This is a genomic window from Paenibacillus sp. N119s (assembly GCF_059447605.1).
Genome location: NZ_JCAJRU010000001.1, coordinates 1 through 108,964 on the forward strand (window position 1 = coordinate 1; position 108,964 = coordinate 108,964).

Below are 108,964 nucleotides of genomic sequence, written 5' to 3' on the forward strand. Positions count from 1 at the left end.
ACATCGGGCAAATGCGGTATAACCTGCTGACAGGGGTTCAAATAGACGATATATTTTTAGAGAAAGAAGGATAAATAAATCTTGAAAAAATATGTATTAAATACAAGTAGAATAGCTTTATTTGCGATGACAATCTTTCTTGTGCTACTCGTTGGCTGTACAAAACAGGGGGCTTCAATTCCGCCTACTGAGAAGGAGCCGCCAAACTCAAACGCAGCGAATGTGGTTTTTAAACAGCTTGAAACCAAGTTTGACGCGCGGCTGGGCGTATATGTTATTGATACGGGAACAGGGAAAGAGGTTGCCTATCGGGCTGATGAACGTTTTGCCTATGCATCCACCTACAAGGCACTGGCAGCAGGCGCGGTCCTGCAGCAGAAGTCTAACGATGAACTAGGCAAAGTCATTAAGTTTGCCAAGGATGATCTGGTCACGTATTCACCGATTACGGAACAGCATGTGGATACCGGGATGAATCTCAAGGAAATCAGTGATGCGGCCATTCGTTATAGCGACAATACGGCAGGAAATTTGCTGTTAAAGGCGCTCGGCGGACCCGAGGGGTTTGAAAAAGCGATGAGAGACAACGGTAACACTGTGGTTATGGCCAACCGTTATGAGACAGAGTTGAACGAAGCGATTCCTGGGGACCTCCGTGATACGAGTACGCCCAACGCCCTTGCCAACAGCTTCAAAGTGCTGACGATTGACGATTCCATGCCTAATGACAAACAAGAGCTGCTTATCGGCTGGTTAAAGGAAAATACTACCGGTGACGAACTAATTCGGGCGGCTGTGCCAGAAGGCTGGGTAGTTGGTGACAAGACAGGCGCAGGAAGCTATGGCACACGCAACGATGTTGCCATCGTATGGCCTCCGGATCGGGAACCGATCATTATTGCCGTAATGTCCAGCCGTGATACCGAAGATGCAGAGTACAACAATACCCTAGTCGCTGAGGCAGCCAAGGCGGCCTTTAAGGCTCTGGAGTAAGCGTAGCGGAAATATAAAGGTCAAATAGCCGGGTTCATTGAAAGGCAGCGGTACTCCCACTCAAACGAGTAAGGGTGTACTACTGCCGTTTCTTTTTCAGATTCGTTTTTAGATTCCTGGGATTATAGTTGCAAACTTATATAATCAATCTAAGTGAAGCACGGCTTTGCCCGAGAATTTCCGTTCCTTAAGATTACAGGCAACCGTGTCAATTTCGGTCCAAGGCGCCTCCACTTGGATTCGTGGGATTAACCGCTCATCTATGACCAGCCGGGCCAGCAAACTCAGATCGTCCGCGACTGATTGACGAGTGAGTTCCTCACCTAAAAAGAAGCTGTACAAGGTTCTTCCTCCGCTGGTCACCATATTCTTCATATCGATCATTGCGGTATTTGAAGAGGAAAATCCTACCGCAACGCAAATCCCTTGGGGCGCTAGCTGCGGCAGCAACGCCGCCAGTGTATTGCCGCCTACTGAATCGATGATCAGATCGTACGGCCCAAATTTGCTGGCTGATGAAATTGCGGAATATCCAATGATCACTTCGTCGGATCCGACCTCCCAAACAAGCTCCGCCTTTTCTTCCGTGCTTGCCGTACCTACAACGTATGCGCCGGATTGGACCGCAAGCTGATGGGCGAATAGCCCAACTCCGCCGCTAGAGCCTGTAATGAAAATCCGTTTGCCAAGCAGCATGCCGCCTTTTCGAAGTGCATAAAGAGCCGTGAGCCCTGCTACGGGGAGGGTAGCCGCCTCTGTAAAAGTGAGTTTGTCGGGGATTTCGGCCACCAACGATACGGGGGCAGCCACTTGCTCGCTCCAGGCTCCCTTCGGGAGCAAACCAACAACCCTGGCCCCTTTTTGCGGTCCTGCGCCGTTCTCTGCCGGCTCGATGACAATCCCGGCGAAATCCCAGCCAGGACGGCTAAATATTTCCTGATTTTTAGCGTCACTCACTTCACCACGGTTGAGTGAGACGGCCTTCACTTGCACAAGCGCTTCCCATGGCTTAGGCTGCGGGGCGTCAACTTCCTTGAAGGCCAAATGAGACGGAGCATGCGGATCAACAACAATAGTACGAATCATATCGGTTTTCCTCCATGTTGGTTATGGTCATTAGATGACCTTCATTTCAATGAGGAGTATACTTTAAATAAAGGTTCGGCCCAAGTGCAGAACTACACTTCATAAGAGAAGGGAAGAGAAGATGGATATAGATACGGAGAATTCCAGACATAGAATCGTAATGGGAGAAATTGAAGCCCTGCGGATAAAACGCCAGCAAAAGCTTGTCGATCGACCTCAACCGTCCTTGAAACGATTTACTCAACAAGAGCTGAACGACGAGGCTTTTCCTTCGTATAAAAATCTGCTGGTTGGACGTACCCGCCGCATACCGACCCGCCAGACGATAATAAATATTGCAGAATATCTTGAGTGTACATCCGACGAGCGTAACGATTTGCTTTTGGCAGCCGGTTTTCTTCCAATTCAGACCGAATTGTATGGACGGTCGTTAGAGCGTGCATTAGAGTGGGCTCAGGAAACGATGAGGAGTATTCCTTTTCCTGCCATGGTCGTAACACATACTCAGGACATCAAGGGATTAAATGAGCCGTTTCATCAATTGTTCGAAATCCCTCTCGACCGTTCATATGATGAGTTAATGAATAGGGTCGATTTACATTTTAATTCTGGTTTTCCTATCCGGTCCCGCTCCACGTTTGACAAGGCGTCGTTTAAGCAGTGGGAGGAGCACATCATAAACGGAATACAAGCCTTTAAGAGTGAGCACATGCTCTCGCGTTATGATGCGTGGTATCAAAAATTGCTGGATAGAGTTCAGAAATATAACGCATGCGAATATCTAAGTGTGCCGGATGTAGGGGGAAATGTTGATCAAATACAAACAATTCTAGCCAGAATGGAAAGCTCCGGAGACCTTATTCCCGTACGCTACAGACAGGTATCGATTTCCGCAGGCGGCCGCTTATATCCGCAAATTGAGGTTTTCCTGCCGGTAGATTCTGCCGCGCGCACAGTTTTCGAGAACCTAGGATGTCCAGTTGATTGTGCATTTGTCTAATCCGACACTTACAAGAGAATGGAATCAAAAATTTATTGGTAGCTGATAATTCCCAGTGGTTTATTAAACTCCCTCAATATGATTTAGTTTTCTCACTCAGGCTCATGAATTCGCAGGATTTCACCGGCAGCTTCTGAATATTTGGCCAGAATTTTGCGAATTCCCCGAGCGGTATATTTTTTCTTCCATGATGATTCACGCTTAATAGCCGCCTAGTTGAGGCTTTTTGTATTTTAACGATATAAGTTCTTGTCAGAACCAGAAGACAAGAACTTATATCGTTAGCCGAAAAAGACAAGAACATATATGGTTAACCGTAATGATATGTGTTATCAATTAATCAATCATATAAACTTTACTTGAGATAAAGATGACTACGTGGCTTTTTGGGCTATTCGTCTTAGGTACAGAAAAGCACACAAGTTGGCTATAAGCGCTACCACGGCCAGTCCCCAGAATAGGTTTGCATACGCTTGGCTAGCCGGAAGATGCTTTTGCCATTCCATTGCGCTAGATATCACGGCAATACTGAAAGCGCCGCTGATAAACTGCATCAGTTGGAACAATCCCGTGCCTGAGCCAATTTGGGAGGAGGGTAATATGCAGGAGATTTCGTTTGACACACTACTGCTGATGATGGCAAAGCCTAAGTTCATCAGCATGTACACGAAAACATTCGCTACCCAATATTGGGTACCCACTCCTGCGAACAATACGGCCGCCAATAGTATGACCATAGAAGTCGTACGCAACATATTGCTGTTTCCATGCTTGTCGATCATCGCCCCGATCATTCTTGATAGCAATGTGGACAAAATAGCCCCCGGAAAAATAACAAAACCGGCCTGACTTGCGCTCAAACCAAAATGTTTCAATAGCATTAGCGGCAACAAAAACAGCGTGGCAAAGTTGCATAAATAGGATAAGACCCCGATTAAGGCAAGCACAAGATAGGTTCTGTTAGCCAATAATGACGGTAGCACAAACGGGTGCTTCGCGCGGCGGATACGCAGAGTAAAGACGAACAGACCTGAGATTCCAATCAACAAGGCAATGGGATGATGATTGGTTAAAAATAACAACAGGCCCGCCTTACCTGTGCTCAGTGCCACTGTCCCCAGTAAATCGAAAGACCGTTTGGACAGCGACTCTTTTGGAATATAACGCACGAGTAGCGGGGCGATGCACAACAGCAAGGATGTAATTGCAAATAGATACTTCCAACCGATATATTGCACCACAAAGCCGCCAATCACCGGACCTAGCCCAAACCCCAATGAAACGGAGGACATGATGAACGTCATCGGTTTTCCCCTCCGCGCCAGCGGTACGTAACGGGTCAGAAGAACGATGGACAAGGAGAGCGCCGCACCGGCACCGGCAGCTTGTACAACGCGGGCTGCAAGCAGCACCCAGAAATGGTTGCTCAGCATCGCCCCAACCGACGCGCCTCCCGTCAAAACCAGACTAATAGCGAACAACCGCTTCAACGGAACAAAATCAGACAACCGACTGTAGGTGATCGACGAGATGGCGAACATGATAGAATAGCCGGTGACCGTCAACGAAACGATAGATGACGGCAAGTTAAAATAATGGCTTATATCGTTTAACGCCAAATTAAACATGGCCGTATTCATCGAGACCAACACAACGGTAATGCAAAGCAACGTAATAATGACGCCTTCATGGGGGAGAAGGAGCACTTCGTTTTTCTCGACCTTCATATTGTTGTTGAGTACGTCCTTCATGGATTTTCCTTCTTTTCATCTTTTGATTTTGGAAAGTTATTACCTAGCGATCTTAGCGAAGTACTCCAGAGTGCGAACCAGTTGGGCTGTGTAAGACATTTCATTATCGTACCAAGCTACAGTTTTCACCAGTTGCTGGTCACCGACTGTCAGAACTTTCGTCTGCGTGGCGTCGAAGAGCGAACCAAATGTGATGCCTCTGATATCGGAAGATACAATTTCGTCTTCCGTGTAGCCGTAAGTATCTGGATCGGAAGCTTCTTTCATTACAGCGTTAACTTGCTCAACCGTTACCGTGGTATTTAAAACGGCAACGAGTTCAGTCACGGAACCTGTTGGTACAGGTACACGTTGGGATGCTCCATCCAGTTTGCCCTTAAGTACCGGAAGAACCAGACCAATTGCTTTTGCGGCACCGGTGGAGTAGGGAATGATGTTCTCCGCAGAGGCGCGCGCAGCGCGGAAGTCGCCTTTTGGATTCGGAGCGTCAAGCGTGTTTTGGTTGCCCGTGTAAGCGTGAACTGTCGTCATTAGCCCAGATTGGATACCAAACTTGTCGTGCAAAGCTTTAGCCATAGGGGCCAGGCAGTTCGTTGTGCAGGAAGCACCGGAAATAACCGTTTCCGTTCCGTCCAGCGTGTCATGGTTCACGTTGTATACGATCGTTTTCATATCGCCTGTAGCAGGGGCGGAAATGACAACTTTCTTCGCTCCGCCTTTCAGGTGAAGCTCGGCTTTTTCTTTCGTAGTGAAGAAGCCTGTACATTCGAGAACAATGTCAACGCCAAGCTCTCCCCAAGGGAGTTCTTCAGGATTCCGTTTAGCCAAAACCTTAACCTCTTTGCCGCTTACATTGAAGGATCCGTCATGGACTTCAATGTTACCGTGAAAAGTGCCTTGCGTTGTATCATATTTGAGCAGATAAGCTAACATTTTAGCATTCGTAAGGTCGTTAATCGCTACAACTTCGACACCTTCCACATCTTGAATTCGGCGAAAAGCGAGTCGTCCGATCCGTCCAAAACCGTTAATGCCTACTTTTACAGTCATTGAAAAATCCCCCTAAATGTTTTAATTTTTTCAAAACAGGCGGATGCCTGTCATGAAATCAAAGAAGTCAGCTCTTCCATAATCAGTGCACCTACGTACCTTTGGTGAATGGCCCAGCCCAGTGCTATTTCATTTTGGAATGGTTTGCTGTATAATAAAAGAGACCGATTGGTATCTTTTATATTATCATGATTCTAGTAAATGACAAGACACAATTGTATAATTTGTTTAAACAAATGAAATAGAAAAAGTTCATACGGAGGAGCGCATGAAAAAAGGGGATAGAACACGGGAGCACATCATTATAAAATCGGCTGAAATTTTTAACCAGAGAGGATATGCCGGTACATCGCTAAACGATATTATTGCCGACACCGGAATCAAGAAGGGGGGCATCTATCGACATTTTGCCAGTAAAGACGAGATAGCGCTTGAAGCCTACAATTATGCTGCTAGCATGGTCACCAGAAAATTTTTAGAGGCGGTTGATCAAGAGCAGTCTGCGTCAGGAAGGTTGATTGCTTTTTTTCGTGTTTATGAGGATGTTATCAACGATCCGCCATTTATTGGAGGGTGTCCCATGCAGAATACGGCTGTGGAGAGTGACGATACTCATTCGGAGCTTTGTGGTCGGGCAAGGCAAGGGTTGCATACCTTCTTGGATATGATGAAAAGTATTATTCGTGACGGCATTCAAGCTGGGGAGTTTAGAGAAGATCTGGATGTGGATGCGCTAGCATCATTTGCATTTTCCTTGTTGGAGGGGGGGATTTTGCTCAGCAAGTTGGATGGGGATAACAAGCACATGTTGATGAATATAAAAATCTTCTCGTCCTATTTGCTGCAATGCTGCTTAAAGACCAGTTAATCTGGTGTACTGGCACATCGGAATGAACCGGGCATAATCGATGACAGCTCAAGTAGGGCTGCATTCAAAATATATCAAGGACAGATTAAATACCTGGAAAATCTCCAGTGATCTAGGATTGACAGCAAAGCATACAATTTAAAACAAAAAAATAATCCCTAATTGGGGTTATTTTTTAACAAGTCCTCAGTGATGTCGTTTATGGAGGCCGTCGAGGCTCGCCATACGCTATCTGCGGCGGACCTTCGAACACACGGAGAACTGCAACAAAAAGCAATGCGATGGTTATTTGAACAAGGCTTTATTTTTGTATCGGAACTGGTCCTACGAGAAACAAGAGCTTAAAGGAAAGACGGATGCAGGCTTACTTCTTCCGGCTAAGCGAGGCAATTCACTTGAAATAGCCGTGACATCCTCCCTAATGTACAGTGACAACAAGTTTACCCCTACTAGGTCCTTGCTCAATATCATAAAGTATATCCCAAAGTTGAATTATCTCTTACAACAGAATTTTCGGGCGAATTGATCGATAAAATCAAACATTTCGAACTAGACGCGGCGTTTGTAAAAGCCCCAGCCAACGATCCTGATATTGTTAAAGAGCTTCTTTATGAAGAAGAACTTGTACTCATTTTAAACAGTGATTACAATGACATTGAAAAAGTACTCGCGAAGCCTTTTCTGATGAACACTAAAGGCTGTTTTCAACGAGAACTGCTCGAAAGTTGGCTAAAATCCGTTGGTATCCATTCCGTAAGGTACATGGAATTCAATCATCTCGACGCCATCGTCCAAGGAGTAATTAGCAGGCTTGGATCATCGCTTGTTCCTTATTCCGTCATTCAGAGATATATAGGTGAAAATAAGTTACGATACTTTCCACTTCCAGCCAAATACAAAACAATTCAGATCAGCCTAATTAGAAAAAAGGATAGCTTAATGACATCAGCGTTTGAAAAGTTTGTTCAAGCTTTTAAAACTTATGTATGGACTTTAAAAAGCAGAAAGCACATCTGAAGGAGAGACGAACTTTATTGGGCACATTAACTTTTGGTGTATTATCATAGCTGCTGCAAGACCAATAAGGAGTCATCTGTTATACTCGTGTATTCTTGATTGCCATATTGCCAATTCACTTTTTTCAGAACAAATGTTTTTTTGTTACTTCGCTTAATGAGGTTGGATCCACAAGTCCCCATTGATAACCACCAAGCACTCTACGCCTATTATTATTATTTATTAACAGCAATGGTCTGGGAATGTGCAATGTTGTATCTGGGTGCGTGCTCAGTGATCATTTTTTGAAGTTTACGATCTCACAAGAAACCAAAATAAGGTATTCATAATTGCAAAAGATTCTGAAGAAATGGTAGGGTGATAGGGATGAGAAGACTTGTGTCTGGTATGTCAGTAGACAACGAATTATTTTCTGATATTGTCAGGTATGAAGACGAAACTATAAGGGGAACGACCATAATAAACTCGAATGTTGGTTCACCTATATTTTGGAGCTGTAACCTGCATCATCTTGTTTTTGATACCTGCGATCTTACGAACGCGAGATTTTTTGCCGGTAGTACGATTGATAATTGTACATTTATTCGTTCAGACTTGCGCTCTGTTGGCATTGCCAGAGACGAAGCTGTTTTCACCAATTGCGAATTTTCCTCCTGCGATATGAGAGGGATGACATTGGAGAATGCTACGTTTATCGACTGTACCTTTTATAAATGTAGATTCAATGACCGGATTTTACAAGCGGCGAATATCGTCAATTGTTCCTTTGCCGGCAAGCTAGTGGATATTACGTTTGAGGGAAATGGCAAACAAAAGCTAATAGCCAATTTTGAAAACTGCATCCTTGACGGTGTTCGTTTTGTGAACTGTGACCTGACGCAATGTACTCCGCCAAAATCCAAAAATTATCTGTATGTTGAACAGGTATCCGCACGTGTGAAAAATGCTTTGACGAAGATAGACGATGACCCTAGTCTATCTGACGATGATCGGAAAGTACTGGTACGCAGTCTGCGCAAGCTTGAGTATATGGAACAATATATTTTTAACACGGCGCATATGAAGAAAATATATGGTGATGTTTTTGTTGAGCGATTTTTCAGTAGTCTGGAATGTAACAATGCGTAGACCTAAACAATAGAAATTATATAGGATAATGACGGGAACAGTATATATGTAAAAGGAGTTCGCTTGAAATCATTACCCTCGGCGGATCACTGTATGGTAGTTGGATAGTCTATTATGTTAAATTGAACAGCATACAATGGAACTGATCTCATGTTTGTTGATTTAAAACCAATAATAGGGTAGAAGATATTTGAACAACACTGAAAACAGGATAGAGGCATAAATGGTGCTATTTACACAACACAGGGCTAAAATTGTGAGGATTCATGCAGGATCGTGTATCGAAGGAACAGTATCGAATACGCCAGGAAGTTTTTTTATCAGCATCAATAGATGCATTGCCGGCTAGAATAGTTTCGAGAAAGCACAGGGAATCTGAAGTTGAAACTTTAACAGCAACACAAGCAAGAATTTGTTCTTGTTTTTTTATGCTGAATTATCGGATACTCAAATTTATCCAGAGGAGCTTACCCTTGAAAGGGGAGTGGTGGATAAACGATAAAAAGACCCTAACTGGTCGTATTGCTCAAATAGATAGAAAAACTGTTCCTATCAGGGAGGAAGTTCGTTTTTTCTTTTTAAGGATTTATAAAATTAGTGTAGTCGACTCTTAGCTGGCTTAAGATTAATAGAGTAAAACTGAATGCTTCCTTAAGTTATTTTCTCGAATTAGATGATTAAGGATGTGGCACGTCAATCAAAACTCAATTCTTCTTTAGAGGAAAATATTCAAAAACTGTATGAGCGGGGATTCATAAAGTGCGTCGCGATAACCATCAGAAGCAAAACAAACGAAGAAACGTTTGTTCAAGTGAGTTTGACACTAGCCGCAATAAGTGCGGAGCGTATCCGCCCTTATTGTATTGTTGGATTCTTGACACTGGGAACATTTTGTTCTCTGAAGTCTAATCAAACAAAAACGCGCCTGAACCATTGTGGTTTTGCGCGTTTTGCCGGGACGAAATACGGTGTCATGACGGAATGTTCATAGCGGTCTGAATGTTTTTCAGATCGAGTTGAATTTGCTCTGTAAAATGGTAAGGATGGTATAGCCCCCGCTCCATCATGTAGATTGTTATCTTTTCATGGGAGTCTAAGGCTTCGTCGAGCTGTTTCATCAAAATTTGCTTGATTTCGGGGGTGGCACATTCGGTCACGGCCATGGCGTAGTTTCTGACACCGCTCTTGGCGTTCATCAAAAAATCCATTGCGATGACTTCGTCGGTCAGTGTATGAAGCCCTGTGATGTGTTCTAATATTGTGTTCATGTTTTTATCTCCTATAGGGTCATTTTAGACAACACTCCATCGAGCTCCTGAAGTTGCTGCTGTGATAATTGCACGTCTTGCTGCAAAATTTGCATGAGCTCCGGGTCTGTCACGAGAGCTTGCATGGTTTTGGATTTAGTGTTGCAAACGGTCTTAAACGCAGCTATTTCATGAACCTCCAGCATCTCATGCAAAGCATAATTGGAATTCATTCGGATTGTCCTCCCATGTATCTATCCATATTCAAGGCTTTAAGACAACTTTGATGCAATTGTCCGTTTTCGTATCGAACACTTCATAGCCGCGCTTAGCCTCGCTGAGCGGAATGACGTGCGTAACAATGTCTCCAGGGTCCACTTTGCCCGAAGTAACCAACTCGTACATATACGGCATGTAGTGAATGACCGGAGCTTGTCCGGAACGAATATTCACGTTGCGCTGCATGATGTCGCCGAGTGGGAATCCGTTATAACGTCCGCCGTATACCCCAGTGACTTGGATGGTTCCGCCTTTGCGGACAGCCTGAGACGCAATGATAAATGCGCTCATGGTGCCACCTTGAAGCTTCAAACCACTGGCTAGAAATTCGAGGTCGCTCATCTTGCCGTCCATCCCCACTGCATCAATCACGACATCGGCACCGCCTTTGGTCATTTCCTTGAGAGTGTTGCCGATATTCTTATCCTGTTCGAAGTTTACGATTTCCACATGGTTCGTTCGCTTCGCATGCTGTAAGCGGTAATCGACATAGTCGACGGCTATGACCCGCTTTGCTCCTTTCAGCCAGCAGAATTTCTGGGCCAGAAGTCCGACCGGACCGCAGCCGAGCACGATGACCGTATCTCCATTCTTTACGCCGGCGTTATCTACGCTCCAAAACGCCGTCGTCATGGCATCGGCAATCAAGCTTAGCTTTTCATCCGGTTGTTCGCAGTTTTCAGGAATCTTGAAGTGGGTAAAATTTGCAAACGGAACTCGTAAATACTCGGCTTGCCCGCCAGGGTATCCGCCGGTCGTTCCGGAGTAGCCAAAATATGCGCCCATATCTCCGTGTTCGTTTGACTTGTCACATTGGCTTTCTAGCTGATTTTTGCAAAAAAAGCATTCTCCACATGCGATGTTGAACGGGATGATTACTCGGTCGCCTTTCTTTACATTTGTCACACCGGGGCCTACTTCTTCTACGATCCCCATCGGTTCATGCCCGATGACATAGTTCTCTTGAAGGTTAGGGATCATCCCGTGAATAAGGTGAAGGTCAGAACCGCAAATGGCGGTACTGGTAATCTTTACGATCATATCGTCCGGCTTCTTAATCTTCGGATCAGGCACCTCTTTGACCACGACATTTTTAATCCCTTGATACGTTACCGCCTTCATGCTTTATGTCCTCCAATATGTTCATCTGGGGTCCGATCAAACATCCCTTTACGCGACGTATCATCCGAGAACAAATTCATCTGCCCGATCATCACCGTATTTTTCGCCGAAAGCTGGTCGAGTTGGTACTGTTCGTTCAGTTCGTAAGGATGAAACCATTTTTTGCGAATCATGAGCTCTGAGACTTCTTGGTGCATTGCAATCCCCTGCTTAAGATGATTGCGCAGCAGCGCTCTTACATCTGGAGAAGCCGTTTCCGTCAGGGCGATGGACAAATTTCGCACCCCCTCCTTGGCACGAAGAAGGAAGTCCATTGCAAAAGTCATGTCTGCCATTTCCGGCATGTTTAATGAATTAATCGGGTCTAAATAATCGGTATTCATTTGCGTTCCCCTTTAATGTGTTATAGGTGTCGGGCTATTCGGAACAGGTGCTTGGAAAGGAGCTCTTGCATAGATTGCTTGCAGCTCAGCGATCTGTTGTGTGGATTGAATTACGTCTTTCTGCATTAACGCTTTTAACTCTTGGTCAAAGACTAAGCCCTGCATAAGTTTTGACTTAGCGAGGCAGAGCGTTTTAAAATTTAACGCTTCATGCAGTTCCATCGATTCGTGCGGCGCTAACGCTGGAGTATTCATTGACAAATTCTCACCTCCTTTTTTCACCAAAGTTAGATTTCCCAACGCATCGCATCTTATACTAAAGTTGATTGCTGGAATTGTGTGATCCATATACTCCTATTTAGTTGCAGGAATACAAACAAAATATCAACTGCATACTTATTACTGTTTAAATTAATGATCTTTGCTTAAGGGAGGAGGACACACCTTGCCTAATGGAAACAAAATTGATCTAGCCACTGAAGGTGCAAGAAAACCGGCAGAAAGTGCACTTAACTCGAGCGGCAATACGCTGGAGAAACATGCTTCTAACGCGGTTTCTGAGGTGCAAACGGCTTTAAATCAGGCGATGAACTCGATAAGTAAACCTAACGCGGCAACAAATTCACAAGCTTTGGAGACGGCCCGGCGGCAATTAACTCAGGCAGCGGAATTTTTAGATCAAGCGCAAACTTCAGCAAACGCATTACGTCTGCCGGACCAACAATAAAATGCTCTTGGCTCAGTTAGACTTTCAGACGAACTACTTGCCAAAGGCAACGGAGAGTCACCGTCAAAAGGCTTCGGCTTGCGCCGAAGCCTTTTGTTTTTTGAGATGTCTTGGACATTTTCAAAAAACTTAATTAAATTCGTTATTATTAAGCAGTGAATCCCCATTTATACAATATGCCGGCTTTGATCTCTTCCTGAAGTCAGCCTATCTTCATTTTAGAAATTATATCGACAAAAATTAGCTCATCTACGTATTTGAGCACCGCACACTCATTCAAAAGATTAGTATTACAGGCAGCAAAGTGAAATCCGCATCGCCAATGTGTCGCATGATGCCACTTACCTGCACGGATGTTGATGACTAACCAGCTACAAACTGGTCGGCATCATAAAATTGAGGCGCAACAACCAGCAGAGGGTTACTCTACTCTGCGTCTATGTTTTGGTTAGAAAAAGAATCAGCTAGGCATTAGAAAAAGTTTTAAACATATTATAGGTAATATCCGTTCAAATATGGTGGGGAGGATATCAAAAAACCTATGTTGCCTATGGAAGAATATTTCGGTAAGTTAGAACTCGTTTATTCATTTTATGGGGCTATGCCTACAGGCGTTAGTGTGTCAGAAACCGGGCGTATCTTCATTTGCTTTCCGAAATGGGGAGATGACGTTAGATTTACGGTAGCGGAAATTGTTGAGGGTCAGTTGCAGCCTTATCCTAATTTAGAAACGAATTTGATCAACCCATTGAATATCGCTATGTCCTTCATCAGTGTCCAAAGTGTTGTTGCAGATGGAAGGGGAACCCTGTGGGTACTGGATACCGCTGCACCAAATTTTTCTGAGCCAATTAAAGGAGGGGCAAAATTAGTCGCGGTAGATTTAGAAACAAATACAATAAGGAAAGTATATATATTTGCAGATGATGTAGTCTTGCCGACAACGTATTTGAATGATGTCCGATTTGACTTTCGTGTAGGTAAAGCAGGTTACGCATATATAACGGATTCTTCTTCCAATGGTCCAGGCGCTATTATCGTCGTAAATTTAGAAAACGGAAATGCGTATAGACGGTTGCATGGAGCCAGCTCAACCTCACCCGATCCTTATTTTCTACCGAAAGTGGAAGGCAAAATTTTGATGAATCGAAACGCGGATGGTTCGACATCTCCCTTTCGATTGGCCTCTGATGGTATAGCCATTTCCCCTGATGGAAAAATGTTATTCTATTGTCCATTAACCAGTCGCCAGCTATACTCGATTTCAACAGAATCGTTAAGAGACAGAACGATACCGGATTTCAAGTTAAGTGATCTTGTGCAGTATTGGGGAGAGAAGGGGGCATCTGATGGGATGATCACGGACGCAAAAGGAAACGTTTATGCTGGAGATTATGAAAACGATAGTATTCGAAAGATATTGCCGAATGGAATCATGGAAACCATCGCCCATGATCCCAGAATTTTATGGCCAGATACTTTTTCTATTGGTCCGGATCAATACTTATATGTAATTGTGAACCAATTACATAGACAGGCAAGATTTCATTATGGAAAAGACCTGCGAAAAAAACCGTATAGTTTACTACGTTTGAAAATTGATGAATTACCTGCACCTACCTTTTGATAAATAGAACCCATTGTTCAAATTGACTCTATTGCGTAGATCATGCATTTTATTTTTTATTATTTTGAGGAATTTAAAGGCTTCCGAACGGCTGTCTACTGAATTAAGGGGAACGATAGCTCAATAAAACTAAAAGAGGCAGTGTTTCACGATGTTGTGATCTCAAACGGGATGACATGGTCACACGAGTACAATCCTCGTCATGGACATACCTATATAGCACTGCTATAATAGAAGTATGAACACATATGACAAAATATTAGCAGCTGCTCTTAAGGTACTCGAAGAAGAGGGCGGAGCCCAATTTTCGACGCGAGCTGTCACTTCGATCGCACAGGTTACGGCTCCTACACTCTACCACCATTTCGGTAATGCCGATGGACTCCTGAGTGCAGCTATAGTGGAAGCGTTCAAACAGTTATTTGAAAGCAAAATTGCTGCAGTGGAGTCCCCTATTCCAGAAATGGCGCTTCGTCAGGGATGGGATGACTATGTGCGCTTTGCGGCAGCCCGTCCACGGATTTATGCGGCGATGATGGGGCGGCTGCTCGAGGGTGCCCATATCGAGGCGGCAGATCAGTCGTACGAAGCACTGGTGCAAAATGTTCAAAGAGTCGCCGCCGAAGGAAAACTGGCTGTTTCAGCCGAAGCTGCGGCAGATCTGGTCTGGGCTTCCGCCAACACGGCCTCATGGCTGTATGTGACGGCCCAAATTCGCAAGGCACCTCCCCCCCAGCCCGACGTCGTTGATCTCATTCGGGAAAGCGTAATGCAGATCATTTTGATCTAAGGCCGGACGCCGGTTCAAAATGAGGGATCGATGACAGAACCTGGAGACTCCGGACAAAGCCCCATTGGGGCTTTGTCTTGTTTCATGGTAAAGAGATGAAGCACCACAAATAGTGGCACATAAGAGAGATCGCCTATCCAAGCAGGATGGCGATCTTTTTCATTTTCAGAGGGTTTTGATGAGCTTATTCCTCACGGCACGGTATTTCGTGAGCGTCGAAGTACATCACGTTGCGCCCGCCAAAAATGATGTTCAGGTCGCGAGAGGACAACACTATGCAAAAATGTATAGCACCGCTATAGACAGTTCTGTATAGCGGTGCTATAATAACCGTATAACAGTGCTATACAGCGATCCATAATTTATCAAACTCAGGAGGTTTACAATGCCATATAACACTCAAGAAATGGTTGTCGTCACAGGTACTTCAAGTGGAATCGGCAGGGCTACCGCGGAGAAGCTCGCCGCTGACGGATTTCACGTTTTAGCTGGGGTTCGCCGTCAAGAAGATGCCGACAAAATCAAACAAAAAAATATCGAACCGGTGATTCTCGATGTTACCGCTATCGACACACTAAGGGCGCTGGCCGAACGAGTGGAGCAAGATCCGCTTGGTCGCCCTTTGCGCGCCGTGGTCAACAATGCCGGCATTGCCGTTAATGCACCTCTTGAGATGGTTCCGCTGGATGAATTTCGCCGTCAGATCGAAGTCAGCGTGATCGGGCAGGTCGCAGTTATTCAGGCGCTTACTCCGGCCTTGCTGAACAGCGGCGGACGCGTAGTCAATATCGGATCCGTTGGCGGTAAAATATCAATGCCCGGTTTCGGAATTTATTCGGCTGCAAAGTACGCGATGGAAGCGATCAATGACAGTCTCCGCAGGGAGATGTCCTCGTTCGGACTCAAGGTCATCATGATTACTCCGGGCGGTGTCAGCACCAGCCTGTCGGAGAAAGGGGTTACGACAGCCGATCGGCTGTCCAAGTTGATGACACCCGATCAGCACAGACGCCATGATCGTCTTTTTGACGCCGTGAAGGCTCAGGCTGAATCATGGGCAACGGACGGTATCCCTCCTAAGAAAGTGGCAGAAGTGGTTTCACGGGCCATCCACGAAAGTAAGCCGCGCACCCGCTATACGGCCGGCCGCGATTCGGCACTGCTGACCCGACTGGTTCGTATTCTCCCGGATAAACTCCTCGACCGGATGCTCCGCAGCCAGATGAAGCTGCAGTAAATGGGAGTATGAATGATGTTACAACAACAGTTTGAACATGCCATTATTGTTGGTGGATCTTTAGGTGGACTAATGATGGGACTTGCGTTATCCCGTTCTGGTTATGCAGTGACTATTCTTGAACGTGCAGATTTATCATTAAGGAATGGTGCTTTTATTCGCCTACACACAAAGCCTTATTCTAATAGTGAAATTGAACGAGAACTAAGCAATTTGGCATCCAATGGTAACAACAATGTTGAAGCCTGGTCAGCCATTCAAGAACGTTTGCTCAATGCGGTCGCTAAAGAACCTGGTATTACCCTTCAGCACCATACACGAATTGTTAGTATTGGGCAAAATGAATCTTCTGCTTGGGCTACTAGCGAAAAGGAGCAGACGTTTAAAGGAGACTTTTTGATTGGCGCAGATGGATATCGCAGTATTGTCCGCCGTTATTTAAGCCCTGACAAACCATTTGCAGATTATGCTGGCTATTTGGTTTGGGTAGGGAAAGTGGAGGAAAAATTGCTGCAGAAGAAAGACTGGTAAAAACGTCAGCTTTCGAACGCTTATTTCAATGATAGTGCTGCCGGTACATTGACTACTGCGATGATGCCAGGGATAGAGGGGAGAACCAATGCTGCTGGAAGAACTATCACAAACCAGCCAAGCCCATTGGAGCAAAGAAGATGATGCTATTTTGCAAATCGCGATCAAGGATCGCAGTTTAATTGGGGCACCTGTTAATGAATACATCCCTAATATATTGTCAAAAGGAAGAATAGCCATGATTGGAGACGCAGCTCATACCATGTCGCCAATGTCGGGCGCAGGCTTTAATAACTCACTTGATGATACGGTTGCCATCATGGACGCGATTTAAAAGTATCCGAATTCGATAATAAATGCTTTGAGTGAATACCAAATACGTCGTTTAGATGTGGCTCGTCAAGATGTTCTTGCGGGCCAGGGCTTTAATCGTTCTTTTGGTTGCTCATAACAGCATTATGCTAAGCCATTGATACACCAGAATTTCATGCATAAATAGGCAATTCCATTTGAGAAAATGCTAAAGCAAAATTACGAAGTATATAAATTAGGAGGAATTAGCATGAACGATACAAAGAACCGTTACGTTACTGTACTTTGGGAGGCGAGAGCTAAGGCAGGAAGAGAAGCTGAGATGAAGGCATTCATGACGGCTGCTGTCACCCCGTCGCGCAACGACCTGGGCAACATTGACTACGAGGCTCACGAGGTAGAAGGCAAGCCTGGCACATTCATCATCTACGAACGCTGGGAAGACAAGGATGCTCTCGATCGGCACCTGAACGCCCCCCGGATGCAGAAACTGGTACCCCAGCTCTTGGAATTGATGGAGGGATCCATTGAGGAAGGGATTCGACTCCTGAAGCCGTTTCGACCAGCGCAGTAAAATACAACACCGAGCGGAATTCATTAAGTTCTGTCGGGAAAGCGTGAGAGATATTTTTGAGAGCGGCTAAAGACTTTAGAGGGGGAGGTAAAAGATTGGCAACGATCGATGATTTTGCAGCACTAGATATGCGTGTCGGAACGATTAAGGAAGCGGAGTTTTTTGAAGAAGCAAAGATCCCTGCGATAAAGCTTAAGATTGATTTTGGAACGGGGATCGGCTTGAAATCTTCAAGTGCACAAATAACTAAGCGTTACAAGGTTGATGAAGTTGTAGGAAAGCAAATTATAGGAATCGTTAATTTTCCTCCTCGGCGCATTGCTGGATTCAAATCGGAGGTATTAGTTTTGGGAGGAGTCCCGGAAAAAGGAGATGTTATTCTATTAAAACCGGATACTGAAATACCTAACGGTACTCCTATTGGATAAGTTAGATGACGAGAACTTGATAACATTCCCGATATGATGTCATCGACGTCGACAGTCGCTCTTTGATTGAACAACGCGTAGAAGTTAACTCAATACAATTAAGAAAGCAGCTGAGTAGTGTGTGAACTGCACCCCAATTGTTGGACACCATCTAACAGATCGGAGGTGCAGTTTTTTGTCAAAATTTAATATGGACTTGAAGAGCATTGAGAAATCCTTAGAAAGAGTTCGACAAAGGGAATATTCGAGAAAGAGATGTAATCAAGAATTGGTTTAGGATCCAGTTTTCAGGGTGTAACACCTTGAAGGTAGAATTCACGATGTGAATTCATGTTTGGTGGCGATAGCGGAGGGGTTCCACACGTACCCATCCCGAACACGACCGTTAAGCCCTCCAGCGCCGATGGTACTTGGACCGCAGGGTCCTGGGAGAGTAGGACGCCGCCAAGCAAGACAAAAAAGCACACCCCTTAATGGGATACGCTTTCAGATTGTTGAGAACCCCATGTCTGATGAAAAGACATGGGGTTCTCTTGGTTTAATCCGTTCTTTCGGGTGAAATAAACGCCAGTCAGGCATCCTTCGCTTTCCTTTCCAGATGGAAGGCGACCTTTTTGGTTAGCAGCCATGAGCAATTGTTCTGTCGCATTACGCAGTCCAAAACGTCGTGAGCTGTTTAGCATCAGTGAAGCTTCGCTATTTGTTTCAACATTAACGCGATGTCATGTTAAACTACGTAGAAATAAGAATAGCTGTTGAGACTTTCTCAAAAACCTGAATCCCCGTTTTTCACGGGGAATTCTCTGCTCGGGTTTGGAAAATGCGCTTTTCGCTCAATAGGCGATCAAACCCATTGAATCTAAGAATTAACTTTATGGATACCCGTACAGCTCATGGCCATTCAGGTATTTGCTTCAAATTCCGAACGATACCCTATCACTTGTGGGCTAAACTTTTTTTTGTATGAGTTGGCTGGGCTATAATTTCTTTTGGCTGTAAAACCTGTTTGTTTGTAGGAGGAATCTTGAGCATACAGGTACAGCTTTTACAAATAAGAGAACCCTTAAAATAACTTAACTCTTCGGTGGACTGACAAAATTTACATGAATGTCCTATGCGCAGGACAAGAACTTGATCCCATTGCTTATAATGGACAAGAACATGGTACTATTCCCGATAAAATGGAAGCCTTCTACGATGAAAATATGGGTTCTATAAGCATCGTAGATGAATCTGATAAGGTCATCTCGTTGGTGCAACTTAAAGAATCCTTACTTTCTGCAGGGCCCAAATTTAACTTCCCCTTAAATTTCCCATACATACCTAAAGAGGGGATTTTGACACACAGCAAGTACTAACGATGATTTTGATAAGAAGGAATTGCCGGGAGTGGGTTGAGTGTAAGGTGAACTTTCACCTGATAATTTAGACTTCTTTTTGTTTTCTGCCACTCTTCTCCGGAAATAGGCTTTGAGAATGGATGAAGTGCTACATATCCCATAGATAACGGGTCTACATCCCACTTCTGCATTTGCTGAAGAAGTTCCGTTGTACGCTCCTTCAGAAAGTTTTCAATTTCACTTTGCAATTCCATCAGGTTGTTTGTATCGCCTAAATAACGATCTCCCTGATATTCCACCAGTCTGGCGTACAAATTGACATTCACCGCGTAAATGCTGTCGCCGCGGTTCCAATGAAGGTCTACTTTTGAGCGAACCTGGCCGAGAAGAATGGAAAACTCAGGGAGGGGCAAAAGTTTAATATAATTTACATTATCCAGCAGCTGGAAGATGTGGTCTTGTCGGAGGGAAAGTTTTCCCGCCATTTTATCCTTCTGGAAGAGGCCGGTACCTTTATACTTAAAATCATCCGCAGTTGCTTCAAACACGGGTAGGACCGGATCCGCTAAAGGATTATGATATTTTTGCAAAAAGCGGTGCAGATTAATGACCGTCATCGTGCCCTGCTGTTTTTTTTCATAATGTTTGAACATACGATACAAAAAATACTCCAGATCCTTCTGTTTCTCAGTATTAGCTATGATATATTCATCGAAATTTCCGTGGACGACAACAAGATATAAGCGCTGTGTTGTTTCCGGGTCCAATAATAGTGAGGCAATTAGAGGCGCAATTCCCTTGCGGGCCAGAGATTCGCTGATAAAGAGTATCCGAAGCTGCCCGAGCTTGTATTCGCGGTAATAATTAAGGCTGAGATACTTTCTGCCTTCTTCGAGCATATGCACCTCTTTGGTAATCAGCTTTTTGGGCTCATTGGTAAGCGGAGGTGCCAGAGTGCTAATTTTGATTTTACCTTCGCTGCCTTCGCTGAGAGAAAGAAAGGTTACCGGGGCAATTTCTTCGATGGTATTGTTCTCGGTAAGCGGTGCACAAGACGTCATTAGCGGCAAGCTTAATATCAATGTCAGGATGATGAGCAATGCTCTCCGTAGTTTCATATAGATGTGTTTCCTTTCCGCCGCATTGCGATCAGCAAAAGTATGGGAACCAAAAGAAAAGTAGCCGCTTCCGAGTACATGAAAAATCCGGGCCAAAGGTTCTGGAGCGTATCGGCTTTCCAGAGTTTTTCGTTTGTAATGACAAGGAGGATGCCCATAAGGAAGCAGCTGGCTAAATATCCGAACCGGCTGTTTTTTTTGAGAGTTTTGCCTGCTGTGATCTGCAGGGCCCCATAGAACATCAACAGAAGCAGCGAGACGGCAAAGACGACGTTAAACATAAAAAAAGAAATCAGCAGGATTTCAATCCGTTCGAATATAGGGGATTGCAGGTAACTGATCATATTGAGCACCGGATACCCGGCCGTCTTCAAATACTCGTGTCCATAATAGAGGACAGTGGCAACAAAAAGGAGCAGGTATTCAAGTATAGTGAATAGATTAGCAATGGTCAGGTGTTTAATCGTTTTTCGATCCGGCTTCAGCCATGGCACTAAAAAGATAAGGTACTCCGGACCCGACAATGCCGCCCAGCAGATAACAATACCTTTCCAGGAGTCAACCGGCGACTGAACCGGTATCAAGGGATACAGTTGTTTATAATCTGCGACCGGCGGGAAATAAAAAGGAAGATAGCAGAGGATGAGCCATACGGAACCGAGAAAAGCAATCACAATGAAACGGAGAGTCCTTTCCATTCCATGAGAGGCTACGTAACAGCTTATCAATAAAATGGCGATCAACGGAACAGTCTTATTCATCACGGGGAAAATATACTCATGTACAATCCCGCTATATCCCAGTACGATCACAGAAGTTTTGAGGAACAGCGGAATCAGCCCGACCGCAGCCAGCAGCCGAATGGTTTTGGGACCAAGCAATTCCTTAAAGCCTTCAAGCCCCCGTGCCGCCCAGGGAGATGTCAACCACTTGGACAACATCCACAGCATCAGCTGAGAGAGAAGTCCCAATCCCAGGATCACCCAAACCATATAGAAATGGGCCAGGTACATAGGCATGATGAGAAAATAATAAAGCATTTGAAGTCTGTTCATGAGCAGCCCGGTATACAAGTTGCCAAGCGTTTCCTTTTTACCGAACAGCGTGAATGCGGACATGTCATCGTCTCCTGCGGCTGTATCGCCATTTATTCAACGGTTTCAAATAGGAAGGTCGCGTTTCCATCCAATGAAGATTTACCCTCACTACAAAATCTTTCCAGTCCTTAAAATAAAGGGGGGTCAGAGGAGCCAAATAGGGCTCTCTCAGTGAAGTTAATCCGTTCAAATGCGCCAGCAGAACGATTAAGCCTAATATAATTCCGAATATACCGAAATAAGCGGCTAAACAGAGAAAAGTCAGCTGGATGACCGTATTTGCTTTGGATATCTGGTAATTCGGCGACAGAAAAGAGGCGATCCCCGATACACCTAGAAGAACGATCAGCACTTTGCTGGCAAAACCGGCTTCAACCGCTGCCTGTCCAATAACAATACCTCCTACGACACCTAAAGTTTGGCTCGTTTTATTCGGCATCCTTAAACTGGCCTCTTTAATAATTTCCAATATTACGAGCATGATCAACCCCTCCCAAAATGGGGTGAATGGAAGCTTGCTGCGGGATTCAATCAGGACAAAGAGAAGAGGCAGAGGGATCATCTGGTAGTGATGGGCCGTTAAGGCAACATATACCGGAATTAGTATCAGCGACAGAAAAAAGCTGAAGAACCGGAGTAAACGCAAAAAACTAGCGACTATCCAGCGGTGGATATAGTCTTCGGGCGATTGGAAAAGATGAAAAAATGTTATAGGTCCGATCAGAGCAAATGGAGAATTGTCTACCAGGATCACGACCTTGCCCATGGCCAGCGAATAAGCGCATTGATCGGGTCGATCCGTTTGCTGCAGCTGCGGAAAGAGGCTGTTGCTGTGATCTTCGATAAAAACTCCGATTTGGCCAGAATCAAGAAATATATCATAGTTCAAGGCAACTAACTTCTCTTTAGTGTTAGAGATAAGGTTAGTATTGGTTAAACCCTCAATGTATAGCAGAGAGACTGAAGTAGAACTAAGCGAACCGGCTGTGAACTGTTCCGACTTCAATGTACTTAAAGGAAGCCGCCGGCGAATCAAAGTTATATTCTGATCAATCTGCTCCGTAAAACTATCCTGCGGCCCGTAAATAATGGTTTCCGTTTCTGATTTTCCTACAGGACGACCCAGTGTAATCGGAAGAAGAGTGGTCCACCATTGATTTAACGCAGGCTCATGTACGATCACCGCTGCCCGCATCAGTTGCTGTTCTGCATCTTTAAGTGTATGAATTTCTGTGAATTTACAGTTTAGAATACGCTCCGGAACCGGTCTGTCATTTATAGTAAGCAATGGCTTCAGGATAGATTCATTGATGCGTGCCTCATCGACCAGCGTATCCAGATATATAATCCAAATCGGATTTCCGGAAGGTGGGCAACGTTCAATGATACTGGCTTCTGATATGCCGGCAAGCATCGTTTTTAAAACATCAAGGGTTAACGGATAGGTATTTATTTCGGAAGATTTCCACATGTAATCACCATTATCTTTATGAATTTTTCATTAAGCTTTATTATGGGCATTTGATTGGAAATTCATCCGTTCTTAGTTGAATTTAAGTGCTTTGAATGAGAAGGGACTCGCATGAATTCAGCCGCGTCTGTGCAAACGTGGGAAGAAATAATCGGGCTTAACGAGAGGAGTGACGTTAGATGAAAGATAAATTGATAATGAATCCATTCAAAGGCGTGTAACACCTTTCGGAAGTGTCTTGGAGGAAGTTCCCGTTCAACAAGCGGATGACGAAACTTATGCCAGAATAATGAGCAGCGTAGTTATACCTGAACCGATCGTTCCGACTGGTTGGAATTCAGAGTGCAATCCGCGATGGCGCATTGGAAATCGAGAGCAATGATCTTCAGAAGCTGCTTGGACGGAGGTGCGACCACGTCACTCGAAGAGGGTCTGCGTCAACTCGCAAACGAAATTCAGGCTTAATCGAGCGTGCTAAACAGAGGTTGTTCCCAAAGGTCTATTGCGAAAGGAGGGAATGCGTCCTTTTTATGCGGGAATGGAAAGTTTCGAGAATGTTTGGGGAATAGTAATTCATTATGACAGTAATGGAGCGTAGAGGAATGAAAGTATTATCCATGATTCAACCATGGGCGACTCTGCTTGTCCAAGGCGAGACTCTATATGAAACCAGATCCTGGAAGACCCGGTACCGCGGACCGTTGGCTATTCATGCAAGCCAGAAAGTCGATAAGCAGGCCTGCAAATATGAACTTCTACGTTCTTTACTCGCCAAGAATGGCTATACGGAACAAAGCCTTCCTACGGGGGTTATCCTTGCTACTTGCGAGCTTAGAAATTGTTATCAAGTTATCGACGCTAATCATACGTCAGCCATTCTGGATTGCGGGAAGGTTGTGACGGGTGAGGACTTCCTGTTAGGCGATTACAGCCCAGGTTATTTTGCGTGGGAAATAGCGGGTTTCCGTCTGCTGAATCCCTATATTCCAGCGAAGGGTAAACTGGGACTATGGGAACATCCGATAGACGAAGAGTTGATGATATGATTATGTAAACAATTAATTAATGGAGGTTCTGACTTCAGTCCGTCCTGCAATTTGCTGACCAGCCACACGACGATTGTGTTTTCCCTATACATACTGCTGGCGTGGCATCATCGGAAAAGCACGGATGCGCGTTCCTTTGACAGAATGTTTTATTTGTTGTGCAACGAAGTCGGTACGCTCGATTGGGTCGTTGCCCTGCAACAGCTGCGGATTTGATCAACCAAGTAGCCCTAAAAGCCGATAAGAAGATTTCAGTTCTTATTCGGCGTCAACTCGAGCAATGGATTGCCACTTTGACCAGTTACATCAAGCCTTGTTTCATGCTGCGAAAGTTGAGTTAGAATGTATGGGAGACCACTGCAAAAACACCCCCCAATATATTCGTTATGGAGAATAGGACGGGGCTCTGCGGGAAAAATCAAATTCGGCCCAAAAATAGAGATAAGGTTTCTCTTGATACATATTCACAAAACCCGTATTTTGTACATATGTCTGTATGGAGACTCAATGCCTTTTGCATCAAGACTTCTTATATGATGTGCCACATTATATAAGTTTGTTTATGAGTTATTCCCCTCGCTTGAAATACTAAGTTGTTTTTATATTTATCTACATAATATTTTAGCATTTTATTTTGCGCTGATGAATTTCCAAATACTTTCATAGCAACTTTAGATGGTGTATAAGATTTCATATTACAAAGCTTATTCTTCATATTTTCTCCATTAATGTTTCTCTTCTGCTCTTTCTTTGGTAAATTTGAACGGTGCTCATCTTCTTATTACAATCTGCATCTAGTTTAAAGATTATCGAAGGTAAGCTCATTTCAAGCATCTCTTCAATAACTTCCATTGTGGTGTAACTGCATGTTTAGACCAATTTGGAGAACCTTCGAGCCATTGGTAAAAAAATTTAAGCACAGTTCTGAAATATAACGATTTAAAATTTGATGTAGCACTGGTCTAAGTATTTCCAACCACTAATGAACGATGACAAAATTCCTATCGAGGCACAGACTCGGCAAACGCTGGAAAATCTTGATCGCGTGCTGTCGGGATTTGATGTCACGAGGTCGAACCTCGCTTATGTGGAGATCTATTTGACAAACGCTCAAGAACATTCCGAACCGGTCATCCGGCTGTTCAAGGAATACGTATGACACCACCGGCCTGCCAGCAGTCTCAGTCGGCGTGACATATCTGGCGTTCCCTGAGCAATTGATTGAAATTAGAGCCGTCGCATACGCGGATTAACTCGACTACCGTGGTCGGCGCAATAAGAGCGGTCTCGGATAGGCGCGACTGCCATTGGCATAAAACAGAACGGTCTTTCCAAATAAGTGTAAAACAGTCTCCATCTGATCGTCAGGTGGGGACTGTTTTACGTTTAAGCGCTCTTTAATCGCCTCGAATAAGGTAATGACATCGTTCTCGAAAAGGCATTTTGCTGATTCGATTTTTGTCGTGAACAAGGTCATGCGGCAATTGCTGTCTCTCCATGAGTGGCTTCCGCCGCAGGTCCTCCCCATTCAAATACAAGATGTCCCAAAGACCGCATGAATGAGCTATCGGACGGAGGCTAGCTAGTTAAATCTTGGTCGAATTGGATAGCCGGTAACGGTCTATGGCAGCATTATAATCAAAATCGGATGCGCCTAGCGGGATTCAAACAAGTTCACCGTCCAGTACCGCGAATAATGTAATTTAACAGGTCAATTTAGATCATAAGTTTCTCATATAATTGCACTACTTGCGCTGCTAAACCTTCAATATCACTATCTATTTCATCCAGTACATAAGCCTCCAGTACTCCCATGGTTGCTGTTCCTAAAAACTTCAAGAAAACATTCTTATCAATAAGGGGCCGTGAATCCTTATGAAGCTTTTTGTCTATCTCATCTGTAGTAAACGACAACAGCTTCCCGCGAAATGATGAAGCGCTTTTACTTTTAAACAAAGAAGCGAAAAACAATTTATGCTGCTCAAAATAAGAGAACCATATTATCGAACCCTCTATAATCCCCATATCTTTTTTTTGGTCACATATTTGTCGCAATTGCACAATATGGTCATCTACAATCTTATCTAACAGATCATACTTATCTACATAATGAAGATAGAATGTCTTTCGGCCCATATTGGCTTGTTCCGTAATACTTCTGACTGAAATCATTGTCGGTGGTGTACAAGGAGCATTTGGTTCATACAAGGATGGTCATGACCTTTATAACCGAGCTGCTTCTGAGAAAAAAGGTCTGTTCGTAGTAGAAGGGGCAGGCCACTATGACCTGTACGACAGACCAGAGCCAGTGAGTAAAGCCATTGAAAAATTAGGTGTTTTCTTCAAAGAAAATCTTTAATATTGATGCAACACAGCCATAAAACTGTCTTGGACGTATCCGTGTTGAAACAACACCAGGTATGTCCGAGGCTTAACGACGACGCGAAAGCTCTTTTTGAATCTACTAATACATTGACTCTTCACAACAAACACAATCCGGTTTCTTTCATCGGATTGTGTTTGTTGTTATCTGGGATTACTTCGTATGATGGAGCCAGTTATCAGGTCCACTCAGAAGCTCATTTGGTGTTGCAAACCGCATTCCGATTTCTTTAAGAAGTGAATGTCGACTAGTGGATTATGATGGGCATATAGTTTAAGATATATCATCGACTTGTAAAACCCTTTAGCCGCAGCTAAGAACAGGTTCACCGTCTTAGAGCTTTTGCTTGTTAGGTAGATTCCTTCATAACCGTCTCGCCCTCGAACTTTACATTCCATCTTCAATATTAAGTAATCTCTAACGGCTACTTGGACTGCAGCTGCTTCATCATTCCATTGAACTATTCTTCCCTGATATTGACTCTTATGTTTTAGCCAGAAGAAAAAAGGCTCCAAAGCATTTATATACGTAATAACAGAACTCTCACCAATCCTTTTAATTTGATGATAATATTCGGTGAGAGGTATAAATGGTTTCTTCTCATCATCAAATACGATGAGTCTGTACTTACTAACTGTCGCCTCTGGACAGTATTGATGAAAATAGCTCCCCATATTTCCCCCTTAACAATCGTCCTAAGGCAATAAAAAAAGGCCACTCCCGATAACAAAAACGAGACGCGCCAATATCATGTAACACATTATATGAGAATACAGTTCTAGTATAGCTTCGTCAACCAAACTTATAACTAAAGAATATATAGTATTTTGTACATATGTTAGTGAATTGAAAATGCTATGTGGACTCCATCATCATATTCCTGTTGGACATTGGCACTAGTTCCCTATTTAGCTATTTATCTGAACGAAAATTTTTGTTTACTGAGGTTATAAATGATGCAAAGTTCGCATAAACGTTTATATCTTTTGTAACCTCGAATAAATTTATCTTTTTCATTTGTCCTTGCTTAATGATGCTTATGAAACAATCGTTTCCGTGAGCATCATATCCAAAAAGGAAAATTCACTATATTTCAGATCATTCCCATGTATTATGGTGTATTAGATTATTTAGATTTCGACGTCTCTCCAATTTACTTGCTCTAGGATTGGTTTAGTAGGATAAAATTCCGTATAACCTAATGAAACCAAAGCAATAGGATCAATATGTGGTGGAATATTTAGTATTTCCCGTACGTCTGTTTTCTTGTAAAAACTCACCCATCCCATAGCTATTCCTTCTGCATAAGACGCCAACCACATATTTTGGATACAACAGGCGACGGAAAGAATATCTGTTTCAGGAATAGAATTTCGTCCAATTACATGTCCGCCACCTCTAGTTGGATCACATGTAATACAGATCGTTATAGGTGCTTCCCTTATACCCTCTAATTTTAACGAGAGAAATCTTTTCTTTTTTTCATCTTCATAGTGTATGGACAAGGCCTTAATTTCTTTATGACATGCATGCGCCAATCGTTCTTTAACTTCTTGAGAGTCAACTATAATAAAATCCCAAGGTTGCATAAAACCAACGGAAGGTGCATGATGACCAGCCATTAATATGTTGTTTAATTTATCTTTGGATATGGGTTTTCCATTAAATGATCGTATATCTCTCCTTTCAAAAATGGCTTTAAATATTCCTTCTCTTTCATAATCATTTAACAATTTAATTCCTCCCTTAAAACAAAAGCCCCCAGCTTATATAAGACTGAGAATGAACCAGTACTCAGATTATTATGACAGGGGTCAAGTTTACATTGAAGTTGGTATTTTTATGATATAACTCTAATATTATTTATACTTGAAATCAATTTATGTAGGGGTCATTGAATGGTGGATTCGAAATGGAATGCCCTATTCACCGCAAGTCATGGCCACGCAAGTTGGCACCTTGCTAGAAAGAAGTTTTTAATCGGTAATTATATTCTGTAAAGTAAATGGCATTTCCCTTTTCAATAAAGGTCACAGTATACAACGAAACACTAAAGCAACGGCAGCCGATCGGCTGCCGCTTCTGCATGTTTTTTCATTTTTTATTAGAGTTTTTATATTCTTCCTCGGTTACGTGTATCATCCCAGTCTAGGTACTAAGTATACAAATACAAAGTTTATCCCCTTCTGAGTTAATGAGAACAAACGTCATAACAATTCTGTAAAACTAGCAGGAAGTGACATTCTACATGTCAATTACGCCGAAACTTAAGCACCAACTAAAATTAAGTTTTGTTGATCGTCCGCCTAGCATAATCTCGTATTCAATAAAATAGGACATTCCCGTGCTTCGCCACTGGGCTATGTCCTCCTCACATTTCTATTTCTAATTATGAAAAGTTAGGAAATACACGACATTTTTTAGCTTGAACTTCATCGTGCCCGAAAAAAACAGCCGAAGGCCGAACTGCCTTTATTAGTTCTTGCATTCGTTTGATCGATTTTGCGGATAGCTCTGGGTCTGATGATAGGAATGGGACTTCATTTTCAAAGTTCTCCCTAGTATATGATACATCGATTGTTAGCAGGATAGGACCGGAAGTCTCCGTTGTTACTAGAACTGATTGATGCCCCGGAGAATGGCCTGGTGTTGAAAATATGCTAATTCCTGGCGCCACTTCATAATCCCCGCTGATGATTTGGTACTTCAAGTTAGGCATTCTGCATTCTTGAGGTGAATAGTCGTCATTCGACATGGCCGCGTCATATTCCGCGCGCTGAATAAGAATTGGCGTGTTTCGGAAATGCCCGTTTCCTCCGGCATGATCAAGGTGCAAATGGGAACTGATAAGGAGCTGAATATCGTCCGCCCTGTAACCAGCACGCTTTAATATGGCCAATATACTGTCATTTTCGGTCATGGCAGGGACAACCCGTCCCTCCCTTCTGGTTCCTTTGTAATAATCGGGATTATTAATAAAAGAATCCGGCATGCCCGTATCGATTAAAATCGGTCCATCGGTCGTTTCTAATAGAAAAGTCCATATCGGCATTTTGACTAAAGAACCTGGCGTGAGATTGCGATTCACCGCAGATTGATCAAGATAACAATAACCAGCTGGTAAAAAAAATAGTTTTTTCACAGTCATTCGCGCATCCTCATTTCGTCATCATTGTATTCCATTCTGAATATTCGGTTACTCCAAAATTAAATCCCGACTAGGCCTCCTCTTGTAAGCAGGAGGCAATATTGGTTCTATACCTGTCAAATTCAACTCCTTAAGACTAGCGATCCCGGGGAAAAACTGAAGATAGGGTTTAGTTTCTTCTTCCCTTGCAATGATATTTGTTTCGTTCAATGCTTCAGGGTTGCGAACAGAGTCAGGTTGCTTAGTAGTCATTCAATTTTTCTCCTTCATAACTGGGGATGTCTTTTATGCCAATCCGTAGCAAGTTCATAGGCATAGCCGATGCCAAGGACTTCAGCCTCTTCGAAGTGACGGCCTATCAACTGCATGTTAACTGGCAGACCGAAAGGAGAAAAGCCGCATGGCATTGATAGACTAGGCATTCCGGTCAAATTTGTTGGAAGCGTAAACGTCGTCAAACGGAGCGCTCCCGCTTGATCGTCCGAGTAGGGAGCAGTGTTTGGCGTTGCCGGAGTCAACAATACATCAATTCCGGACATCGCGTTTAGGAAGTCATCGGTTACCAACTGCCGAGCCCGCTGAGATTGTAAATAAATCGAGGCGGGAATATCTTTGCTGCTTTCAAGAAACATCCGCACATCCTGCCCGTAATCATCAGATTTCTTTTCCATCCATTTCTCGTGGATGGAGTACATCTCCGCCATCATAATGGCCATTGTCGCCTCGGGAACATGCTTGATCAGCGGAAATTCAACTTCGATCAGCTCGGCTCCAAGCTCACGGAAAGTATGGATAGCCGATTGCAGCGCCGCTTCGACCTGCGGCTCCAGGCCATCATAATAATAATTCGTCGGCAATCCGATACGAACGCCCTTAAGCCCTTCAGGATACAGCTTGATGCCAGGAGGGGGCAGGTCGACTGTTGAGACGTCCTTCGCATCGAAGCCAGACATTACATCCAGGCATAGAGATGCATCCAGGACGCTTCGGGCTAACGGTCCTGGATGATCGAGCGACCAAGCCATTGGCATTATGCCATATTTGCTAATACGGCCATAGGTCGGCTTCATTCCGACAACGCCGCAACAAGCAGCCGGTATGCGAATCGATCCTCCGGTGTCAGTGCCCGTAGCCAAATATGCCATTCCGGATGCAAGGGCAGATGCGGAGCCACCGCTTGATCCCCCCGGTACAAGCTCAAGATTCCACGGATTGCGGCAAGGACCAAAATGCGGACTGCTTGTAGTCATCCCAGCCGCGAATTCGTGAGTTTGCACTTTGCCGAGCAAAATTGTCCCTGCTTCATGCAGTTTAGCGACAACGGTAGAGTCATAATCAGGAACGAAATCCTTCAATATTTTCGAGCTTGCTGTTGTCCTGATGCCTTTCGTATAATAAAGATCCTTATGCACAATAGGAATTCCGTGAAGCGGTCCTTTGTACCGGCCATGCATAATATCATGTTCCGCTTGCTTAGCCTGTTCAATCGCCAATTCGGCAGTTAGAGTAACGAAAGCGTTTAACTTCGGATTCAACCGCTGAATTCGATGTAGGACTTGTTCCGTAATTTCGACCGGGGATACCTCCCCGGCATGAATCATAAAAGCCAACTCATTGATGGTCGCATACGTGAGTTCGGAGACACGTTCATTCATCCGCTTCAACTCCCCACCCTTTTCTTCCAATGGATATGTTTCACTTATTAGGAATACGGACAAATTGTCCGTTTCTTTATATAATATTAACGGACAATTTGTCCGCATGTCAATTCAGAATTATGATAAACCACTATTGAGTTTGCCTTCCATTTAAAAATTATTATAATTATGAAGGGACACGTTGTCCTATTTAGTTGAAATCAAATTGCTAGGAGAATATCCCTATGAAAGATAAAATCACACTGGAATCCCCCAAGATCCCTAGGGAGGGAGTTAACCGAAGACGGATATTAGAAGCGGCAAGAGAGCTTTTTATAGAACAAGGCGTGGAGAACGTCAATATGCATCAGATCGCTAAAGCGGCAGGAGTTGGACAAGCAACCTTGTACCGCCGGTATCCCCTGAAAGGCGACATTTGTTTGGAAATTGTCAGCGAAGAGTGTCAACCATTATTCGACGAAGTTCAGGCCTACCTCGGCCAATCCAAGGATGTTATTCCTTTGGAACAACTTTATCAAGTCATCGTGAGCTATGTTTCCTTTTTGGAGTCGAAAGTCCCCTGGCTTTGCGCCGTCAGCCGCGCATCTACCGGACATCGCCCACTTCATTCGCCGCTATGTCAATGGATGCGTACAACATGTAGATATTTATATAGCGAGGCTTCAGCAAAAGGAGATGTTTCGGACGTTGACATTGTATACACCGTAGAAGCTTTATTGGCAACTCTCCACAACATCGATTTTCATTTAAAAGATGAAGAACTTTCGACGAAACAAATTTTGAAAGGAATTCGCAGACTTTACATTGATGGCTTGAAAGCGTCAAAAAGCGGATGACCCTACGATCAAATCGAAATGACACTTAAGATCGGAAACGACAAATAAGCGCCGCATAGTTCGGCGCTTATTTGCATGCGTTCTCATTTAGGTGGCAATTCGCTTCATGAAGTTCTATAAACATTCCATCTACTTTGCGGGTAGTGTCAGCTATGCTAGTACTACCCTCTTTACTTATTTTTATATTAATATTTTTTAAAGTATTGTTTCTACTATTAGGATATTTGAAATCAACATTTTTATATTCTATTGTTAACACACTTTTATTTTTTGCTGATTACTGGGAACTTCTCTAATATTCAAAATTTCAATCAAATCATTGATATATAGTGATTTACGGCTAAATATGACTTCCTTGGATCGCTATCTGGATGATATGAAATTTGTCGTCGATGTAATCACATTTAATTGAAAGCAGAGCAAAACAGGCTGCCTTTGAAAGGGCAACCTGTTTCTAGTCAGTTATTTGAGGACAGTGAAGATGAATTTCTCCAGCGCTCCTGTATCAGTAATGCACTGATTGCATCCTCGGCTCTCCTTACACACGTATTGGCCAATGGCAGAAAAATGGTCCGGCGAAGCGCTCGAAGGATTGGTTCTAACCGTGAAGAATTCAAGCTCCTGATGCCGATTGCAAAACAGGCAGTATCATTTTTTGTGGGTCGGTGTGATTCTTCCCTCTATGCCAATGAACTGTCCTTCGAACGGATATACAATGAATAATTTATTTGTGGCAATATCTACCCAGCTCAGATACGTCAAATATCGAAAGTCAACGGATCGTAAATCAGGTACTTTCAGTTTCTTATTTTTAGGGAACAGTTTCTGAATCTGCTTCAGCGTAATCGGTGGGTATGGTTCCAGGTATGCTTCTAATGTACTAAGATATTTCTGGAAATCATATGTCGTCTCGAAGGTCGATATTTGCTCCAGCATCTGCTGCTGATCCCCTGTCAGATATGGAAATGCTTCAATAATGCTCGCTGCAGCACGATACCTTACGGTCTCCAAGACGCTTCGATCCGCGACGGTTCGCAGTGTATTCTGAAGAAATTCCGCTTGTTTCTTAATTATGTTATATTGATGGTTTCTAATAAATGGTGTACTCATAGCTCTTCAGCCCCTTATTTTCGTGAATGATCATAAGGTGCAAAGCCCGTTATTAGAAACGATAAAGTTAAGTTCGGGCGATCGAATCTATTCTATCGCACCCCACGCAAAGTATCGCCCTAGGTCAGGCTTTGCATGAGGACTTCCTAGCTAATGAGCAATCCAGCATTGCCATCAACAAAACCCCCAATCACATATAACCTGCGAAAAGTATAGCAGGAAATTTTATAAGAGGCAATTTACAAATCATATAAAATGCTCAATCCTCCCCACTTTCGCTTCGTTAGCTTTGTGTAATTTGCAGTTTTCACTTGATTTAAATAGTTCTTCGATTGGTTGTATCTACTTAATTCACCGCTGTCAGGCCATCCTTGAACTCAATAAAGCTGGTAAGCCGTCAGCCCCTATCACCTTCATATCGAGTTGAGAGGAACAAACTGTTATCGGTGTTTCGGACATTCCCTCTTGTCTTATAAACTGTGTTTGTTATTCGTGGAAGTGTTTATATATAGATATTTTGTGGGTCAAGAAATGAGTTGAAAAAAATAGATGGGAAGTGAACTGCACCCCTTTGTCAGACACGACTAACAAAGGGGTGCAGTTTTTTTGTCTAAATTCAGTTTAGATGAGAGATTCGAGGTCATTCGTAAGTATCAGCGTTAAAATTATTAACATCATTCTGATTGTGCGTCAGTCGGTACAGTAGTGTATGTATCTGTAAGCACATCAGTCGGTGCAGTCGCAGGCCCATTCTCCTCTGCTGATTCACTGTTCTGGAGTAGTACTCTTGGATAGGTCCGTGCACGTTCATAGTACCAGTCAAACAAGAAACGGGCCATCGCCTGACGTCGGGTATCCCCATCCCACTTTAACCCAGCCGTTGGGTCTGCAAATGAACTCCTTGCTCCTGCTTCCAGCAGAAATCCATTCATGTGTGCGGTCATGCTGACATTACCAGCTGCTGTAAAAATCGACTTCGTGTTTTTCCCAAATCCATCATTAGAGCCGTTAAACAAGTTCCAATACTCTGAGTCGCCGGGCTGAGTTTTGAACCAGGTAAACTCTGTAATATTTATTGGATAGGCTTGAGCTGCCGCCTTAATGTTGGAATTCCATTGCGATTGTAGCTTGTCCTTGTCATCATGTGCTCCGTAGCCCGGATACCAGTGGACAGCATAGCCGTAGTTGTTCAATGGGTCTATCAGCGGGTGTTTTGCTGCCGGACTGTAAAATTGGTCGTATCCAAGCCCCGCAGCCCATATAACATTATCCGCTCCTTTACTTCTAATCGTGGAAATGATAGAGTTTTGGAATCTTCTCAGATCATTCCAATGGTCAACAAAATCATTTTCGCCGGCATAGCCCCCCCAATGCCCATTCGCATACGACTTAATGGGCTCATTGATCAGTTCAAACATGACGTTATCCGCGCTCTTAATAGCTGGCTGCGAGGCAAGATACCCCCATATTTGATTGAATTTGTCCAAATTGGATTGTGTGGTAGCCTGGTCGTTAGCCAAAGTAAAATCAAGACCAAGAGTCACATAAATACCCTTTGTTTTCGCATAATTGATATATGGTATAATCACATTTTGTGTAGCTGCTTGTAAACCTGAAAAGTTGTATGAACCTGCGGCCACATCTCCCATATCCTGGCGATCAATAAACAATCGAACCTGATTCATATACCAGCCGTGGTTGCTTCCATACTTTGGTCTGGTGTCTGTAAAGGTGTTGGTGATATCCTTCAAATAGGCCAAAATGGCTGCATGACGATTATTACCATTCAAATTGAGATAATAATTACTGTTTTGATAAGTCCAGTATGCGCCAGACGGTTGATGCCAGCCACTCAAAACAATAGGTTTTCCGCTGCTGTTCACCAATTGATTGCCCCTGACATGAAGCTTTCCCATAGGCATACCTGACCATGCATCTACATGTTGGCCAAAGGTCGGTGTTAAAGACGTTAAGAATACAAGTATCAGAACTATTTTACATACCACACCTAATTTTTTCAAAGAAAGGCCTCCTCTTTAAAAATTAATTGTCTATTATGCCAAAACAATAAAATGGTATAAACATGTAGTAGCCTGCTTCCTGAACCTACTCCAATTCAAAATCATCACCTCCTTTAATAGAATATTTTAATTCTAATTTGCATTTCTTGTATCTAATTGTAGTACTTACATTTACAAACTACAACTTGATAAAATTTATTTTTTTGAAATTAATTAGGTTTGCTATAGTGATTACGTAGTTCGTTAGTTTTCTAAGCTAACGGGACATGATAGTTTAAAAGTAAAAAAGAAGAGATGGCGTAAAAAAGCCGTCTCTCCTTTTTCATTTCTACATAAGCGGGTGATGGGAATCAAACCCACTTAACCGTCGTGTTCGGGATGGGTACGTGTGGAACCCCTCCGCTATCACCACCAAACATGACATTACAATGTAATTCTACCTTCAAGGTTACACCCTGAAAACTGGATCCGAAACTTAAATTGCGTTTTATCTTAGGGTAAGCCCTCGATCGAGGTATATTATCTGGTAGAACATAAGGTTGAGCATTTTCTATTGGGTTTTTGTTCCATAAATTCGTTAAAAAGCTTTCTTTATTATGATAGGGAATACCGAAGCACTCCCTTTCTCTCCTCCCCATGCATCTTGTTTCTTATTGGATATTCAATAACTCTTTAAAAGCTTTTAGATTTGTATCAAAATCAGGCACAGTTTGAGATTCTTCTGCAGATTTGACTTGGGCTACAACTAAATCATTAAATGGTGTTGAAATACCTGTCCCTTCTGCCATTTTGGGAACCACACCATTAATGTAATCAATTTCAGTTTTACGTTTCTTCTCAAGATCCTGAAGCATACTTGCTTTTAGCAGCCTGGACGGTTCCATGACCACCCTAAAGGTTTGGACACGTTCAGGAATATCATTTTCTCTTCTTAATTCCAAAGATTCTATATCGAATCCACCCATTTTAGCAAATTTGACACCATTTACGTGTCCAAGCTTGATCGTTTCATCTGCGATATGAACTGCACAAACAATGCTAATTTCATTGTCAAGAATGTCTCCATATGCTCCATTTAATGCTGCAGATAAACCACTGAATGCATTATTGATCAGTAATTTTGACCACTTCGTGCCAACTAAGTTATCGGAAATGTGTGTTCCGCCGACAAGGTCTAAAGCCGATTTAATACGTTGTATTCTTTCTGTGACTTCGCCGTTTAATTCTCCAATTTGAAAAGCGTACTTTTTAAATTGCGTATACTCAGTTGTAAGGCTAGATACGCCTGGCTCAATAAACGTAGCACCAAATTCAACAGAACCTGCAATTACACGTTCTTCGCCAACAATTGAAGCAACGTTCTTTTCGGGTATACCGTTTTGTAGAGAACATACAACACTATCGTCCCTTAGAAAAGGAAGTAATTCTTTAAGAACAGAGTCGTTATATAATTGTTTTGTTAGCAGTAAGACTAAATCATACTTGCCTGACTTGTGTTCAGGGATAATGGCTTTTACCTTTGCTTGAAATTCTGTCGTACCCACTACTTTAGCACCTATTTGATTTAAAGTATCTACATGTGCTTTGTATGCATCAATCAACTCAACATCCATTCCGCCAGCAGCAAGATACGCTCCAACTATGGTTCCTAAAGACCCCGCTCCTAAAACTGCAATTCTCATCTCAAAGTCCTCCTTATTTTTCCTCTAAGTAGTTGTATACAGGTTGTGCAGCATTTAAGGTTAAATCCGTAAGGATATGAGATGCTGAAACGACTTCTAATACAGGCAAATCTGCAAGAGGTGCCAGAGCATGCTCAAATAATTGAAGTCGAGCAGGACCTGTCCAAGCCCCTTTAACCTCTATATTCGTTATTTGTGTTCGTACCAAGTCGCAAATTCTTAATTCTCCATTGTAATCAGTAGCAATCTTAACCATAAAGTTAGGTCGGCAAATTTCATTTTTAGCTAGTTCCTTATCCATCTCAAAATGCTTGTACCCCATGGTGACTGTTGCAACGCGAAGTGTACCGTAATCAAGTGTGCCAACAAGAGTATCTGAATCTACATAAAGCTTGGGAGCACCTAACTTTTTCGGATATGCAGTTAGCTCCCGACCACTTGCAATCGCTGGAAAGTTATCAACGTACATCGAATGCACATAATCTCCGTCCTCACCATTAAATCGGACAGGAATTACTTGTCCAGCCTCAGTATAAGCACCTAGTCCGGAAACATCGGGCATCCACATCACTTCAAATTTAACCAAGGGATCACCGATTTCTAGGGGTTCCGGCACTGCTGCCCGTAAAGCTTTTTCATCCGTTCGGTAAATAATGTTAAGATATTCACGATTAACAAATTTATAGGTTGGCACCGAATATGCTGGTGCTGTTAATGGTGTATTGAAATTTTTAAAAGTGTTATTTACATCAATTCTCATAGAAAGCACATTCCTTTCCTGCTCAAATTTTGTACTATTTATTATATGTCGCTTGAGTTTGATCTTGCTCACTTCACTTGATGACATTATCTTATATCTATATTTACATTTAAACTAATACATAATAATGTATGTATATATTTATCATAATAAATAAGGAGCCAAGCTAAATGGAGTTGCTTCAACTCAAATACTTTCAGACAGTTGCTTATACCGAGCATTTTACTAATGCAGCCAAACAATTGAATATTGCTCAGCCCTCTTTAAGCCTGACTATTAAAAGACTTGAAGAAGAATTAGGAACAACACTATTTGAGAGGAAAGGAAGAAATATCCAACTGAGTTCGTCAGGAAAAATTCTTTTGAAACACGTTAACAGAATTTTTACGGAGATTGAAAATGCCCAATTGAAAATTAGATCGGAGGAACAACAATTTGCTAACACCATAAGAATATCAATTTCCAATTCAAGATTCCTTACAGGACTCATCAGTGAATGTGTTACCCGTTTTCCTGAATCAAAAATACTTCAAACCCTCGGAGTCAAAAGCGAAATATTGACAAGTTTAAAAAAAGGAGACATGGATTTAGGAATAACAGGTCATCCTATTCAAGATGAAGAGTTAGAGAGTTGTTTACTGGTAAATGAAGATATTGTTCTGGTTTTACCTTCGAACCACAAACTTACGGGTAAAAACGAGATTTCATTAAGTCATGTAGCCAATGAACCATTTATCACTCTTGCTAATAATGTAGAATATAGTGACTTTACAACCATGCTTTGTGAGAAAGCCGGCTTCGCCCCAAATATTTCCTTTGAGATCGATTCTTATTTATTGGTTGAAATTATAAAGGTTAATCAGGGAGTGGCTTTACTCCCTATTTCAATTTGTAGAACACTAGGGTTAAATTATATTAAAATTACGGATAAGTCTGCAAAATATCCTGTCAGCTTATCTTGGAAAAAAAATAAATTGTTATCTTCTTCAGTAAGAAATTTTCGTGACATTATTATCTCGTTCTATAAAGATAACCATGTAATTTTCAAGATTTAAAAGATATAGTTACATAATTATCTTAGATTATCCCACATATCTACCGGATTGTTCCCGTTTACCGGAAAGATAGGCCACGAGTGCGTCTCGGCAACTGCTCTGATACTTCCCGACATCAGTTTTCCCATCATATCACTCGGCTTGCAGCAGTGACTATGATTGGGTGAGCCATTCAGCCTCCAACGCATCCCAGTTCGGCGTAGGTACATCCGACCTGACCCTCCACTCGGCAAATGCCTCATTCAACGCTTTGAGCTCCACTGCCGTCCCATCAATCAGCCTGCTAACCGGGAGCGCGAAGAAAAGCTTCAGGGCCCAATAGATTAAGCGTGGATAACCGGTAATCCAAGACGCTTGCCCCGCAGGGGTTAGCGGGTACCCCAATGAATCCAGTACGCGGAAGCCCTCCCCCATCGCCGCCACCAACTGACGCATTCGCTTGTCATCACGAATAACCTGTTTCATCTGGAAGCCATGGTACAGAATCACCATGTTCATAGGCACGACCAACACCATGTGATTTTTCAGCCAGGCATCGATCTGATCATGATCAGTGAGCTTGTACTTGGTTCGCATGAATGCCTGCTCCAGCAGGGATCGGAAAGGAACGGGTCCGTCCAATCCTCCGATGACCATCTGCCCGTGTCCGCCACGAATGCAAATGACTTTTCCGTCGGCACGTGTACCAGCGGTAGTCTGGAATCCAAATGCGACCTGCTTGGGTGACTGCCCAGGCTTGCTCAAATAATCCCGCATGGCATAGGTATCCATATTGTTGCCGACCAGTATGATATGGCGGCTATCATTGTCTGCGAGGATCGGCAGCACAGCTCCGAAGTCCGAATATTTCATCACGACGAAGATCAAGTCATACGCGTCATCCGGCTCCAGTGTACGTATCACACGAACCGAATCGACGGTGGTCTTGCGCTGAAGGTGGTGCCGGATGATCAGCCCTTCCTTTTCCAGTTCCTCCGCTCGGTTTCCTCTTGCCAACACGGTCACGTCATGACAGCCCCGTACTAGGGTATGCGCCAGATAGCTTCCCTGCACACCTGCGCCGTACACGAGTATGTTCAATCTCATCCCCTCCTCTTATAGTTAACAGTTGTTGAATATCTATCATCTGTGTACTACAATCAAGGTATCATTGGGACTGAGGCAAACGCAATGGCTAATCGCATCCGTTTTTGTTGAGAAATGAACAACGGACACTGGATGTGTTCAAGAAAGAGGGGAAGACCATGGATCGACGCATCGTGCGATCAAGACAAATGATTATGCAAGCGTTCATCGGGCTGTTGGGGGAGCAGGATTTTGAGAGGATCACCATTCAAGGGATTGCGGATCGGGCCAATGTTAACCGTGGAACGGTCTATTTGCATTTTACAGACAAATATGACCTGCTGGAACAGAGCGTGGAAACGTATCTGACGATGCTTGCTGACAGCTGTATGCCGGAGGGAGGGACAGCCACTGAACTGTCCCGGGACCTGGTGATTCGTACGTTCACGTATCTGAAGGAGCATGCAGCTGTTTATGGTGTTTTGATCACAAACAAAGGCATTCCGACTTTCAGACACCGTATGACACAGATGATTGAGGGGAATATGACCGTGGTGGTGAACCATATGAAGCTGGAAACCGGTATACACAGGGATGTGCTGGCTCAATTCTTATCCCTCTCCCTTACAGGGTTGATTGAGTGGTGGGTCGTTCAATCCATGCCGTATTCACCAGAAGAAATGGTCGAACAGATGACTAAGATTCTGGAAGCAAGGCTGCGGCTATGGTAAACCCTTATCCTAACTATCGACTATCCATTAAAATTGTTCTTCTCCATCAGAACCGGGTGCTATTCACCAAACACGCAGACGATGCTACTTTGAATCCGGGTACCTGGCATGTGCCTGAGATGAACAAGGGATTTACCAAGTCGGCCTTCACTTAATCGGTAATCGGACTATGTTCTTGTCATTTTCGGCAAATGATATATGTTCCTGTATTTCAACATTGTTGCCCAAATGCATTTAATCGCTCAAGTAATACTTAATTAAATCAGATGAGACTCTATCAGTTTTTTTGCGCTGTCCAAAACAGTCTCCTCGGCTGGACGAGGATTCCAGCCCAGCTCCGACCTTGCTTTTTCCGAAGTGTAACGAAATTTACGTCCCAGCATTGGAACTAAAGAGGCTAGGGATGGATTTAATTTGGCGGCATTCTTTAGCACAAGATCCGGAATAGATCGGGTAGTAATCTTTTTCCCTGCTTCACCTAACTCCTGCTTCAAAAACTTAGCCATATCGACCAACCTCATATATCCGCTGCTGGCAATATACCGTTGTCCAGATGCCTTTGGCTCAGTCATCGCCCGAATATGAAGGTCTACCAAATCACGTACATCGACGATTTCAAATCCAATTTTTGGATTACCGGGCCCTCCCCCCTGTACCAGCTTTTGTATTACTTCGATGGAACGCGGAACGGAAGCAGAAAGAAAAGACCCAAATATAGCTCCCGGAAGAATCGTCGCTAAAGTGGTTTTGCAGGGGGTCTCCTTCATAAAATCCCAAGCAGCCCTTTCGGCGATGGCTTTCGATTTGCGGTAAGAATTCAGATTTTTGTCGTTCGGATCGGACCAAAACGACTCGTTGACCTGCTGGTCTTCGCTGGAAATATCCGGGGTTGCGGCAGCGAGCGAAGAAGTCATAACCACACGTCCGACATTGGCATTAACCGCCGACCGAAGTACACGAAGCGCCCCGTCACGAGCCGGGATCACGAAAGCGTTCAGGTCGTCATGCTCCCCCGCAACAAGTGGAGAAGCAATATGAAGCACATACTCCACTCCTGCCATTGCCTGGTTCCAACCCTCATCGCTCGTAAGTTCCGCTATATAAAAAGACAATGGTGAGGTATCTATCCCAATACCCTGTATCATTTTACGAATCAGCAGCTCCTTCTCCTTACTTCTTACAGTGGTCCGTACTCTATATCCCCGCTTGAGGAGTTCGTAAATGGCCCATCCAGCCACAAAACCAGTACCACCGGTAACTAAAACAGTTTGTTTATTTTGATCCTTCATCGCCATACCCTCATACCCTCCACGTTTTCATTCGTTTCCCTTAAATGGTTGTACTGCATGTAATGGTTTATATATCACTTCGATAACACTCCTCGTACCCGATACTTTCGGTTTGAAAATAAGCAGGACGACAATCAGCCATGCGAGTGCCGAAATGATGACAAAAGCAGTTCTCTCTTTTTTTGACCCCAGTTGATTTTGGGTCATTTATAATGAATCATCAGAAATACAATGAGACTGACTCCTATAATCGCGTCTAGGGGCTTGCGAGCCTTGTTTAACTTAGTTGTTCGATGCTTTCTTGTGCAAGAAATTTGGACCATACTTCAGGGAGGTTTACTAAAAACTGCTTTCGGCTTCTCCTTATTTTCTCTGTCCATCTTATTTGCTGCTGAGGTCATTATAGATTACACTACAGAAGAAAACCTGATGATTTCTGCCGAAAAATTGCTCGATCCTGTAAGAAAGTTGATATAATCGATACTTTTATAAAGAAAGGAGATTGACATGGTTACCTTCTTGGCTTTAGAGGAATCGGGGCAGCAAGAGCGGCGCCAATATTTATTGGAGCAGGCCAAGGCAATGGTCGAGAGCAGAGTGAGTGCCGACAGCCGTTATCAAACTCGAATCCCTTATTTGACCATTAACAGATACAGCCGCCGTATGCCGCCGATTCCCGTTGTGTTGAGTCCTTCTTTTTGCCTAGTTCTGCAGGGTTCCAAAAAAGTCCATTCTGGTGAGCATATTCTTTACGCTCGGGAAGGCGATTTCTTGACTTCACTTATCGCCTTACCCACTACAGCGCAAGTGAATGCCGACACTTTGGATACGCAGCCTTATATCGGCTTGCGGGTTGATTTTACCATTCAAGAAATAGCGTCGGTTATCACCGAATCCCAATTAAAAGTCAGCCCGCGCGATAAACATTCGACTGCTGCGTTTATTGGAAGGGCAGACGAGGAATTGCTTGTCTTGTTTGTTCGTCTGTTATCGCTTCTTAATAAGCCTGAAGAAGAAACCCTCTTCTTATCGGGATTAATTAAACAGGAGCTCATCTTCAAGCTGCTATCTGGTGAGTACAGCCATCTCTTCTTTCAACAGGTGTTCTTTGATCAGCAAGCTGAGGGTATCGGCAAGGCTATCGCTTGGATCAAAGACCATTATGCCCGTTCCTTTACTATGAAAGAGCTCGCTAACGCCACCAACATGAGCGTGTCCGGTTTGCATCACAAATTCAAAGCTATAACTTCAATGGGACCGCTACAGTACCAGAAGCAACTTCGGCTTCAAGAAGCCAGGAGGCTGCTCATTAGCGGTCAAATGGATGTAACAAATGCCTCCTTGGAAGTTGGCTACTCAAGCCCCTCGCAATTTAACCGGGAATACCGTCGCCTGTTCGGACTCCCCCCCCTGCAAGATGTCAAGGCCTTGAAGCGACATGCCAGTGCAGGCTTGATTGAAGATAATCCAGCTTTATTCCGTTAATGTTCATCAAATAAAAGGTCCGTCCCTTTGCGGATGGCCTTTCATTCGTTGTTGCTATGCCAAATCGCTCCTTGTAAATCCATTATCAATTGCTGACAACGATACATGTTCTTGTTTTTTCGGCTAACGATATCTCTTCTTGGCGTTTGGTTTGGACAAGAACAGATATCGTTAAAACAAAAAAGCCGCAGCAACGCGGCTATTAAACTTGTATATACTTGTCCTCTTATACATAACAATAACTGTAAAATCCGTCCCTCAAGTTGTTATCCGTATACGAAATCACCTCAGCCCCATCATAGACCAGCTCATAGAAGATCAGGTCACCTTCAACTGATTCGGCACACCCATGTCGAGATTCGCCAGAAACAGCTTCTATTTTCGAGATTGTACATCTTTCCGTTTAAGTGGTAGGTAGTTGCATTTAATTAAACTTCCTCATTTATCCGTTACAGAATTTCGATATACCCTTCAGTACCATGCACGCGAATTCTTTGCCCATCTTTTATCAATTTGGTCGCATTTTCCACTCCCACAACGGCTGGCAAGCCATATTCACGTGCAATCACGGCTCCATGGGTCATTAGTCCGCCCACCTCCGTAACCAAGCCTTTTATGGATAAAAACAATGGAGTCCAGCTCGGGTCGGTAAAAGTGGTGACTAGTATATCGCCATCTTCCAGTTTAGCCCCTTCTATATTCAGGATCACACGGGCCCGCCCCTCTACAACGCCCGAAGAAACAGCAAGGCCTACAATAGCTTCGCTGGGGATATTTTCTCGTTTGTACTGACCCGTAATGATTTCTCCATCAGACGTGATAACACGTGGTGGAGTTAGTTTTTCATATAATCTGTATTCATCTTTTCGTTTGTCAATGATCTGGTAATCCAGTTTATTTGTGCGTATGATTTCCTGCAATTCTTCAAAAGCAAGATAGTAAATATCTTCTTTTTCATGAAGAACGTTAGCCTGTACGAGTCGTTCCGCTTCCTTTAATAAAGCCTGTTTATAGATGAAGTAGCGACTGACAATGTCGTATTTCGGATATTCACGATAACCGATGAAATTCCGGATCTGGTCGATAATTTGTTTTGTCTCTTTGGCTTTTTGTTCACCATCCGGTAATTGTTTCAATCGAGCTAATAAGTCCTGTTCTTTTTCCAAAGCTTCCTGTCGCCCTTGCTCAAATTTTCGTTTACTGGCGCCAGGCTCAAGGTTTTTAATGTTACTGAGGATCATAGGTATCAGTATACTTGGTTTTTCACTCCAGCGTGTTCTTGTAATATCGATCTCTCCGGCACATCGCATTCCATACTTGTCGAGATAAGCAGCAATAGCATCACGCACCTGCTGCCCACCTTCAAACTGAACCAGTTCATCCAAAAAGTTATCAATCTTCACCTGTTCTAAATACTCAATTATTTTCGGATAGGGACGAATCACATCTGCAACATCCAGTAGCTCCATACCCATTTCAGAAGTGATGTTGTTAGGTACAGATAGAGAAAGTGTGTCTGCTACGTTTTTTTCACCTAGCCATTCACTCATTTTTTCATTGATCCATGCTGAAGCATGGATGGCAGACATAATCACATTCAAATTTTTCAGATCTGACGCACGCTGCCTCCGTTGCTGCATATCTTCCAAGATGCAATCCAATACATCCAATCCTGATTTCGTTTGAATGTTATGTTTTAATGCGGATAACGATGTCTCACTACTCTCAATCAATTCAGCAACAATTGCTGGATCGTTTCCTGCTTCTGCCAGAATATCCGCAGACGACATACCCTTATGGCTTTTAACAGGCCCCTGTTCGCTTTTGTCATATGGGTCCAATTTTATAAAATCTCCCCGCTCTATAATGGTAATAAGCGCGTCTTTTATGAGCGGATCGGAGTGCCCTAAAACATCCAATAAATTTTGCCTTCCATCCGGTGAAGCCAGGCCCTTCGTAATATCTACAAACAGCCTTCCACCACCAGCTTTAAACATAGGAGCGGAACCTGTTAACCTCCAAACAGATATCCCCAGTGGTTTAATAGGATCCGTCATCATTTGCTGATGCCCAACAGATACGTACACGTGGTTCTCCTGGTCAGTTGCTTCAGGAATGGGATATAAAGTGGTGATAGGTCGGCTCTGGACAATATAAAATGTATCATCAGCCAAACACCATTCGATGTCTTGGGGACATCCGAAATGTTCTTCAATCTGTCTTCCAATACGCTCCAGTTGTAAAATTTGTTGATCCGTAAGGGTTTGCGTTTTTTGCTGATCAGGATTGAACTGCTTGGTCTCTATTCCGCCTTCTTCTCGTCCATAAATAGCCATTTTTTTGGTTTCGATCCTCTTGCTGATGATTACCCCATCCTTTACTTGATAACAATCAGCAGATACCAAGCCGGAGACCAGCGCTTCTCCGAGTCCGAAACTAGCATCGATAGAGAGCACTTTTCGGTTGCCATTGATGGGATCAGCGGTAAATAAAATCCCTGAAGCCTGTGGGAACACCATCCTTTGAACGATAACAGATAAATAAACTTGGCTGTGATCAAATCCATTCTGCATTCGGTAAATTACCGCGCGTTCCGTAAATAAAGAAGCCCAACATTTGCGGATATGCTCCAAGACGGATTCTTTGCCGATTATATTTAAATAGGTATCTTGTTGACCAGCAAAAGAAGCATGCGGTAAATCCTCGGCCGTCGCACTAGAACGCACGGCATAAGCATATTCATCGCCAAACTGGGAGAGATAGTGAGCAACTGCTTCTACAACATCGGAAGGAATGGCTACTTCCATAATGACCTGTCGAATCTTTTGGCTGATTTCACCAATTTGTTTTCGATCTTCTACTTTAAGCGTAGTTAGCCGATCCAACAAAGCATGAACCCTTTCGTTTTGTTCGATGGCTTTTTGATATCCCACTGTTGTAACACAAAATCCTTCTGGGACTTGTATTCCTTCAATTTTTGATAACTCCCCTAAATTGAGCCCTTTTCCACCAACAAGCAAAAGCTGTGTGTCATCCATTTCTTGAAAATCGAGAACCAGTGAATTCATTCAACATCTCTCCTAACCATTAATATAGAGAAAAAAGCGAACCATCATGATCATGCCTAGTCACCGTTGAAGTAAGTCGCCGCATACTTCTTCCTAAAGCCGCTTGAGGATGTAAGCAGCTTTATCGCACCTTCCACTGTCCTTTCTGTTATTTTTTGGGGATAAAAAAGCATTGACAAATCAAACTTCTAGATGTACTATAAAAGTAGGGATAATAATATTTGAACGTTTATATAATTTGTCAATGGCGCTACCGATTATATCATAGCGTTTATTCGTATTCAATTGTTTTATATAAAAAGATGATCCTTGAATTCACCAAGGTCATCTTTTTTTTGCATTAGCCCTGAAACCTCCGCATTTACTTATCGACATGCGTACCTTTATACAGAACTAGTATTGCCGCTGCTATAAGGATCATCCCCATAAAAGCGGGCGCGGCATGACCAAGGGATACATAGATTTGTCCTCCTAGGATAGGCCCGATTATCCTTGCTAAAGCTTGAATAGATTGGCTGCCTCCTTGAATCCTTCCTTGTTCACTAGAATCGACAGATTTGGAGAGCATTCCATTGAATGAAGGTCCGAAGATCGAATCACCAAAACCAAATATAAACATTCCGGCGATAATCAATGGATAGAATGAGAACAAAGCAGATAGCGCAATAAACCCGTAGCCTATAATCTCCGATATCATTCCAAGAATTGCTATCTGTGCATCACTGAGTTTTTTCAAAAGCTTGGGCATTATAAAACCTTGTGAGATGATATCTTGGACGCCCAAAATTGAAAACATAAGTCCGATTAGTGTAGGTGCCCAATGGAAAGTATCTATTGTAAATTGTGAAAAAATTGCCTGTAAAGATCCGTTGGGTATCCAAATTAAGAACGCTGAGACAAGTAATCTCATTAAGTTCTTTATGGAAAGTACGTTTACAAGCTGTGTAAATGGATTAAGTCTTACCAAGGTGATCATTTTTAGTCTATTATTCTTGACATGACTCTCAGACATAAAAAAGAATCCATAAACAACATTTAATAAAGTTATGATCGCCCCCAAATACATAGGTGCAGAATAACCAAACTTGGCAATCAACCCTCCTAGAGCAGGACCAACGGCGGAGCCTACACCTGCAACCGCACTTACCCACCCAAAGTATTTGGTGCGATGTTCTCTAGGAGTGATGTCTGCAAAATATGCAAACAGAGTGCTAATGCTCCCCCCTGCTATACCTTCTATTATACGGCCAACAAATAATACCCATAGAGCTCCGCCCATACCAAAAATGAAGTATCCAAGTGCAGAACCCAAAAGGCATACCAAGAGTAATGGACGACGGCCATATCTGTCGCTTAAAGCCCCAAGTCCGGGGGCCGCAAAAAACACACAGACTGCATAAACAGAGGTCAACAGTGTAACAAAAATGGCTTGATCTCCAGGATTACTTAAATAAGGCTGGACTAAGAATGGGACGACAGGTGTTATGATGCTGAAGCCTATTCCACAAAGAAACACAGACATCAGACCGAATATTAAAGCCTTCTTATCTATGGCCTGTTCTCTATTCTGTTCATTGTTTGAATTAAATTTGAACACTTGAGTTCTCTCCTCAAAAGATTTTATTTTGCTTCCTCGGAAACAAAAACATCGTATCACTATTTTCCTTCCTTGGCAACAAAATAATAGCAGTAAAAATGCAGCCCCTACTCATAGAGCCTGGCTGCTGTGGTTTAATTTTCAATATTTAAATTTATTCCGAATTCACATCTACACCCTGTTTCTTTATTTCTGTATCCAAATGTCTACTATACTTCTCTATGAAGCTGAGCATGCTGTCAAATTGCTCCTCGGTTACCTGCTCAAATATGGCTTTATCCCGCTCTTGAAACTCTTTGTGCAGATCCTCATGGATTTTATAGATTACTTTCCCTTGCTCAGTAAGCCTAAAATAGATTTCTTTCTTGTTTTCCGGCTTCTGGTAGCTTTCGATAAGGCCTTTTTTTATGAGTTTCTTCGTTATTTTGCTGATGGCACCGCTAGTCATATAAAGAGATTCCGCCAGTTTTGTCACGTTTGAATCTATATTTCTTTCAATATATTCGATGCAATGTACTTCAGAAGGCTTATAACCCTTAAGACGGTCTTCCATTTTAAACTTATTGAGCCAAACCATCTTGTTGAATAAGTCTCTGAAACCCACTCTGACCTGTTCTTCTTTATTCACGGACTGTCCTCCTCCCACTTTAAAAATTATCGTTTCTATAATACTAAATAAGGGAGCACAACACGGTGTTGTGCCCTCTTATTTCACTGAACTCCCCCATGAAATGTCCTATGTAAGAGTCATTCATTTGGGTCTCCTCCACGGATTGTCAGAAAATCTAATGGGTCGAATGACTTTACATGGATTACCTGCAGCAATGAAATTGGGCGGGATATCTTTAGTAACTACACTCCCAGCTCCAATAATACTATTTTTGCCGATGGACACTCCTTGTGTAATTTTAACATCACCACCAAGCCACACATGATCTTCTAGGATTATAGGGGCGGAATAAACCCCTTTTTCTGCACGTTCATAAGGATCTTCAGCATGATTTGCTGCATATAGTCCTGCCCTAGGTCCAATATAGACCTCGTTACCAATTTTCACTTCATTACAATCGAGAATAATCATATCATGGTTGATATATACATTATTCCCGATAGAAATATTAAAACCAAACTCGCACCGGAAGTTGGACTCAATATATACATTCTCTCCGACTTCAGCAAATAAATCTTTTAAGATAGACATATCGTATTCATCGTTCGTATTTACTTTATGATTGTATTTCCGACTCATTGAAATCGCATGTGCTCTAAGTGCTGATATATCTTCAGCCGCATCATCATACATTTCCCCCGAATTAATAATTTGCTTTATTTTTTCAATATCCATAGGCCCTCCTGGTAATAGATTATTTTTTCAGTTCGTGTTTTTCTATTTTACAGATAAAATTATATCATCGAAGGATCTAGAAACAATGTACATTGTTCTCTATTCATATATCTATATTATCAATTGAGGAGTTTTAGCATGCTCACACAAATCACACATCTAGATAATACGCTTTATGAATCTATTCAACATGTGCAGCACAACACGAAGCATCCAAGAAATTTGCTTAGAATGTGGTTTGAATTCCTCTAGTTATTTTATTAAAGTGTTCAAAAGAAATAGGGAATTACACCTAAAGAGTACAGAACGAATATTCAGCCTCCTTGCTGAGCTTTTCCCCATTGTAATTTCCCGCCTAGTTCTAGGTTCATTTTCGTTACTCCTTATTTAGATTTGGATAAAGTGTAGTTCCCTCAAACTGGTTATAAAAGACAAAGCCCTCAAATCTAGAGGGCTTTTGATATAAGCTAGTTTTGCTTCACTCATCTGCACCGATATTGACGGCCGTCCCTTTCACGCGGGGCTCGCCGTCGATATCCTCAGTTTCGATAATGGCGTTATCCGTTGATCCAGAATCGATCGCTGGTGAGGAAGATTGCAAATGGAAGTCGCCCTTCGTGGCATTCATGAATTTAGGATCGGAAAATAGAGAATGGGTGTCGTTACCTGTTCCTGATTTGTACGCGGAGAAGCCTACATATTCTTTATTTTTCCAGGTCCAATTGGCTTCCGAATTGCCGCTGGGTGCAAAATATAGATTATAATCCACAATATTGCCAGTGTTTTTGGTGTTTCCATTGTAGATCAACACATCAGTCGAGCTGGCTACAAAAATATTGTTCTTAATCACGTTGTTTCGCGTATTGTACTGAACCAAAAGCTGGCCGCTTCCGTCGTCAAATGTATCGTTCTTGTATACTGTATTGTTCACGATCTTGCAGTTAACTGTTGAGCCACGCTCATCATCGTATCCACCCATGGCAATGCCTGTTAACCGATTATTATATATCACATTACTGCGGACCGTAATGTTGCTGGTGGCTTTGCCAACATGCTCGGAGGCAATTTCAACGCCGATGTCGTTGTTATAGCTGTAATTCTGTTCAATAATGCTTTCCTTGCCCCCATCCACATAAATACCGCCGGCCGAGTTGTCACCGCTCTTATAGGATGGGTTGTTTCGAACAGAGTTATTATAAACCCGGTTGCTCTTCACCAGCCCGTTCCGCGCTTGATCGTAAGTCGTATTCGGCGCGGTTCCTTCAAAGCCGATCAGATCGATTCCAATGTTGTCGTTATCGTGAATGAGGTTACTAGTTACTGTAAAACCATCCACATTACCGTTTAATACGACCGCTTCGCTGGAGCCGAGTACGAGATTGTATAGTTCGTTACCGTTAATTGTCAGGTTGTGAATCGATGCAGGAGCTTTGGTGCCATAAACAGCAATGCCGTGGGCATCCCGGCCCAGTCGGTCTTTGCCAGTTGGGGTGGCTGTGTTTTTGATGTCATGGATTTTGTTATCAGACAGATTGATGAAGCCCCCTGCACCGTGGACGTAAATTCCTGTAGGCACTGCATTTTTAGAAGTAGTAGTAAAATTGCGGATTTCAAACCCCTGGATGGTGACATAATCAACGTCGGCCAATTCGATTAATCCTTCGTTCCCGCTGGCCGATAGTCCAGTCCCGTCGACAATGGCGGTTTCGTTGCCATAGCTTGCGAACACTATGGGGCCTTGCGATGCAGAGCCAGATCGGGTAATTTTCAGTTTCTCCTTGTATACTCCGCCGCGGACGTAGACCTTGCTGCCCGGAGGGACGGCGTCGGCCGCATGCTGAAGCGTTTTCCACGGCGCGTCGCTCGTTCCCGCGTTGGAATCGCTGCCACTCGTCGCCACATAATATTCGGTACCGGCCGCTGAAACGGCAGGAGGTTGCACATTACCGATTGCCAGGCCCAATCCCAAGCTTAAGCCTACAAGCAAAATTCTACTTAGTTTCTTCACGATTTTTCAACCCCATCCAAATTTTACTTTCATCAAATCTACGGTATCATCAATTTGCCTCTTCTTGCAAGCGAAGGCTGGTCTCCACCGATCGGCAAGTTATCGGTGCCTCCCCATGAAATAGCTATGTCGTCTCCCCGATAAAGCAGAGATTATTTCAACAAAAGAAGGACTGCCGATAAATGTCATCGGCAGCCCTTCTCTTCCAAGTAGTATACTCCTCAATCTTGTTCGCTGGATAATTCCTTAAGCGATTTGATTTTACCATGGGGATGCTGTTCTTGCTTTCGTGACTTCCATGCAGCTTCTTTCCTTCTCTTCTGGTGAGCCATAACAGATATCCTCCTTTGGAAATTGTGAATGTATACTACTTCCTTAAGTTGTCATTTCTTGCCTCTGTTCATTCATAGAATTAAATTCTTTACATTTTGTATATACTTTTGAACTAAAATTTTAATTAACAGGCATCTCGTTAAAGAATGTGATGTCGTCGATCGGTAGCCGAGTTGTCTGATGACCTGGTTGTGCCGCTTTGCCAAGTGCAATCAGCATAATTGGAATGTATCGGTCTCCGATGCCGAACGCTTGCTTAAGCTCGGCCGCATTATAGCCGCCCATTGCGACAGTATCGTAGCCGTGAGCACGTGCAACCAGCATGAGCTGCTGGGATACAATACCACCATCGATATGAATGATTTTGTGAAGGCTTTCCTCCGGCAATGAAGCATACGTATGAATTGATCTTTCCACGAACGATTTAGCGGTATCTTCCGCTATATAGCCGTACTTTACTGCTTCGCCGAAAACTTCATCAAGCTTCTTATATCCTTCCGTATCACCAAGCACAACGATCACTGCAGCAGCCTCAGTAACCTGGGATTGATTGTAGGCGATGGGCTGCAGTTTTGCTTTCAATTCCTCCGTCTCAATTACCAAGAAGCGCCACGGTTGAACATTACTCGAAGAAGGCGCAAGCGTCGCTTCTTTCAGCAGCTCCTTAATTTCCTCGTGAGACAAACGAACCGATTTGTCATAATGACGCACAGAGCGACGCTCGCGGATGACATCGGCAAACAAGGCGGAGTTCTGCACAGCTTGAGTTGAGGTTAACATTATGAATCCTCCTTTGAGTAGATACTGTTTTTTATTCAGCACAGTTAAATTCAGGCTAAGCGATTAGTCAAGGCTTGAATTCTGCTAAAACGAAGTGCCATGAAAACTCCCAAAAATTTTTCCGCTTTGCGCGGCTTGCATTTAACTGTTGTTTATATTGCACAGTATAAAATCTAAGCAAGCCGCTGTCAACCTTCTTTTTCCAGATTCATCTAAAGCTTTGCTTCCAGCTGTTCGGCGAGATCAGCAATCGTGTACTTGCTTAATACTCCGCGTATACTGTCATCCATTTCTTGAGTAATATCCTCAAGCGTAGATTTCATACATTTACCGAGCGGATGCGTGCCAGCTGTCTCGATAATACCAAAGGAAAACCTGCTGCCTGAACGAAATACATCGTACACATCAACCAGTCGTATAGACTCTGCAGGTTTTCTAAGGTGGTACCCGCCGTCACGTCCTTCCCGGGTTCCGATAAATCCTTCCTTGGCGAGAACGGAAAGTATACGGCGCAGCAGAGAAGGCTCCGACTGAAGATATTTGGCGAGTTCAATACTTGGACAAGCTATGCTTTTGTCCTCCTGAGACAAAATAACAAGCGCTTGAATAGCAAGTCCAAACCATTTTGGGTGCTGAGTCGGTGTACAATACTCCTGCTTCAACCTTTACTCTCTCCTTCCAGCTTACACTTAGCTAGTATGAGTAAATTGTACCTAATTCCCTAATATGCTGCAATAGACGAGCTTACATTTATATATTTAGATATGATATTGGCTTTTAAATGTGAAAATCTCATCAACAGCTTGGTGATACCCACCTGTTTTTCGAAAGGATTCTCTAATATGTGCAACAGCTTTTTTGAAAGATGGGCGGCTTAACACATGCTCTGCGGCTTCACGTAATTGATGTGCAGTCAAGCTTTCCATTTGCAACTTAATGCCTGCTCCCACATCGGCGACTCGCCCCGCAATAACCGGCTGATCCGCGCTTTGCGGGATGACGATCAGCGGAACCCCGTAAAAGAGCCCTTCATGGGTACTATTCATTCCACCATGGGTAATAAATAATTTAGTGTATTGCAGAATATCCGTTTGTGGGACCTCATTTTTTACAATGAAGTTTTCAGGAACTTCTCCTAAATCGGAAATTTGAGTTCTCTTTCCGATCGACATAACAATCGTATGATCCATGTTCCCAAATGCCTCAAAACAAAGCTTATAGAAGTCAACTGCTTGGTTAAAGACTGTACCCAGCGAAATGTAAATTGGGTTGTTCCCCTTGATTGCAGTAAAATCGAAGTTTTCTTGTGTTAAGCGTGAAGAGATGGATGGACCTACAAATTTATAAGTTTGGTCTAATTCTTCTCCATAAGGTTGAAACTCCCTTGTTGTATATACGATTGTAAGTGGTGCAGGATTACAAAACACTTCGTAAGGTGAATGGATCTCCACGCCATATTTATCCTTCACCATCGCCGTCAAGTTTTGAAATTTTTCGTTTATAGGTTTAACTATATCTGTAGGGACATGATTGGAGAATTGTTCCATAATATGATTAAATGATTCCTTTGTCTGGGCAAAAGAAGTACAAGAGTTGATTGCAGGAAGCTTAAGAATTTGAGCAAGCAAACGTCCACAACCAAACATGGAATCATGGATGATGTACTCAAAATGCTCTCCTTTGATCTGTTCGAGAACGCTCGGAATGACGATATCTGCTGTAAGTAAAAGACCGTTGATTCTTTCCAGCAAATAATCTCTGCCACCTGAGATAAAAGCTTTTATAAATTTTTGATCGTCAAATGTTCGTACTGAAGCCCCCGTTCTCTCCATACGTTCCCTAAAAGCTTCAATAGAAAAGTACACTACCTCTTCTCCACGCGAAATAAGCTCTTGCACAACTCCAATGGTTGGATTGATATGTCCCTCTGATCCACCATTAATAAATAAAACACGCGCCATTTCTTCCACTCCTTAATTCATTTTATTCAGTAAAATTAACCGCTTCTGATTCTAATATGTTCTGTTAAGTCCAGGTGCTTAGGATGCTCCTTCTCTAATGAACATTGTAGCTGCTTTCTCAACTTAGTATACTTTTAGTCGTCTCCATAACAAACAAAGACGCCTATTTTAGCGGCTCTGTTTACAGCAAAAGAAGCTTGTTTTCATACTGGACATCGTTGACTACGTTTAATACTCATGGTTACTGGATGACTGCTTGTTGAACTGAACCGCCAAAAACTGTGCTTAATCTCGATGTATCCCTAATACCATTGGGACCCTCGATGATAATACGACCTTGTTCCGTAAAGCTTGATCCTTGCCAGTCAGTGGCCATATCCAGATAATCGAGACCCGGACTGTTTCCTTTCCAAGACCATGCTAGATAACCTACACCTTTTTGTTCAGCGTAACTCATAATGGTAGCCTCATCCACATCGCCACTCGTATGTTTGATACCGAATTCTCCAATCACTAGAGCCAGGTTTTTATTCAGTACATGATCCATATTGCTTTTTACAGTGGCGGCATTCCCTCCGGCATATTCGTACATAATAGATTTTCTGCATCGTTTCCAGCTATGTAAATTTATCAAAGCGACCTAAGGCATATATATTTTTGTTTTTCAGTACTATTCCTTGATGAGTAAAAAGTTTTAAAATCTGTTTTCCTAACTCCTTGGCATGGGTCCTAAAAATACAAAACAAGACACCTTTCTGCTATCAGTTGTCTTGTCTAACTTTGTTTTATTTATGTAGCTGTCGATTAAACTCCTCAAACAAACAATCCTCTACTTATTCGGTAGAGGATTGTTGCTTTTCAGGCTTCCTATTATGTATCTGTGCGCACATCATCCCACTCCTGTCCCATGTAACTAGTGAGCCATTTTAGCACACGATGACGTTCATACACTACACCATCATCCAGATTTCCAGGGGCGGGCTGTTTATGAATACGGCTATCCACACACAACCAGTCATAACGCCAAATTAAATCGGCTTCATCTAAAATTTCCTTGCTGCTGCGCAGCCTTGAGTTTGACAGAAAATCTTCAAACGAGTAAAATTGCTGCAGCTTTGAAACAGACAAGGGCACGTCGCAAATCCCAGTTGGGTCACCTAGCTGATCAAGATGGCCCAAAGCCCATAACAGAACCCAAAAGCCTTCATAACGCCAAGAGAACTGGATACCTTCCGACTCATCGACGTAATCATTGAATAGGAATCTTTTTTCTTCTGGTGAAAAGAAACGGTCCGCGCCATACTGATCAGTCACTTGATTTATTATCCGTTTCGTGTCTTCCATGCTTTCACCCGCACCGATACACTCACCTTTCAGTGCCACAATACATAAAGCAACGGCTCGGCCAGCCACTTCCTTAAGAGAACGGATGCTGTCTGCGGCTTCATCTCCTAGCCTGCCTGGGATCGGCGGCATTTGCGTAAAGCCTTGATCGACCAATTTCTTTTCCGACTGCAGCTTTCGCTTCATCCCGGATTCGCTAATTCGGTCCTCTCCATGCAAATAACTGACATGAGCAGTAACTGTATAATCTTCCACTTCCGAACGTCCATTAACATCTAATAACAGACTTCCGTCAGGTGCAAGCAAATTACCGCCACCCCAGAACATTAGCCCATCCAGCGAATTTATAAAATCAAGCAATTCGGCAAAAAAGGCTTTGGATATATCCTCCTCGGTCTCCACACCAATCACCATATTCAGCGTACTTATCTTGATCAGTAGCTTTTGCTGCAGCTGTTTGTTCTCAGCAGGAATCTGACTGAAAAAATTTATCATTCCGTTAAGCATGGAGGCAAACTCCTCCGGATTCGTTTTGCTGGTCATTATATTAAACCCTTTGACTTTCTTATTAAACCAGCCCTTGCCTTTGACCTCAAACCTAGTTTTGCTTTCATTCACGTGTATCTGATTATTGGGATAAATCGAATTTAATAATTTCTCAACCTGATCCAGATCGAAGGTTGAGCTATAAAGTGCACAATTTCTCATGGTGACCTCCTTATGACCACACTACGAATAGTCCATGTTTGTTACTTGCTCGGTTCAATTAACTCTGCAAAAGCCGATGCAGCAATGCCTCTCCCTCATTCTCAAACTTTCGCTGCGCATTCAGGAATTCAGGAACCTCTTGCAGCCGGGAAGGTCTGTACCCAGGACCGCCACAACCGCAGGAATGGTATGTATATCCATTTTGGTACAGAAGCTCTATCTTTTTCCACTGCTTGATATCCGTTTGCTTCGGGGCTTGAAAATCATGCCCCATGTCATGCATAGGCGCCTGGCATTGCGGACAGACATGGACAATCCCCTCATATTTTTCCTTTGGAATCTCAAAACGGGATGTTTGTTTATATACCTTCCTACATACAAAGCAGGCAAAGATATCTTTGTATGGGCCGTACATTGCGTATCTACACATATTTTCACCCTCTTTTAAAATTATAATTGCGATATTATTCTTGCTCACATATTAGCAATCTATCAATCTATTATTTTTGAACAATCAAAAATACATTCACAGCGCCGCAGTATTAAGAGTACATAGATGTCTAGCGGGTGTTTCTTTTATATTAGAGCGACATCATAAAAATAATCAAGTTAAACAGTCCTATCTAGCGCATTCCTCGTGATGATGCTGCTATTTTTTTATAGCATTAAGATCTTTTCGAGGGATACAATTATGTAGCATGTTGTTCCTAACAGTTAACTAAGAAGACTCCAAAGCCGCAGTCAAAGCGGAACTGGAGCCTTCTTTTTAACAGCACTGAAACATCTAGAGCAGAATAGGCAAATCCCAGGCCTGCTATTGGGGCCATCCTCAATCTTGTAATTTTATATGCTGCGAATACAGCTTCAGGCTGGTACTCGTTTACACATCTAATGTATATAAGGGTAGATTTCCCGGTAAGGCCGCCGGGCGCTGACATGTACTCTGCATCTGATAAAAGGTCTGTTGATCGGAAGAATCATGAAATGCCCACATCGCTTCCAGCACATGGTAGGCCAGTTCCCCGCTGGCGCGGTGGGGGCGTCCATTCCGGATTGCATAGGCCATATCAGCAACACCGATACCTCGTGTATTCTCCTGGTAACCTGGCAGCAGCGGGACCTCGGTCCAATTTTGCTCACCTACCAGCCTAAAGCGAACTGGCCCTCCGAATGTGTTCGGGTCAGGTACCTGCAACGTGCCATGCGTACCATATACCTCGATCGGTGGCAGAGTACTTCCACCAAAGATGTCAAAGCTGGTAATCAGCGTACCAACAGCTCCCTGCTTGAAACGCAACAATCCAGCCACATGGGTCGGAATATCGACTGAGATGGTCTGGCCTCTCTTTTTCTCGCTCGTAATTGTTCTCTGATCCATCGCTTTGCTGGTCATGCCCGAAATGGCGGCAATCGGTCCCAGCAATTGCACCAGAGCCGTCAAATAATAAGGTCCCATATCAAACATCGGACCACCACCAGCTGCATAATAAAATTCAGGATCAGGATGCCAATGTTCGTGTCCACGAATCATCATAAAAGCCGTAGCAGCTACCGGATTCCCAATGACTCCGTCTTCAATCAGTTTTAATGATGTCTGTATACCGGAACCAAAGAAGGTCTCCGGTGCGCAGCCGACAAGCAGTCCTTTTTGTTGAGCAAGATCCAAGACTGCCTGGCCCTGCTCTCGGGTGACAGCAAGTGGCTTCTCCACATAGACATGCTTGCCAGCCTCAAGAGCTCTTAGACACACATCAGCGTGAACGCCCGGGATGGTCAAATTAATGATGAGTTCGATCTGCGGATCAGCCAAAATCTCATCTACCGTATATACGTTTGGAACGTTGAACGTTTTCGCCTGCTCCTCTGCCCGACCTTGGTCCAGATCCGCTACTGCGAACAGCTCCAGAATGTCGAAACGATGGCAATTTTCCATGTAAATTCCGCTAATTTTACCGCAACCGATGATACCCACTTTCATTTTTTTCATGCCTGAACTCCCTTCCCCTTCAGAAAAAATGGATAATGGCATTCTTTTATTGCATCGGATATCCTTTCACGCTACTGCTGCTGGCTGTCTGCCATCCCCGTATATGCCTCTGTCAGGGAGCTATCACGGTTGACCGCCGCCTGTTTGCCAGCTGCAGTCCACAGGAACCCGCTACGCATCATCTCGGTCACTTGAGGTATATCTATGATATCTGCGTGATGACCTAGCGAATTGTAGAACACGCGTCCGTTCCCCCATCGTTTTGTCCATACAACAGGCATATCCACTGGTCCATTGGCTGAATGAGGTCCCGGAACGACTGGGAAGCGTGTGGTTGCCAGCACCTCAACCGCAGGGTCTACATGGAGGTAGTACTGCTCGCTTTTGACTTGAAAATCCTCAATGTGGTCCAGCAACGGGCTGGAGCCTCGCTTAATGTTCACCCTATATTCCACCCCGTCATTGCCGGGATGTGCAACCCATTGCCCGCCTGTCATGAATTGCCAGTCTACGTTGTTCCGAAAGGCATCGCACATGCCACCGTGGCAGCCTGCCAGACCTACGCCGCTTTGAACTGCTGCTGATACATGATTGACCAATTCCTGCTCAATCTGGCCCATAGTCCACATGGGAACGATCAGGTCGAGGCCAAGCAGTTTCTCCGCATCCTGGTAGGCGTCAAGGCTATTAGATACCTCTACCTCGAACTGTTCTTCCTTTAAAATACGTTCAAAAATAGCTGACACCTGCTCCGGCTCATGTCCGTCCCATCCACCCCATACAATCAGTGCCTTGCGCATCTGTAATCCACTCACCTTTCGGAATGTGTTGTTAACCTACATTTCTTCAATGGATACCCAACGGCGTTCCTTTATAGATCGTTCTACTGCTTCAAGCACGGCCTGGCAAGCGACCCCGTCATGAAAGTTTGGTGAAGGTTGCCGTCCTTCGGAGATAGCACTCAACATCTCTAGCATCTCGTGGGTGAAGGTATGCTCGAATCCAATTGTATGTCCTGCAGGCCACCAGGCTTCGGAATACTTGTGTGCCGGATCGGTGGCGAGCACGCGGCGGAAGCCTTGAACACCTTCCTCATCCTGTGTGAAATACACTTCCAGCTCATTCATTCGCTCAAAGTCAAACCGTACACTGCCCAGACTACCGTTGATTTCGAATGAATTTGTGCTCCGATGTCCAGCAGCAAAGCGTGTGGCCTCAAAGCTGCCCAGCGCACCTCCGGCAAAACGTGCTAGAAATAACGTGGCATCATCGACCGTCACTTCTCCCATCGGTGCATTGGCCTCGGCACTCCTTTTGGAGCTCAATCCGCTCATCTCCAAAGCCAGCGGGCGCTGTTTGATGAACGTCTCGCTCATGCCGATGACTTCGTGAAATTCGCCAACCAGGAACCGAGCGAGATCAATCAAATGGGCGCCAAGATCGCCATGAGAGCCAGAACCGGCCACTTCTTTTTGCAACCGCCATACCAGCGGGAAGGATGGGTCCATGATCCAATCCTGAAGGAAAAAGGCACGGAAATGATAAATCTTGCCTAGGCGGCCGCTTTCGACTAGCTGTTTCGCCAGTTGGACAGCCGGAGAAAAGCGATAATTGAAGCCAATCATATGACTGACCCCTGCTTTCTCTGCTGCCTCCAGCATGTCACGGGAATCTGCCAGGGAAAGCGCAAGCGGCTTCTCACAAAACAGATGCTTGCCATGGAGAGCAGCTTCCATGACAATTTCCTTATGGGCATTACTCGGGGCGTTAATGTCAATAAGATCAATATCGTTACGTTTCACTAGATCACGCCAATTCGTAACACTCTCGCTCCAGCCGAACTGGTGAGCAGCTGCTTGAACCCCCTGCTCGTTACGTCCACAGATGACGGACATCTCTGGCTGCAGCGGAGCGTCTGGGAAGAACATGGGTAGACTACGATAAGCGTTGCTGTGAGCCTTGCCCATAAATTTGTAGCCAACCATTCCAATACGAAGACGTTTAGACATGTCGTGATCCTCCTTATGGGTATGAGTTTCAACGAATTTATTGATGTATGCTGTTATTGACGAATGGATGACGCCCTAACAATTAGCGCTGTGGACAGGAGTTCTCTGATCGGGTCGCCCCCTGTCAGTTCCAGAGCCGGAATAGTATCCTGAAAGCCGGGTATAAGCTTCGAGGCTGCAAGCTCCCCCATCTCATAAAAAGGTACGCGGACACTGCTTAGCGGCGGAACAGCCATCTCAGCTGCATCCGAATCGTCATAGCCCACAAACGCTGGGAATTGCTCAACTGCCAGCCCGCGTTCACGGAGACCCTGCATTACACCGAGGGCCATCCGGTCGTTCGCTGCAAATACGGCATCAATATTATCTAATTTATCTAGAATTGTAGCCGACGCTTCGAGCCCGCTTCGGCGACTGTAGTTCCCTTCCAGAACCAACTCGTGGTCATATTCAATATCAGCCTCCTGAAGCGCGATGAGATAACCCTTCAATCGCTCAGTACTGTTGGAATAGATATCCGGACCGTTGAGAAAGGCTATCCGCTTGCATCCCTGCTCAATGAGGTGACTTACAGCCACCCGGCTTCCTTCTACATGGTCTGCATCCACTTCACAGAACGACTGTCCTTCAAAATGGTGATTCATGACACAGAACGGCCGCCCCTCTTCCTGAAGTTTCCTCAGAGCCTCCACCTCATCGTGGTCATCTTTTGCTCCAAGAATGATACAACTGTCGACCCTTTGCTGGCGGAAAAGACTGCTGTAGTCTATCCGTTCCCCTGGCTTTCGGAACAATAATAGCAGATCAAGCCCGCTGTCTCTGGCCTTGTTGCCGATGCCGCTCAGCATCTCGGAGAAAAAATAGGCAGAGAACAGGTGCGCCTTCGGGACATAAGGCATAACCACACCAAGATGGCCGCTTTTGCTTCGGGCAAAGTTGCGGGCCAATGCACTGGGAACATATCCAAGTTGATTGGCAACGTCCAGGACCCTTTTTCGCGTATCTTCCTTGATCGGACCGGTCGCGTTCAATACCCGAGACACCGTCGCTTCGGACACGCCAGCGAGTTCTGCTACTTCCTTGCGCGAAACGATATCGCTCACCTCCAATCATTTTATGTACGCGCGTACATTTTCTCATGCAACCCTACCTCTGTCAATCCCGGAAAAGCGTGTTACATTTTGATATCCTGTTATCCATTCACCCAAGATCAGTGTGGCAAATAGCGTCGTCCCTATCAACTGTAGACTGCAAATGACAGGAATGGTGATGGATACGTCCACTTTTTGAAAATAATAAAAATGGAGCAATTGTCCAGTGGTCCAGAAAATACCGAATATAAAACTTACCACAAAAGGAACCAGTGCTATTGAGGCTGGGTGAATGATATACAAGCCCAGGGAAATCAAAACAGCACCAATAACGGTACCTGTCAGTTGTTCCCAGGGACTGGCTTTAGTCATATGCGCCAAAATCGGCATGACTCCCCAACCGATGGCTGGAATAAAAGCAATTATAAAATCCACGCACGCCGCACGGTTTCTCCTCCCGTAAAGGTAGTCTTTTTACATTCGTTAAAAATACCATGCAGAAAAAAAACAACAATTTACAATAGCAAAAAAAACCGCTTTCATATACTGAGATTATCACAGATTAATATAGTAAAATCAAAGAAAATGACCCCTATATCCGTTGGGAGATGTACACATCATATTTTTAAAGCTTCGTTAAAAAGAAGAGCTTTCTTCCAATCACAACCTTCCCGTACTTTCCCCAATATAAAATCTATGTTTATTAATTGATCAGTATAGTATAAGTTAAGAATGATAAATATCTAGAAAAAAGATAGAATCTAACTAAAACTATTTTAAAAGGTTCTTTGTTTTCCCCATATTTCACTTAAAAAAAGTAATGTATTTTTCTATCACTGGCTTTGTTATGCTGAGTTCAATAATAACGCTTTCAACAGGGTTTTATATTTTGAAAGGGGCTATGTACATAGCTAGTATACAAGTTAACCCAAAAGAACGTACATTTCACTTAACGAACAAATATTGCAGTTATCTTTTCCGTGTCATGGAGAACGGACAATTGGAGCATTTATATTATGGCAAAAAAATAGAGTACCTAGGTCAATATGACCGTTTTATTGAACGAAGCTACCGCTCCGTGTCTGTCGGTGAGTTTGACGGCGACTTGGTCACATCATTGGAAAGCATTAAGCAGGAGTTCCCTTCTTCAGGAAGTGGAGACTATAGAGAACCAGCCGTTGAGATCATACAGGAGGACGGTTCTCATGTAATGGAGTTCATCTTTGACCGTTATGAAGTCATCACAGGGAAACCTAAAATCCCCCATCTCCCTGCTACGTTTTGTAAGGAAGCAGATGAAGCAGAGACACTCCTGATCACGCTGACCGATTCCCTTACAGGAGCGGTTGCCGTGCTTGCTTACACTATCTTTAGCGAACTGCCTGTAATCACGAGATCCATATCCATTACGAATTCCGGAAATAGTATTCTGAAAGTCAACCGTCTCATGAGCATGAGCCTTGATCTTCCAGACTCCGAATATGAGATTATTCATTTGTCTGGGGCATGGGGCAGGGAACGACATGTAGAACGTACACCACTCAGACCAGGCGTTCAGTCCATTGGGAGCACACGGGGAATTAGTAGCCATATTCATAATCCATTCCTTGCGCTTGCCAAACGAGGGTCTCAGGAACACCATGGAGAAGTTTATGCAGTTAATCTCGTCTACAGCGGGAACTTTCTTGCCCAGGCAGAAGTGGACAGCTATTCAACGACTCGACTGAGCCTCGGTATTCATCCTAAAAAATTTTGCTGGACTCTGAAGCCTGGAGAATGTTTTTATTCGCCTGAAGCAGTTATGGTCTATTCACAGAGCGGTTTGAACGGCATGAGCCAGGCATTCCATCGCCTGTACAATAAACACTTAATTCGTAGTAGCTGGGCAGACCGAGAAAAACCTGTATTGATCAATAACTGGGAGGGAACCTACTTTGATTTTACCGAGCAGAAAATAGTGGATATGGCTAAAAAAGCAAGTGAACTAGGGATTGAACTCTTTGTCTTAGATGACGGTTGGTTCGGCCAAAGAAATAATGATACCACCTCGCTCGGTGACTGGTTTGAAAACCGTGAAAAGCTACCGAACGGAATTTCGAATTTGGCAAAGAAAATCAATGAGCTCGGTATGAAATTCGGTCTTTGGTTCGAACCGGAAATGGTTAATTCCGACTCTCATATTATGAAAGAACATCCGGACTGGGTTGTGGGAACACCCGGTCGCAAGCGCAAGCATGGACGACATCAGTTTGTTCTTGATTATTCCCAGCCACCTGTTGTGGATTACCTGTTCAAGCTAATGGATGACGTGCTCTCCTCTGCTCGAATCGAATACGTAAAATGGGATATGAATCGCTGCATTTCAGAAGCTTATTCATTACCTTTAGGTAAGGAAAGACAGGGCGAGTTTTTCCACCGTTATGTCTTAGGCGTGTATGCTTTGTATGAGAAGCTGATTACCAAACACCCTGATATTTTGTTTGAGTCCTGTGCTTCCGGTGGGGGGCGGTTTGACCCAGGAATGCTTTATTATGCTCCGCAAACATGGACGAGCGACTATAGCGAAGCTATTGAACGTCTCAAGATTCAGTATGGCACTTCCATGGCCTATCCGCTTAGCAGTATGGGTGCTCATGTGTCAACCATTCCGAACCACCAGGTAGGCAGAACCGCACCGCTGCAAACCAGATCAAATGTCGCCTACTTCGGTGTATTCGGTTATGAACTTGATCCATTGGCTTTGACCGAGAAAGAGTGCAAAATAATCAAAAAACAGATACAAGTGTATAAACACCACCGTCGATTAATTACCCAGGGAACGTTTTACCGTCTGCAAAGTCCTTTTGAAAAAAATGAGACAGCTTGGATGACTATTGATGCAGAACGTGAGCATGCTCTCGTCGGCTGGTACCAGGTGCTGTCGCGTCCCAATGCAGCTTATGAACGGCTAAAGCTCACCGGGCTGGACGAAATGGCAGTATATTACGTGGAAGAACTGGGCCAACGTTTTACAGGCAGCGAATTAATGAACATCGGACTTATCCTCACCCCACCATGTAAGGCCAACCTGGATTTTAATATTGCGAAGAAATATGATTTCTCATCTCAATTATTTACTTTAACTAAAGAGACTTCCTCGTGATTGAGATATAAGTTTCATTAGGGGATAGACTATAGTTAGAACGCTATGATTGATGCTATTGATCTTAAATACGTCATACCGGGTAAAATCATTTTCGTATAAATTCGATGATTTTACCTGGTATGACTCTCTGAAAATAAAGTATCCCATCAATTCTTGACTGCATGCCTAATCGCGCAATATACAGTGCTGTCTGGATAGACATTATGTCCAGCAATAGAAGACAACTTAATGATGTGTCCCGATTTCTGTTCTCGCCGCATCACAGGCAAATCAGCCGAAATTCCATACAAAATCCCTCTGCTGTTCATATCAATCATCATATTCCATTCATCCATTTTCTCTCGCCCAACTATTCGAATCAGACCATTGAGATTTCTAATCTCAAATCGCATTTGCCTAGGTTCAATTATTTTGTGTCGGCATATGTTGTAACAAATAAAAATTTCAATAGAGGGTGCTACTCTCACATTCATGAGTCAAAAGCAGCTTAAGCGGGTTGCTTCCTCAATTTCAGCTAAAAGCATTAAAGATCATGTCTATCAGGACCAAATACGAGATTCGCCGACTGTTTGGCCTCCTCAATGACCTTCATAACCTTTTCGCTGTGCTCAAGCATATCCGAGACTTTTTCTAAATCATTTTCTCGGATGATACGGTCGAATTCAACGAATTCGTCATACATACGATGCGAATGATCTTTCAGGTCCACCTGGATGGGCGTTTCCTTATTAGGAGTGTATTCAAAATAATTGCATACATTAGCTGAACTCGCCATATGGATATAGCCCTTATTGCCTTGAATGTTCACAGCATTAGGGGCCGTACTATCTTTTGAACCTATGCAAACACACTTGAAATCGCCGTAATCCAGCAGCAATATACCTGAGGTGTCAATGCCACGCTCCATGTTCGCCCAATACTCCACCTTCTTAGGGCTCCCAAAGAAACCAACAACAAAATGAATGTTGTATAAATTGATATCCATCAAGGCTCCCCCAGACATTTCCGGATTGAATGCAGGCTGGATTATCCCCTCTTTGAAAGCCTCATACCGGGAAGAATATTGAGAATAGTTGCATTCCACGATTTTAATCTCGCCAAGTCTAGGCAGATACTCCTTCATGGACAAATAATTTTTCAAATATTGATTCGTAATGGCTTCCACCAATACCAATTTTCTTTGCTGAGCAATTTCTTTTAGCTCTAGAAATTCTTGCAAATTGGATGTAAACGGCTTCTCACAAATGACATGTTTACCACTCAATAAAGCTTCTTTGGCGTATGAATAATGAAGATGATTAGGCAACCCAATGTAGACAGTGTCCACGTCATTATCCATCAGCATTTTGCGGTAATCCGAATAAATCTGAGGAATTCCATACCTATGTTGCCAATCCAATAACTTCTCTTCATGATTAGGTCTAGAACAAATGGCCTTTAATAAAATAGTCGGGATTTCCTGAATAAAGCTCAATAGATCCCCTACGATTATTCCTGCTCCGACAATTCCCAATTTCATTCTAATTACACTCCTCTATGCCCTTCTCAAGTATTTCCATTGAAGTTATGGTTTCTTCATCTTTAATCACTTTTTCCTTGCCATGTATGATCGATTGATAGAGATCATCATACAGCCGGGCATAATCTCCTTTTTCTGAAACGACTTTTTCTTCATGGTACTGACCATCATCATCCAGGTATGTTAAGATGCCATAATGCTCAGGCTGGTCAAGGCCGAAATCAGAGTGTCCCGTAGGCAGATAGAATAATTTAAGATGCTCTTCCTGACGATCCTTTGTCTGCTTTATAAAAACACCTTTTTTGCCGTATACCACAAAACTCGGCCGCTCTTTTAAACGAAAAAAGCTGGATTTGATGGATACCTTGAGTGAGGAATAATAAAAATCCAGATCAAAATAGTCATTCATTCTTCCGGAACCGAGCAATTGGCGAACATCGTAGTGGATCGTGTCAGGTTTCCCAAAATAGGAAAGAACCTGGTCAATGGTATGAGCGCCGTGTCCATACAGGTAACTGTTATGTTTGGAAAAATGAGAGGTGGAGTTAGGAGTCTCAGGGCGATAATAATCGAAATGCATCTCTACCTCCAACAAATCACCGAGTTTTCCTGATTCAATAACCTTTTTTGTAGTGAGGAAATCCGAATCATAACGTCTATTTTGATAGCACTGTATAATCAGATTTTTCTCTTTAGCATATTGGAAGATGGACACAGCTTCTTCTTTCGTCAACATAAAAGGCTTCTCAACAAGTACATTTTTTCCGTGGTCGAGTGCCATTTTCGCATACGTGTAGTGCGATTCTACTGGTGTACAGATAACAATTAACTGAATTTCCTTATCGTTCATTAGAGATTCAAGATGATCTGTATACTGCACGCCAGGGGTTTTCCCCCACTCCCCTTTATCTGGATTACGGGCGTAGATCGTCTTTACCTTCAAATAATCTCTGCTCAATGAAAAAGGAAGATGATACCGATTGGTGCTTTTGCCATTCCCAATGTAACCGATGGTAAGCATATTAATTCCCCCTAGACTCTTTTTCATTTATTATAGTAAAAGAACGTCAAACGTAAAGAATTTGCCATCAAAATGGTACATTCAACCGAATAGTTGTTAGTAATACGGTTTGTTTTTGAACAAAATGTTTACTTTGCATTTTTTGTAAAATGATATTTCTATTGAACCGGGGGGAACCTGTTGAAAATACTGATGCAATTATCTGAAATGCAAAACTTTACACCAAACGAAAAAAGCATTGCTTCCTATATTTTGGCCCATAAGGAAAAGATTCTGCATTTAAATATTCAGGAGCTTGCCAAAGCTACGTATACTTCACACTCAGCCATTAATCGATTAATTCATAAACTTGGGCTATCCGGCTTCAAGGAGTTTACCATTAAACTTGCTCTGGAATTTCAGCAGGATACCCAGAATATTTCCAATGTAGACCCCAACTATCCATTCGGATTTGATGAAACCCCACTACAAGTGGCGAAAGAAATTGCAGAGCTAATGAAGGAAACGATTGAAAAAAACTTTACCTTCTTGGGTGATAACTTGCTGTCACAAACGGCCCAGTTGCTGAATCAAGCGGATAGGATCTTTATATATGCGTTAGGCGATTCACAAATCCGAGCGAAAAGTTTTCAGAATAAATTAATAAAAATCAACAAATACGTGGTTATAGCCACGGAGCTGTCTGAATGGGCTTACCATACGGCTAATCTAACGTCTCAGGATTGCGCTATATTTTTAACTTATCATGGCAAGTCACCGATTTTTTTTAAAGCGGCACGACATTTTGCGCGAGAAAATATTCCATTTATCACAATTACAGCTACCAATCAAAGTGAATTGGCCAGACTAAGCCATATCTGTATCCAGGTGCCTAATGACGAAGTAAAGCATGCCAAGATCGGTACATTTTCATCGCAAATTGCCTTTGACTATGTATTAAATGTGATATACTCCTGTATCTATAAAATCGACTACTTGAAAAATATGCAAACCCTAACACAATCGTTGGAGAATTCGCATCTCAACGACATGATGAATGACGTTTAGAAGGACTAGCTTCCCTCTAGCTGCAAAATAAGCGGCAACTTATAAGTATATAGGGTTGTCCTTCAACAAATAAGGTCTAGTTAGTATTATGCTAACTAGACCTTTGTCTTTTATCGCTTCAAGCCCGTCAGTACAGCCGACAGCAAGCTTGGAAAGCGTTCATTCAAATCATCGTAACGGATAGAGATAAAGCGCTGGGTTCCCTCTATTCTCGTATGAATAACCCCTGATTCCCGAAGAACCTTGAAATGATGAGACAAGGTTGACTTTGGAGCTGAAATATCTATCGAGCTACAGGATTGCTCCCCTTTTTCGTCTAAAATCTGGATGATATTAAGCCGAATGGGGTCACTGAGTGCATATAAAACTGTAGGTAAAGTAATTTCTATTACGTTAGGATGATACAGCGTTCTCAAGATCCGTTCACCTGCCTAATAAAGAATTATAGTTGCATTATAGCATATTGGAATGCTATATTTCTATTATTCGAAAATATTCGAACATTAGAACAAATGGAGGGTTTCGTTTTGAGTAAAATTGTCACCTTGTTTTTCTTGATTATGTTTTTCATTGGTACGGATACGTTCATTGTGTCGCCTCTTCTACCTATTCTTCGTGAAAGCTTCGGTATTTCTATCGAACAATCGGGCTGGATCGTTTCAGCCTATGCTTTAGGGTATGCTCTGTTTGCCTTAATAGCAGGACCGTTGTCAGATGCATGGAATCGAAAAAAAGTACTGCTGTTCGGTTTGCTTGGTTTCGGTATCTTCACTCTACTTTGCGGCTTTGCCGTTGATTTTTGGACCATGATTGCTTTTCGCTTATTGGCTGGCATTAGTGCCGCTTTTGCCTCACCTCAAGTTTGGGCAGCCATTCCTCAATTAGTTCAACCACATAAAGTGTTAAAAGCCATGGGAGTTGCCACCGCAGGATTAGCCTTTTCCCAAATGCTAGGCGTTCCTATTGGCAGCTATCTCGCAACCGCCGGGTGGCAAACACCCTTTATTATGATTGGTTGCTGCACCTTCCTGATCGTTATTTGGACTGCTGTTCTCTTGCCCGCCTTACCTCCTTCTATGCAGAAGCAAAAGGCTCCCTCGATTAGGAACAGATATCGTTTATTGCTGCAGGGCTCAACACCTAAGGTCGCTTTTCTGGCCTACTTCCTGTTCCAACTCGGAAATTTTGCTGCCTTCTCTTTTATTGGCACATGGCTGTCCGACAAATTCAGCCTCAATGTTGCAGATATTGGTACGGTGATATTATTCCTTGGTTTAGGAAATACGATCAGCAGCTTATTTGGGAGCAGCCTAGTTAACAAAGTGGGTCCTAAGCATTCTTTGATCTATGGCGTAATTTTTATCGGCCTGCTTTATTTGCTTCTGCCCTCTTTACCTAGTGTGACCTATGTCGAAATTACATATTTTCTGATCTTCCTTATCCTTGGAATGATTTTTCCGCTTATGATGAGTATGCTTCAAACCTTGTCTGCCACAGCACGCGGAACAGTTTCATCACTTGCCAATTCTTGTATGTATTTTGGAACGATGGTTGGCTCTTTCACAGCAGGAATGCTATACGCGCACAACGGTGGTTTTATTTCCGTTAGCCTGTTTTCTGTGATTTGTTTCGGTGTGTCACTAATCTTGTTCCTACGTAGCGGAGTTTTACTAGGTCTAAGATTAAAATAGAAACGAGTAACCATAAAATTCGACATAAACTCTATCTTTGGGCCAGAAAAAGAACTTATATTATTAGAAAAGCCGCCAGTATAGCGGCTTCTTATGCTATCTAGTGTTGTCTACCTTGAAGAATCAATTTTCATCAATAGCATTTTGAATATCATAATTATCGATGTTGATATCCAAAGCCATTCCAAGTGCTAACTTTGCCAGCTGACTTCCAATAAAGGGCCCCATGGTCAGTCCGGATGCTCCAAGCCCATTGGCAGCTATAAGACCGTTCCAGCCAGGAACAGCTCCAAGCACCGGTAGAAAACCAGGTGTAAAAGGACGGAAACCAACTCTTACCTCCTGAAAAGTACTATTTGCTAAATCAGGTGCTAATTCTAAACCTTTATTTAGGATTTCCTGCATCCCGCCTGCTGTTACTCTTGTATCGTATCCTTCGATTTCATTTTCGTGAGTCGCCCCTATGACGATTTTCTGTTGATCAAAAGCTAACAAATATTGATCAGAAGGCGGCATGATTACAGGCCAGGTGCCTGTATCTTGCCCTTCAGGGATCTGTAAATGCATGATTTGTGCTTTTTGAAAGCTAACCTTAAAGCGAATGCCCAAAGGCAGCATCAGTTGATTTGCCCATGCACCAGCACAAACAATGACTACGTCAGACGAAAAGTTGTTTCCACCAACCGTTACTCCGGTTACATGATCGGAATCATATTGAAGCACAGCATCCCCATAGATAAGGGTTGCCCCATTTCTTTGTGCTGATCGGATCAACGCATCACGCAGCGCACGACCATCTATACGTGCGGCACCGCTAATATGAACGGAGCGATATCGATCTACTAGTAAAGGAAAATGTTCATGGGTTTCCTTTTCAGTGAGTTGCGTAATTTCACCGATTTCCGGTGCATCTGTATGACGCAAATGTGCCCGTTCCTGCATTTTTTGGATTTTCTCTACATCATCATGAATACTGAGAGCTCCAACTTGAGCATAGCCAGTTTCTGTTTCTCCCTCGCTTTTGAGTTCTTCAATCAGCTCGGGGTAAAAACGTGCGCCCGCTTTGGCTAGCTGGTACCAAGCTTGATTGCGTCGCTGTGATAGCCAGGGACAGATAATGCCAGCAGCTGCATCCGTAGCCTGTCCTTTATCTTTGCGGTCTACCAGAATGACATTAGTCCCCATTTTTGCTAACTGATATGCTGTCGATGCCCCTAGAATTCCTGCTCCGATTACGATAACCTTCTTCATGATTACATTCCTTTCCTACATCACTGTATCCATTATAGCGAATACTGCTTGAATGCATAAAGTTTGAAACATTAATATTTCAATCCTTATAAAGTTCTTAGAATTGATCTGTAAAGTAGTTGTCAGAACGAATGAAAAGGATGAAATGAGATGGATAACATTATTTTACAGACAAAAAATCTCTGCAAAACCTTTGGACGACAGCAGGCAGTGAACAACGTCGCGTTGTCTATTCAGGAGAATTCAGTGTATGGACTGCTCGGTCCAAATGGGGCAGGAAAATCAACCACCTTAAAAATGCTAACCGGCATGCTGCGCCCGACAGCTGGTGAGATTTTATTTCAAGGAAAACCTTGGTCGCGGAAAGATCTCGCTCAGATCGGCGCGCTGATCGAATCCCCTCCACTCTATGAGAATTTGACAGCTAGAGAAAACCTTAAGGTTCGTACAACGTTGCTGGGATTGCCTGATTCACGGATTGATGAAGTATTGAGTATTGTCGATTTGACCCATACCGGAAAAAAGCGTTCTGGTCAGTTCTCGATGGGGATGAAACAGCGACTAGGCATTGCCATTGCGCTCCTCAATCATCCCAAGCTATTGATCCTAGATGAGCCAACCAACGGACTAGACCCTATCGGCATTCAGGAGCAACGCGAGCTGATTCGCTCCTTCCCGAAGCAAGGAATTACCGTAATTCTTTCCAGTCATATCCTATCCGAAGTCGAGCAAATTGTTGACCATGTCGGTATCATTGCCGGCGGCGTATTAGCTTATCAAGAGGCAGTCACTCCTGGGCAAGACCTGGAATCGTTGTTCATGCAGATTGCGCAAGAATATCGAAAAGGAGATGAGTAGGATGCAGCAATACATAGCCGCTGAACATCTAAAATTAAAGCGTACCTTCACGAAAAAGCTGGTCTGGCTAGCCCCCATCGTTACTCTTCTTCTATGTACCGGACTCATGGGAGGACATATGTTCCAAAGCACCAGCTACAATTGGTGGTATATCATGCTACTACCAGGTACCCTGACCTTAATGTGTTCAGGAGTAATTCAAAAGGACGGCAAGAAGCTGAAATACCATGCTATCCTCGGAATGTCTGTGGATTCGGCTCAGGTATGGTACGGTAAAATCGGAGTTTGTGTAAGACTCTTAATGTTTTCTTTTATTATCCTATTTATAGGCATAACTCTCGGCGGATTCGTATTTTCAACTTCCGTGACACTAGCAGGAAGCGTCGCTGCAACGCTGATACTCTTCATCACCTTTTTGTGGCAAATTCCACTTTGCCTGTTTCTAACGGACCGAATAGGCATGTTTGCCACTCTTATCATCAATATGCTGGGTAACGTAGCTTGCACGATCTTGTTCGCAACATCTTCTATATGGTGGGCCGTGCCCTATGCTATCCCGGCGCGATTGATGTGCGCCGTCATTCAAGTGCTGCCTAATGGGCTTGCTGTGCCTTCAGGAGATCCACTTTTGGATCAAGGCGTAATTGCGCCCGGACTAGTGATCACAGTTTGTCTATTCATGATTTTGTCCGTACTGACGGCCATGTCTTTCCGCAAACGGGAGGCTAAATAAGATGATATCTTTCTTACGCTATCTAAAATCTGATGTGCTTAAACTTAGAAGACAACCCCTATTGCTGGTACAGCTGCTTGTGCCGCTTTTGGGCATAGCAATCTTTCTAGCCTACTATTCCTTTACTCCGTACTCACCGATTTCGAAGGTGGACGGCTATTTGCAAATCCTGGCAGTGGCTCTTCCTACCATGATCGGTATTGTCTGCTCCATTGCTGTTGAGCAGGAATCAGTCGCTGGGAACTTCCAGCAGCTCTTGACCTCGCCAGTGAAGCTGTTACCTTTTTTGAGTAAGCTTATCCTGCTCCTGATCTTGGGATTTGGCAGTGTGCTGCTTGCCTCCGGCGGCTTTGGGGCTGGCTATATATATCTGATGAGAGAGTCACCGTATGATTTGAAGTTTTATGTGTTGGCTGCCTGCATTCTGTTTATGTCCAGTGTATTCCTTTATATTTTGCATTTTTTTATTAGTTTGCGGTTCGGCAAGGGAGCTTCCATCGGTCTGGGCATCATGGAGAGTCTATTGTCCGCTTTGCTTCTTACAGGGCTGGGTGATCATAATTGGATATTCATCCCCCCTGCTTGGGCGGCCCGGTTCATTACGATTTGGGTGCAATACGCTGTAAGCTCAACAGAATTTATTCCTGAAGCTATACAGCTTGATTGGGGAATCAGATATTGCGTAGTAGGGACCTTAGTCATCATGGTATTATTAGGGTTATGGATTTGTCGTTGGGAAGGACAAAATTCGTCGGAATAAAGATTAGAGTAAAGAAAGCAAGGGAAGTGAACTAAACATGGCAAACTTGTTGGCCGTTGATGATGAACCCGCCGTTTTGGCACTCCTTCAAAATATTTTGCAGAAAGATGGCCATGTTGTCACGGTGGTCTCCGACTCCCCACAGGTTCTCACCATGCAGCTTGGAGCCTTTGACCTCATACTGCTTGACGTGATGATGCCTACCATGGACGGGTACGTACTCTGTCGGGAAATTCGCAGCAAGGTAGACTGTCCCATCCTGTTCCTCACAGCAAAATCCATGGAAAACGATGTGATGTTGGGTCTTGGGGAAGGAGCAGACGATTATATTGTCAAGCCGTTTGGGGCTGGAGAGCTGCGCGCAAGAATCAATGCCCATCTTAGACGGGAGAATCGCGAACGCCGTAATGTATTCTGCATTGGGGAAGTTCATTTCAACCTGTCCGGCAAGGAAATCACTGTTCAAAATGTAGTAGTCCCATTTACCAAAAGTGAATATGAGATATGTAAGTTTCTAGCTTTGAACTGGGGCCAGGTATTCTCTAAAGAACAAATTTACGAAGCCGTCTTTGGCTTTGATGGGGACAGCGATTCCGCTACCATCGTGGAGCATATCAAAAATATCCGGGCCAAGCTTGGCAAAGTAGAGGCTTCCCCAGTGGAGACCGTTTGGGGGATCGGGTACCGATGGAAGTAACCAAAGTACAGCAAGCACGCAAAACAACCAAACTGCGAACCATTTTCTTAGGTTATTTAGTTATGTTTTGTACTGGCACGATTGCACTCGCACTCATCCTGGTCCTCATCTTCTATGTCCTGATGTCTTGTGGGATCATTCTCCCCGCAAACTATGCTGAGAATCAGGTGCATGAGGACAAGACAATCATTGAAGCTGGCAAAACCCTGCAGCCGGATTCTCGGCAGAAACTATATAAATACGCATTATTTACTTCAAAAGGCCGCCTCATTGAGGGAAATCTTTCTGAAAAACAGGCTCAAGCCGCTTGGAATGTGACGCAGCAGAAGGATACTACTTATCAATTTCCCTATAACTATGTAAAAGTCTCACATCATGAAAAAGTTACTGTGATGCGCTATTCAGTCTCGGCTCAGTTTGAACCTCCTATCCTGCGTCAATATCTGCCGAACGCGGAATTGTCCTTTTTTGCCGTGTTCTGCATCGCCTTCCTGGGAGGGGGTGTCTTACTGGCTTCCAACTTCGGACGAAAGCTGACACACAAAATGAATGGATTGCAGCAGGCTACAAAGCAAATTCAAGCGCAGGATCTGGACTTTTCAATTCAGCTCAGTGGCGTGATGGAGATCGATCAGGTCCTCCATTCCATGGATACAATGAAAGAAACATTAAAGACTTCGCTTCAGAAACAATGGAATCTCGAAAGATCACGTCGTGAGCAAATATCCGCCCTGGCACACGATATCAAAACACCGCTTACTATCATTCGCGGAAACGTAGAGCTTCTGACCGAAACCGAGCAATCTGAGGAGCAAAAGAACTATACTGATTATATAGCGGAGAGCAACAGGCAAATGGAGCAGTATATCAAGACGCTTATTGAAATGTCAAAAGCGGAAACAGTGGCCACTCTGCAGACGGAAACAATAAATACTGACTTCTATTTAACGAAGATAAAAGATCAGGTAATGGCTCTGGCTGCTGTCAAAAAAATTTCTGTCGTATTTGCTGCATTTAACCTTCCTAGGACCCTGTATATAGACCCAATTCTGCTTGAGCGGGCCATCATGAATGTTGCTTCTAATGCAGTGGATCAAGCGCCAGAATATAGCGAGATCCGGCTGACTGTGGAGTCTGCGGGAGACTGTATTCATTTCAGCATCGTGGATGAGGGCCCGGGTTTCTCTGCGGAAGGCCTCAAACAAGCAGCCGAGCAATTTTATATGGGCGACTCGTCCAGAAGATTAACTGGACATTACGGTATGGGCTTGTACATAACAAAATCCATTGTGAACCTGCACGGCGGAAAGCTGATCATCACCAACTCCACCGAGACAAGCGGCGGACAGGTATGCATTGAGATACCAATCAGTGTATCACCGACATCATGATAAATTCCTAACAAAAAGAGTTCTAAAGTTATGTACTTTAGAACTCTTTTTTACAGAAGTATTTACTTGGTAATCGTAATCTGTTTGGATGCTGCATTATAGTTCACCTGATAACCCGAAAGCTCGCTGATGACTCTTAATGGAACCAGCGTGTAGCCATTAACAATAACCGGAGCAGTGATGCTCGTCGAATAATTCCGGGAGTTGTTCAATTCATATACAGCAAGGGTTGAATTCTTGACTTGAAGTACTACTTGTTTGCCATCTGTAGGGCGATTCAGAATGATCTTTTTGGTTCCTTTTTCATAGTTTACATCGTAACCCACTCGTTCACTAATAAAACGTAACGGAACCATCGTCACTCCATTTATGACTTTCGGCGCCTGAGCTATCGTTGTAGCCCGGCCGTCTACATAAGCTGTTTTAGCTCCTGGTGTCAGGGTAAAGGACGTTGAATATGAAGCAACTGCATTGTTCGTGTAACTCGTCGTAGTACCGGAAGTAGTGGTAGTAGAGTTTGTTCCGGACGATGAACTGCCGGTGCCTAATGCTCTATTGCGAATAGCCTCTAGTCGGTCCAGCAGATCGCTTTTACGTGTACCGGTTGGCAGATCACTAATCGCATCTCTGGCAGAACGCCAGTCAGACGCATTTAGACTGTTTTCTGCAATCCGCATTAAATCTCTCGCTTTCTCATAGTTTGAGGAACTAGAGGACGAAGAGTAGGAACCATCCGAATTCGTACGCTCAGATATCTTTACACCACTAGATTCCCTTCCATTACTATTTACGGTTATGACCTTAATCTCATACCAGCGTCCTTCTCGTAAATCCGTTATTTTATAGGATTCTGAGGTTGTAGTTCCTTTATAATCACCATCAACATAGATTTTTACCTTCTCTGCTCGACTTGGCATATCGTAGGTAATTTTGATCCAGGTGCCACTTTTGCTATCGACTTCAAGATTGGACACTTCTGACGAATTAGAGGATGTACTGTTCGTTGTGGCGGTCAACTTCACACCGGAGGACAACGCACCTGTGCTTCGCTTGGATTTTATCGTGAACGTGTATGTCTGGCTTGCCGAAAGATTGTTAAATGTATAGGATGATCCTGTTGAATCAGTTACCAGTTGCCCATCCTTATATAGACTAACCGTACTAATTCCGCTAGGTTTTGTCCAGGAAACAGTAACGCTATAGTTGTTTACTGATGTCACTGAAGCACCTGTTACCTCGGGCACGATATCGGTAGAGACTGAAGACGTTGTAACCGGAATACTAACTCCTTGAGATATGTTTCCGAATTTGTCTATCGTTTTGACCATTACAGTGTAGGCTGTAGCAGCATTCAAGACATTAAACGTGTAAGACGTGCCTGTGGTTTTCTGAATTTCTGTACCATTTAAATAAATAATCGCTTGGCTTAAGTCAGCATCCTTAGGCAGTATGTAATTGATGGTAAACCCATTATATCCTATATTTGTCGCTGTCAGCCCGCTTACTTCTCCTGGGGGTGTCTTATCCACAGGGGCATCAGTGGAAGCTGTTTTAACCTGTACTGTCGTACCTAGAGATTCGTTGCCGCTCTTATTCACTGTCTTTACTCGAAAGGTATATGTCGTATTCGGCTGTAAACCACTCATCATATAAGAGTTACTTCGAATGTTATCAACATATACATCGTTAGTGACATTAACCACTTTTACGTGGTCAAAATTGATGTCCGATGGATTAGTCCAGGACAAATTTACTTTTGTTGTTTCTGTAGGAATCGCTGTCAGATTGCTTACATCTGCTGGCGCAATATTCGCAGTAACCAATTGGGTCGACATTAATTTCATCACTTGGTTAATATTAGGCTTCTGACCGGTTAATGTAGTCAATTTCGTACTAGAAGTGATCGGTATTTGGCGTCCTTGAACGGTCGCTAATTTGGTATGTGATTGTGGTATGTTCAAACCTGTCAGATTTGAGTTATGCCTTTCAGTCGGCAACGCGCTAGCCACTGCATCGGGTCCCAAAATGCCATACCCCGTATTCAAAATCAGCGTAGCCGTTGCGAACGGAGCCATCCATTGACGCAAACGTTTTTTATTCATGTTTTATGCTCTCCTTGATACCAGTATTGAAATTTTATGTTGTCAAAATAAATAAGTAAACTCACAAACCCTTCTGCTGTAATCCAGCTTTTAAAATAAATACCATAACGTACAGACGTTCATTTAACTGTTATCGGAATTTCTATACAAAATGTTTAGACCTAACACCTGCATTCTTTACTAATCGGGTACATGCTAACATCTAAACTGCCATATACACAGAGTCTTTTAAGCTTGGCTAACTAAACATTTTTCTTACACTAAACCATACAAACCAAACGTTGTTACCCTAGTATTAGAGGAAATATTAAAAGCTAGCTGTAAATATTCGATATATCGTAACTTTCTACCGTTCAATAGCATTACATCATAGGATATATTAAATTTTAAGTAATGAAAAAAGGAGATGTACCTATGTTCAAAAATGCTTTTAAGACGTTTGGGTTCATTGGCAATGTTGAAGCGATTTCTTATCTGCTACTTGTATGTATTGCCATGCCACTTAAGTACGCAGCTGGAATGCCGCAGATGGTAAGCTGGGTGGGAATGATCCATGGGGTGCTGTTTGTGGCTTATGTAGTTGCAATTGTAGTCATGCTGATTTTACGTAAAATTACGCTGCTGCAAGGCCTTACAGCCTTGATTGCCTCGCTGTTGCCGTTTGGCCCCTTCATTTTTGATCGTAAGGTGCTTAAGAAAGCCGAAGCACGTGCCAGTCATACCAGCCCGATCAAGGCTACATAAACAGATACGAGGCCCAGACAGACGCATCAATGCGACGCTCTTTCACCACTTATACTGCAAAATATAAAAAAACAACCGAGTGGTTCACAGCCATCGGTTGTTTTTTTATGCACAAATAAATAATTTTTAGTTATTAACATTTTTCCAGACACTCATAATAGTCATTAGACGGATCATCCTGGTTATTACGTTTGAGATATCCTGCTATAGCTAAATAAGCAAAAAGTCCGTAAAAATACCGATTGTAAGGGAGACGTCAAACTTTGACATTCATTCTATCCCTTTCTGCTATATTTATGTAATCACAACTAATCTCTCGGGTAATTTACACTCATGATATCCATAAAAGGAACTTTATCCGTTTCTCCATTACTCTCTACATGAACCTTGCCTGTTCTCGGGTCCATTTTAACGATTTGTCCGCGGGTTGTTTCTTCGCGTCCCCATACAGTCAATACAACTTCGGATTGCTCTTGTTGTGCTTCTACAAGCTGATTCCCGATTTCCTCCAGTACAAATTCATCCCGAGTAGGCCGTTTGGGTACCTTCGCTTTTGCCACTTGCTATCACTCTTCCTTTCGTGCAAAATCAAATTCATTCCATTTTACCATACTTTTCATCATTTGGTACTGGTAATGTGAGTAAAATTATGTCCCAAGATGCACCAAAAAGCCGAGTTTTCAAAAATGAAAACATCGACTTTCTAAAGTCACTTGCTGGTGGCTCATTAGGGTGCTTGAAAACAGGAAGCTAAAATGATTTGACCAACTGTGGAATGTAATCCACGATATTGTAAATAGGAGCGCTGCTCTGTTGTGTAACGGCTAAAATTAATGCCCCTTCGAGCATCGAAATGATTAGTACCGCTAGACTGTGCGCCTTCTCCTCGTCCAAGCCCGATTCCTGAAGACGCTCCATATAGATGTGCTGCCAATCTGTAAACGTATTCACACAGGCATGACGTAGTGATTCACTAATACAGGAAGTTTCCGCAGCAGCCCAGAAGCTAATCGGCATGAAGCTGTCAAAGCCAAGACGGTCTGCCTCTTCAGCTGTATGACGAATAAAATTCTGAATGGCTAGTACAGGATTTTCGTTTCCGTTCAATGTCTGCTTCAATTTTTGCTTAATAAACTCATTCCCTCTTTTTATGCACTCCAAAGCCAGCTCTTCTTTACCCTGTGGAAAATAATAATAAAGTGATCCCTTCGGTGATCCACTCTCCGCAAGAATCTGATTCAGTCCGGTCGCATGATACCCCTGGTGAAAAAAGAGTCTCGACGCCGTTTGTACGATATTCTCATATGATTCGGGTTTAGCAGCCATATACAGCATCCTTCATTATATAATATTTAAACATTTACTTTGACAAAAAAATAATAGCATGTTTATTATATATAGACCGATCGCTATAATTCAATACCCATTAATTTATTGGAGGAACAAAAATAACATGAGTACAATGAGTCAAACAAGTTCACCCTCTGAACCCAAAACGTTCAAGGTGCTACCTATTATGATCGCCCTGCTCCTTAGTGGCTTTATTGGAATGTTCAGTGAAACGGCACTTAACATTGCGTTGAATGATTTAATGCAGATTTTGCACATTACCACAGCAACAGCTCAATGGCTGACTACCGCTTATCTGCTGACACTTGGTATTTTAGTGCCTGTATCGGGACTGCTGCTTCAAACCTTTACGACAAGACAGTTGTTTGTGGCATCGTTGCTATTCTCAATAGCTGGTTGTCTCGTCGCGGCCCTTGCCCCTACCTTTTCGGTGTTATTGATTGCACGCATTTTGCAGGCTATGGGTACAGCGCTGTTATTGCCATTGATGTTTAACACGATTTTAATTATCTTCCCAGCTGAAAAGAGAGGCGCGGCTATGGGAATCATCGGACTGGTTATTATGTTTGCACCTGCGGTAGGGCCTACCATTGCTGGACTGGTACTGCAAAATTTATCTTGGCACTGGATCTTCTGGATCTCCCTGCCGTTCCTGGTTCTCTCTCTGATCTGTGGTATTTTATTTATGCAGAATGTCTCAGAACCGACCAAGCCCAAGATTGATCTTTTATCTATTGTTCTGTCTTCCATTGGCTTTGGCGGTGTCGTGTTTGGTTTCAGTAAATCCGGTGAAGGTGGCGAAGGCTGGACCAGCCTGATTGTTTTGCTTCCTGTAATCGTCGGTGTGGTATCGCTCATTCTGTTCTCTGTACGACAGTTGAAAATGAAAGCACCTATGCTGAATTTGCGTGTGTTTAAATATCCAATGTTTGTGATCGGCGTTATCATGGTGTTCTTATGTATGATGACGATCCTTTCTACGATGCTGATTCTTCCACTCTTTTTGCAAAAAGGGCTGGCCTTGTCCGCTCTAACAGCAGGTTTGGTGCTTCTGCCAGGTGGGATTATCAACGGTCTCTTGTCGCCTGTTATGGGCTCCTTATTCGATAAATTCGGTCCCAAATGGCTTGTGATTCCAGGACTTGTGATCGTGGCGGCTGTGTTGTTTTTCCTGTCCGGCATTACAACGACATCCACGCTTATACTGATTATTGTGCTGCATAGCTGCTTGATGATCGGTATTTCCATGATTATGATGCCAGCTCAAACGAACGGTCTCAACCAGCTTCCTATGGATTTATACCCAGATGGAACGGCTATTATGAGTACGCTCCAGCAAGTGGCCGGTGCAATCGGTACTGCCGTAGCGGTAAGTATTCTCTCCAAAGGCATGGACAGCTATTTGAGCCAATCCAGCATGCCTCAGTCCGTAAATGAAATGGCCAATGCCATGGTAATCGGATCTCAGCATTCATTTTTCTTTGCGATGATCATCAGTGTGGTCGGTCTGATCCTTGCGTTTTTCATTCGCAGAGTTCATGTTGAACATGGCACTGCCAAAGCACCGATGCATTAATTCATAAAGATATGTCATCCCAAATTACAAATATCTGAATAAAACCAAAAGGCTGCTAACCATTTTATTAATGGTTAAGCAGCCTTTTGGTTTAAGCTAGCAAATAAATCTATTCGCCTTGCGGAACTGTCAAGCCCAGACCTTCAGATACACGGCGTCCGTATTCAGGATCCGCTTTATAGAAATGACCGATCTGACGCAGTTTGATTTCATCACTTTCTACGGGCTTCATCGCATATACGATGTTACGAACCAGACGTGAGCGCTCTTCTTCACTGAGCAAGCGGTACAGATCACCTGGCTGTGTATAGTGATCGTTATGATCGTAGGCTACACTTTGTGCCTCGCCAGCCACCTCAAATGGAGCGATTTTGTGAGCTGGTGTTTCTTTCGGTCCACCGAGACTATTCGGCTCGTAATAGACAGATCCCCCACCATTACCGTCACTGCGCAATGCGCCGTCGCGTTGATAGTTGTGTACTTCTGCATGCGGACGGTTGATCGGCAACGAATTATGATTTGCACCTACACGGTAGCGATGCGCATCGCCGTAGGCAAACAGGCGTCCTTGCAGCATCTTATCTGGGGATGCCTCAATACCAGGAACAAATGAACCCGGCGAGAATGTCGCCTGCTCTACCTCAGCAAAGTAGTTTTCAGGATTGCGATTCAGCACCATACGCCCTACCTCAATCAGCGGGTAATCCTTTTGAGACCATACTTTGGTCACATCGAACGGATCAAAACGGTACGTATTTGCGTCTTCTAAAGGCATAATCTGCACATAAAGTTTCCATGCCGGGAAATCACCCTTTTTAATCGCATTAAACAAATCTTCTATATGATAATCCGGGTTTTCACCGGCAATTTTCGCAGCTAAATCTACATCGAGATTTTGTATGCCTTGCTCTGTTTTAAAATGATATTTCACCCATACAGCCTGCCCCTCAGCATTTACCCACTTGAACGTGTGGCTGCCGAAACCATGCATATGTCTCAGTGTAGCGGGAATACCGCGGTCAGACATCAGGATACTTACCTGATGCAGCGATTCAGGAGACAAGGACCAGAAATCCCAGACCGCATTCGGGTTTTTCAGATGTGTTTGGGGATGACGTTTTTGCGTATGAATAAAGTCAGGAAATTTAATGGCATCCCGAATAAAGAAAACAGGCGTATTATTGCCCACGAGATCATAGTTTCCTTCTTCTGTATAAAATTTCACCGCAAAACCACGTGGATCACGTACAGTATCAGATGAACCTAGCTCACCGGCTACAGTAGAAAAACGGATAAACATCGGAGTACGCTTGCCTACTTCAGACAAAAAACTTGCTTTTGTATATGAAGACAAATCATTAGTGACTTCAAAATATCCGTGTGCCCCCGCACCTTTGGCATGAACAACGCGTTCAGGCACACGCTCCCGGTTAAAATGCGCCAATTTTTCTAGCAGATGCACATCCTGAATTAGTACAGGCCCCCGTGAGCCTGCTGTAATCGAATTCTGATTATCTCCAACAGGAGCGCCCCAGCTTGTAGTCAGGTTCGTTGGTTGGTTACTCATAATTGAAATCACCTCTTGATTGAATTGGTAGACCATATGCCTTTCACTATAAATTGCACACAAACAAAAATCAATACTTTTTTATAATGATTATAATTTAGGATTTAGAATTAGTTTAAATCGAAAAACAAAAAAGCAAGCCCAATATGGCTTGCCGTAGTAACAGTGCTGTAATTATTTACAAATAAAATCACTTCAATTTTTACGTTCTATAATGATTTTATTGATCACTTCTTCAGGTTTGACTATAAAGACTTTCAGATAATATTCATCTGGATTTCATCATAAAATCATAATAGCAGCTGCTTTCTATCGAGAAAATCCAGAATATCCTGTACCGACTGATTCACCTCCCGGTCTTCAGTCGATACGATTAAATCAGGTTCCAGTGGCGCTTCATATGGAGCATCAATCCCCGTGAAATGTTGAATTTCCCCGGCTCGTGCTTTTTTGTACATTCCTTTTGGATCACGTCGCTCACATTCCTCCAGACTGCACTGTATATAAATCTCGTAGCAGCCTTCCTGTTGTAAAATATCCTTTACCATTTCACGATCCTCACGATATGGCGAAATGGTAGCGCAAATCGTTAGAATACCCGCATGGGCCATCAGCTTGGACACTTCCGCAATGCGACGAATATTTTCTTTGCGGTCAGCAGGCAGGAAACCCAAATTGCGATTTAAACCATGCCGAATATTATCCCCATCTAAAATAAATGTACGTATACCTCGTGCATATAACGCTTTTTCGAGAGTAGAGGATACCGTTGACTTTCCCGAGCCGGACAGCCCCGTAAACCAAAGCACCGGGCTTTTATGTCCGTTCAGAAGCTGCCGAGCTTGCTTATCAACTTCTGATACATGCCAAGTAATATTGGAAGATGGCTTCATTCAGCACTCTCCTATTTTATTTTAATTGGTCTCTAGTATCAGGATAAAGTATTTTTAAAACTGTTTAAAGTACGTTGCTCTGCTTTGTGGTCTAATACGGCAAAGACAATCCGCTCAAACAGCAGTCCATATCCTTCAGCTACAAGCACTTGCTTAAACCAATCTGCAACCTCTTCCGGCTTATTACGAAATACCCCGCAGCCATAAGCACCAAGCACAAGATGTTGTACACTGTTTTGCATCGCCATTCCCAATATGTAACGAATGCGTTCCAACATGACTTCTCCAATCCGGTGCACTTGCTCTGGCTCACGCTCACGCACAATTCCAGCGTTCACAGCTGGCGCGGTCAGGAAATCGACTAGGTACGGATTTTCCAGCAATGCTCCCTGATCATCACGAAAAACAGGAACCTGCGGAGAATAAACCATATAATCTGAATAAAAACAGCTGCGCAGCTTCCGATTATGTTGGTACATTTCCTCCATTTGTGAAATACACGGATATAGCGCTGATGAACGAGCCAAGCTTTCCTCTTGAGCCTGACTGCCTCCAAGGAATCCGCCCCCTGGGTTTTTAGCTGATGCAAAATTTAAACATGCTACATATCCCCGCTTCTCCTCAACCAGGAGTCTATGTGCGGCCTGCAACGTACTTTCTCCCGTAACTTCCATCTTTCCAATGATCGTCTGTTCGCCTACATGGGAGGAAGCACCCCATATACTTTTTATTTTTTGCTCTGCCTCTTGCTTTATAGCCACCAGTTGAGTAGGCTTATATAATTTCGAGCCTGTGACCGCATTCTCTACCTCTTTTGCTATATTTACTTGTACCTGTTTGGTATTCGTATAATGCCCATTCTCCAAAATGGACAGTGTTTCATGCGCCATATGCGACCTGGTATCCCGATTACTTCGGGAAGTCATTGTATTTTTCATGACGAAGAGTCCTCCTTTTGCAATAAATCCTCACGTAAATTCGTTAATATTTCCCCCAGCCAGTTCGTACCACGCCATAGCTTACGATGCTGTATACGTGCATCATTTTCTGCTAAGCCTACCCCCCAAATGGTGTCCGTCGGACTAGCCTCAACCAGGGTAGTTCCTTTCGTTTTAAGCAAGTGCTTGAGCAAATTCACATTTTGGGTGAACTTGGCATAATTTCCGTCATACACGAATTGCCGGCAATTTGCTTCCCACAAGGATTGGTTAAAACCGCGCACACTGCGGCCACGGGCCTTTTGTTCCCTTGGGGTAGGGGCTTGCATAATTTTCAGGGCAGCCTCTTCATCCCCAAAAAGCTGTGCTTTTTTTAGCATCATATATTGCTCGGCACAGTTAAACTCCAATCCATCCACAACAAATTCACAAGGGTACCATTGCGAAAAGGGCGAATGACTGCGATAAAAAAATGTAAACTTTTCCATAAAAAATCCCCATTTCTTCTTCCTTTAATACTATATAAAGCGTGACCGTGGTTTAAATCGGTATAACTTGGACGGACGATGTCCGGCTGCCTTCCTATACTCATTGGTTTCTTCCACGAGATCTGCTATTTTACGACGAAAAGCTGCGGCTAACAGCTCCTTACCTAAAATAATTTCATACACCTGCTGAAGCTCACTCAGTGTAAATAGAGCTGGCATCAGGTGAAACGCGATATCTGTATATTCAATTTTGCTGCGCAGACGCTCAATACCGTACGCGATAATTTTGGCATGATCAAAAGCAATTCCCTGTGACTCCAGCACTTCTCGCTTCATTTCTATGGTTTTTCCCTTAAGAATTTCAGTTACTTTCACTTTGGCTGTTAGAAGGATATCCCCATGCTTCAATGTAATGTTAATGTTCTGCTCCCATGTGTAACCTTTCGGTTGATTCGTCCGCGTCTCCTGAGCCACAGTGTAATCCAGTTCAAACCATTGAGCATCTGCTGCATCATCCCCTGCCTGTACCTCCAAGGATTCATGATCGACTAGCGCCATGTAAGCACAGCTGATTACCCGCATACGCGGATCACGTGCCACATCTCCCCAAGTATACAGCTGCTCCATATAAATCTGATCCACATTGGTTTCGGTTTTAAGCTCGCGTCGCGCAGCTTCTTCTAGGCTTTCATTCATACCCACAAAACCGCCAGGCAACGCCCATTGCCCTATAAAAGGGTGCTCTCCTCTTTGGATCAATAGGAGTTGAAGTGTTTTCTCCGGCAGCTTGCGGTAATTCTGCTGGATCTGATCCATTACAGTAAATAGCAGCATATCTACCGTTACGGACGGACGCTCATATTGATTCGCATCATAAAGGGCCAAAAATTGTTCTTCCGTCAAGCCACTGTGATTGTGTTTCATCCCATCTGTCACTTGTGTCACCTACCTGCTTCTATTTGGGGCATTATCGCTTTTGGTTCAAAAGCAACGAATGCTTTATATAATTTTTATTTTTATTCAATTGATAAAAACAAAATGATAATATCAATACATTAATACATAATCAATGCTTCGTCAATAGGGTGAATAGACCTATTTCAGATCAATTGATAGTACTATTAGACTGTTTAGTGAATTTTACTTGTTGCTTATTGTCATATCATGTATGATGTTCTGGACAATATAGGAAACACAACATACTAAACACGTAAGGAGAAGATCCAATTGTCTAACTCGTTAAATCCGCAATACAACCAACAAGGAGCACCATCCAGACCAGCCCCTGTTTACCCACCCCCTGTTTCATTCAAGGAGTGGATGATCAGTTTACTTCTAATGGCTATACCAGTAGTGGGACTTGTCATGCTGTTTGTGTGGGCTTTTAGCGGCTCGACGAATCCGAGCAAAGCGAACTACGCTAAAGCAGGCCTGCTTTGGGCCGCTATTGTAATTGTAGTCTATATCATTATTGGTGTTGCTCTATTGCCTGCTATCATAAGCTCATTGAATTCAAGCAGCTACTATTGATTTCAACTACATAGCAAAATAACCTTCCGATGGATCATTCTGAACCATCAGAAGGTCTTTAAACTAAACTGCCGACCCTGTCGGCAGTTTTTTTCATTTCACTTTACTTTAGGCTTTACTTGTACCAAAGATCATCGGTTTCAAGCTCCTGTAGACTGCTCAAAAACGATTTTGAGTTATCAACATAAAGTTCAGTGTCGATATAGTACAGCTTTTTATCATGTAAGCATTGATCAATATACTCTGCATTCAAAATACTTTTATCTTCCACATTGGCGGCAAATGCTTGCAGTTTGGGAAGTGCGGTTTTCTGATATTCAAGCCACGAATGATGGAATCCGGCTGGCTCCTCCAGACAATAAATATCATCATATAAAGCTTCTGCAATCCCCTTTTTCCTGAGATAATCAGGTGAGAAAGGCATGCTTTTGAAGTAACGTCCGGTCATAGCGAACACGCGATAGCTCCAATGAGGAGCGCCATGATTAGATTGGCAAAAAAGATTCAGAAAAAATACAGAATAGTGCATTTTTATCGTAATAATATGATGCTTCTTCACTTCCGCAACAATCCGATCTGCCATCCGGCTGTCAATGATCTCATCGAAATCAGCTAAGATGATCACATCATCATCCTCAACCTTATCCTGCAAAATAGAGGTGCTTCTGTTTCTTTGGCAAGCCTCATTATAAAACGCACTGTTATGACTGAGCAGACGCCAGTACCAGTGGTCAAAGTGATCCGCGCCGCAGCGATCCACATCAAAGTACAACGAATGCTGCTCAGGTTCACGAAACATTTGATCCGCATGAAATGGATGATGAATGACCTTGTAACTTACATAATCTAGATTAAAGTTGCGTGGCTTATCCAAATAGCTGAATGTCTTGTTAGCTTCAATCACATGCAGTTCGTCGATCCAGCTGGCATTTTCTTTTATTTTTATCTCTGCAATGCGATTTTCATTGAAAAAGGGGCAAAATTCATATATTTTCATAATCTGAGGTTCCCTCCATTATCATGGTATAGGGTCGAACACCGATGCTTCGATACAGATATTCGGATATACAGCGTATTAGCTTAGCGATCGTCTGATCCTTATAATGCAGTGAACTATAATAGCAAGTTAAACTTAATCTATCACGTCTAAGATCTGCCGTCATATTTAGCTTGTAAGCAGAGGGGTTGTCCGCTGCATTCGTATTTCCGTAAGAAATCGATAAAGGCTCGTACAAATCATTAGCAATTCCGTTCATTTCCTCTGATTGGTAATGGAAAAGCATATGTGTTCCGTCTCTCAGTGGTTTCGTATTTGGATAAATATCCTGTATCATATATCGTAAAAGAAAGTAATCCATGCCTTCAAATGGAAGATGATGCAACATGTGTATGACATGTCCCAGTGGCTTTTCCCAATTTCCCGACTGGTCTTCTTCCGGGATCTGAATACGAAGAGGATATGCTCCAGCAAAAAAACCAATAGTACGATCAATCACAATACCCGGCAAAAAAGACTCACGTTGATAGGACATGACATGCAGCAGCAAATCCGATTGGTTTTTCAATTGAAAACAAGCCTGTGATAATGCCGTTAGCAGGATGCTCAGTGGTGTAGTTTGATGCTTTATAGCCAATGCCTTTAATCGCTGGAGATGCTCTTCTCCTTCAAGTAAATCATGCGTTATAGTTCTCATGTGACGATGAAGAGGTTCTATCTCAGATTCCGTGTCAACCTGCAAAGATTGCCCGCCTTCTACAACCCTGTTCCAGAAAGTGAATGCTTTAGAAAAAGTGTTTTTCGCTGCAAATTGGGTCAACGCGATGCACCAATCCCGATAACTGCTTTCCTCCTCCGCATGTAGCGGCAGTTCACTCCCTTTTCCCAGCAAGAGAAGATGTCTCAAATCCTCTAAAAAAATGTTTATGGAGATTCCGTCAAAAATCAAATGATGGAACAGAAGTAATATCACCTGTTGCCTCTTTCCGCAATAGCTGTCAAACCACACTACTTTCCATAAAGGGCCTTCCTTGATATCGAATTCATACTGTATTTTCGAGCAGTAATCCGAAATATAGGTGTCATGTGAACCCGGGACCATGTGAAGATCTACGTAAGAGACTACCTGTTCTGCACTTATTTGCTGCTCAAACTGATACCATTCTCCATCCTCCAGTTGAGCAAAAGATAGTCGCAACGCCGCATGTTTACTCAATAGTTGTTCAATCGACGTGCTCAGTAATTCAGTAGGAATGTAATTTTTGATCCGGGCCAGGTAAGGAACATTAAACATGTTGCGATTCACAAGATCTCTTTGGAAAAAACGTTTTTGTACAGCAGACAGTGGAAATCCGTCATCCGGATATGCTTTTCTTATGGACTGAATATACGAGTTATCCATATTCGGACAGCGGGCAGGTACTGTATTCGTCGATGCATTGCTCAACGAAATAGCCAAACGTTCGATAGTACGTTCGCGAAATATCTGGTTAACCGTAACTGGATATCCGCCTTTTTGCAACAAGCTGGCTATGCGCAGCGCATGGAGTGAATGTCCTCCCAATGTGTGAAAGTCTTCATTCTTGCCGATGTAATCCAGCTTTAGAACCGTGCTCCAAACTTCTTCTATGGTTTGCTCCAATTCAGTCTTCGGTCCGGTAATTGCTTCTTTCTCGCTATGGATTTCAGGTAAAGGGAGCCTTTTCCGATCGATTTTCCCGTTCACCGTTAATGGGAACGATTTTAGCCAAATATAACGAAACGGCAGCATATATGATGGAAGGCCATTAGCCATAAAGGTATGAAGTTGCTCCTCTCGTTCTTCCTCTTCCGCTGTATAGTAAGCGAACATCCGGAGATCACCATGAACCTCCCGGACAAGGACCAGGCATTCTTTTACCGCAGGATAGCTGCCAAGGCGGAACTCGACTTCTCCGAGCTCGATTCGATAACCACGGAGTTTTATCTGATCGTCACCCCGCCCAATGTACTCGATATTTCCGTCTGGCAGCCATCTTACTCGATCACCCGTACGATATAATACTAGATTTGTACCTCTTTCGCGATCTTTGGCAGAGCGGTGTGGATTTGGAATAAACGCCTGCTCTGTCAATTGGTTTTGCTGCCAATATCCCCTCGCTACCCCGTCTCCTCCCACGTATAATTCTCCGACTGCTCCGACAGGCTGAACACGGCCCCGTTTGTCCAAAATGTAACAAGTTGAATTACTTATGGGCTTACCGATAGGAATATTCTGCTCAAATGGCTCTTCGATCCGGTAACTCGTCGAAAAAGTGGTGTTCTCCGTAGGACCATATACATTAAGAATCGAAAGTTCAGGATGGGCGAGCCGGATACGATTGATATGCTTAACCGACAAAATTTCCCCACCTACGATCAACCATTGGAGTCCAGCAAATAGCTTTTCATTTTCTTCAATCCACTGATTACACAGTGCGGAACTTAACCATAGGGTATTAATTCCCCACTCCTTCATCCGCTGCTCAATCAGGCGGATATTCAGAAGATCATCTTTGGAAACTACAAACAGCTGACCGCCATTCAGCAACGTTCCCCAAATTTCAAACGTTGAAGCGTCAAAAACAGGCGAACCCGTATAAAGTAATCTGATGTCAGAGGAAAATGGGAAATAACAAGTGTTTTTGACCAAGCGAATGACATTGCGATGTTCCACCATAACGCCTTTCGGTTTTCCCGTCGATCCGGACGTATACATCAGATAAGCAAGGTCATTGGGAGCAACCCTATTTCCCTTCTTTTCCTGTTGTACAATTCCATCTGGGTCAAAATGCTTTGTATCAATCAAGATTAAACGAATTCCTATACTGACTTCTGAGATACGTTCTGCTCCTTCCTGTGAAGTGAGGATGGTATCCAGTCCAGCGTCCTTGATTAATTCACGGGTTCTTTCTGCCGGAAAATCAGGGTCAATAGGAACATAGGCATATCCCGCTTTCATAATCGCCAGGATGGAGACAATGAATTCAAGAGAACGTGGCAAGTAAACTCCGATAAACTTTCCATGACGACTATTGGCATTAGCATCATCCGTTAATTTATTGGCAATGTGCAGAGACATGAGGTCCAAGCTGTGGTAGGACATAACCTGATTGTGCGCAATTATTGCCGGCTGTGAAGACCGCTGCTTGGCTTGCTCCAGAAATAAGTCAACAATCGAACGATCTCTGGGATATGCTGTATACGTATTGTTCCAGTCATAGACGATTCGATCATATTCATCCCTATTCATAAAGCAAACATCTGCAGGGGTATGATTCGGATGTTCCAATACATATTGCACCGCATTATGCAGATGCTCTGCCAATCGGCTAACCGTTTCTTTTTTCAGTCGATCTGCATCATATATAAACTTGATGATCATCTGTTCCCCATCATAGGCCACGGTGATCGTCATTGGATAGTTCGTTTTTTCTCGTTCCTCCATAGTTGACATCTTCAATTCATGCGCAGGCTGCCGATAATCGTTCAAATAATTTTCGAATGCCACAATGCTGTAAAACATGGCATGTCCCTGAATACCAGACCAGCTCTTCAATTCGCTCAGACTCACATAACTGTGGTCGTTAATTTTCTGAATGGTTTGGTGCAGCTGTTGTACATACTCCATGATGGTTTGCTCCACATTCCAGTGCATGACTAAAGGCAGCGTATTAATCAGCATACCTGTGATCCGATCCGCTTTTGCAAGATCTGATCCTCTCCCGGACACCACCATGCCAAAAATGGTTGTATCGGCATCATGATAGACTTGTAGCACTTTGCCCCATGCGAACTGTACCAGCGTATTTAGTGAAACTTGTGCTTGCTGTACAAAATCAGCAATCTGCTTAGTTCGTCTTGAATCAATAATAAGAGTTTCGATCTGCTGGTTCTTGATCGGTCGATGTACATCGGGAAGTGTACCCTTCTCTATAGGCAGTCGTGTTGGCTCCGTTACTTCGGCCAAATACGTCCTCCAGAATGTCTCGGCCTCCGTGCGATCTTTAGAGTTTAACCAATGAATATAAGTTGCAAAAGAACGGGTCAAGCTGCGCTGTGGCATCCGATTTTGCAGGCTACAAGCATAGAGCTCATGTACCCGATTCAGCAGCAACGGCAGGCTCCAACCGTCCAGCAAAATATGATGGTAACTCCAAATCATCGTCCATTCGTTTGAAGCAACCTGAATCAAAGTTAGGCGAAACGCAGGCTGAGTTAGATCAAAACGGCGATTACGATCCGCTGCCATCCAGCGTTCGATATACTCCTGCTGCCGCACCGGTTGCTCCGCTTCAATATCCAAAAAGGTCCATTCCCATTCTGCATTTTGGACAATACATTGTATGGGCTTGTCCAGCGCCTCCCAAATGTAGCAAGTCCGCAAGCTATCATTTTCGGCAATGACGCTGCTCCAGGCTTCACGGTAACGGCCCACCTCTAGCCTGCCATGATATTTCCAACGAACCTGCACGAAATATTGATCGGAGGCGGGATAGTCCAAGTAATGGAACAGTAGTCCTTCCTGTAAGGGGCTTAGATAGAGCATTTTATCTAGACCATGTTTCAATTGATATGTCTTTACGATCTGATCGAGCGGTTGCTGTTCCAGGGACACGGATGGAAAATCACTAGGGGTGAATTCTTCGTGTTCAACCTGCCTGCAATGCTCGATAATAGCAAGCAGACGTGTTACAAAAGCATCTAGCAATTGAGTTATAGTTACTTCTTCATAATGACATTTGCTATATTTCATAAACAGATGCAGCTTGCCCTGAACAATGGAACAATTGAGTTCCAATAGGCTTGTTCCATGATTAAGCGGTGAGCTATAATCCTGTGCTGCGTCACGTGTAAACTCTAGCCACTCGTTTGACTCGTTCATAATTCCCTGATCAAATTGGCCCAAGTAATTGAAAAGAGCCTGAGGTTCAGAAGCTACTAACTCGGAACGAACTTCTTCGCGCGGGTGGCAGTATCTCAAAGCACCATATGACATGCCGCGGTGAGGAATATAGCGCAATTGCTCTTTGACAGATTTAATCGTCGTTCCCAAAGAGCAACCCTCCGGAATCTGAATGCAAACCGGAAACATGGAGGTAAACCAACCGATAATCCTTGTCAGGTCTATATCGGATACAAAGTGCTCACGTCCATGACCTTCTAAGCGAAATGCAATCGTTGTCTGTCCAGACCAATCGGAGAGCGCTAGGGACCAAGCTGTAAGCAGCAAATCGTTGATCTCAGTATGGTAAGCCTGGGAGCAATGGTGCAAAAGCAGCTCCGTATCGTCTGAAGCAAGCATCGTAACCAATTCCGAAGATTCCCTACTCTTTTTATGAGCCGAATCATGGTCAACTGGCAGCACAAAAGCTGCAGCTTGATGCTGTACTTTTTTCCAATGTTCAATATGACTTAAAGTATCCTCATGTACAGAATAACTCTTCAATGCAGAATGCCACTTTTTGTATGGATTCAGAACGGGAGACAGCGCGATCCCCTGATACAATTGATACAATTCCTGAACCAATATTCTCCAGGACACTCCATCAATGACCAGATGATGTATAGTCATAAATAAACGAGCTTTACCATCAGGGTGACCTTGGATTACTCCCGCATACATCATGTTTCCCGTCTCATAATTCAATTGTCTGCTCCATGCATCACATATGCTTGAAATTTCAGAGTCAGGATATTCAATTTGTTGAAGGGTATAGCTAGCCAGTTGGATGGAGGCATCCGTTTGGTAGCGCTGCGAATACACATGTTCCCTGACCACAATCTCCATCGAAAGCTCTGGATGTAATCGAATCAATTGATTAATGGCAGTTTCCAACCTTACAAGATCGAAATCACGGAGCACAAATAGCTGGGATTGGTTGAAATAATGCGGCTCTACAAACTGTTGCTCGAAAAACCAGTGTTGGATTGGTGTCAAGCCAAATTCGCCTGACCAATCAACCATAAGCTCTTCTGTTTGACTACTGTCTGTCCAAGCAACTACAGTAGCTAATTTCTTAATGGTTGGATGCTCTGCCACTTGTCTTGGAGTAAGTATCATACCGTGATCTCTGGCCATAGATACGACTTGAATGGCAAGAATTGAATCTCCTCCAACAGCATAAAAATGGTCGTTAACTCCGATATCTCCCCTTTTTAAAATCTGTCGCCAAATCCAAAGCAAACGCTTTTCGAGATCATCCTCGTCTGCTTCCACAGCTTGATCAGCTTGAAGAAATAAGGTACTCTTCGGATCGGGGAGAGCCCCACGGTCGACTTTTCCGTTTGTATTTACTGGAAATGAATCCAGATGACAAAAATACGAAGGAATCATATATGCTGGTAACATAGCATTTAAGTGCTGCGCCAGTTTCGCCTCTTTCAGTTCTTCTCCAGCAGTATAATAGGCAACCAGTTTATGGTATGATCCGTCCTTCCAGGCTTGAACGACACATTGACTGACGTCAGGATACTGACGTAGCTGATATTCGATTTCACCCAGTTCGATACGATACCCTCTGATTTTAATCTGTTCATCACTGCGTCCTATAAATACCAGTTCTCCATCCGGCGTCCATTTCACAATATCCCCGGTTTTATATAACCGCTCACTGTGCGACGGATACTCACTGCTGATTGCAATCTCTTTATGAACGAACCGTTCTCGAGTCAGTTCCTCACGATTCAAATATCCTCTGGCAAGCCCGATGCCCCCTACCCATAATTCGCCGGGAACGCCGACAGGCACAGGATTGCCGAATGAGTTCAAGACGAATAACCGTTTGTTATAGACGGGTTGACCGATCGTAATTTCTTTTCCTGGCCGGCAGACAGAAGTAGCACAGATTATCGTTACTTCGGTCGGTCCGTATGCGTTCACAAATTGTCTTCCTCTTCCCCAATAATCGACAATGTCAGGAGTACAGGGTTCTCCAGCAGATATAAGTGTATGCAATTTCGGCAATTCTCTATGTTTCATTGTTCGAAGCACTGATGGTGTCAGCATGGCAATGTGGATGTTCTTCTCTGCAAGAATATCTGAAATATCAACATAAGGTGGTAGTTCATCATCTGAAAGGACAACCAATGTCCCACCTACTGATAACGTGCCGATCCATTCGTAGACCGAAGCGTCGAAACTCATGGAGGCGAATTGCATGATTCTTGAGTCAGAGGTAATACCAAACTTTTCAACCAGATAAGGGACCAATGCGACCAAGCCAGCATGTTCAATGAGAGTTCCCTTCGGTTTTCCGGTAGAGCCGGAAGTGTAGATAACATAAGCCAGATCATTCTGCTTCAGCCCGATCTGCAAATTTTTGTTGGGATTGCAGTCCTGCTGCTCCGAGCATTCATCCACACAAATCAGTGAAGGTGGTTTCATACCCAGTTGAGAAATATATGGATGTATCCTGCTTACTAATTGACTGTGCGTTACAATCATTTCAGCCCGTGCATCTTCTAAAATAAATCGCAACCGCTCCCCAGGATATTGGGGATCAATCGGAAGATAAGCAGCTCCCGCTTTCATAACTCCGAGCATTGAGGGGACCACATCTACGCTTCTGTCCATAATGATAGCAATCAGCGTACCAGTCGGCAGAGAGCCATGTCCTTGCAGCAAATACGACTCTCTAATCATGTGGCTGATTTGATTTGCCCGGTGATTTAACTCATAATAAGTCAGCCTCTGCTCACCAAACTCCAAGGCAATCGCATGGGGTGTTCGATCAGCCTGCACCTCGATCAATTGAACCACCGTTTTATCCTTAGGATAGGCTCGTTCTGTATTATTCCATTGTTGCATCTGTTTGCGTTCTTTCGTGGTCAACATGGGATGAAATAGTACCTTCTTCTTTGGAAGAAGGAGCACATTTTCCAGCAATGTTTGAAAATGGCCTGCGAAGCTAGCGATTTGTCTTTCTCCAAAACGATTTCCATCATACTGTATTGCGCACTCCAATACATCCGCATCATAATGGTAGCAGAGTGCGATTTCTAGCTGATCTATACTGTGTAAGAGAGCCGGTGCTTTCATATTGGAATTTGGAGATAAGAAATTATCACACATCTCCATGATACCCACATTGAAGAAATCCTTCTCTGCTCCTGATCGAGAATCGATTTTAGTTTGCTGCGAAGAATCCTCTCTCCAATCGCTGCTGGTACGTCGTTTGTTCCATTCCAGTGCAACCCTTTGTATCAAAGAGAAAAGATCATCTTCCCTCTGTATATGAATGAGTAGCGGATAATCCAGACAACTTTCTGTGGCTTCTTTGTCGGATATCTCAGAATATATAACAGGCAAAGCATATTGATTGGCGTAATGGGATAGCAGTACGGACCATATGGATGTTATAAAGGAAGGCATACCTATCTGGTGATTCTGTACAAATTTTAAAATCGCTTGAACCTGTCTTGTCTCCAAACGAATGCAGTAAAGCACTTGATCATTCCCCGTGGGTTTTTCGATATTTCTACTGTGGTGAGAAAATAAAGGCAAATAACGTTGTGACCTATCAGACCCACTCTGACTAGGTGTAGTGGATGACCCTATCACTTATTGTACCTCCCCTATCCGGGATGCCATACCGGCAGCTTGATAAAAAGCGGCCCTGACTTCCTCTACTTCTATCTCATAACTGCATCGTATAGAAAAAATAAGACCGTCCGTGTAAGAAGTAGCAATACAATTGAACAGTGAATGGATCGGCAGCGGATTCGGTTGCTTTACAACAGTATCATCATAATAAGTACTGTATTTTGAGCCTGCTTTTGTGCTATTTCCTAAGTAGTTAAACATGAATAAATCTAGTTGCTCATACTGTTTCCCCAACTGTACAAATGTTCTGATTCGTTCCCACTTGTCTTTGTAATCAGGACTTGTAAGAAGATGCATGAAATTGATCGTATGGTGTTTTAATACATCCAGTCTGCTTCTGACAGACAACATCATTTCATCCGGTTTTTGCTTCAGCTCCAACAGCATAGGCACAAAATCAATAAATTCACCGGCCGTGTTATAATAAGCCTCCTCGTCATATCTTCTTCCATCATATAAAAATAACAATGGCAGCTTATCCATACCTAAATAAGTTTGCAGACCCCTTGAATAGACAGAAAGCGCCAGCTCTAAAGAAGGATTCTCAGCGGGGATACATACGTTAAACAGGTAGGCTTCTGTGCTCGTTCGCAGCTTTGGTGTTTGTAAGATGTTTTGTTTGCTTTTTTGGAACGCTTCCAAACTAAAAGCTGATATCAATTCTTGTTCCGTAATTCCTTTTGGTCCACTTTGGATTTGTCTGACATACGCCTCATAGGGCTTCACTTCATTCATAGGAAGGGGGCAATTTTGAAGTAGACTCCTGTAGCTGGCAAGCAACTGTCGTTCGGCTACTTCCGAGGTCACCCGGTCGCATATCGCATGATGATAAATAGTTATGACATAATGCTCACGCAGGTTTCGTTTCAGCACAAACATGTGGAACAACATATGCTCTTCGGCGAATCGGGTATTTGCAACATAATCATTTACCATTTCCATAAAGGAGCCACATGGATTGTGAGCTGACATGTCAATAATGTTAAGCTTTGACACAGTATCACCAGGCAGTACGTATTCCCTCCAATAAGTCCATCCATCTCTTTGGGTCGCAACGCTCCTCAGTAATCCTTGATTTTGGACAAAGTGATTGTAAGCCTGATCCAAAAAATCATAATTCACACGTTCATCCAGCCTAAATATACCTAAGCTTGGTGGTGTTTGAAACGAAATTTGCATTTGTTGAATTCCACTTAGCGGGTATTTTTGTACCACTTCCCCTCTTTTAAGAAACTGATCTTTTTTCAAATAATCCTTTTCCAGTTGCTTGCGTAAACTTTCCACTTGATCCGAATTCATGCTCTTTAAGCCCAAACGCTGAAAAAATTCCTCTTCATCCATCGTCCAGTATTGATCAGCCATTTCCGCTTTAAGTTCCAGTGGTACAATGTAATGTGGCAGTAGCTCTGGAGCTACTTTTCCGTCCATAATCCGCGTGATATGGTTAACGTCAGCCACCATGTCGGAGTAAAGTACCTGAATACCTCTAACTTCGTGAATAAAATCCCTTACTTGGTATTTCACCCACTCAAAAACACCACCCGTTTCTTGGTGAAGCCAAGACATCAACTGTTGTGCCGTTTTAATAATGCCCTGCTGCTTTGAGGACCCTATAGCACTATTCTGTGTTGAAAGAAGGTAATTAGCGAGAGCCCGAATCGTTTTATAGTGATAAATGTCTGTTAAAGTGACGTGATATCCCGCCCACTCCATTCTTGACATTAATGTAAGCGCATGAATAGAATGTCCACCGAGGTCGACAAAGCTATCTAAAACACTGAGCTGCTGTAGTCCCAATACATCCTGCCAGATTTCCATCAGCTTCGTTTCCAGTCCCGGCTCAGGAGACACATATTCTGCTCCAGCATGTATATTTTCACCAAGAGCTAACAGTGCTTTACGATCCAGCTTACCATTCAGTGTCAGTGGCATTTGCTCTAATTGAATAAAAAAAGAGGGGATCATGTAGTTCGGCAGCTTGATAGAGAGAGCCGTTTTAATTTCACTTGCTGTCAGATTGATGGTCGCTGTAAAATACGCTTCCAACTGCTTATGACCGGCCTCATTTTCACGAACAACAGCTGCCGCTTCTTGTATATCATTTAATTTTAATAGATGCGACTCTATTTCCCCCAGTTCAATTCGATACCCTCGTATTTTTACCTGGCCGTCGATCCGTCTAATAAATTCGATGTTTCCATCTGCTTGCTCTTGTACCCAATCTCCGGTACGATACAACCTGCCTCCAGGTACCCATGAAGACTGAATAAACCGCTCCGCTGTCAACTCTGGTTGATTCAAATAACCTTTAACTAATCCGTCGCCAGCGATGTACAATTCACCTTCAACTCCCTGCGGCAAAGGATGCTGCTCTTGATCCAGGATATAAACCTTCGTGTTGCTGATTGGTTTGCCGATTGGCACGCTATTTGCATTATCGTCCAAATAATCAATCGGGTAATACGTAGCAAATACTGTGCTCTCCGTCGGTCCGTAGACATGAATTAAACGACCCGGACCCATACAGGCAAACGCTTTACGTACATGGCTGACCGACGCCTTCTCACCACCGAATAGCAACGTTTCAATGGTTGCAAAGCAGCTGGGATCAATATCCACCAATGCATTAAAAAGAGCCGTTGTCACAAAGCATTTTGTAATCTGTTGTGTACGAAGTATATTAGATAGCTCACGTGCATTCACAGTTTGATCTTGAGTGCTCAAAACAAGAGTACCCCCATTAAGTAGAGCCCCATAAATACCAAATGTAGAACCATCAAACGAAAAACTGGACACTTGCAATATCCGATCTTTTGTCGAGAAATGGATGTAATCTGTCTTTTTAACAATACGTGTAATGTTGTAGTGCATCGTTAAGGTTCCCTTAGGCTCGCCGGTAGAACCAGACGTATACATAATACATGCTAACGCATCGGAACTTTGACTAGTAGTGAGATTCCCCGTTTCTTTCCCATAGTTTCGTTTATCTGTCAAATCCAGTACAAGATTGTCGAGCTCCATTGAGTTGGGGATTGGAAGCTGGGTCAGCAGGAGGGGTGCTCCAGAATCCGTTAGCATATAGCGTATACGTTCCTCTGGATATTGCGGATCAATCGGCACATAGGCTCCCCCGGCTTTTAATATTCCGAATAACCCGATGATCATTTCTAATGAGCAATCGCCCATGATTCCGACGGGCCTATCTTTATCTACACCTTTGTTCCGCAAAACATGTGCAAGCTGATTGGCCTGTGTATTCAGATCAGCATACGTCAAGTGCTTGTCCCTAAATACGACCGCTACGTGATCCGGTGTGCGCTCAACCTGCTCTTCAAACAATTGATGAATCGTTTTCTCCCACGGGTAATCCGCTAACATACCGTGTAACATACTTGACTTCATCTCCTTCTCCTGTCATTCATAATCCAGATATTACAATAGGTTGGGGATTTAACAGGAGAAAAAGAAATGACATGAGAGCTTGTTTTTTGACCGAAAATTTCTTTAAAATAAGTATATAGCTACTTCTTGCTCTACAATAAAATACCACAGAATGGTTACTCGACTGGAGGAAAAGAAATGACATCGGAGTGGCAGAGATTACAGACCAAACTGCCGGAATGGGTAGAACAAAGCCGTCATGAGTATATCCATGGCAAGGTAGCAGCATATATTCCCGAACTGTCCAAAGCCCCGGCCGATGCGCTGGGTATTGTGGTAATGAATGGTGCGGGTGAGACCGTGGTAGCCGGAGATACGGAAATTCAATTTACGATGCAAAGCATCTCCAAGGTATTTACGCTCATTCTGGCCTTGATGGATAATGGAGAGGATGTTGTCTTCTCTAAGGTGGGGATGGAGCCTACCGGGGATCGTTTTAATTCCATGCTCAAGCTGGAACTGGTCGAGCCGGGGATTCCATTTAACCCACTGATTAACGCCGGAGCAATTGCAGTCTCTTCTTTGATTCGCGGAAACAGTCCAGAAGAGAGATTTGCCCGTGTTCTTCAATTTTTCCGCCTCCTTACTCATAATGACAAACTGGAATATGATCAGGATGTCTACGATTCAGAATCAGCCACAGGCCATTTGAATCGTTCCCTTGCTTATTTTCTAATGGAAAAGGGAATTTTAAGAGGTCATGTGGAGGATGTGCTTGACGTCTATTTCAGACATTGCGCTGTCAAATTGAACTGTACAGATTTAGCACGCATGGGACTCGTACTAGCCTTCAACGGCCGTGATCCGATCACAGGTATACCGCTGATTCCCCGTCGCTATGTACAGATCGCCAAAACATTTATGACAACATGCGGTATGTATGACGCCTCTGGTGAATTCGCCATTCAAGTCGGACTCCCTGCCAAAAGCGGTGTATCTGGAAGTATAATGACAATGGTACCCGGACGATATGGTATTGGGCTAGTAGGGCCTTCATTGAATCGTATGGGCAACAGTACAGCGGGTGTGCACTTGCTGGAGACGATGTCTCGAGATATGGATTGGAGCTTGTTTTAGCATATCAAAAAGGGTATTCCCAGCCTATACGGCTTATAGGAATACCCTTTTCTGTTACGTTCCAAAACTTTGCTAAATGGTTTAATCATGAACCAATTTGATCTGAATGTGGAACGGGTCAGCCACATATATGGCACCATCACGTTCTTGCCATTCATAACCTGCCGCAGCCAAACGAGCAGTAATGGCATCCAATTCTTGTTGATCTGGAACAACCAATTCAAAATAATTTAATCCTGTCGCCTGCTCAGGAGCCGGTGGTGCACCTTCACCTGCCCATATGTTCAAACCCATATGGTGATGGTAACCACCTGCAGAAACGAACAAGGCAGAAGCTCCATATCGGCACGTAATGTCAAAGCCAAGCACATCACAATAAAATTGCTGTGCTGTGAGCAGATTAGACACATGGAAGTGAACGTGACCAATTACCGTTCCCTGCGGCAGTCCCTGCCAAGGTAGATTTTCAGAAATGGCAATCAGACCTTCTGCATCCACGGGATCTGTTCCCATCATGTAATAACCATTTGCATCCTTCTTCCATTGATCACGAGGACGATCCGCATAGATTTCAATCCCGTTATTATCAGGATCATGAATGTATAATGCTTCACTTACATCATGGTCTCCCTGTCCAATTTCAATCTCATGAGCTAGCAGATTGCGTAAAGACAAGCCGAGAGCTACACGATTCGGTAGAAGAATAGCAAAGTGATATAATCCGGCTACGGATTGGCGAGGCAGAATCACTGCATTTTCAACATAATTAAGAATCAGGAGCGGATGTTTTCCGTCGACAGTCAATTCAGCGGTATCCGCCGCTTGACGCAGAAGCTGTAGACCAACGACCTCAGTGTAAAATTGAACAGAACGCTCCAAGTTACTCACTTTTAATGAAACCTGCCCGATTTTGGTTTTGTCATGAAGATGTGCTGTCATGAGATTTCCCTCTTTCTACATGGATTGGAGGACTAAGGTTAAATCAAAATTACTGCTCTGTTGACTTACGACGGCTGAACAAAGAATCCAAAGACAAGCGAGTAATAGGCGCAAATACGAGGTGAAGAGCTACCAGAATAAAAGCAATATCCAGTTCATAGCCTGCACCTTGACCATTTCCCATCAACCCGCCAGACAATTTGGCTGTGAAAATGGCACCAATCAATACAATAACAAAAAGGCCAGATACATAACGAGTAAGCAATCCAAGAATCAATGCAATCCCGCCGACCAACTCAATTACCGCAACCACATAACCTAAAAATCCCGGGACGCCAATACTGGAAAACCAGCCTGCAACATTACCCAACCCCATTTGGAATTTAGCTATTCCATGTGCCAGGAACAAAATCCCCAGCGCCACCCGCATAATTGTAGAAACGTTTCTGCTTGCTGAACTCATGTTTATCTCTCCATTCTGTTTGTTTAATTACACTCATACAAGCGTATATGAATAAATAATTTATATTACTAATAATTTGGTTAAAAAAAGAGACTCGTCTGAATCTATACCGCAGCACATATGTGTGAATCAAACTCGAATTATTAGTAATAGTAATAATTATTTTGTAATGTGAATTTAGCATAAGAAAGTATAGTCTGTCAACAAATTATTTGGTATGATAAATAATAAATTAGTATAGATTATAATTTTAAAGGAGGAATGCTCAATGGGTATAGGGTGCAACATTCGCGCGGCTCGTAAACGTAAAAATTTATCCATCCAGCAAATATGCGAACGAACCGGACTATCTCAAGGGTTTATGAGTCAAGTAGAAAATAATAAAACCTCCCCTTCCATCGCTACATTGGACAGCATCGCTAATGCGCTGAACGTCCCTCTTGCTTTTCTGCTTCTTAAAGAAGAGGAACGGATGCAAGTAATTCGCAAGGATGAGCGCCGTAAAACGTTGTATGGTAAAAACAACCTTCAGGTCGATCATTTGGGTGGTCAGGGGAATGTCAAAATGATGCTGGTGGACATGCCGCCAGGCTCATCTACAGAAGAAGAGCATGCTCATGCCGGGGATGAGATTCATTTTATTTTAGAGGGTACGGTATATGTGGAGCAGGGCGAGGATTCAGCTACGCTGGAAGCAGGAGATTCCTTTAGCTGGAGAGCAGCCATCCCCCACTATGCCAAAAACGTAGGAGAAAACAATGCGCGTATTCTGATCGCCGTATTTCTCGAAGCAGATCATAACGTCTAATAAAAGTTTGAGCAGCTTACAAGGTCAACACTTATTTCATTGCAAAAAGCGTGTACCAGAAAGTTAAATTAACTTCAACGATACACGCTTTTTTGTAGTAGTTGTTAACTTATTTCATTGTCCATCGAACATCGGTCCTCGATTCACATGGAAGCTTGAAGGTTTTCATGATCTGCTTGGCATCGGCTCGGAGTCCACTTACCGGATCGCCCGTCGTACCCAGCAGCTCATCTTTTTTATCCATAGTAATACGCCCATAAAAAGTAGTGCTGCTGTCTCCCCATCCTGTAGTATACTCATAGATCAGCGGCTTATTAAGTTTCGGATAGGTTCCCCACTGATCTTTGGCTTTATTGGCCAAAAACAGCTCCAGTGGATCGTATTCCATCGTAAAGGTATTTTCATTATTAGTCTCCGTTCACTGAATAGACTTGTTCATCCCGGCTTTATCTCTTTTTCGCTGCGTCAATGTTTTCGGGTTTCATTCCTGCCCATATGTTCGGGATACTGACGGTCTCTGGATGCTCAAATACGAGAAACGCAGTCGGCAAATATCGCTCTCCGTATTCAGAGGAAGGCTTGTTGACAATGGTGTTGTCCTTGACGAGTACCGTGGATGAACCTCCATCCAGATTAGCACCGATAACCGCTCCATGTTTAAGTAAAATATTTTGCATATCATACAAGTTGGCACCGATGCTGTACCCAGGCTGGCGACCGTCAACGGTTACGAAAATAATTGCCCCGTCTGCTCTCTGCCCCATTGCAGTACGGGGGGCAATTCCCCATCCCTCGCTCGCATTGCGAATCAGACCTTTTCCATTTACGATTAGCCGTGGTTGAAAAGTAACTGCTTCTTGCACATTCATTTTGGACAACTCGGACAACGAATAGTGACCGGCTATCATTTTTCCCTGTTTATCAATACCTACGATTTGAACCGAGGCATCTTTACCCATATCGTTGTAGTATATCTGACCCTGAGAAATGACAACACCAATCGGTTTAAAGCCATTCCCGTTCCAGTTGGGATCAGCAAATCCACCGCCATTTACGCCAGCAACGGCCCCTAAACGCTCGACCATGCTAGATACTCGTTCTCCCCGGCCGACTTTAGCAGGAACGCCAAGTCTAATTTTAGTGGGGTCATGCACAGTCATAACATAGCCATGATAATTGCGTCCCGACACCTCTTCCACTTCTACCAGCGGCGTTTGTTGTACCTTGGTTGGAACCAGATCAGGCAGCTTGATTGTATGTCTGTCCTTCTCCTCGCCCATCTCCTCGAATCGGGCCGAATATTCAGCCACGCGTTTCTTCGCTTCTTCTTCCCCGATAAAATATTTCGCCCAGTGACGATGCTGAGTCGTAATTAATGTGTCTGCAGCCAAATAGCGCATATCCTTGCCAGATGGGGTTAAAAACAACCATGCGGCACCCCCAATTCCGGCTAATAGGAATACAATAAAAAGTCGCAGCATAAAGCGACCAAATCTTCCTTTTCGTTTCTTTTTCTTATTTTTCTGCCTGCGAGCTGCTGCCCGCTGTGGCAAGACTTCCGGTTTCATTCATCATCTCTCCTGTATGGTGTCTTCTATCGTAATTCATCACTATTGCCCATCAAATGATCCGTAATGATAGGCTGCGACATCTAACGACAATATCATAAACTAATTTTGTAGAATGATAGTGTCAATTTTTTAACAGATTCATCCACTCTGAAAAATAAAATAACAAAAAGCCCTTCACATGAAATGTGAAGGACTGCAAAGATAAGAACAAAACTCATTTACGGAGCCGCCTCTGGTTCGAGCAGCATGAACAGTTCTTTCATCTGCTGTCGTTTGAGCTTGGGACTAAGCACGTACAAAGTATCGCCAGGTTCAATTACAGTCGTACCTCTCGGAGCAATAATTTGCTCGTTTCGAATAATAGCTGTGAACAAAATGTCCTCAGGCAGCTGTATATCCTGAATCGCCTTACCCGCTATCGACATCCCCTTTTGTACCTGAATATGATTGATTTCCGAAGTGGTTTTTCCCAAAGAAACTAATTCTAGCAGTGAAGGCGACGACGTCTGGTTAGGGTCCATCAAGCCAAGCTTCACTGCTAACCACGAAATCGTGGTACCTTGAATAATCGCAGAAGTGAGCACTACGAAAAACACAACATTAAAAAACAAGGGTCCTACATCCATTTCATCCAGTAATGGATAGGTTGCTAGTACAATGGGTACCGCCCCCCGCAGTCCTGCCCAGGATAACAATGTCTTCTCGCGGACAGAGTATCTGGAAAATAGCAAGCTTAGGAACACGCCTATTGGACGAGCCACGAGCATGAGGATGAAGGAGAGCGCCAAGCTTTGCCACGCAATGCCCAGCAATTGGTCGGGAAAAACCAATAGTCCAAGCAGGACAAACATCATGATCTGCACCATCCAGGCGAAACCATTGTTAAAATGAATAATGGATCGCTTGTAGGTCAAGTCGGAATTCCCCAGTACAATAGCCATGACATACACAGCCAGCAATCCACTTGCTTCCAATAACGATGCCGCCGCATACGTCAAGACTGCAAAAGCCAATGCCATCACAGGATACAAACCGGATGAATCAAAATTCATTTTATTAATCGCGTATACTCCCAGGCGTCCAAGTACAAAACCAACAACTAAACCAAAACCCATTTCCCATAAAAACAACAAGATATGTATCCAGATGGATTGCTCAGGGTGATGTATTAGCTCAATCAATGTTACTGTGAGAAATACAGCCATCGGATCATTACTGCCGGATTCCGCTTCGAGCGTTGAGGTAATCCGTTTTTTGATATTTTTACCCCCTAAAACGGAAAACACGGCTGCCGCATCCGTTGATCCGACGATAGCGCCGAACAACATCGATTCCATCCAGCCTACGCCTAAAATAAACTTGGCGCATACGCCGATGACTACAGTCGTAATGATGACCCCTAGCGTTGATAATGACAATGCAGGTCGAATAACTGGCTTAATATCAGTAAACTTTGTCTGCATCCCACCTTCAAACAGAATGACAATGAGCGCGAGGATGCCCACCAGCTGTGTGATAAAGGCATTATCAAAATAAATAAACTGACTGAGCACCATGCCTACGGCAATAAACAAAACAAGCGCAGGCATGCCGAAACGGCTGGAAAATTTGGTAGTCAGCACACCGACCAGCAGCAAGCCGGACAGCAAAAGCACAATCAAATTAATCACGGTTGTCTGTTCCATACGGCTTCTCCTATCTTGAAATTAAATGTTCATTTTTTCGCCTTCTAACTATATACCCTCAAATCACACAGAATACTAATCTTAAGTAAAAAAATTATGGGAAAATTAAAAAATCCAGCTCATGGTCTGTGCTGGATCGGCACTCCACAAGCTGGTTTGTAAATTTTGCAGGTCTTAAGCTACGACCATCGTCATGCTCTATGCTTTAGGATGAATCATATGTGCAGGTACAACATATTGGTCAAACTGCTCTCCCGTCAGCAGTCCGCTACGAAGTGCCGCTTCCTTTAGAGACAGTCCTTCTGCATGTGCAAGTTTGGCGATTTTAGCAGCATTTTCATATCCGATATGTGGATTTAATGCTGTCACCAACATCAGTGAATTATTCAGATTGTGCTCAATTTTAGCAAGATCGGGCTCGATGCCAACAGCACAGTTGTCATTAAAAGCAATGATGGAATCGGCCAGCAGATGAACAGATTGCAAAAAATTGTATATGATTACTGGCTTGAAAACATTCAATTCAAAATTGCCTTGACTTGCTGCAAAACCAATAGCCGCGTCATTACCCATGACTTGCGTAACGACCATCGTCAGTGCTTCACTCTGGGTAGGATTCACCTTACCAGGCATAATGGAGCTCCCCGGCTCGTTAGCTGGAATCGTGATTTCCCCCAAACCGCTCCGCGGACCACTTGCCAGCCAGCGAACATCATTGGCGATTTTCATCAAATCTGCAGCTAGTGCTTTAATTGCTCCATGTACAGCCACCACTTCATCGTGACTGGTCAGAGCATGGAATTTATTGGGTGCGGAAGTGAACGTTTTGCCAGTGAAGCCGGAAATTTCTGCAGAGGTTCGTGAGCCAAACTCTGGATGAGCATTAATTCCTGTGCCCACTGCTGTTCCGCCAATCGCCAGCTCCTTCATATATTGAACCGTATCGACGATCATTCGCTTGCTTTTATCCAGCATGGCATACCAGCCGCTGATTTCCTGACCCAGTGTAAGTGGTGTCGCATCCTGTAAATGAGTTCGGCCAATTTTGATGATATCCTTGAATTGTTCTGACTTCTGTTGAAAAGTCTCTTTCAGCTGATCAATGGCAGGCAACAAACGGTCCTCAACGGCAATAACACCCGCTACGTGAAGCGCTGTAGGAAACGTATCATTGGAGCTTTGCGACATGTTCACATCGTCATTCGGATGCAGCTTCGCATCTTTTCCTTGTTCTTGTAACCATTGGCTGCCCAGATGAGCAATCACTTCATTGACATTCATGTTGGACTGCGTACCGCTCCCTGTCTGCCATACAACCAATGGGAAATGGTCATCGACGCGTCCAGCTAGAATTTCGTCCGCTGCATAAATAATGGCGTCCTGCTTCTCCTGAGATAGCTTACCCAACTTATAGTTGCTGATCGCCGCACTCTTTTTGAGCACCGCAAACGCCTGAATGACCTCTAACGGCATTTTCTCCGAGCCAATCGGGAAATTTTCCTTACTGCGCTGTGTTTGCGCTCCCCACAAACGGTCTGCCGGTACTTTGATTTCGCCCAACGTATCCTTCTCAATGCGGTAGTTCAACTCATTTCCTCCTCTTGGCCTATGTAATTCAGACAAAATATGGTGATCTTCCTTGCCTATTATACATTAAATTTCAAATGTTATCATATATTTTGCAAGCGCTTTTTTACGATAAGGCCAGAGGAGACAGAGGGAAAATTCAAAAATTCAACTATGAGCTTGATTACTAACCTTAGCTAATCGTGATATTGCTTTTGGCATGAACTTCTTTTCTGCCCAGCAGCTTGTTTAGGGCATCGATATAAGCTTTCGCGCTAGCTTCCAAAATATCTGTACTTGTGCCTCTTCCCAGTGCTGTGTATTCACCTTGTCTCAAAATAGCGTGTACCTCCCCCAACGCATCTTTGCCATAGGTTACAGACTGGATGGAGTAATCCTCCAGCTCCACCATTTCACCACTGGCCTTGTCTATCGCATGGAAAATCGCATCAACAGAACCGTTACCCATCGCTACTTCATCAATCGATGTGCCGTCTTGCTTATTCAGCCGTATGGAGGCGACCGGGACCGACTGATTACCATAAGACACCTGGATAGAATTTAATGTGTAGATTTGAGGCGAGGCATTACGGCTCTCATCCATCAGAACGAGCAAATCTTCATCCAGCACCTGTTTTTTCTTATCTGCCAAGGCTTTAAACTTTCGGAATGCCTCCTGAAGCTGTTCCTCTGACAACATGTCAAAGCCCATGTCCGCCAGCTTTTCCTTAAACGCATGACGTCCTGAATGCTTGCCTAATACCAGTTTACTCGTCTTAAGACCAATACGCTCAGGGGACACAATCTCATACGCTCA

At 43.5% G+C, this 108,964-nt stretch carries 95 protein-coding genes, 1 rRNA gene and 8 pseudogenes; 40 read left to right on the forward strand and 64 right to left on the reverse strand.

Translation table 11 applies throughout. The annotated features are described in order from the left end of the window. Positions 1 to 81: 81 nt before the first annotated feature. Positions 82 to 993 carry a class A beta-lactamase gene (gene bla, locus AC5V8P_RS00005; RefSeq protein WP_064797164.1) on the forward strand — a complete coding sequence of 304 codons (912 nt, stop codon included), beginning with the start codon at positions 82 to 84 and terminating at the stop codon, positions 991 to 993. Positions 994 to 1,137: 144 nt separating this feature from the next. On the opposite strand, the gene AC5V8P_RS00010 is transcribed toward bla, so the two are convergent. Beyond that, positions 1,138 to 2,079 (reverse strand): zinc-binding dehydrogenase, encoded by a 942-nt coding sequence (locus AC5V8P_RS00010; protein ID WP_064797163.1) that lies wholly within the window; start codon positions 2,077 to 2,079, stop codon positions 1,138 to 1,140. A gap of 121 nt (positions 2,080 to 2,200) precedes the next feature. On the opposite strand from AC5V8P_RS00010, the gene AC5V8P_RS00015 reads away from it, so the two are divergent. Further along, positions 2,201 to 3,079, forward strand: coding sequence for a hypothetical protein (locus tag AC5V8P_RS00015; protein ID WP_063211989.1), 879 nt, complete (start codon positions 2,201 to 2,203; stop codon positions 3,077 to 3,079). A 374-nt stretch (positions 3,080 to 3,453) separates the two neighbouring features. Here the strand turns inward: AC5V8P_RS00015 and AC5V8P_RS00020 are convergent, their stop codons facing one another. Together AC5V8P_RS00020 and gap are read right to left on the reverse strand one after the other, a co-directional pair. After that, positions 3,454 to 4,830, reverse strand: coding sequence for an MFS transporter (locus tag AC5V8P_RS00020; RefSeq protein ID WP_231116876.1), 1,377 nt, complete (start codon positions 4,828 to 4,830; stop codon positions 3,454 to 3,456). Positions 4,831 to 4,869: 39 nt separating this feature from the next. Then, positions 4,870 to 5,880 carry a type I glyceraldehyde-3-phosphate dehydrogenase gene (gene gap, locus AC5V8P_RS00025; protein ID WP_063211988.1) on the reverse strand — a complete coding sequence of 337 codons (1,011 nt, stop codon included), beginning with the start codon at positions 5,878 to 5,880 and terminating at the stop codon, positions 4,870 to 4,872. Positions 5,881 to 6,148: 268 nt separating this feature from the next. Between gap and AC5V8P_RS00030 the strand changes: the two genes are divergently transcribed. The 4 genes and pseudogenes from AC5V8P_RS00030 (at position 6,149) to AC5V8P_RS00045 (ending at position 9,884) form a co-directional block, all read left to right on the forward strand. After that, positions 6,149 to 6,748, forward strand: coding sequence for a TetR/AcrR family transcriptional regulator (locus AC5V8P_RS00030; RefSeq protein ID WP_063211987.1), 600 nt, complete (start codon positions 6,149 to 6,151; stop codon positions 6,746 to 6,748). A gap of 465 nt (positions 6,749 to 7,213) precedes the next feature. Then, positions 7,214 to 7,765 (forward strand): annotated as a pseudogene (locus AC5V8P_RS00035) (LysR substrate-binding domain-containing protein); the annotation flags it as partial. 387 nt (positions 7,766 to 8,152) lie between these two features. After that, positions 8,153 to 8,893, forward strand: coding sequence for a pentapeptide repeat-containing protein (locus tag AC5V8P_RS00040; RefSeq protein ID WP_231116887.1), 741 nt, complete (start codon positions 8,153 to 8,155; stop codon positions 8,891 to 8,893). 673 nt (positions 8,894 to 9,566) lie between these two features. Beyond that, complete coding sequence (locus tag AC5V8P_RS00045; RefSeq protein WP_495473539.1) at positions 9,567 to 9,884, forward strand: hypothetical protein; 318 nt, start codon at positions 9,567 to 9,569, stop codon at positions 9,882 to 9,884. On the opposite strand, the gene AC5V8P_RS00050 is transcribed toward AC5V8P_RS00045, so the two are convergent. The 5 genes from AC5V8P_RS00050 to AC5V8P_RS00070 are packed head-to-tail and all read right to left on the reverse strand — an operon-like array spanning position 9,865 to position 12,179. Then, positions 9,865 to 10,161: a spore coat protein gene (locus AC5V8P_RS00050; protein WP_063211982.1), complete on the reverse strand. Its 297-nt coding sequence runs from the start codon at positions 10,159 to 10,161 to the stop codon at positions 9,865 to 9,867. The genes AC5V8P_RS00045 and AC5V8P_RS00050 overlap by 20 nt on opposite strands. 11 nt (positions 10,162 to 10,172) lie before the next feature. Then, positions 10,173 to 10,373, reverse strand: a complete 201-nt coding sequence (locus AC5V8P_RS00055) for a hypothetical protein (RefSeq protein ID WP_064797162.1) — start codon at positions 10,371 to 10,373, stop codon at positions 10,173 to 10,175. 31 nt (positions 10,374 to 10,404) lie between these two features. Continuing rightward, positions 10,405 to 11,541: a zinc-dependent alcohol dehydrogenase gene (locus AC5V8P_RS00060; protein ID WP_064797161.1), complete on the reverse strand. Its 1,137-nt coding sequence runs from the start codon at positions 11,539 to 11,541 to the stop codon at positions 10,405 to 10,407. Further along, complete coding sequence (locus AC5V8P_RS00065; RefSeq protein ID WP_064797160.1) at positions 11,538 to 11,924, reverse strand: spore coat protein; 387 nt, start codon at positions 11,922 to 11,924, stop codon at positions 11,538 to 11,540. The genes AC5V8P_RS00060 and AC5V8P_RS00065 overlap by 4 nt, the downstream gene beginning before the upstream one ends. A 12-nt stretch (positions 11,925 to 11,936) precedes the next feature. Then, positions 11,937 to 12,179 carry a hypothetical protein gene (locus AC5V8P_RS00070; protein WP_063211977.1) on the reverse strand — a complete coding sequence of 81 codons (243 nt, stop codon included), beginning with the start codon at positions 12,177 to 12,179 and terminating at the stop codon, positions 11,937 to 11,939. 190 nt (positions 12,180 to 12,369) lie between these two features. Here AC5V8P_RS00070 and AC5V8P_RS00075 point away from each other — a divergent pair, with 190 nt between their 5' ends. From AC5V8P_RS00075 to rrf, 9 genes are all read left to right on the forward strand, one after another. Next, a complete protein-coding gene (locus AC5V8P_RS00075) occupies positions 12,370 to 12,651 on the forward strand; it encodes a hypothetical protein (RefSeq protein ID WP_064797159.1) in 282 nt (93 codons plus the stop codon). A gap of 541 nt (positions 12,652 to 13,192) precedes the next feature. After that, positions 13,193 to 14,278 carry an L-dopachrome tautomerase-related protein gene (locus tag AC5V8P_RS00080; protein ID WP_064797158.1) on the forward strand — a complete coding sequence of 362 codons (1,086 nt, stop codon included), beginning with the start codon at positions 13,193 to 13,195 and terminating at the stop codon, positions 14,276 to 14,278. Between the two features lie 238 nt (positions 14,279 to 14,516). Beyond that, positions 14,517 to 15,068, forward strand: a complete 552-nt coding sequence (locus tag AC5V8P_RS00085; protein WP_063211971.1) for a TetR/AcrR family transcriptional regulator — start codon at positions 14,517 to 14,519, stop codon at positions 15,066 to 15,068. A 385-nt stretch (positions 15,069 to 15,453) separates the two neighbouring features. Next, positions 15,454 to 16,305: an SDR family NAD(P)-dependent oxidoreductase gene (locus AC5V8P_RS00090; protein ID WP_044785942.1), complete on the forward strand. Its 852-nt coding sequence runs from the start codon at positions 15,454 to 15,456 to the stop codon at positions 16,303 to 16,305. 15 nt (positions 16,306 to 16,320) lie between these two features. Continuing rightward, positions 16,321 to 16,836, forward strand: coding sequence for an FAD-dependent monooxygenase (locus AC5V8P_RS00095; protein ID WP_064797157.1), 516 nt, complete (start codon positions 16,321 to 16,323; stop codon positions 16,834 to 16,836). 88 nt (positions 16,837 to 16,924) lie between these two features. Further along, entirely contained in the window at positions 16,925 to 17,170 is a 246-nt protein-coding gene (locus AC5V8P_RS00100) for an FAD-dependent monooxygenase (protein WP_064797156.1), read from the forward strand. A 183-nt stretch (positions 17,171 to 17,353) separates the two neighbouring features. Next, positions 17,354 to 17,722 (forward strand): putative quinol monooxygenase, encoded by a 369-nt coding sequence (locus AC5V8P_RS00105; protein WP_231116875.1) that lies wholly within the window; start codon positions 17,354 to 17,356, stop codon positions 17,720 to 17,722. Between the two features lie 95 nt (positions 17,723 to 17,817). After that, positions 17,818 to 18,150 carry a chaperone CsaA gene (gene csaA, locus AC5V8P_RS00110; RefSeq protein WP_064797154.1) on the forward strand — a complete coding sequence of 111 codons (333 nt, stop codon included), beginning with the start codon at positions 17,818 to 17,820 and terminating at the stop codon, positions 18,148 to 18,150. A gap of 333 nt (positions 18,151 to 18,483) precedes the next feature. Then, a 5S ribosomal RNA gene (rrf, locus tag AC5V8P_RS00115) occupies positions 18,484 to 18,600 on the forward strand. A gap of 20 nt (positions 18,601 to 18,620) precedes the next feature. Here rrf and AC5V8P_RS00120 read toward each other — a convergent pair. Next, positions 18,621 to 18,833 carry a hypothetical protein gene (locus tag AC5V8P_RS00120; protein ID WP_155762552.1) on the reverse strand — a complete coding sequence of 71 codons (213 nt, stop codon included), beginning with the start codon at positions 18,831 to 18,833 and terminating at the stop codon, positions 18,621 to 18,623. A 420-nt stretch (positions 18,834 to 19,253) separates the two neighbouring features. On the opposite strand from AC5V8P_RS00120, the gene AC5V8P_RS00125 reads away from it, so the two are divergent. Continuing rightward, a complete protein-coding gene (locus AC5V8P_RS00125; RefSeq protein WP_063210381.1) occupies positions 19,254 to 19,508 on the forward strand; it encodes a hypothetical protein in 255 nt (84 codons plus the stop codon). On the opposite strand, the gene AC5V8P_RS00130 is transcribed toward AC5V8P_RS00125, so the two are convergent. The 3 genes from AC5V8P_RS00130 to AC5V8P_RS00140 form a co-directional block, all read right to left on the reverse strand. Further along, positions 19,505 to 20,608 carry a Ger(x)C family spore germination protein gene (locus AC5V8P_RS00130; protein ID WP_064797153.1) on the reverse strand — a complete coding sequence of 368 codons (1,104 nt, stop codon included), beginning with the start codon at positions 20,606 to 20,608 and terminating at the stop codon, positions 19,505 to 19,507. The two genes, AC5V8P_RS00125 and AC5V8P_RS00130, sit on opposite strands and share 4 nt — an antisense overlap. Then, positions 20,605 to 21,663, reverse strand: a complete 1,059-nt coding sequence (locus AC5V8P_RS00135) for a GerAB/ArcD/ProY family transporter (RefSeq protein WP_231116874.1) — start codon at positions 21,661 to 21,663, stop codon at positions 20,605 to 20,607. The genes AC5V8P_RS00130 and AC5V8P_RS00135 overlap by 4 nt, the downstream gene beginning before the upstream one ends. A 64-nt stretch (positions 21,664 to 21,727) precedes the next feature. Further along, positions 21,728 to 23,176 (reverse strand): spore germination protein, encoded by a 1,449-nt coding sequence (locus AC5V8P_RS00140; RefSeq protein WP_064797151.1) that lies wholly within the window; start codon positions 23,174 to 23,176, stop codon positions 21,728 to 21,730. A gap of 602 nt (positions 23,177 to 23,778) precedes the next feature. On the opposite strand from AC5V8P_RS00140, the gene AC5V8P_RS00145 reads away from it, so the two are divergent. From AC5V8P_RS00145 to AC5V8P_RS00155, 3 genes and pseudogenes are all read left to right on the forward strand, one after another. Beyond that, positions 23,779 to 24,222, forward strand: coding sequence for an ASCH domain-containing protein (locus AC5V8P_RS00145; RefSeq protein ID WP_063210385.1), 444 nt, complete (start codon positions 23,779 to 23,781; stop codon positions 24,220 to 24,222). A 42-nt stretch (positions 24,223 to 24,264) separates the two neighbouring features. Then, positions 24,265 to 24,558: pseudogene (locus tag AC5V8P_RS00150) on the forward strand (IS4 family transposase); the annotation flags it as partial. Between the two features lie 667 nt (positions 24,559 to 25,225). After that, a pseudogene (locus AC5V8P_RS00155) lies at positions 25,226 to 25,475 on the forward strand (RidA family protein); the annotation flags it as partial. A gap of 463 nt (positions 25,476 to 25,938) precedes the next feature. Here AC5V8P_RS00155 and AC5V8P_RS00160 read toward each other — a convergent pair. Next, positions 25,939 to 26,358, reverse strand: coding sequence for a TetR-like C-terminal domain-containing protein (locus AC5V8P_RS00160; RefSeq protein ID WP_231116873.1), 420 nt, complete (start codon positions 26,356 to 26,358; stop codon positions 25,939 to 25,941). A 28-nt stretch (positions 26,359 to 26,386) separates the two neighbouring features. Here AC5V8P_RS00160 and AC5V8P_RS00165 point away from each other — a divergent pair. Then, positions 26,387 to 26,581, forward strand: a pseudogene (locus AC5V8P_RS00165) (alpha/beta hydrolase); the annotation flags it as partial. 212 nt (positions 26,582 to 26,793) lie between these two features. Here the strand turns inward: AC5V8P_RS00165 and AC5V8P_RS00170 are convergent. Continuing rightward, positions 26,794 to 27,279 (reverse strand): hypothetical protein, encoded by a 486-nt coding sequence (locus AC5V8P_RS00170; RefSeq protein ID WP_196771871.1) that lies wholly within the window; start codon positions 27,277 to 27,279, stop codon positions 26,794 to 26,796. A 424-nt stretch (positions 27,280 to 27,703) separates the two neighbouring features. Beyond that, positions 27,704 to 28,338: pseudogene (bluB, locus tag AC5V8P_RS00175) on the reverse strand (5,6-dimethylbenzimidazole synthase). 133 nt (positions 28,339 to 28,471) lie between these two features. Here bluB and AC5V8P_RS00180 point away from each other — a divergent pair. Beyond that, positions 28,472 to 28,585, forward strand: a pseudogene (locus AC5V8P_RS00180) (TetR-like C-terminal domain-containing protein); the annotation flags it as partial. Between the two features lie 409 nt (positions 28,586 to 28,994). Here the strand turns inward: AC5V8P_RS00180 and aiiA are convergent. Genes aiiA through AC5V8P_RS00195 form a run of 3 tightly spaced genes read right to left on the reverse strand, consistent with a single transcriptional unit; the run spans position 28,995 to position 31,408 of the window. Then, positions 28,995 to 29,753, reverse strand: a complete 759-nt coding sequence (aiiA, locus tag AC5V8P_RS00185; protein ID WP_064797148.1) for a quorum-quenching N-acyl homoserine lactonase AiiA — start codon at positions 29,751 to 29,753, stop codon at positions 28,995 to 28,997. A 48-nt stretch (positions 29,754 to 29,801) separates the two neighbouring features. Next, entirely contained in the window at positions 29,802 to 30,005 is a 204-nt protein-coding gene (locus AC5V8P_RS00190) for a hypothetical protein (RefSeq protein ID WP_064797147.1), read from the reverse strand. 14 nt (positions 30,006 to 30,019) lie between these two features. Continuing rightward, a complete protein-coding gene (locus AC5V8P_RS00195; protein ID WP_064797146.1) occupies positions 30,020 to 31,408 on the reverse strand; it encodes an Asp-tRNA(Asn)/Glu-tRNA(Gln) amidotransferase GatCAB subunit A in 1,389 nt (462 codons plus the stop codon). A gap of 227 nt (positions 31,409 to 31,635) precedes the next feature. On the opposite strand from AC5V8P_RS00195, the gene AC5V8P_RS00200 reads away from it, so the two are divergent. After that, a complete protein-coding gene (locus AC5V8P_RS00200) occupies positions 31,636 to 32,247 on the forward strand; it encodes a TetR/AcrR family transcriptional regulator (protein WP_064797145.1) in 612 nt (203 codons plus the stop codon). Between the two features lie 462 nt (positions 32,248 to 32,709). Here the strand turns inward: AC5V8P_RS00200 and AC5V8P_RS00205 are convergent. The 4 genes and pseudogenes from AC5V8P_RS00205 to AC5V8P_RS00220 all read right to left on the reverse strand — a co-directional run bounded on the left by AC5V8P_RS00205 (position 32,710) and on the right by AC5V8P_RS00220 (position 37,820). Beyond that, positions 32,710 to 33,357 (reverse strand): annotated as a pseudogene (locus AC5V8P_RS00205) (FusB/FusC family EF-G-binding protein). A gap of 674 nt (positions 33,358 to 34,031) precedes the next feature. After that, positions 34,032 to 35,378: a cellulase family glycosylhydrolase gene (locus AC5V8P_RS00210; RefSeq protein ID WP_063210412.1), complete on the reverse strand. Its 1,347-nt coding sequence runs from the start codon at positions 35,376 to 35,378 to the stop codon at positions 34,032 to 34,034. Positions 35,379 to 36,028: 650 nt separating this feature from the next. After that, on the reverse strand, positions 36,029 to 37,060 hold the full coding sequence (locus AC5V8P_RS00215; RefSeq protein ID WP_064797144.1) for a ketopantoate reductase family protein: 1,032 nt from the start codon (positions 37,058 to 37,060) through the stop codon (positions 36,029 to 36,031). Positions 37,061 to 37,073: 13 nt separating this feature from the next. Next, positions 37,074 to 37,820, reverse strand: coding sequence for an acetoacetate decarboxylase (locus tag AC5V8P_RS00220; protein ID WP_064797143.1), 747 nt, complete (start codon positions 37,818 to 37,820; stop codon positions 37,074 to 37,076). 170 nt (positions 37,821 to 37,990) lie between these two features. Here AC5V8P_RS00220 and AC5V8P_RS00225 point away from each other — a divergent pair, with 170 nt between their 5' ends. Then, positions 37,991 to 38,875 carry a LysR family transcriptional regulator gene (locus AC5V8P_RS00225; protein WP_064797142.1) on the forward strand — a complete coding sequence of 295 codons (885 nt, stop codon included), beginning with the start codon at positions 37,991 to 37,993 and terminating at the stop codon, positions 38,873 to 38,875. 153 nt (positions 38,876 to 39,028) lie between these two features. Here AC5V8P_RS00225 and AC5V8P_RS00230 read toward each other — a convergent pair whose 3' ends face one another. Beyond that, positions 39,029 to 39,955, reverse strand: a complete 927-nt coding sequence (locus AC5V8P_RS00230) for a ketopantoate reductase family protein (RefSeq protein ID WP_064797141.1) — start codon at positions 39,953 to 39,955, stop codon at positions 39,029 to 39,031. Between the two features lie 164 nt (positions 39,956 to 40,119). On the opposite strand from AC5V8P_RS00230, the gene AC5V8P_RS00235 reads away from it, so the two are divergent. After that, on the forward strand, positions 40,120 to 40,671 hold the full coding sequence (locus AC5V8P_RS00235; protein WP_081276825.1) for a TetR/AcrR family transcriptional regulator: 552 nt from the start codon (positions 40,120 to 40,122) through the stop codon (positions 40,669 to 40,671). Beyond that, positions 40,665 to 40,826, forward strand: coding sequence for a hypothetical protein (locus tag AC5V8P_RS00240; RefSeq protein ID WP_155762551.1), 162 nt, complete (start codon positions 40,665 to 40,667; stop codon positions 40,824 to 40,826). Before AC5V8P_RS00235 ends, AC5V8P_RS00240 begins: the two co-directional genes overlap by 7 nt. 102 nt (positions 40,827 to 40,928) lie before the next feature. On the opposite strand, the gene AC5V8P_RS00245 is transcribed toward AC5V8P_RS00240, so the two are convergent. Next, a complete protein-coding gene (locus AC5V8P_RS00245; protein WP_064797191.1) occupies positions 40,929 to 41,960 on the reverse strand; it encodes an NAD-dependent epimerase/dehydratase family protein in 1,032 nt (343 codons plus the stop codon). A gap of 507 nt (positions 41,961 to 42,467) precedes the next feature. On the opposite strand from AC5V8P_RS00245, the gene AC5V8P_RS00250 reads away from it, so the two are divergent. Continuing rightward, on the forward strand, positions 42,468 to 43,445 hold the full coding sequence (locus tag AC5V8P_RS00250; protein WP_064797138.1) for an AraC family transcriptional regulator: 978 nt from the start codon (positions 42,468 to 42,470) through the stop codon (positions 43,443 to 43,445). 449 nt (positions 43,446 to 43,894) lie between these two features. On the opposite strand, the gene ppsA is transcribed toward AC5V8P_RS00250, so the two are convergent. The 4 genes from ppsA to AC5V8P_RS00270 form a co-directional block, all read right to left on the reverse strand. Next, positions 43,895 to 46,513 (reverse strand): phosphoenolpyruvate synthase, encoded by a 2,619-nt coding sequence (gene ppsA, locus AC5V8P_RS00255; protein WP_064797137.1) that lies wholly within the window; start codon positions 46,511 to 46,513, stop codon positions 43,895 to 43,897. A gap of 361 nt (positions 46,514 to 46,874) precedes the next feature. Next, positions 46,875 to 48,110, reverse strand: coding sequence for an MFS transporter (locus AC5V8P_RS00260; protein WP_064797136.1), 1,236 nt, complete (start codon positions 48,108 to 48,110; stop codon positions 46,875 to 46,877). 154 nt (positions 48,111 to 48,264) lie between these two features. After that, the gene (locus AC5V8P_RS00265) at positions 48,265 to 48,738 is read right to left on the reverse strand and encodes a MarR family transcriptional regulator (protein WP_064797135.1); all 474 of its coding nucleotides are present in this window, start codon (positions 48,736 to 48,738) and stop codon (positions 48,265 to 48,267) included. Between the two features lie 123 nt (positions 48,739 to 48,861). Beyond that, positions 48,862 to 49,455, reverse strand: coding sequence for a sugar O-acetyltransferase (locus tag AC5V8P_RS00270; RefSeq protein WP_081276824.1), 594 nt, complete (start codon positions 49,453 to 49,455; stop codon positions 48,862 to 48,864). 190 nt (positions 49,456 to 49,645) lie between these two features. On the opposite strand from AC5V8P_RS00270, the gene AC5V8P_RS00275 reads away from it, so the two are divergent. Beyond that, positions 49,646 to 49,846: an AraC family transcriptional regulator gene (locus AC5V8P_RS00275; RefSeq protein ID WP_458139747.1), complete on the forward strand. Its 201-nt coding sequence runs from the start codon at positions 49,646 to 49,648 to the stop codon at positions 49,844 to 49,846. An 87-nt stretch (positions 49,847 to 49,933) separates the two neighbouring features. On the opposite strand, the gene AC5V8P_RS00280 is transcribed toward AC5V8P_RS00275, so the two are convergent. The 13 genes from AC5V8P_RS00280 to AC5V8P_RS00340 all read right to left on the reverse strand — a co-directional run bounded on the left by AC5V8P_RS00280 (position 49,934) and on the right by AC5V8P_RS00340 (position 62,111). After that, the gene (locus AC5V8P_RS00280; RefSeq protein ID WP_064797134.1) at positions 49,934 to 51,463 is read right to left on the reverse strand and encodes a right-handed parallel beta-helix repeat-containing protein; all 1,530 of its coding nucleotides are present in this window, start codon (positions 51,461 to 51,463) and stop codon (positions 49,934 to 49,936) included. Between the two features lie 221 nt (positions 51,464 to 51,684). Then, positions 51,685 to 51,795 (reverse strand): DUF6254 family protein, encoded by a 111-nt coding sequence (locus AC5V8P_RS00285; protein WP_014599788.1) that lies wholly within the window; start codon positions 51,793 to 51,795, stop codon positions 51,685 to 51,687. A gap of 121 nt (positions 51,796 to 51,916) precedes the next feature. After that, the gene (locus tag AC5V8P_RS00290; protein WP_063210433.1) at positions 51,917 to 52,576 is read right to left on the reverse strand and encodes a nitroreductase family protein; all 660 of its coding nucleotides are present in this window, start codon (positions 52,574 to 52,576) and stop codon (positions 51,917 to 51,919) included. 212 nt (positions 52,577 to 52,788) lie between these two features. Then, the gene (locus AC5V8P_RS00295) at positions 52,789 to 53,238 is read right to left on the reverse strand and encodes an RrF2 family transcriptional regulator (RefSeq protein ID WP_063210434.1); all 450 of its coding nucleotides are present in this window, start codon (positions 53,236 to 53,238) and stop codon (positions 52,789 to 52,791) included. A gap of 96 nt (positions 53,239 to 53,334) precedes the next feature. Then, entirely contained in the window at positions 53,335 to 54,537 is a 1,203-nt protein-coding gene (locus AC5V8P_RS00300; protein ID WP_064797133.1) for a macrolide family glycosyltransferase, read from the reverse strand. Between the two features lie 241 nt (positions 54,538 to 54,778). After that, complete coding sequence (locus AC5V8P_RS00305) at positions 54,779 to 55,129, reverse strand: cellulase family glycosylhydrolase (protein WP_064797132.1); 351 nt, start codon at positions 55,127 to 55,129, stop codon at positions 54,779 to 54,781. Positions 55,130 to 55,407: 278 nt separating this feature from the next. Then, a complete protein-coding gene (locus AC5V8P_RS00310) occupies positions 55,408 to 56,589 on the reverse strand; it encodes a DUF4272 domain-containing protein (RefSeq protein ID WP_064797131.1) in 1,182 nt (393 codons plus the stop codon). 58 nt (positions 56,590 to 56,647) lie between these two features. Next, complete coding sequence (locus tag AC5V8P_RS00315; RefSeq protein WP_063210442.1) at positions 56,648 to 57,019, reverse strand: hypothetical protein; 372 nt, start codon at positions 57,017 to 57,019, stop codon at positions 56,648 to 56,650. Positions 57,020 to 57,469: 450 nt separating this feature from the next. After that, positions 57,470 to 58,576 carry a Gfo/Idh/MocA family protein gene (locus tag AC5V8P_RS00320; protein ID WP_063210444.1) on the reverse strand — a complete coding sequence of 369 codons (1,107 nt, stop codon included), beginning with the start codon at positions 58,574 to 58,576 and terminating at the stop codon, positions 57,470 to 57,472. A gap of 71 nt (positions 58,577 to 58,647) precedes the next feature. Beyond that, on the reverse strand, positions 58,648 to 59,376 hold the full coding sequence (locus AC5V8P_RS00325; protein ID WP_064797130.1) for a ThuA domain-containing protein: 729 nt from the start codon (positions 59,374 to 59,376) through the stop codon (positions 58,648 to 58,650). Positions 59,377 to 59,412: 36 nt separating this feature from the next. Then, positions 59,413 to 60,585, reverse strand: coding sequence for a Gfo/Idh/MocA family protein (locus tag AC5V8P_RS00330; RefSeq protein ID WP_063210448.1), 1,173 nt, complete (start codon positions 60,583 to 60,585; stop codon positions 59,413 to 59,415). 53 nt (positions 60,586 to 60,638) lie between these two features. Beyond that, positions 60,639 to 61,694: a LacI family DNA-binding transcriptional regulator gene (locus AC5V8P_RS00335; protein ID WP_081276823.1), complete on the reverse strand. Its 1,056-nt coding sequence runs from the start codon at positions 61,692 to 61,694 to the stop codon at positions 60,639 to 60,641. A gap of 27 nt (positions 61,695 to 61,721) precedes the next feature. Next, entirely contained in the window at positions 61,722 to 62,111 is a 390-nt protein-coding gene (locus tag AC5V8P_RS00340) for a GRP family sugar transporter (protein WP_081276822.1), read from the reverse strand. Positions 62,112 to 62,583: 472 nt separating this feature from the next. Here AC5V8P_RS00340 and AC5V8P_RS00345 point away from each other — a divergent pair, with 472 nt between their 5' ends. Beyond that, complete coding sequence (locus AC5V8P_RS00345; RefSeq protein WP_063210450.1) at positions 62,584 to 64,818, forward strand: alpha-galactosidase; 2,235 nt, start codon at positions 62,584 to 62,586, stop codon at positions 64,816 to 64,818. A 149-nt stretch (positions 64,819 to 64,967) separates the two neighbouring features. Here AC5V8P_RS00345 and AC5V8P_RS00350 read toward each other — a convergent pair whose 3' ends face one another. The 3 genes from AC5V8P_RS00350 to AC5V8P_RS00360 all read right to left on the reverse strand — a co-directional run bounded on the left by AC5V8P_RS00350 (position 64,968) and on the right by AC5V8P_RS00360 (position 67,361). Then, entirely contained in the window at positions 64,968 to 65,156 is a 189-nt protein-coding gene (locus AC5V8P_RS00350) for an SDR family oxidoreductase (protein WP_231116869.1), read from the reverse strand. 188 nt (positions 65,157 to 65,344) lie between these two features. After that, positions 65,345 to 66,340, reverse strand: a complete 996-nt coding sequence (locus AC5V8P_RS00355; RefSeq protein ID WP_063210452.1) for a Gfo/Idh/MocA family protein — start codon at positions 66,338 to 66,340, stop codon at positions 65,345 to 65,347. Between the two features lies 1 nt (position 66,341). Next, positions 66,342 to 67,361, reverse strand: coding sequence for a Gfo/Idh/MocA family oxidoreductase (locus AC5V8P_RS00360; RefSeq protein WP_064797127.1), 1,020 nt, complete (start codon positions 67,359 to 67,361; stop codon positions 66,342 to 66,344). A gap of 180 nt (positions 67,362 to 67,541) precedes the next feature. Between AC5V8P_RS00360 and AC5V8P_RS00365 the strand changes: the two genes are divergently transcribed. Continuing rightward, the gene (locus AC5V8P_RS00365; RefSeq protein WP_063210456.1) at positions 67,542 to 68,408 is read left to right on the forward strand and encodes a MurR/RpiR family transcriptional regulator; all 867 of its coding nucleotides are present in this window, start codon (positions 67,542 to 67,544) and stop codon (positions 68,406 to 68,408) included. A 110-nt stretch (positions 68,409 to 68,518) separates the two neighbouring features. Here AC5V8P_RS00365 and AC5V8P_RS00370 read toward each other — a convergent pair whose 3' ends face one another. Continuing rightward, positions 68,519 to 68,824 (reverse strand): ArsR/SmtB family transcription factor, encoded by a 306-nt coding sequence (locus AC5V8P_RS00370; protein WP_063210458.1) that lies wholly within the window; start codon positions 68,822 to 68,824, stop codon positions 68,519 to 68,521. A gap of 111 nt (positions 68,825 to 68,935) precedes the next feature. On the opposite strand from AC5V8P_RS00370, the gene AC5V8P_RS00375 reads away from it, so the two are divergent. Continuing rightward, a complete protein-coding gene (locus AC5V8P_RS00375) occupies positions 68,936 to 70,099 on the forward strand; it encodes an MFS transporter (RefSeq protein ID WP_064797126.1) in 1,164 nt (387 codons plus the stop codon). A 123-nt stretch (positions 70,100 to 70,222) separates the two neighbouring features. Here the strand turns inward: AC5V8P_RS00375 and AC5V8P_RS00380 are convergent, their stop codons facing one another. Continuing rightward, complete coding sequence (locus tag AC5V8P_RS00380; RefSeq protein ID WP_064797125.1) at positions 70,223 to 71,350, reverse strand: NAD(P)/FAD-dependent oxidoreductase; 1,128 nt, start codon at positions 71,348 to 71,350, stop codon at positions 70,223 to 70,225. A 150-nt stretch (positions 71,351 to 71,500) separates the two neighbouring features. Between AC5V8P_RS00380 and AC5V8P_RS00385 the strand changes: the two genes are divergently transcribed. Genes AC5V8P_RS00385 through AC5V8P_RS00405 form a run of 5 tightly spaced genes read left to right on the forward strand, consistent with a single transcriptional unit; the run spans position 71,501 to position 75,789 of the window. Beyond that, on the forward strand, positions 71,501 to 72,208 hold the full coding sequence (locus AC5V8P_RS00385; RefSeq protein WP_064797124.1) for a lantibiotic protection ABC transporter ATP-binding protein: 708 nt from the start codon (positions 71,501 to 71,503) through the stop codon (positions 72,206 to 72,208). A gap of 1 nt (position 72,209) precedes the next feature. Next, positions 72,210 to 72,941, forward strand: a complete 732-nt coding sequence (locus AC5V8P_RS00390; protein WP_064797123.1) for a lantibiotic immunity ABC transporter MutE/EpiE family permease subunit — start codon at positions 72,210 to 72,212, stop codon at positions 72,939 to 72,941. Position 72,942: 1 nt separating this feature from the next. Then, complete coding sequence (locus AC5V8P_RS00395) at positions 72,943 to 73,701, forward strand: lantibiotic immunity ABC transporter MutG family permease subunit (RefSeq protein WP_064797122.1); 759 nt, start codon at positions 72,943 to 72,945, stop codon at positions 73,699 to 73,701. A 37-nt stretch (positions 73,702 to 73,738) separates the two neighbouring features. Then, on the forward strand, positions 73,739 to 74,398 hold the full coding sequence (locus tag AC5V8P_RS00400; protein WP_064797121.1) for a response regulator transcription factor: 660 nt from the start codon (positions 73,739 to 73,741) through the stop codon (positions 74,396 to 74,398). Next, positions 74,389 to 75,789, forward strand: coding sequence for a HAMP domain-containing sensor histidine kinase (locus AC5V8P_RS00405; RefSeq protein ID WP_064797120.1), 1,401 nt, complete (start codon positions 74,389 to 74,391; stop codon positions 75,787 to 75,789). The genes AC5V8P_RS00400 and AC5V8P_RS00405 overlap by 10 nt, the downstream gene beginning before the upstream one ends. Positions 75,790 to 75,851: 62 nt before the next feature. Here AC5V8P_RS00405 and AC5V8P_RS00410 read toward each other — a convergent pair whose 3' ends face one another. Next, positions 75,852 to 77,891: a fibronectin type III domain-containing protein gene (locus AC5V8P_RS00410; protein ID WP_064797119.1), complete on the reverse strand. Its 2,040-nt coding sequence runs from the start codon at positions 77,889 to 77,891 to the stop codon at positions 75,852 to 75,854. Positions 77,892 to 78,305: 414 nt separating this feature from the next. On the opposite strand from AC5V8P_RS00410, the gene AC5V8P_RS00415 reads away from it, so the two are divergent. Then, positions 78,306 to 78,635: a DUF3817 domain-containing protein gene (locus AC5V8P_RS00415; RefSeq protein ID WP_063210478.1), complete on the forward strand. Its 330-nt coding sequence runs from the start codon at positions 78,306 to 78,308 to the stop codon at positions 78,633 to 78,635. Between the two features lie 308 nt (positions 78,636 to 78,943). Here the strand turns inward: AC5V8P_RS00415 and AC5V8P_RS00420 are convergent, their stop codons facing one another. Beyond that, on the reverse strand, positions 78,944 to 79,195 hold the full coding sequence (locus AC5V8P_RS00420; RefSeq protein ID WP_063210480.1) for a YolD-like family protein: 252 nt from the start codon (positions 79,193 to 79,195) through the stop codon (positions 78,944 to 78,946). Positions 79,196 to 79,385: 190 nt separating this feature from the next. Further along, entirely contained in the window at positions 79,386 to 79,961 is a 576-nt protein-coding gene (locus tag AC5V8P_RS00425) for a TetR/AcrR family transcriptional regulator (RefSeq protein WP_063210482.1), read from the reverse strand. 136 nt (positions 79,962 to 80,097) lie between these two features. On the opposite strand from AC5V8P_RS00425, the gene AC5V8P_RS00430 reads away from it, so the two are divergent. After that, positions 80,098 to 81,561 (forward strand): DHA2 family efflux MFS transporter permease subunit, encoded by a 1,464-nt coding sequence (locus AC5V8P_RS00430; RefSeq protein ID WP_064797188.1) that lies wholly within the window; start codon positions 80,098 to 80,100, stop codon positions 81,559 to 81,561. Positions 81,562 to 81,670: 109 nt separating this feature from the next. Here the strand turns inward: AC5V8P_RS00430 and katA are convergent, their stop codons facing one another. The 5 genes from katA to AC5V8P_RS00455 form a co-directional block, all read right to left on the reverse strand. Then, positions 81,671 to 83,128 (reverse strand): catalase KatA, encoded by a 1,458-nt coding sequence (gene katA, locus AC5V8P_RS00435; protein WP_064797118.1) that lies wholly within the window; start codon positions 83,126 to 83,128, stop codon positions 81,671 to 81,673. 290 nt (positions 83,129 to 83,418) lie between these two features. After that, positions 83,419 to 84,021, reverse strand: a complete 603-nt coding sequence (cysC, locus tag AC5V8P_RS00440; RefSeq protein ID WP_063210487.1) for an adenylyl-sulfate kinase — start codon at positions 84,019 to 84,021, stop codon at positions 83,419 to 83,421. Positions 84,022 to 84,059: 38 nt separating this feature from the next. Beyond that, the gene (locus AC5V8P_RS00445) at positions 84,060 to 84,959 is read right to left on the reverse strand and encodes a TIGR02452 family protein (protein ID WP_064797117.1); all 900 of its coding nucleotides are present in this window, start codon (positions 84,957 to 84,959) and stop codon (positions 84,060 to 84,062) included. Next, the gene (ybiA, locus tag AC5V8P_RS00450; RefSeq protein WP_064797116.1) at positions 84,956 to 85,447 is read right to left on the reverse strand and encodes a riboflavin biosynthesis intermediates N-glycosidase; all 492 of its coding nucleotides are present in this window, start codon (positions 85,445 to 85,447) and stop codon (positions 84,956 to 84,958) included. The genes AC5V8P_RS00445 and ybiA overlap by 4 nt, the downstream gene beginning before the upstream one ends. 30 nt (positions 85,448 to 85,477) lie before the next feature. Further along, positions 85,478 to 86,383 (reverse strand): NUDIX hydrolase, encoded by a 906-nt coding sequence (locus AC5V8P_RS00455; RefSeq protein ID WP_064797115.1) that lies wholly within the window; start codon positions 86,381 to 86,383, stop codon positions 85,478 to 85,480. A gap of 291 nt (positions 86,384 to 86,674) precedes the next feature. Here AC5V8P_RS00455 and AC5V8P_RS00460 point away from each other — a divergent pair, with 291 nt between their 5' ends. After that, positions 86,675 to 86,977: a hypothetical protein gene (locus AC5V8P_RS00460; protein WP_064797114.1), complete on the forward strand. Its 303-nt coding sequence runs from the start codon at positions 86,675 to 86,677 to the stop codon at positions 86,975 to 86,977. A 115-nt stretch (positions 86,978 to 87,092) separates the two neighbouring features. Here AC5V8P_RS00460 and AC5V8P_RS00465 read toward each other — a convergent pair whose 3' ends face one another. The 3 genes from AC5V8P_RS00465 to AC5V8P_RS00475 form a co-directional block, all read right to left on the reverse strand. Continuing rightward, positions 87,093 to 87,974 (reverse strand): glycosyltransferase family 17 protein, encoded by an 882-nt coding sequence (locus AC5V8P_RS00465; protein WP_064797113.1) that lies wholly within the window; start codon positions 87,972 to 87,974, stop codon positions 87,093 to 87,095. Then, on the reverse strand, positions 87,961 to 96,423 hold the full coding sequence (locus AC5V8P_RS00470; RefSeq protein WP_231116868.1) for a non-ribosomal peptide synthetase: 8,463 nt from the start codon (positions 96,421 to 96,423) through the stop codon (positions 87,961 to 87,963). Before AC5V8P_RS00470 ends, AC5V8P_RS00465 begins: the two co-directional genes overlap by 14 nt. A gap of 132 nt (positions 96,424 to 96,555) precedes the next feature. Then, positions 96,556 to 99,999 carry a non-ribosomal peptide synthetase gene (locus tag AC5V8P_RS00475; protein ID WP_231116867.1) on the reverse strand — a complete coding sequence of 1,148 codons (3,444 nt, stop codon included), beginning with the start codon at positions 99,997 to 99,999 and terminating at the stop codon, positions 96,556 to 96,558. 177 nt (positions 100,000 to 100,176) lie between these two features. Here AC5V8P_RS00475 and glsA point away from each other — a divergent pair, with 177 nt between their 5' ends. Further along, on the forward strand, positions 100,177 to 101,115 hold the full coding sequence (glsA, locus tag AC5V8P_RS00480) for a glutaminase A (protein ID WP_063210499.1): 939 nt from the start codon (positions 100,177 to 100,179) through the stop codon (positions 101,113 to 101,115). A gap of 81 nt (positions 101,116 to 101,196) precedes the next feature. Here glsA and AC5V8P_RS00485 read toward each other — a convergent pair whose 3' ends face one another. Both AC5V8P_RS00485 and AC5V8P_RS00490 read right to left on the reverse strand, forming a co-directional pair. Further along, a complete protein-coding gene (locus AC5V8P_RS00485; protein ID WP_064797110.1) occupies positions 101,197 to 102,054 on the reverse strand; it encodes a VOC family protein in 858 nt (285 codons plus the stop codon). 49 nt (positions 102,055 to 102,103) lie between these two features. After that, on the reverse strand, positions 102,104 to 102,517 hold the full coding sequence (locus tag AC5V8P_RS00490) for a DoxX family protein (protein ID WP_064797109.1): 414 nt from the start codon (positions 102,515 to 102,517) through the stop codon (positions 102,104 to 102,106). A gap of 268 nt (positions 102,518 to 102,785) precedes the next feature. Between AC5V8P_RS00490 and AC5V8P_RS00495 the strand changes: the two genes are divergently transcribed. After that, positions 102,786 to 103,325 carry a helix-turn-helix domain-containing protein gene (locus AC5V8P_RS00495; protein WP_064797108.1) on the forward strand — a complete coding sequence of 180 codons (540 nt, stop codon included), beginning with the start codon at positions 102,786 to 102,788 and terminating at the stop codon, positions 103,323 to 103,325. Between the two features lie 109 nt (positions 103,326 to 103,434). Here AC5V8P_RS00495 and AC5V8P_RS00500 read toward each other — a convergent pair whose 3' ends face one another. The 5 genes and pseudogenes from AC5V8P_RS00500 to AC5V8P_RS00520 all read right to left on the reverse strand — a co-directional run. After that, entirely contained in the window at positions 103,435 to 103,713 is a 279-nt protein-coding gene (locus AC5V8P_RS00500) for a hypothetical protein (RefSeq protein WP_231116866.1), read from the reverse strand. A gap of 58 nt (positions 103,714 to 103,771) precedes the next feature. Then, positions 103,772 to 104,893, reverse strand: a complete 1,122-nt coding sequence (locus AC5V8P_RS00505; RefSeq protein ID WP_064797107.1) for a phosphodiester glycosidase family protein — start codon at positions 104,891 to 104,893, stop codon at positions 103,772 to 103,774. A 221-nt stretch (positions 104,894 to 105,114) separates the two neighbouring features. Next, on the reverse strand, positions 105,115 to 106,581 hold the full coding sequence (locus AC5V8P_RS00510; RefSeq protein WP_064797106.1) for a potassium/proton antiporter: 1,467 nt from the start codon (positions 106,579 to 106,581) through the stop codon (positions 105,115 to 105,117). Positions 106,582 to 106,779: 198 nt separating this feature from the next. Further along, positions 106,780 to 108,168: a class II fumarate hydratase gene (gene fumC, locus AC5V8P_RS00515; protein WP_064797105.1), complete on the reverse strand. Its 1,389-nt coding sequence runs from the start codon at positions 108,166 to 108,168 to the stop codon at positions 106,780 to 106,782. 172 nt (positions 108,169 to 108,340) lie between these two features. Next, positions 108,341 to 108,958, reverse strand: a pseudogene (locus tag AC5V8P_RS00520) (alpha-isopropylmalate synthase regulatory domain-containing protein); the annotation flags it as partial. Positions 108,959 to 108,964: the final 6 nt, after the last annotated feature.

Excerpts from the sequence above, each read along its gene's own strand:
- AC5V8P_RS00010 (WP_064797163.1), bottom strand. The coding sequence starts at position 2,079 with ATGATTCGTACTATTGTTGTTGATCCGCATGCTCCGTCTCATTTGGCC.
- AC5V8P_RS00015 (WP_063211989.1), top strand. The coding sequence starts at position 2,201 with ATGGATATAGATACGGAGAATTCCAGACATAGAATCGTAATGGGAGAA.
- AC5V8P_RS00020 (WP_231116876.1), bottom strand. The coding sequence starts at position 4,830 with ATGAAGGACGTACTCAACAACAATATGAAGGTCGAGAAAAACGAAGTG.
- gap (WP_063211988.1), bottom strand. The coding sequence starts at position 5,880 with ATGACTGTAAAAGTAGGCATTAACGGTTTTGGACGGATCGGACGACTC.
- AC5V8P_RS00030 (WP_063211987.1), top strand. The coding sequence starts at position 6,149 with ATGAAAAAAGGGGATAGAACACGGGAGCACATCATTATAAAATCGGCT.
- AC5V8P_RS00040 (WP_231116887.1), top strand. The coding sequence starts at position 8,153 with ATGTCAGTAGACAACGAATTATTTTCTGATATTGTCAGGTATGAAGAC.
- AC5V8P_RS00045 (WP_495473539.1), top strand. The coding sequence starts at position 9,567 with ATGATTAAGGATGTGGCACGTCAATCAAAACTCAATTCTTCTTTAGAG.
- AC5V8P_RS00050 (WP_063211982.1), bottom strand. The coding sequence starts at position 10,161 with ATGAACACAATATTAGAACACATCACAGGGCTTCATACACTGACCGAC.
- AC5V8P_RS00055 (WP_064797162.1), bottom strand. The coding sequence starts at position 10,373 with ATGAATTCCAATTATGCTTTGCATGAGATGCTGGAGGTTCATGAAATA.
- AC5V8P_RS00060 (WP_064797161.1), bottom strand. The coding sequence starts at position 11,541 with ATGAAGGCGGTAACGTATCAAGGGATTAAAAATGTCGTGGTCAAAGAG.
- AC5V8P_RS00065 (WP_064797160.1), bottom strand. The coding sequence starts at position 11,924 with ATGAATACCGATTATTTAGACCCGATTAATTCATTAAACATGCCGGAA.
- AC5V8P_RS00070 (WP_063211977.1), bottom strand. The coding sequence starts at position 12,179 with ATGAATACTCCAGCGTTAGCGCCGCACGAATCGATGGAACTGCATGAA.
- AC5V8P_RS00080 (WP_064797158.1), top strand. The coding sequence starts at position 13,193 with ATGTTGCCTATGGAAGAATATTTCGGTAAGTTAGAACTCGTTTATTCA.
- AC5V8P_RS00085 (WP_063211971.1), top strand. The coding sequence starts at position 14,517 with ATGAACACATATGACAAAATATTAGCAGCTGCTCTTAAGGTACTCGAA.
- AC5V8P_RS00090 (WP_044785942.1), top strand. The coding sequence starts at position 15,454 with ATGCCATATAACACTCAAGAAATGGTTGTCGTCACAGGTACTTCAAGT.
- AC5V8P_RS00095 (WP_064797157.1), top strand. The coding sequence starts at position 16,321 with ATGTTACAACAACAGTTTGAACATGCCATTATTGTTGGTGGATCTTTA.
- AC5V8P_RS00100 (WP_064797156.1), top strand. The coding sequence starts at position 16,925 with ATGCTGCTGGAAGAACTATCACAAACCAGCCAAGCCCATTGGAGCAAA.
- AC5V8P_RS00105 (WP_231116875.1), top strand. The coding sequence starts at position 17,354 with ATGCTAAAGCAAAATTACGAAGTATATAAATTAGGAGGAATTAGCATG.
- AC5V8P_RS00120 (WP_155762552.1), bottom strand. The coding sequence starts at position 18,833 with ATGCTAAACAGCTCACGACGTTTTGGACTGCGTAATGCGACAGAACAA.
- AC5V8P_RS00125 (WP_063210381.1), top strand. The coding sequence starts at position 19,254 with ATGAATGTCCTATGCGCAGGACAAGAACTTGATCCCATTGCTTATAAT.
- AC5V8P_RS00130 (WP_064797153.1), bottom strand. The coding sequence starts at position 20,608 with ATGAAACTACGGAGAGCATTGCTCATCATCCTGACATTGATATTAAGC.
- AC5V8P_RS00135 (WP_231116874.1), bottom strand. The coding sequence starts at position 21,663 with ATGAACAGACTTCAAATGCTTTATTATTTTCTCATCATGCCTATGTAC.
- AC5V8P_RS00140 (WP_064797151.1), bottom strand. The coding sequence starts at position 23,176 with ATGTGGAAATCTTCCGAAATAAATACCTATCCGTTAACCCTTGATGTT.
- AC5V8P_RS00145 (WP_063210385.1), top strand. The coding sequence starts at position 23,779 with ATGAAAGTATTATCCATGATTCAACCATGGGCGACTCTGCTTGTCCAA.
- AC5V8P_RS00160 (WP_231116873.1), bottom strand. The coding sequence starts at position 26,358 with ATGGGCCGAAAGACATTCTATCTTCATTATGTAGATAAGTATGATCTG.
- AC5V8P_RS00170 (WP_196771871.1), bottom strand. The coding sequence starts at position 27,279 with ATGGGGAGCTATTTTCATCAATACTGTCCAGAGGCGACAGTTAGTAAG.
- aiiA (WP_064797148.1), bottom strand. The coding sequence starts at position 29,753 with ATGACTGTGAAAAAACTATTTTTTTTACCAGCTGGTTATTGTTATCTT.
- AC5V8P_RS00190 (WP_064797147.1), bottom strand. The coding sequence starts at position 30,005 with ATGACTACTAAGCAACCTGACTCTGTTCGCAACCCTGAAGCATTGAAC.
- AC5V8P_RS00195 (WP_064797146.1), bottom strand. The coding sequence starts at position 31,408 with ATGAATGAACGTGTCTCCGAACTCACGTATGCGACCATCAATGAGTTG.
- AC5V8P_RS00200 (WP_064797145.1), top strand. The coding sequence starts at position 31,636 with ATGAAAGATAAAATCACACTGGAATCCCCCAAGATCCCTAGGGAGGGA.
- AC5V8P_RS00215 (WP_064797144.1), bottom strand. The coding sequence starts at position 37,060 with ATGAGAATTGCAGTTTTAGGAGCGGGGTCTTTAGGAACCATAGTTGGA.
- AC5V8P_RS00220 (WP_064797143.1), bottom strand. The coding sequence starts at position 37,820 with ATGAGAATTGATGTAAATAACACTTTTAAAAATTTCAATACACCATTA.
- AC5V8P_RS00225 (WP_064797142.1), top strand. The coding sequence starts at position 37,991 with ATGGAGTTGCTTCAACTCAAATACTTTCAGACAGTTGCTTATACCGAG.
- AC5V8P_RS00235 (WP_081276825.1), top strand. The coding sequence starts at position 40,120 with ATGGATCGACGCATCGTGCGATCAAGACAAATGATTATGCAAGCGTTC.
- AC5V8P_RS00240 (WP_155762551.1), top strand. The coding sequence starts at position 40,665 with ATGGTAAACCCTTATCCTAACTATCGACTATCCATTAAAATTGTTCTT.
- AC5V8P_RS00245 (WP_064797191.1), bottom strand. The coding sequence starts at position 41,960 with ATGAAGGATCAAAATAAACAAACTGTTTTAGTTACCGGTGGTACTGGT.
- AC5V8P_RS00250 (WP_064797138.1), top strand. The coding sequence starts at position 42,468 with ATGGTTACCTTCTTGGCTTTAGAGGAATCGGGGCAGCAAGAGCGGCGC.
- ppsA (WP_064797137.1), bottom strand. The coding sequence starts at position 46,513 with ATGAATTCACTGGTTCTCGATTTTCAAGAAATGGATGACACACAGCTT.
- AC5V8P_RS00270 (WP_081276824.1), bottom strand. The coding sequence starts at position 49,455 with ATGGATATTGAAAAAATAAAGCAAATTATTAATTCGGGGGAAATGTAT.
- AC5V8P_RS00275 (WP_458139747.1), top strand. The coding sequence starts at position 49,646 with ATGTGCAGCACAACACGAAGCATCCAAGAAATTTGCTTAGAATGTGGT.
- AC5V8P_RS00285 (WP_014599788.1), bottom strand. The coding sequence starts at position 51,795 with ATGGCTCACCAGAAGAGAAGGAAAGAAGCTGCATGGAAGTCACGAAAG.
- AC5V8P_RS00290 (WP_063210433.1), bottom strand. The coding sequence starts at position 52,576 with ATGTTAACCTCAACTCAAGCTGTGCAGAACTCCGCCTTGTTTGCCGAT.
- AC5V8P_RS00300 (WP_064797133.1), bottom strand. The coding sequence starts at position 54,537 with ATGGCGCGTGTTTTATTTATTAATGGTGGATCAGAGGGACATATCAAT.
- AC5V8P_RS00305 (WP_064797132.1), bottom strand. The coding sequence starts at position 55,129 with ATGTACGAATATGCCGGAGGGAATGCCGCCACTGTAAAAAGCAATATG.
- AC5V8P_RS00310 (WP_064797131.1), bottom strand. The coding sequence starts at position 56,589 with ATGAGAAATTGTGCACTTTATAGCTCAACCTTCGATCTGGATCAGGTT.
- AC5V8P_RS00315 (WP_063210442.1), bottom strand. The coding sequence starts at position 57,019 with ATGTGTAGATACGCAATGTACGGCCCATACAAAGATATCTTTGCCTGC.
- AC5V8P_RS00320 (WP_063210444.1), bottom strand. The coding sequence starts at position 58,576 with ATGAAAAAAATGAAAGTGGGTATCATCGGTTGCGGTAAAATTAGCGGA.
- AC5V8P_RS00325 (WP_064797130.1), bottom strand. The coding sequence starts at position 59,376 with ATGCGCAAGGCACTGATTGTATGGGGTGGATGGGACGGACATGAGCCG.
- AC5V8P_RS00330 (WP_063210448.1), bottom strand. The coding sequence starts at position 60,585 with ATGTCTAAACGTCTTCGTATTGGAATGGTTGGCTACAAATTTATGGGC.
- AC5V8P_RS00350 (WP_231116869.1), bottom strand. The coding sequence starts at position 65,156 with ATGGATGAATGGAATATGATGATTGATATGAACAGCAGAGGGATTTTG.
- AC5V8P_RS00355 (WP_063210452.1), bottom strand. The coding sequence starts at position 66,340 with ATGAAATTGGGAATTGTCGGAGCAGGAATAATCGTAGGGGATCTATTG.
- AC5V8P_RS00360 (WP_064797127.1), bottom strand. The coding sequence starts at position 67,361 with ATGCTTACCATCGGTTACATTGGGAATGGCAAAAGCACCAATCGGTAT.
- AC5V8P_RS00380 (WP_064797125.1), bottom strand. The coding sequence starts at position 71,350 with ATGAAGAAGGTTATCGTAATCGGAGCAGGAATTCTAGGGGCATCGACA.
- AC5V8P_RS00385 (WP_064797124.1), top strand. The coding sequence starts at position 71,501 with ATGGATAACATTATTTTACAGACAAAAAATCTCTGCAAAACCTTTGGA.
- AC5V8P_RS00390 (WP_064797123.1), top strand. The coding sequence starts at position 72,210 with ATGCAGCAATACATAGCCGCTGAACATCTAAAATTAAAGCGTACCTTC.
- AC5V8P_RS00395 (WP_064797122.1), top strand. The coding sequence starts at position 72,943 with ATGATATCTTTCTTACGCTATCTAAAATCTGATGTGCTTAAACTTAGA.
- AC5V8P_RS00400 (WP_064797121.1), top strand. The coding sequence starts at position 73,739 with ATGGCAAACTTGTTGGCCGTTGATGATGAACCCGCCGTTTTGGCACTC.
- AC5V8P_RS00405 (WP_064797120.1), top strand. The coding sequence starts at position 74,389 with ATGGAAGTAACCAAAGTACAGCAAGCACGCAAAACAACCAAACTGCGA.
- AC5V8P_RS00410 (WP_064797119.1), bottom strand. The coding sequence starts at position 77,891 with ATGAATAAAAAACGTTTGCGTCAATGGATGGCTCCGTTCGCAACGGCT.
- AC5V8P_RS00415 (WP_063210478.1), top strand. The coding sequence starts at position 78,306 with ATGTTCAAAAATGCTTTTAAGACGTTTGGGTTCATTGGCAATGTTGAA.
- AC5V8P_RS00425 (WP_063210482.1), bottom strand. The coding sequence starts at position 79,961 with ATGGCTGCTAAACCCGAATCATATGAGAATATCGTACAAACGGCGTCG.
- AC5V8P_RS00430 (WP_064797188.1), top strand. The coding sequence starts at position 80,098 with ATGAGTCAAACAAGTTCACCCTCTGAACCCAAAACGTTCAAGGTGCTA.
- katA (WP_064797118.1), bottom strand. The coding sequence starts at position 83,128 with ATGAGTAACCAACCAACGAACCTGACTACAAGCTGGGGCGCTCCTGTT.
- cysC (WP_063210487.1), bottom strand. The coding sequence starts at position 84,021 with ATGAAGCCATCTTCCAATATTACTTGGCATGTATCAGAAGTTGATAAG.
- AC5V8P_RS00445 (WP_064797117.1), bottom strand. The coding sequence starts at position 84,959 with ATGAAAAATACAATGACTTCCCGAAGTAATCGGGATACCAGGTCGCAT.
- ybiA (WP_064797116.1), bottom strand. The coding sequence starts at position 85,447 with ATGGAAAAGTTTACATTTTTTTATCGCAGTCATTCGCCCTTTTCGCAA.
- AC5V8P_RS00465 (WP_064797113.1), bottom strand. The coding sequence starts at position 87,974 with ATGAAAATATATGAATTTTGCCCCTTTTTCAATGAAAATCGCATTGCA.
- AC5V8P_RS00475 (WP_231116867.1), bottom strand. The coding sequence starts at position 99,999 with ATGAAGTCAAGTATGTTACACGGTATGTTAGCGGATTACCCGTGGGAG.
- glsA (WP_063210499.1), top strand. The coding sequence starts at position 100,177 with ATGACATCGGAGTGGCAGAGATTACAGACCAAACTGCCGGAATGGGTA.
- AC5V8P_RS00485 (WP_064797110.1), bottom strand. The coding sequence starts at position 102,054 with ATGACAGCACATCTTCATGACAAAACCAAAATCGGGCAGGTTTCATTA.
- AC5V8P_RS00490 (WP_064797109.1), bottom strand. The coding sequence starts at position 102,517 with ATGAGTTCAGCAAGCAGAAACGTTTCTACAATTATGCGGGTGGCGCTG.
- AC5V8P_RS00495 (WP_064797108.1), top strand. The coding sequence starts at position 102,786 with ATGGGTATAGGGTGCAACATTCGCGCGGCTCGTAAACGTAAAAATTTA.
- AC5V8P_RS00500 (WP_231116866.1), bottom strand. The coding sequence starts at position 103,713 with ATGGAATACGATCCACTGGAGCTGTTTTTGGCCAATAAAGCCAAAGAT.
- AC5V8P_RS00505 (WP_064797107.1), bottom strand. The coding sequence starts at position 104,893 with ATGAAACCGGAAGTCTTGCCACAGCGGGCAGCAGCTCGCAGGCAGAAA.
- AC5V8P_RS00510 (WP_064797106.1), bottom strand. The coding sequence starts at position 106,581 with ATGGAACAGACAACCGTGATTAATTTGATTGTGCTTTTGCTGTCCGGC.